Source organism: Clostridium sp. K13 (assembly GCF_019734195.1).
Classification (GTDB): Bacteria; Bacillota; Clostridia; order Clostridiales; family Clostridiaceae; genus Clostridium.
In genome coordinates this window covers 1-115,343 of sequence record NZ_JAASHM010000004.1, presented here as the reverse complement: position 1 = coordinate 115,343, position 115,343 = coordinate 1, and the positions used below count along the sequence as shown (strand labels likewise).

100 protein-coding genes and 4 pseudogenes (1 of these 104 running past the window's edge) are annotated in these 115,343 nt (G+C 26.2%); 87 read left to right on the top strand and 17 right to left on the bottom strand.

Going from position 1 to position 115,343, the window contains the following annotated elements; genetic code table 11:
* The 20 genes and pseudogenes from HCG76_RS04440 to HCG76_RS04335 form a co-directional block, all read left to right on the top strand.
* Positions 1-152, top strand: the 3' portion of a protein-coding gene (locus HCG76_RS04440; RefSeq protein WP_221698788.1) for a glycosyltransferase family 4 protein. Its footprint begins 1,012 nt before the window's first position; the window shows 152 of its 1,164 coding nt (coding positions 1,013-1,164); its start codon lies beyond the left edge, outside the window; the stop codon is at positions 150-152.
* 21 nt (positions 153-173) lie between these two features.
* Positions 174-1,286: a glycosyltransferase gene (locus HCG76_RS04435; RefSeq protein WP_221698789.1), complete on the top strand. Its 1,113-nt coding sequence runs from the start codon at positions 174-176 to the stop codon at positions 1,284-1,286.
* Between the two features lie 10 nt (positions 1,287-1,296).
* The gene (locus HCG76_RS04430) at positions 1,297-2,385 is read left to right on the top strand and encodes a hypothetical protein (protein ID WP_221698790.1); all 1,089 of its coding nucleotides are present in this window, start codon (positions 1,297-1,299) and stop codon (positions 2,383-2,385) included.
* Between the two features lie 20 nt (positions 2,386-2,405).
* Positions 2,406-3,284 (top strand): glycosyltransferase family 2 protein, encoded by an 879-nt coding sequence (locus HCG76_RS04425; protein WP_221698791.1) that lies wholly within the window; start codon positions 2,406-2,408, stop codon positions 3,282-3,284.
* Positions 3,285-3,311: 27 nt separating this feature from the next.
* Positions 3,312-4,385 (top strand): EpsG family protein, encoded by a 1,074-nt coding sequence (locus tag HCG76_RS04420; protein ID WP_221698792.1) that lies wholly within the window; start codon positions 3,312-3,314, stop codon positions 4,383-4,385.
* 14 nt (positions 4,386-4,399) lie between these two features.
* Complete coding sequence (locus HCG76_RS04415) at positions 4,400-5,137, top strand: glycosyltransferase family 32 protein (RefSeq protein WP_221698793.1); 738 nt, start codon at positions 4,400-4,402, stop codon at positions 5,135-5,137.
* Positions 5,138-5,147: 10 nt separating this feature from the next.
* Positions 5,148-5,741: an acyltransferase gene (locus HCG76_RS04410; protein WP_221698794.1), complete on the top strand. Its 594-nt coding sequence runs from the start codon at positions 5,148-5,150 to the stop codon at positions 5,739-5,741.
* A gap of 18 nt (positions 5,742-5,759) precedes the next feature.
* Complete coding sequence (locus tag HCG76_RS04405; protein ID WP_221698795.1) at positions 5,760-6,953, top strand: glycosyltransferase; 1,194 nt, start codon at positions 5,760-5,762, stop codon at positions 6,951-6,953.
* Between the two features lie 13 nt (positions 6,954-6,966).
* Positions 6,967-7,998 (top strand): glycosyltransferase family 2 protein, encoded by a 1,032-nt coding sequence (locus HCG76_RS04400; RefSeq protein WP_221698796.1) that lies wholly within the window; start codon positions 6,967-6,969, stop codon positions 7,996-7,998.
* A gap of 14 nt (positions 7,999-8,012) precedes the next feature.
* Positions 8,013-9,176: a polysaccharide pyruvyl transferase family protein gene (locus tag HCG76_RS04395; RefSeq protein ID WP_221698797.1), complete on the top strand. Its 1,164-nt coding sequence runs from the start codon at positions 8,013-8,015 to the stop codon at positions 9,174-9,176.
* 8 nt (positions 9,177-9,184) lie between these two features.
* Positions 9,185-10,387 carry a glycosyltransferase gene (locus tag HCG76_RS04390; protein WP_221698798.1) on the top strand — a complete coding sequence of 401 codons (1,203 nt, stop codon included), beginning with the start codon at positions 9,185-9,187 and terminating at the stop codon, positions 10,385-10,387.
* Positions 10,388-10,618: 231 nt separating this feature from the next.
* Positions 10,619-11,806, top strand: coding sequence for a glycosyltransferase (locus HCG76_RS04385; protein ID WP_221698799.1), 1,188 nt, complete (start codon positions 10,619-10,621; stop codon positions 11,804-11,806).
* A 17-nt stretch (positions 11,807-11,823) separates the two neighbouring features.
* Positions 11,824-12,828: pseudogene (locus tag HCG76_RS04375) on the top strand (glycosyltransferase).
* 89 nt (positions 12,829-12,917) lie between these two features.
* Positions 12,918-13,823, top strand: coding sequence for a glycosyltransferase family 2 protein (locus tag HCG76_RS04370; protein ID WP_221698801.1), 906 nt, complete (start codon positions 12,918-12,920; stop codon positions 13,821-13,823).
* A complete protein-coding gene (locus tag HCG76_RS04365; protein WP_221698802.1) occupies positions 13,820-14,377 on the top strand; it encodes an acyltransferase in 558 nt (185 codons plus the stop codon). The genes HCG76_RS04370 and HCG76_RS04365 overlap by 4 nt, the downstream gene beginning before the upstream one ends.
* Positions 14,378-14,394: 17 nt before the next feature.
* Complete coding sequence (locus HCG76_RS04360) at positions 14,395-15,573, top strand: glycoside hydrolase family 88 protein (RefSeq protein WP_221698803.1); 1,179 nt, start codon at positions 14,395-14,397, stop codon at positions 15,571-15,573.
* On the top strand, positions 15,557-17,125 hold the full coding sequence (locus HCG76_RS04355; RefSeq protein WP_221698804.1) for a lipopolysaccharide biosynthesis protein: 1,569 nt from the start codon (positions 15,557-15,559) through the stop codon (positions 17,123-17,125). The genes HCG76_RS04360 and HCG76_RS04355 overlap by 17 nt, the downstream gene beginning before the upstream one ends.
* 56 nt (positions 17,126-17,181) lie before the next feature.
* Positions 17,182-18,540: pseudogene (locus tag HCG76_RS18960) on the top strand (DUF3329 domain-containing protein).
* Between the two features lie 10 nt (positions 18,541-18,550).
* Positions 18,551-19,489: a glycosyltransferase family 2 protein gene (locus HCG76_RS04340; RefSeq protein WP_221698807.1), complete on the top strand. Its 939-nt coding sequence runs from the start codon at positions 18,551-18,553 to the stop codon at positions 19,487-19,489.
* Positions 19,483-19,893, top strand: coding sequence for a GtrA family protein (locus tag HCG76_RS04335; protein WP_221698808.1), 411 nt, complete (start codon positions 19,483-19,485; stop codon positions 19,891-19,893). The genes HCG76_RS04340 and HCG76_RS04335 overlap by 7 nt, the downstream gene beginning before the upstream one ends.
* 62 nt (positions 19,894-19,955) lie before the next feature.
* On the opposite strand, the gene HCG76_RS04330 is transcribed toward HCG76_RS04335, so the two are convergent.
* Together HCG76_RS04330 and HCG76_RS04325 are read right to left on the bottom strand one after the other, a co-directional pair.
* Positions 19,956-23,315, bottom strand: a complete 3,360-nt coding sequence (locus tag HCG76_RS04330; RefSeq protein WP_221698809.1) for a MucBP domain-containing protein — start codon at positions 23,313-23,315, stop codon at positions 19,956-19,958.
* Between the two features lie 44 nt (positions 23,316-23,359).
* Positions 23,360-23,539, bottom strand: coding sequence for a hypothetical protein (locus tag HCG76_RS04325; RefSeq protein WP_221698810.1), 180 nt, complete (start codon positions 23,537-23,539; stop codon positions 23,360-23,362).
* A 158-nt stretch (positions 23,540-23,697) separates the two neighbouring features.
* On the opposite strand from HCG76_RS04325, the pseudogene HCG76_RS04315 reads away from it, so the two are divergent.
* Positions 23,698-24,710: pseudogene (locus tag HCG76_RS04315) on the top strand (acyltransferase family protein).
* A 56-nt stretch (positions 24,711-24,766) separates the two neighbouring features.
* On the opposite strand, the gene HCG76_RS04310 reads toward HCG76_RS04315, so the two are convergent.
* Positions 24,767-27,475, bottom strand: a complete 2,709-nt coding sequence (locus HCG76_RS04310) for a hypothetical protein (RefSeq protein WP_221698813.1) — start codon at positions 27,473-27,475, stop codon at positions 24,767-24,769.
* A 351-nt stretch (positions 27,476-27,826) separates the two neighbouring features.
* Here HCG76_RS04310 and HCG76_RS04305 point away from each other — a divergent pair, with 351 nt between their 5' ends.
* From HCG76_RS04305 to HCG76_RS04290, 4 genes are all read left to right on the top strand, one after another.
* Positions 27,827-28,693, top strand: a complete 867-nt coding sequence (locus tag HCG76_RS04305) for a metallophosphoesterase (protein WP_221698814.1) — start codon at positions 27,827-27,829, stop codon at positions 28,691-28,693.
* Positions 28,694-28,916: 223 nt separating this feature from the next.
* Positions 28,917-30,146, top strand: coding sequence for a nucleotidyltransferase domain-containing protein (locus HCG76_RS04300; RefSeq protein WP_221698815.1), 1,230 nt, complete (start codon positions 28,917-28,919; stop codon positions 30,144-30,146).
* Between the two features lie 307 nt (positions 30,147-30,453).
* Entirely contained in the window at positions 30,454-30,672 is a 219-nt protein-coding gene (locus tag HCG76_RS04295) for a hypothetical protein (protein ID WP_221698816.1), read from the top strand.
* Between the two features lie 93 nt (positions 30,673-30,765).
* Complete coding sequence (locus tag HCG76_RS04290; RefSeq protein ID WP_221698817.1) at positions 30,766-31,680, top strand: hypothetical protein; 915 nt, start codon at positions 30,766-30,768, stop codon at positions 31,678-31,680.
* Positions 31,681-31,905: 225 nt separating this feature from the next.
* Here HCG76_RS04290 and HCG76_RS04285 read toward each other — a convergent pair whose 3' ends face one another.
* From HCG76_RS04285 to HCG76_RS04275, 3 genes are all read right to left on the bottom strand, one after another.
* The gene (locus HCG76_RS04285) at positions 31,906-32,154 is read right to left on the bottom strand and encodes a hypothetical protein (RefSeq protein WP_221698818.1); all 249 of its coding nucleotides are present in this window, start codon (positions 32,152-32,154) and stop codon (positions 31,906-31,908) included.
* A 168-nt stretch (positions 32,155-32,322) separates the two neighbouring features.
* Complete coding sequence (locus tag HCG76_RS04280; protein WP_221698819.1) at positions 32,323-33,258, bottom strand: hypothetical protein; 936 nt, start codon at positions 33,256-33,258, stop codon at positions 32,323-32,325.
* 15 nt (positions 33,259-33,273) lie between these two features.
* Positions 33,274-34,179: a hypothetical protein gene (locus HCG76_RS04275; protein ID WP_221698820.1), complete on the bottom strand. Its 906-nt coding sequence runs from the start codon at positions 34,177-34,179 to the stop codon at positions 33,274-33,276.
* Between the two features lie 349 nt (positions 34,180-34,528).
* On the opposite strand from HCG76_RS04275, the gene HCG76_RS04270 reads away from it, so the two are divergent.
* The 9 genes from HCG76_RS04270 to HCG76_RS04230 all read left to right on the top strand — a co-directional run bounded on the left by HCG76_RS04270 (position 34,529) and on the right by HCG76_RS04230 (position 40,227).
* Entirely contained in the window at positions 34,529-35,452 is a 924-nt protein-coding gene (locus HCG76_RS04270; protein WP_311776379.1) for a hypothetical protein, read from the top strand.
* 124 nt (positions 35,453-35,576) lie between these two features.
* Positions 35,577-35,897: a hypothetical protein gene (locus tag HCG76_RS04265; RefSeq protein ID WP_221698821.1), complete on the top strand. Its 321-nt coding sequence runs from the start codon at positions 35,577-35,579 to the stop codon at positions 35,895-35,897.
* Between the two features lie 21 nt (positions 35,898-35,918).
* Positions 35,919-36,200 (top strand): hypothetical protein, encoded by a 282-nt coding sequence (locus HCG76_RS04260; RefSeq protein ID WP_221698822.1) that lies wholly within the window; start codon positions 35,919-35,921, stop codon positions 36,198-36,200.
* A gap of 369 nt (positions 36,201-36,569) precedes the next feature.
* Positions 36,570-36,899 (top strand): lasso peptide biosynthesis PqqD family chaperone, encoded by a 330-nt coding sequence (locus HCG76_RS04255; RefSeq protein ID WP_221698823.1) that lies wholly within the window; start codon positions 36,570-36,572, stop codon positions 36,897-36,899.
* Positions 36,874-37,329, top strand: coding sequence for a lasso peptide biosynthesis B2 protein (locus HCG76_RS04250; protein WP_221698824.1), 456 nt, complete (start codon positions 36,874-36,876; stop codon positions 37,327-37,329). The genes HCG76_RS04255 and HCG76_RS04250 overlap by 26 nt, the downstream gene beginning before the upstream one ends.
* Positions 37,330-37,805: 476 nt before the next feature.
* Entirely contained in the window at positions 37,806-38,084 is a 279-nt protein-coding gene (locus tag HCG76_RS04245; protein WP_221698825.1) for a PqqD family peptide modification chaperone, read from the top strand.
* Positions 38,085-38,101: 17 nt separating this feature from the next.
* Positions 38,102-39,025 (top strand): hypothetical protein, encoded by a 924-nt coding sequence (locus tag HCG76_RS04240; RefSeq protein ID WP_221698826.1) that lies wholly within the window; start codon positions 38,102-38,104, stop codon positions 39,023-39,025.
* Positions 39,026-39,047: 22 nt separating this feature from the next.
* Positions 39,048-39,977 carry an HPr kinase/phosphorylase gene (locus HCG76_RS04235; RefSeq protein ID WP_221698827.1) on the top strand — a complete coding sequence of 310 codons (930 nt, stop codon included), beginning with the start codon at positions 39,048-39,050 and terminating at the stop codon, positions 39,975-39,977.
* Positions 39,978-40,050: 73 nt separating this feature from the next.
* Positions 40,051-40,227 carry a hypothetical protein gene (locus HCG76_RS04230; protein WP_221698828.1) on the top strand — a complete coding sequence of 59 codons (177 nt, stop codon included), beginning with the start codon at positions 40,051-40,053 and terminating at the stop codon, positions 40,225-40,227.
* A 76-nt stretch (positions 40,228-40,303) separates the two neighbouring features.
* On the opposite strand, the gene HCG76_RS04225 is transcribed toward HCG76_RS04230, so the two are convergent.
* Positions 40,304-42,031, bottom strand: coding sequence for an ABC transporter ATP-binding protein (locus HCG76_RS04225; RefSeq protein WP_221698829.1), 1,728 nt, complete (start codon positions 42,029-42,031; stop codon positions 40,304-40,306).
* Positions 42,032-42,332: 301 nt separating this feature from the next.
* Here HCG76_RS04225 and HCG76_RS04220 point away from each other — a divergent pair, with 301 nt between their 5' ends.
* Entirely contained in the window at positions 42,333-42,581 is a 249-nt protein-coding gene (locus HCG76_RS04220; RefSeq protein WP_221698830.1) for a hypothetical protein, read from the top strand.
* Positions 42,582-42,827: 246 nt separating this feature from the next.
* Here HCG76_RS04220 and HCG76_RS04215 read toward each other — a convergent pair whose 3' ends face one another.
* Positions 42,828-44,606, bottom strand: coding sequence for an ABC transporter ATP-binding protein (locus HCG76_RS04215; RefSeq protein WP_221698831.1), 1,779 nt, complete (start codon positions 44,604-44,606; stop codon positions 42,828-42,830).
* 186 nt (positions 44,607-44,792) lie between these two features.
* On the opposite strand from HCG76_RS04215, the gene HCG76_RS19350 reads away from it, so the two are divergent.
* Positions 44,793-47,114 carry a putative bifunctional diguanylate cyclase/phosphodiesterase gene (locus tag HCG76_RS19350; RefSeq protein WP_221698832.1) on the top strand — a complete coding sequence of 774 codons (2,322 nt, stop codon included), beginning with the start codon at positions 44,793-44,795 and terminating at the stop codon, positions 47,112-47,114.
* 77 nt (positions 47,115-47,191) lie between these two features.
* On the opposite strand, the gene HCG76_RS04205 is transcribed toward HCG76_RS19350, so the two are convergent.
* On the bottom strand, positions 47,192-47,356 hold the full coding sequence (locus HCG76_RS04205) for a hypothetical protein (RefSeq protein ID WP_221698833.1): 165 nt from the start codon (positions 47,354-47,356) through the stop codon (positions 47,192-47,194).
* 65 nt (positions 47,357-47,421) lie between these two features.
* The gene (locus tag HCG76_RS04200) at positions 47,422-47,622 is read right to left on the bottom strand and encodes a hypothetical protein (RefSeq protein ID WP_221698834.1); all 201 of its coding nucleotides are present in this window, start codon (positions 47,620-47,622) and stop codon (positions 47,422-47,424) included.
* 381 nt (positions 47,623-48,003) lie between these two features.
* Between HCG76_RS04200 and HCG76_RS04195 the strand changes: the two genes are divergently transcribed.
* Positions 48,004-48,942, top strand: coding sequence for a type I phosphomannose isomerase catalytic subunit (locus HCG76_RS04195; protein ID WP_221698835.1), 939 nt, complete (start codon positions 48,004-48,006; stop codon positions 48,940-48,942).
* A 109-nt stretch (positions 48,943-49,051) separates the two neighbouring features.
* On the opposite strand, the gene HCG76_RS04190 is transcribed toward HCG76_RS04195, so the two are convergent.
* Positions 49,052-49,972 (bottom strand): transposase, encoded by a 921-nt coding sequence (locus HCG76_RS04190; protein WP_221698836.1) that lies wholly within the window; start codon positions 49,970-49,972, stop codon positions 49,052-49,054.
* A 231-nt stretch (positions 49,973-50,203) separates the two neighbouring features.
* Here HCG76_RS04190 and HCG76_RS04185 point away from each other — a divergent pair, with 231 nt between their 5' ends.
* Positions 50,204-50,812: an AAA family ATPase gene (locus HCG76_RS04185; RefSeq protein ID WP_221698837.1), complete on the top strand. Its 609-nt coding sequence runs from the start codon at positions 50,204-50,206 to the stop codon at positions 50,810-50,812.
* 91 nt (positions 50,813-50,903) lie between these two features.
* On the opposite strand, the gene HCG76_RS04180 is transcribed toward HCG76_RS04185, so the two are convergent.
* Entirely contained in the window at positions 50,904-52,580 is a 1,677-nt protein-coding gene (locus HCG76_RS04180; RefSeq protein WP_221698838.1) for an EAL domain-containing protein, read from the bottom strand.
* A 423-nt stretch (positions 52,581-53,003) separates the two neighbouring features.
* On the opposite strand from HCG76_RS04180, the pseudogene tnpA reads away from it, so the two are divergent.
* The 6 genes and pseudogenes from tnpA to HCG76_RS04150 all read left to right on the top strand — a co-directional run bounded on the left by tnpA (position 53,004) and on the right by HCG76_RS04150 (position 60,979).
* Positions 53,004-53,459 (top strand): annotated as a pseudogene (tnpA, locus tag HCG76_RS04175) (IS200/IS605 family transposase).
* Between the two features lie 138 nt (positions 53,460-53,597).
* Entirely contained in the window at positions 53,598-54,041 is a 444-nt protein-coding gene (locus HCG76_RS04170) for a MarR family winged helix-turn-helix transcriptional regulator (protein ID WP_221698839.1), read from the top strand.
* Between the two features lie 304 nt (positions 54,042-54,345).
* Positions 54,346-56,079, top strand: a complete 1,734-nt coding sequence (locus tag HCG76_RS04165) for an ABC transporter ATP-binding protein (RefSeq protein WP_221698840.1) — start codon at positions 54,346-54,348, stop codon at positions 56,077-56,079.
* A 16-nt stretch (positions 56,080-56,095) separates the two neighbouring features.
* Positions 56,096-58,114 carry an ABC transporter ATP-binding protein gene (locus tag HCG76_RS04160; protein WP_221698889.1) on the top strand — a complete coding sequence of 673 codons (2,019 nt, stop codon included), beginning with the start codon at positions 56,096-56,098 and terminating at the stop codon, positions 58,112-58,114.
* A 754-nt stretch (positions 58,115-58,868) separates the two neighbouring features.
* The gene (locus HCG76_RS04155; RefSeq protein WP_221698841.1) at positions 58,869-59,828 is read left to right on the top strand and encodes an IS1/IS1595 family N-terminal zinc-binding domain-containing protein; all 960 of its coding nucleotides are present in this window, start codon (positions 58,869-58,871) and stop codon (positions 59,826-59,828) included.
* Positions 59,829-60,016: 188 nt separating this feature from the next.
* Positions 60,017-60,979 carry a hypothetical protein gene (locus HCG76_RS04150; RefSeq protein WP_221698842.1) on the top strand — a complete coding sequence of 321 codons (963 nt, stop codon included), beginning with the start codon at positions 60,017-60,019 and terminating at the stop codon, positions 60,977-60,979.
* Between the two features lie 184 nt (positions 60,980-61,163).
* On the opposite strand, the gene HCG76_RS04145 is transcribed toward HCG76_RS04150, so the two are convergent.
* Positions 61,164-61,316: a hypothetical protein gene (locus HCG76_RS04145; protein WP_221698843.1), complete on the bottom strand. Its 153-nt coding sequence runs from the start codon at positions 61,314-61,316 to the stop codon at positions 61,164-61,166.
* A 587-nt stretch (positions 61,317-61,903) separates the two neighbouring features.
* Here HCG76_RS04145 and HCG76_RS04140 point away from each other — a divergent pair.
* The 7 genes from HCG76_RS04140 (at position 61,904) to HCG76_RS04110 (ending at position 70,328) form a co-directional block, all read left to right on the top strand.
* Positions 61,904-63,499 (top strand): peptide chain release factor 3, encoded by a 1,596-nt coding sequence (locus HCG76_RS04140; protein ID WP_221698844.1) that lies wholly within the window; start codon positions 61,904-61,906, stop codon positions 63,497-63,499.
* Between the two features lie 223 nt (positions 63,500-63,722).
* Positions 63,723-65,687 (top strand): sensor histidine kinase, encoded by a 1,965-nt coding sequence (locus HCG76_RS04135; protein ID WP_221718999.1) that lies wholly within the window; start codon positions 63,723-63,725, stop codon positions 65,685-65,687.
* Between the two features lie 142 nt (positions 65,688-65,829).
* A complete protein-coding gene (locus HCG76_RS04130; protein WP_221698846.1) occupies positions 65,830-67,773 on the top strand; it encodes a thioester domain-containing protein in 1,944 nt (647 codons plus the stop codon).
* 92 nt (positions 67,774-67,865) lie between these two features.
* The gene (gene srtB / locus HCG76_RS04125; protein WP_221698847.1) at positions 67,866-68,660 is read left to right on the top strand and encodes a class B sortase; all 795 of its coding nucleotides are present in this window, start codon (positions 67,866-67,868) and stop codon (positions 68,658-68,660) included.
* Positions 68,661-68,745: 85 nt separating this feature from the next.
* On the top strand, positions 68,746-69,030 hold the full coding sequence (locus HCG76_RS04120) for a hypothetical protein (protein ID WP_221698848.1): 285 nt from the start codon (positions 68,746-68,748) through the stop codon (positions 69,028-69,030).
* Positions 69,031-69,039: 9 nt separating this feature from the next.
* Positions 69,040-69,435, top strand: coding sequence for a Cys-Gln thioester bond-forming surface protein (locus HCG76_RS04115; RefSeq protein ID WP_221698849.1), 396 nt, complete (start codon positions 69,040-69,042; stop codon positions 69,433-69,435).
* Positions 69,436-69,575: 140 nt separating this feature from the next.
* Positions 69,576-70,328, top strand: coding sequence for a tyrosine-protein phosphatase (locus tag HCG76_RS04110; protein WP_221698850.1), 753 nt, complete (start codon positions 69,576-69,578; stop codon positions 70,326-70,328).
* A gap of 172 nt (positions 70,329-70,500) precedes the next feature.
* Here HCG76_RS04110 and HCG76_RS04105 read toward each other — a convergent pair whose 3' ends face one another.
* On the bottom strand, positions 70,501-71,142 hold the full coding sequence (locus HCG76_RS04105; protein WP_221698851.1) for a sigma-70 family RNA polymerase sigma factor: 642 nt from the start codon (positions 71,140-71,142) through the stop codon (positions 70,501-70,503).
* 692 nt (positions 71,143-71,834) lie between these two features.
* Here HCG76_RS04105 and HCG76_RS04100 point away from each other — a divergent pair.
* The 22 genes from HCG76_RS04100 to HCG76_RS03995 all read left to right on the top strand — a co-directional run bounded on the left by HCG76_RS04100 (position 71,835) and on the right by HCG76_RS03995 (position 94,786).
* Positions 71,835-72,515: a YveK family protein gene (locus HCG76_RS04100; RefSeq protein ID WP_221698891.1), complete on the top strand. Its 681-nt coding sequence runs from the start codon at positions 71,835-71,837 to the stop codon at positions 72,513-72,515.
* Between the two features lie 12 nt (positions 72,516-72,527).
* On the top strand, positions 72,528-73,217 hold the full coding sequence (locus tag HCG76_RS04095) for a CpsD/CapB family tyrosine-protein kinase (RefSeq protein ID WP_221698852.1): 690 nt from the start codon (positions 72,528-72,530) through the stop codon (positions 73,215-73,217).
* A gap of 115 nt (positions 73,218-73,332) precedes the next feature.
* Positions 73,333-75,234 (top strand): polysaccharide biosynthesis protein, encoded by a 1,902-nt coding sequence (locus HCG76_RS04090; RefSeq protein WP_311776378.1) that lies wholly within the window; start codon positions 73,333-73,335, stop codon positions 75,232-75,234.
* Positions 75,235-75,308: 74 nt separating this feature from the next.
* Complete coding sequence (locus tag HCG76_RS04085; protein ID WP_221698853.1) at positions 75,309-76,250, top strand: NAD(P)-dependent oxidoreductase; 942 nt, start codon at positions 75,309-75,311, stop codon at positions 76,248-76,250.
* 19 nt (positions 76,251-76,269) lie between these two features.
* A complete protein-coding gene (locus tag HCG76_RS04080) occupies positions 76,270-76,887 on the top strand; it encodes a sugar transferase (RefSeq protein ID WP_221698854.1) in 618 nt (205 codons plus the stop codon).
* Between the two features lie 11 nt (positions 76,888-76,898).
* Entirely contained in the window at positions 76,899-77,708 is an 810-nt protein-coding gene (locus tag HCG76_RS04075) for an aldolase/citrate lyase family protein (RefSeq protein WP_221698855.1), read from the top strand.
* Between the two features lie 18 nt (positions 77,709-77,726).
* Positions 77,727-78,848 carry a glycosyltransferase family 4 protein gene (locus HCG76_RS04070; protein ID WP_221698856.1) on the top strand — a complete coding sequence of 374 codons (1,122 nt, stop codon included), beginning with the start codon at positions 77,727-77,729 and terminating at the stop codon, positions 78,846-78,848.
* 20 nt (positions 78,849-78,868) lie between these two features.
* Positions 78,869-79,681 carry a glycosyltransferase family 2 protein gene (locus HCG76_RS04065; protein ID WP_221698857.1) on the top strand — a complete coding sequence of 271 codons (813 nt, stop codon included), beginning with the start codon at positions 78,869-78,871 and terminating at the stop codon, positions 79,679-79,681.
* Positions 79,678-80,754 (top strand): EpsG family protein, encoded by a 1,077-nt coding sequence (locus tag HCG76_RS04060; RefSeq protein ID WP_221698858.1) that lies wholly within the window; start codon positions 79,678-79,680, stop codon positions 80,752-80,754. The genes HCG76_RS04065 and HCG76_RS04060 overlap by 4 nt, the downstream gene beginning before the upstream one ends.
* A gap of 20 nt (positions 80,755-80,774) precedes the next feature.
* Positions 80,775-81,770 carry a glycosyltransferase family 2 protein gene (locus HCG76_RS04055; protein ID WP_221698859.1) on the top strand — a complete coding sequence of 332 codons (996 nt, stop codon included), beginning with the start codon at positions 80,775-80,777 and terminating at the stop codon, positions 81,768-81,770.
* A gap of 2 nt (positions 81,771-81,772) precedes the next feature.
* Complete coding sequence (locus tag HCG76_RS04050) at positions 81,773-82,915, top strand: polysaccharide pyruvyl transferase family protein (protein ID WP_221698860.1); 1,143 nt, start codon at positions 81,773-81,775, stop codon at positions 82,913-82,915.
* Positions 82,908-83,867, top strand: a complete 960-nt coding sequence (locus HCG76_RS04045) for a glycosyltransferase family 2 protein (protein ID WP_221698861.1) — start codon at positions 82,908-82,910, stop codon at positions 83,865-83,867. Before HCG76_RS04050 ends, HCG76_RS04045 begins: the two co-directional genes overlap by 8 nt.
* 30 nt (positions 83,868-83,897) lie before the next feature.
* On the top strand, positions 83,898-84,902 hold the full coding sequence (locus tag HCG76_RS04040) for a glycosyltransferase family 2 protein (RefSeq protein WP_221698862.1): 1,005 nt from the start codon (positions 83,898-83,900) through the stop codon (positions 84,900-84,902).
* Between the two features lie 4 nt (positions 84,903-84,906).
* Positions 84,907-86,418 carry a lipopolysaccharide biosynthesis protein gene (locus tag HCG76_RS04035; RefSeq protein WP_221698863.1) on the top strand — a complete coding sequence of 504 codons (1,512 nt, stop codon included), beginning with the start codon at positions 84,907-84,909 and terminating at the stop codon, positions 86,416-86,418.
* Between the two features lie 303 nt (positions 86,419-86,721).
* The gene (locus tag HCG76_RS04030) at positions 86,722-87,078 is read left to right on the top strand and encodes a CpsD/CapB family tyrosine-protein kinase (protein ID WP_221698893.1); all 357 of its coding nucleotides are present in this window, start codon (positions 86,722-86,724) and stop codon (positions 87,076-87,078) included.
* A 118-nt stretch (positions 87,079-87,196) separates the two neighbouring features.
* Positions 87,197-87,847: a sugar transferase gene (locus HCG76_RS04025; RefSeq protein WP_221698864.1), complete on the top strand. Its 651-nt coding sequence runs from the start codon at positions 87,197-87,199 to the stop codon at positions 87,845-87,847.
* 30 nt (positions 87,848-87,877) lie between these two features.
* On the top strand, positions 87,878-89,080 hold the full coding sequence (locus HCG76_RS04020; protein ID WP_221698865.1) for a hypothetical protein: 1,203 nt from the start codon (positions 87,878-87,880) through the stop codon (positions 89,078-89,080).
* Between the two features lie 151 nt (positions 89,081-89,231).
* Positions 89,232-90,356, top strand: coding sequence for a glycosyltransferase family 4 protein (locus tag HCG76_RS04015; protein ID WP_260458011.1), 1,125 nt, complete (start codon positions 89,232-89,234; stop codon positions 90,354-90,356).
* Positions 90,357-90,410: 54 nt separating this feature from the next.
* Positions 90,411-91,841 carry an oligosaccharide flippase family protein gene (locus HCG76_RS04010; protein ID WP_221698867.1) on the top strand — a complete coding sequence of 477 codons (1,431 nt, stop codon included), beginning with the start codon at positions 90,411-90,413 and terminating at the stop codon, positions 91,839-91,841.
* A complete protein-coding gene (locus tag HCG76_RS04005; RefSeq protein WP_221698868.1) occupies positions 91,838-93,070 on the top strand; it encodes a glycosyltransferase family 4 protein in 1,233 nt (410 codons plus the stop codon). The genes HCG76_RS04010 and HCG76_RS04005 overlap by 4 nt, the downstream gene beginning before the upstream one ends.
* A 13-nt stretch (positions 93,071-93,083) precedes the next feature.
* Entirely contained in the window at positions 93,084-94,100 is a 1,017-nt protein-coding gene (locus tag HCG76_RS04000) for an acyltransferase (protein WP_221698869.1), read from the top strand.
* Between the two features lie 17 nt (positions 94,101-94,117).
* Positions 94,118-94,786, top strand: coding sequence for a hypothetical protein (locus HCG76_RS03995; RefSeq protein ID WP_221698870.1), 669 nt, complete (start codon positions 94,118-94,120; stop codon positions 94,784-94,786).
* Between the two features lie 81 nt (positions 94,787-94,867).
* On the opposite strand, the gene HCG76_RS03990 is transcribed toward HCG76_RS03995, so the two are convergent.
* Positions 94,868-95,905, bottom strand: coding sequence for a hypothetical protein (locus HCG76_RS03990; RefSeq protein ID WP_221698871.1), 1,038 nt, complete (start codon positions 95,903-95,905; stop codon positions 94,868-94,870).
* A 628-nt stretch (positions 95,906-96,533) separates the two neighbouring features.
* On the opposite strand from HCG76_RS03990, the gene HCG76_RS03985 reads away from it, so the two are divergent.
* From HCG76_RS03985 to HCG76_RS03960, 6 genes are all read left to right on the top strand, one after another.
* Positions 96,534-97,499 (top strand): hypothetical protein, encoded by a 966-nt coding sequence (locus HCG76_RS03985; RefSeq protein ID WP_221698872.1) that lies wholly within the window; start codon positions 96,534-96,536, stop codon positions 97,497-97,499.
* 173 nt (positions 97,500-97,672) lie between these two features.
* Positions 97,673-98,278: a transposase gene (locus tag HCG76_RS03980; protein ID WP_195516930.1), complete on the top strand. Its 606-nt coding sequence runs from the start codon at positions 97,673-97,675 to the stop codon at positions 98,276-98,278.
* Between the two features lie 103 nt (positions 98,279-98,381).
* Entirely contained in the window at positions 98,382-99,920 is a 1,539-nt protein-coding gene (locus HCG76_RS03975; protein ID WP_221698873.1) for a YifB family Mg chelatase-like AAA ATPase, read from the top strand.
* A 4-nt stretch (positions 99,921-99,924) separates the two neighbouring features.
* Positions 99,925-101,004 carry a DNA-processing protein DprA gene (gene dprA / locus HCG76_RS03970; RefSeq protein WP_221698874.1) on the top strand — a complete coding sequence of 360 codons (1,080 nt, stop codon included), beginning with the start codon at positions 99,925-99,927 and terminating at the stop codon, positions 101,002-101,004.
* A gap of 129 nt (positions 101,005-101,133) precedes the next feature.
* Complete coding sequence (locus HCG76_RS03965) at positions 101,134-101,943, top strand: Rpn family recombination-promoting nuclease/putative transposase (protein WP_221698875.1); 810 nt, start codon at positions 101,134-101,136, stop codon at positions 101,941-101,943.
* Between the two features lie 235 nt (positions 101,944-102,178).
* Positions 102,179-104,071, top strand: coding sequence for an ATP-binding protein (locus tag HCG76_RS03960; RefSeq protein WP_221698876.1), 1,893 nt, complete (start codon positions 102,179-102,181; stop codon positions 104,069-104,071).
* Positions 104,072-104,118: 47 nt separating this feature from the next.
* Here the strand turns inward: HCG76_RS03960 and HCG76_RS03955 are convergent, their stop codons facing one another.
* Positions 104,119-104,313, bottom strand: coding sequence for a Uma2 family endonuclease (locus tag HCG76_RS03955; protein ID WP_221698877.1), 195 nt, complete (start codon positions 104,311-104,313; stop codon positions 104,119-104,121).
* Positions 104,314-104,612: 299 nt separating this feature from the next.
* Here HCG76_RS03955 and HCG76_RS03950 point away from each other — a divergent pair, with 299 nt between their 5' ends.
* From HCG76_RS03950 to HCG76_RS03925, 6 genes are all read left to right on the top strand, one after another.
* Positions 104,613-105,200 carry a VanZ family protein gene (locus tag HCG76_RS03950; protein ID WP_148325174.1) on the top strand — a complete coding sequence of 196 codons (588 nt, stop codon included), beginning with the start codon at positions 104,613-104,615 and terminating at the stop codon, positions 105,198-105,200.
* A 316-nt stretch (positions 105,201-105,516) separates the two neighbouring features.
* A complete protein-coding gene (gene glmS, locus HCG76_RS03945) occupies positions 105,517-107,349 on the top strand; it encodes a glutamine--fructose-6-phosphate transaminase (isomerizing) (protein ID WP_221698878.1) in 1,833 nt (610 codons plus the stop codon).
* Between the two features lie 136 nt (positions 107,350-107,485).
* Entirely contained in the window at positions 107,486-108,415 is a 930-nt protein-coding gene (locus HCG76_RS03940; protein WP_221698879.1) for an LCP family protein, read from the top strand.
* A gap of 33 nt (positions 108,416-108,448) precedes the next feature.
* Positions 108,449-109,792: a phosphoglucosamine mutase gene (gene glmM / locus HCG76_RS03935; RefSeq protein WP_221698880.1), complete on the top strand. Its 1,344-nt coding sequence runs from the start codon at positions 108,449-108,451 to the stop codon at positions 109,790-109,792.
* Between the two features lie 75 nt (positions 109,793-109,867).
* Entirely contained in the window at positions 109,868-111,226 is a 1,359-nt protein-coding gene (glmU, locus tag HCG76_RS03930) for a bifunctional UDP-N-acetylglucosamine diphosphorylase/glucosamine-1-phosphate N-acetyltransferase GlmU (RefSeq protein ID WP_221698881.1), read from the top strand.
* A gap of 387 nt (positions 111,227-111,613) precedes the next feature.
* Positions 111,614-113,599: a sensor histidine kinase gene (locus HCG76_RS03925; RefSeq protein WP_221698882.1), complete on the top strand. Its 1,986-nt coding sequence runs from the start codon at positions 111,614-111,616 to the stop codon at positions 113,597-113,599.
* Positions 113,600-113,823: 224 nt separating this feature from the next.
* Here the strand turns inward: HCG76_RS03925 and HCG76_RS03920 are convergent, their stop codons facing one another.
* Positions 113,824-114,303 (bottom strand): Uma2 family endonuclease, encoded by a 480-nt coding sequence (locus HCG76_RS03920; protein WP_221698883.1) that lies wholly within the window; start codon positions 114,301-114,303, stop codon positions 113,824-113,826.
* Positions 114,304-114,537: 234 nt separating this feature from the next.
* Here HCG76_RS03920 and HCG76_RS03915 point away from each other — a divergent pair, with 234 nt between their 5' ends.
* Both HCG76_RS03915 and HCG76_RS03910 read left to right on the top strand, forming a co-directional pair.
* Positions 114,538-114,756, top strand: a complete 219-nt coding sequence (locus HCG76_RS03915; RefSeq protein ID WP_221698884.1) for a DUF1659 domain-containing protein — start codon at positions 114,538-114,540, stop codon at positions 114,754-114,756.
* 82 nt (positions 114,757-114,838) lie between these two features.
* Positions 114,839-115,054, top strand: coding sequence for a DUF2922 domain-containing protein (locus HCG76_RS03910; RefSeq protein WP_221698885.1), 216 nt, complete (start codon positions 114,839-114,841; stop codon positions 115,052-115,054).
* The last annotated feature ends 289 nt before the right edge of the window (positions 115,055-115,343 follow it).

Here is a 115,343-nt window from a genome sequence, read left to right as displayed (position 1 = left end):
CAAGGGATAGAGAATTCAATGTATCTAATGAGATTAAAAAATATGATATTGAAAGTGTAAATAGTGAATTGCTTAAGATTTATGAAAGTATTGAACTTGAAATTAATTATGAGAAGGGAATGTCCTCTTATGTTAGTAATAGAGTTAATTGATAAGGAGTGCGAAAAACTATTATGAATAAGGTATTGCATGTATTACCAATGAATAAAATGAGTGGTGCAGAAAGAATGGCATTATTATTATGTAAAAATCTTAAGAATTACGAACCTATAGTTGTTTGTGGTGGAGAAGAGCTTTCTAATGTATTTAAAGAAAATCAAATAAATAGTTACAATATAAAATTTTCAAATAAAAAAATATTAGCTAATGCATTTGAGTTAAGTAAAATTATAAAAAGTGAAAAAGTTAAAATTGTACATGCACATGATAATACTGCATCTTTAATTTCATATCTTGCAAAGAGACTTTTCAAAGCGGATGTGAAGATAGTGTCTCATATTCATAATTGTTATCCATTTTTAAAAGGTAATGGAGTTAATAAGAGAATAGATAAGTATTTAAGAAATAAATATGATTTTAATATTACATGTGGAAAGATTGTAACAGATTTTTATAAGAAAAATACAGACTATTTTAAAGAAAATAAGAACTTAACATTATCTAATGCAATGGATATAAAATATATAACTAATGTTGATGAAAATGATGTAGAGAAAGTAGTAACAAAATATAAAATACCTTCTAATAAAAAGGTATTAGGTTTTGTAGGAAGATTAGATGAGCAAAAGGGAATTATTCCTTTTATAAATGAGTTGTCAAAACATAAGGAAAAGTTTGATGATGCAATAATTCTTTTAGTTGGTAACGGTTCTCAAGAGGATGAAATAAAAGCTTTAATTAAAAAATTAAACTTAGAAGATTTATTTATTTTAACTGGATTTCAAGAAAATATAAAAAGTTTTTATCCAATTATAGATATTTTCTTTTTACCATCATTATATGAAGGTTTGCCTATGGTATTGCTAGAAGCAATGGCGTTTAAAAAGCCTATCGTTAGTATGAATGTAGGTAGTATAAGCGAGGTTATTAATAATGATACTGGGATTTTAGTTAATTCAGAAGATTACGATAAATTTATTAATGAACTTATAAGACTAAAAAATAATGAAAACTTATCAACAGAATTAGGTGAAAGTGCTTTTAACTTTATAGAGAGTAATTTTAATATTCAGTCTTATGTTAATAAAATTGAAAGTAGATATTTAAAAATAGAACAAGCAATATAAGGAGAATAGCATGATTGATAGTAAGCCAACTTGTATTTTAAGAGTATCACAAGTTCCATTACATTTATATCAAATAATAGCTGGATTTATGATTTTAGGTAAAAAAGGGATTATAGATTTAAAGTTAGAGGAATCAAGGGTTTCATTACCTTATAATATGGTGGAATTAGAGATAGATAATAAGTTTAAGGTATTATATGACGTTAATGATGGATACGATAATTTGGTAGAATGTGGGGAAAGTTATATTGAATTTATGGACTCAATACTAAATAAATACGATATTTGTTTTAAAAGGAGCTATAGTGAAAAATATAATGTGAATTTGCTCAATGGATATAAGATTAATCCTTTGGGATTAAATTATATGACTACTATAAAAGGAAATATGGCTCATAAAGCATACAAAAGTGACCCTAAAAATGAAAAAATAAAGAAATTTATAAGAAGAGTACCTTTTTCTCAATATTATAATAATAAATATTTAATAGAAAATTTTGAGAACAAACCTAAATTAAATAATGAGCCTAAAATACTATTCTTTGCAAGATTATGGGATCCAAATGGAGTGGAATTAAGCAAATTGCCAAGGGAAAAAATTGAGGAAAGAATTGAAATAAATAAAGTAAGAGTAGAATGTATAAAGGCTTGCCAGAAAGAGTTTGGAAGGTATTTCAATGGAGGTATAACTCCAAGTAATTATTCAAATGAAAATTATAAAGAGATAGTAGTTAATAATAAAAAAATTACTAATAGAGATGGATATTTAAATCTGATGAAAGAAAGCGATATATGTATAGCAACAACAGGCTTACATGATTCTATTGGGTGGAAATTTGGTGAATATGTTGCTGCATCAAAGGCTATAGTATCAGAGAAATTACAATATGAATTACCTGGAAATTTCAAAAAAAATAAAAATTATTTAGAATTCAATAATGTTGATCAATGTATTAATAATATATATTCATTATTAAATAATAAAAATAAGAGATATGAAATGATGAAAAATAATCATATTTACTATATGAATTATGTTAAGCCAGATAAACTTGTATTTAATTCTTTAAAAATTTGTTTTGAGAAATTAAACGATTAAAATAGTGAGAGGATTTATTTATGAAGAAATTAACTGTATTTACACCTACATATAATAGAGCATATGTATTAAATAAATGTTATGAAAGTTTAAAAAATCAGACAGTTAAAGATTTTGTATGGTTAATAATTGATGATGGTTCTACTGATAATACTAAAGAGTTAGTAAGTAGTTGGATTAAAGAAAATAAAATTGAGATTAGATATAAATATCAAAAGAATCAAGGAATGCATGGAGCACATAATACAGCTTATAAATTAATTGATACAGAACTTAATACATGTATAGATTCTGATGATTATATGCCTAACGATGCAGTGGAAAAGATATTAATTTTTTGGGATAAGTATGGCTCGGATAATATAGCTGGAATTGCAGCATTAGATGCCTATGAAAATGGACAAGTTATAGGTGATAAATTTCCAGAAACACTTAAGACTTCTACTTTATTTGATATTCATTATAAGCATAAGTTAAAAGGAGATAAAAAGCTTATTTATAGAAGTGAATTAACAAGGGAATATCCTTATCCAATATTTGAAGGTGAAAAATATGTTAGCTTAAGTTATAAGTATACGATGATTGATAGAAAGTATGAACTTGCCTTAATGAATGAAGTAGTTTGTATAGTTGAGTATATGGAAGATGGATCTTCTATGAATATGCTTAAGCAATATAGAAGAAATCCAAAGGGATTTGCTTTTTTGAGAATTCATAATTTGAATAATCCAAAGGCAAAACCATTATTTAAGTTTAAGGAATGTATCCATTATGTTTCTAGTAATTTAATAAGTAAAAATAAGAATTTTATAAAGGAGAGCCCAAGCAAAATAAATACTATTTTAGCTGTTCCTTTAGGTTTTGTTTTATATAAATATATTATGAAAAAAACATCATAAGATAAGAGCAGAAAAAGAGGTGAAATAATGGGAGCATTTTATTTTGCATTAGTATCTACATATATGTCAGGTTATATCAGTAGAATATCAAAGGATAAAAAAATATTATCAATTTTTTATGCATTTTTAATATTTCTTATACTGTTTTTAATTTCAGCTTTTAGAAATGATATAGGAGATACTTTTCAATATAAACATAGTTACTCATTACTAAATAATTATAAATTTAGTACAGAAGGGGATTGGGGATTCTCATTATTTCAATATTGGTTATATACAATAAATACTGATCCACAATTTTTATTAGTTATGACCTCATTAATAACAGTAGGTTTTAATGTTTTTAATTTATATCATTATTGTAGCTGTTTAGAGTTAGAAATATATATGTATATAACATCAGGATATTTTACTACAACAATGAATGGTATAAGACAAAGTATGTTAGCTTCAGTAGTATTTACATTTACAAGAGTAATAGAAAAAGGAAATACAAAGTTATTTATTTTGTTAGTTATTTTAGCTTCTCCATTTCATCAGTCAGTTTTGATATTAATACCGGTTTATTTCATAGTAAAATCAGAGGCATGGTCTAAAACTACACTTACTGTAATTATAGTAAGTTCAATTGGATTTATGGGATTTTCAACATTATTTCCAGCATTAATGGGTGCTTTAGAAGATACTAATTATGGATATTATGCTGATCATTCTGATATGGGGGGATCAAGCTTTATGAGAGTAATAGTTAATGCTGTACCTGTAGTATTAGCCTTCTTAAAGAGAGAAGAATTAAAGGAAAAATGGCCAAAGAGTAATATATTTGTGAATATGGCTCTAATAAATTTAATATTTGTAACTTTTGGTATGTATAATTGGATATTTAATAGATTTACAATATATTTTCAATTATATAACTTTGTTTTAATTCCATATATTATAAAAAATTGTTTTCATGGAAAAGAAAAGAGATTATTATATTTTGGATTTATGTTGTGTTATTTTATTTTCTTTTATTATGAACAAGTAATAGGATATGATATGCAATATAAAAGTAAATATTTAGATATTAATAAAATTTTATATGATGGTACTCAGTGAGGTGAATAATAAAGGTGAACAACAATAAAATACCTAAAATAATACATTATTGTTGGTTTGGAGGAAAAGAAAAACCAATAATAGTTAAAAAATGTATAGATTCATGGAAAAAAAATCTTAGTGATTATGAATTAATAGAATGGAATGAAAATACTTTTGATATAAATAGCAATAGATTTGTAAAAGAAGCTTATGATAAGGGAAAATTTGCATTTGTAAGTGATTACGTTAGAGTATATGCACTTTATAATTATGGAGGAATATATTTAGACACAGATGTTGAAGTAAAAAAAAGTTTTAATAATTTATTAAATAATGATTCAATATGGGGATTTGAAGAAAAAAATTTTATAGCAACTAGTACAATTGGTGCATGTAAGGGAAATAAATTAATAAAACAATTTTTAGATTCATATAACGGTAAAAGGTTTGTAAAAGAAGATGGAACCATAGATACATTAACAAATGTTGCGGTAGTAAGTAAACTAGTTAAGTCATTAGGTATTAAATTAGATGGAAGATATCAAAAAATAGAAGGTATAGCAACATTTTATCCACAAGATTATTTTTCACCATATGATTATATAAACTGTTATATGAAAGATAGTAGCAATACTTATGCAATACATCATTATTATAAGAGCTGGTTGCCAATGAGTACTAGAATAAAAACTTCAATGAAAAAAGTAATATCAACTGTTATTGGAGGACAAAGTTTAGCTAAGATTAGAGAAATAGCAAATAAAAGTTAGGGATAGAGATATGAATAAAATATTTAGTGTATTAAAAAATGAGTGTAAAACAAGAGGATTTTATCATGCTTTGGTAATGTATTTTTCAAATTTTATTTCAGTATTAAGAGGATTAAGATATAAAATTTTTTATTTTAAGAATATAAAAAGTTCTATATTCTTTATTCAGAGCAGAAGTAAAATGGATATATTTAGTAAAAACTGCAAAATAATAATAAAGTCATTTGTTTTTATTAGAAGAAATACAACCATAAGAATTGATTATAGTGGAAAGTTAATTATAGGAGATAAGGTTTTTATTAATGATAATTGCAGTATAAATTGTATAGATAGAATTGAAATTGGAGAATACACAAAGATTGGACCAGGAGTTTCTATAAATGATAATGATCATAATTTTAGAAAAACTGGCAATGGAAGAATGTTAACTGGACAAGTTATTATAGGAAAAAATGTTTGGATTGGTGCTAATTCAGTTATTTTAAGAAACACGGTAATTGGTGATAATGCTGTTATTGCAGCAGGAAGTATTGTAAAGGGAGATATTCCAGCTAATACGGTATTTGTAGATAAGAGAGAAAAGAGTTTGATTCAATATAAGTAGTAAAAGAGGTAAAAATTTATGAAAGACGTGTTAATTGCATCCTTTGATATGGAGATAGGCGGAGTAGAAAGAAGTCTAATAAGTATGTTAGACAGTTTTGATTATGATAATAATAATGTTGACTTAATGTTATATAGTCATACTGGGGATTTTATGAATTTAATTAATAAAAAGGCTAATTTATTAAGTGAAAATAAAAAATATTCTACCTTTAGAAAGTCAATAGGACAGACATTTAAAGAAGGACAATTAACTTTAGGAATTACTAGATTACTTGCAAGACAAAATTGCAATAAGGTTTCTAAAAGATTAGGATTAAATGAAAGTTCATATGTTCAAATGCAATTAATGTGGAAATATGCAATTAAATTTTTACCTAAATTAAGTAAGAATTACGATATTGCCATAAGTTATCTCTGGCCACATTACTTTGTAGCAGAAAAGGTTAATGCTAAAGTAAAGGTTGCATGGATACATACAGATTATTCTAAACTTGAAACTGATATAGATATAGATTTAGAAATGTGGGATAAATATGATTATATATTTGCCGTATCTGAAGAATGTAAAAACTCTTTTTTAAGTAAATATCCCAGTTTGTTGAATAAATTGAAAGTTCTTGAAAATATAACGGCAGTAGATTTTATTAATAAGATGGCTAATGAGAAAATAAGTGATTTTAATAGTGAAAATAATAACTTTAATTTATTGTCTGTAGCCAGATTCTCACCAGCTAAAGGAATAGATAATGCTGTAAAAGCATTGAAGTTATTACATGATAAGGGTTTAACTAATATTAAATGGAATGTAGTTGGATATGGTGGGGATGAGGATAATATAAAAAAACTAATAAAAGATAATAATTTAGAAAATAGTTTTATTTTATTAGGAAAGAAAACAAATCCATACCCCTATATGAAGAAATGTGATTTATATGTACAACCTTCTAGATATGAAGGAAAAGCAGTTACAGTTACTGAAGCCCAAATATTAAATAAACCTGTATTAATAACAAATTATCCAACAGCTAAAAGTCAAGTTAAGAATGGATATGATGGATTAATTTGTGAATTAAGTGTTGAGGGAATAGCAAAGGGAATAGAAGATTTATTTAATAATAAAAATAAATTAAAAATACTAGAAGACAATTGTAAAAGTAGTGATTATTCTAACAGTTTTGAATTAGAAAAATTATATAGTTTATATAGATAATGAGGAAGCATTTATGAGTGTAAAGGTATCAGTTATTATTCCAGTTTATAATTGTGAAAAATATATTGGGGAATGTATAGAAAGTTTAATTAATCAAACTTTAAGAGAATGTGAATTTATTTTTGTTAATGATGGATCAAGTGATAAAAGTAAAGAGATAATTGAAGAATATGCTAAAAATGATAATAGGATTAAGCTTATAAATCAAAAAAATAGTGGAGTAAGCGTTGCAAGAAATACTGGATTAAAAAATGCAGTGGGAGAATATATAGGGTTTGTTGATGGTGATGATTATGTAGAGCTTGATTATTATGAAAAATTATATAATACAGCAAAATCAAATTTATGTGAAATAGTAATATGTAATTGGAAATCTGAAGTAAACGGTAATGAAAATAAGTTAAATCTACCATTTGAAAGAAATAAGATTTTAGATAAAAGATATATAGAAGAGAAAATATATCCATTTTTTATAAAAGAAGATAGTTTAAATTCAGTATGCAATAAGATATTTAATAATAATTTAATAAAAAAGAATAACATTATGTTTCCAGTAGGGGTAGATCTAGGAGAAGATGGAGCTTTTAATGTGGCGGCAACTACATATGCAGATAAGGCTTATTATTTAGATTCATGTGGATATTATTATAGGGAAGTTGAAGGAAGCGCAACTAGAAATGTAATAAAAAAGGATTATTTTAAAAGAGCTTTAAGTGTATATAAGAACAAGCCAAAAGAGTATGAGAAATGGCCAATTAAGGAAGAAGAAATAGAAAAACTAAAAGCAATAAAGTTTTTAAATACAGTAATTGCTTTAACATATATTTATTTTGTTCCTAATGATAGCAATAAGTTAAAGGATAGATATAGATATATAAAAAATATGATAAATAATCAAGAGGTTTGTAAGGCTATAAATAAGTATTATAACGAAATAAGTTATAACAAGGGAAGATATGAAAAGAAAATAATTGATAATATAAAAAAAAGAAATACTTTTGGTATTTATGCATTAACTTTATACAGTAGATTAAGAAATGGGTAATGGAGGATTTTATAATGAAAATAATGATGTTTGCACATAATGGAAGTTTAAATAGAGGATGTGAAGCAATAGTTAGGTCAAGTAGTAAAATAATTAAGGATTCTATAAATAATTCATATATTGAATTAGCATCAGGAAGACCAGAAACAGATAAGATTATTAATAATGTAGATTATTTTTTTGATGCATCGCCGATAGAGCTTAATCCTTCTTTTTCAGATAAGGTAAGAATGTTTATGGAATTAAAATTCAAGAAAAAAGAAGATTTTGCACTTACAGAAATGTATAAGAAAATTGTGAATAAAATTGATGATGTAGATGTATGTCTTTCAATAGGTGGAGATAATTATTGTTATGGAGAACAGGATTGGTTATATGTAATAGATAAAAATATTAAAAAGAAGGGTAAAAAATTAGTTCTCTGGGGATGTTCTATTGGTGAGGAAGACATGTCAGAAAGAAAACTAGAAGATTTAAAAACATTTGATTTAATTTTAGCAAGAGAAACTTTAACATATGAAGCTTTAACTTCAAATGGATTAAATAATGTGAGACTAGTTGCAGATCCAGCATTTACAATGGTTAAAGAGGAATTACCATTACCAAAGGGGTGGAAGCAAGGTGATACAGTAGGGTTAAATTTCAGTCCTTTAGTGTTAGAAAGAAATCCTAAAGCTATGGAAGCTACTATAAATTTAATTAAATATATATTAAAAACTACAGAATCAGTAATAGCATTAACACCACATGTTATAGATAAAGGAAATGACGATTCAGAGCTTTTAAAGAAGTTATATGATCAGTTTAAAAATACTAATAGAGTTATTTTATTACCTAATAATTTAACTGCAATTCAATATAAGGGATATATTGCAAGAATGAGATTTTTTATAGGAGCTAGAACTCATGCTACTATAGCAGCTTACTCAACTTGTGTTCCAACAATGGTACTAGGATATAGTATTAAATCAAGAGGAATTGCTAAGGACCTATTTGGAGAAGAAAAGCTTGTTTTAGGAATTAATGATATATCTAATACTGAAAAGTTAACTAAAGGTTTTGATGAATTATTAAGAGATGAGGAGTCAATAAAAGCAACACTAAAGAATAGAATTCCAGAAATTAAGAACATGTCTTATAAGAGTGCAGAATATTTAAAAGCGTTAGTAGGTTGGTAGGAGTTACTATGAAAAAAGATATTTTATTTATTATTCCAAGTCTAGCTGCTGGTGGTGGAGAAAAGAGTTTAATCAACTTATTAACACAATTTGATTTTAATCAGTATAATGTAGACTTGTTTTTATTAAATCATGGTGGATTATTTATGGACTTTATTCCTAAAGAGGTTAATGTACTTGATATAACAGAAAATGTTCAGATATTTAACAAAGGCTTAAAAGATTCTATAGTGAGGTATTTAGTTAAAGGAAAGTTTAGATTGGCCTGTAGTAGATTAATGTTTTGTATAAAAAATAGAATTAATAAAAATATTGGAATTGCAGAGCAATATTCTTGGAGGTATTTAAAGAAAGCTATAGGAATAATAGATAAAAAATATGATGTCGCAATTGGATATTTAGAAAAAACATCTAATTATATATGTGTTGATTGTGTACAGGCTGATAAAAAAATAGGTTGGATCCATAATGATTATAGAAAATTAAACCTTGATAAAAGTTTTGATGTTAAGTATTTTAAAAAGTTGAATTACTTAGTTACTGTTTCAGAAGAGTGTGAAAAAGTTCTTAAGGAAGAATTCCCTGAGGAAAGTGATAAGATTAAATTAATTTTTAATATTGTTTCTAAAAAAGCAATTGAAAATCTAGCTAATGAAGCAATTGAAGAAGATTTAATGAATAAGGATAAGATAAATATTCTTTCAATAGGTAGGTTACATCAACAAAAGGGATTTGATATTGCTATAGATGCATGCAAGATATTAGTGAACAAAGGATATAATATCTGTTGGTATGTCATAGGAGAAGGCCAAGAAAGAAAAAAATTAGAAGAGTTAATCCATAAAAATGATTTAAAAGATAATTTTAGATTATTAGGCTTAAAAAGCAACCCATATAAATATCTAAATGCTTGTGATATATATGTTCAGCCATCAAGGTATGAAGGAAAATCAGTTGCAATTGATGAAGCTAAGATATTATGTAAACCAATAGTGGTTACAAACTTTTCAACTGTTTATGATCAAATAGAAAATAATAAAACTGGAATAATAACTGAAATGAATTCTATAGCAGTAAGCATAGGGATTGAGAGTATTATAAATAACACGAAGATGAAAGAAAAGATATTATATAATTTAAAGAAATTAGAATTAGGAAATGAAAAAGAAGTGATAAAATTATATGAACTACTTAAAGATAGCTTAAATTAAGGTAGATATTTTATTAATAAAAATATTATAAATAATTCAACAAAGTGCTATTGAGATAAATCAATTAATTAATTGTTGAGAATTTATATAGTATATCAAAAGAATTAGAGAGATTAATAACTAGTAATAAATAATAGATAAATTTGTACAAATATTAAGAAAATAGGACAAGAATGTAATAAATCAAATGGGTGAGATTTATGAAATACTTTAGAAAGGACGTAAATATAAATGAAGAAAAAAATTCTATTTGTAATGAATGATTTGAATTGTGGTGGTTCTCAAAAATCGCTTATATCATTACTAGAAAGCATTGATTATACATTATATGAGGTTGACTTATTTTTATTTAGTCACATTGGAGTATTTATGAAAGCTATACCTAAAGAAGTCAACTTATTATCAGAGGCACAAGATTATAAATATTTTGATATGTCAATAAAATATGCGTTTAAAGAGTTAATTAGAAAAAAAAAATTTAAAGTATTAACTAATAGGCTTTTATCTTTATTTATTTATAAAACAGAGCATGATAGAACAAAATTAGAACAACGAGTTTGGAAATTTTTAAAGAGTTCACTACCATATAATCACAAAAAATATGATGTTGCAATAGGTTATCAAGAGAAAGATCCTATATATTATGTAGTAGAGAAAACTAACTCTAATATAAAAATAGGATGGATTCATACTGATTATAGTCAAATTAATATTAACCATAAAATAGAAGAGTATTATTTTAATAAATTAGACAATATAGTAACGGTTTCAGAAAATTTAGTTGAAATATTAAGTGAACAATATAAATCAAATAAGAATAAGATTCAATGTATTGAAAATATAATTTCACCAGAAAGTATTAAGATTTTATCCGAAGCTAAGCCTGATATTAAATTTGATAAAAACTATATATCGATAGTATCTATGGGAAGAATAGTAGATGCAAAAGGATATGATATATCTATAAGAACTTGTAAGGAGCTGATAGATAGAGGGAAAAAGATAAAATGGTATATCATAGGCGAAGGTGGAATGAAAGAGTCTTTGATGAAATTAGTTAAAGAATTAAAAATAGAGCAACATTTTATATTTATAGGAGCTAAAGAAAATCCATATCCATATATAAAAATGGCTGATATTTATGTTCAGACATCAAAATTTGAGGGGAAATCAATTGCTGTAGAGGAAGCTAAGATACTTTGTAAACCTATTGTAATTACGAATTTTTCATCAGCAACTAACCATATTAAAAATAATTATAATGGCATTATAACAACAAAAGATTATAAGAATATAGCAAATAGTATAGAAAAAATTATTAAAAATAAAGAATTAAAACAAAAGTTTATTGATAATTTAAGTAAAGAAATATGTGGAAATATGCAGGAAGTAAATAAGTTATATAAAATAATAATCTAATTTTTTAGGAGATAAATATGAGTGTTAAGGTTAGTGTTATTATACCAGTTTATAATGTTGAGAAATATTTGGATGAATGTCTAAATAGTGTGGTAAATCAGACTTTGGATAATTATGAAGTAATAATAATAGATGATGGATCAACAGATAATTCTTTGAAAATTATAAATCAATATAAAGAAAAATATGATTTCATAAAGGTATTTTTATAAACTAATAAAGGTGTTAGCGTAGCAAGGAATAAAGGAGTTAAAGAGGCAAAAGGAGAGTATATATATTTTTTAGATAGTGATGACTATATAGATATAAATACATTAAAAGAATGTTATAAAGTAGCAAGGGAAGATTTGTTGGATATAGTAACCTTTGATGCAAGTTCATTTTATGATAAAGATTATAGTGGGTCATATTTTGATGAATACGATAGAAAGAAAAAGATTGATATTAAAAAGATATATACTGGTGAAGAATTCTTTAATTTAAGCGTAAGTAAAGGAGCATATAGGGTAGTTGTAATGATCTACTTTTATAGTAGAGATTTCTTAAATAAAAATAATATATTTTTTGTGGAAGGAATTACTCTAGAAGATAACTTATATGTATTTGAAACATTGCTAAAAGCAAAATCTATAAAGTATATAAGTAAAGATTTTTATTATAGAAGAATAAGAAAAAACTCTATAATGACAAGTAAAAGAGATTTCTATAATGATATAGAATTACTGAAATATATAGTTAAAGAGGAATATAGAATCTATAAAGAGTGTAAATTTAATAATAAATTAACAAGAGAAAGTATTAACTATGTTATAAGAGATAATTATTATATAATGTTTAGGAAATTAGAAGAAAATATTATGGATAAAGAAAAAAAAGTTGAGATTATAAATCAAATAAAAATTATACTAAAGGATATGAAAAGTATACTAAATAAGGATTTAAAGTTATTAGTTTATAATCCAACGTTATATAAAATTAAATTTAAGATTAAGGAATTAATAAAAAGAAGTATAAGTTGTTAAAATGTAAATATGTGGCAATGATTAGTTAGTGAGAAAAAAAGAAGTCAAAAGTAGATTATTATATATTTTTATGAGGTAGGTATAAATTTATGAGTATGTATGTAACAATATGCACACCAACGTTTAATAGAGCAGAATTATTAGATAAACTTTATATAAGCTTAAAAAAACAAAAATTTATAAATTTTGAATGGTTAATTATTGATGATGGTAGTTTAGATAATACAGAGTATGTAGTTAGTAGTTTTATAGAAGAAAAGCTTATTAATATAAGATATATAAAAAAAAAAAATGGAGGCAAACATACTGCTTTAAATGTTGGGATAGATAATGCAAAAGGAGAATTATTTTGGATTGTTGATTCTGATGATTATATAGTGGAAGGTGCATTAAAATATATATGGGGTAAGTGGAACGAAATAGAGAATAAAGAAGAATTTGCTGGGATTTCTGGTTTAAGAAGATACACTGATGGAAGTATTATTGGAACGAAAGGCGATAATGAGTATATAGATACCGATGTGCTAAGCTATAGATATAAATATAGGATATTAGGTGATAAAGCAGAAGTATATAGAACTGATGTATTAAGAAAGTTTAAGTTTCCAGAATTTAAAGAAGAAAGATATGTAACAGAAGCAGTTGTATGGAATAGAATTGCAAATGAAAATCTTAAATTAAGATTTTTAAATGAAGTTACATATATATGTGAGTACTTAGAGGGAGGATTAACTAATACCTCTGATAAAAATATTATGGAAAGTTGGAAGGGGACAACTTTATACTATAAGGAATTACTTTCATATAGACAGGTACCACTTAAAGATAAGATTTTAAATGGAGCAAGAGCATATTTGCATTATTGTTATGAAAAGGGGATTGGTTTTAAGGGAATATTAAATATTACTAAAAATCCTATTTATATAATATTATCTTGGTTTGTTTATAGTGCCAAGTTAAGCAAGAGAATTATTAGAAGAGGTTATGAGATATGAAAATAATAAATTTTCTACGATATAGAATTAGAAAATTTTTAATGGAAGAAATAACATTAGAGGATCATATAAAAAGGGGAATGATAATTGGTGAAAATTGTTCAATTATGGATGGTTCAACATTTGACTACGGTCATTGTAATCTAATAACAATTGGAAATAATGTAACTATTGCGCCACAAGCATATTTACTAGCACATGATGCTTCAACTAAGAAGGATTTAGGTTATACAAAGATAGGACGTATTGATATAAAAGACAATGTATTTATTGGGGCTAGAGCTTTAATAATGCCAGGTGTAACTGTTGGAGAAAATTCTATAGTAGCAGCAGGTTCAGTTGTAACTAAAGATGTAAAACCTAATACTGTAGTTGCTGGAAATCCTGCAAGAGAAATTATATTAAAAGAAGAATATATTAATAAGAATAAAGAATTATTGGAGAAGAGTCCTAAGTTTTCGTACGACTATTCTAATGCTTCAGATAAATTTAGTGAAGAAATGAAGAATGAGATGAAAGAAAAATTAAAGGATACTAAAGGATATATGGTTTAAAAAAGAGAGGTTAAAAAATGAAAATATTAGTAGGTATAATTATATCTATTATTTTAATTATATTATTAATAGATATAATTCCAATGATGTGTAATTGGATATCAAGAGTACATATTGGAAGATATGATAATGAAGAAGTATGGAAACAAGCTTTAATAAATAGAAGTATAAAGTGGTTAAATAATACTCCTAAAATTAAAGTTACAGATAATACAAGATTAACTATAATTGATAGGTTAAAAGGAAATTATACTAAATCTGCAATTCAACATTGGCAACAAGCTGCTTTAATTTTAGGATTAAATAAATGTGAAGAGAATAATAAAGAAATAGATAAGGCAATTAATAAATATTTAAACAGTCATTTTGATTCTAATGGACAATGGAAAGAAAAACCTAAATTTGTTGATGGAGGAATTTTATCATATGCAATTATGAATTTAGATGGATCAGATAAGTATAAATTATCATTTGATTATATGTATGAATTAATAAAAGAGCTTATAGGTGATGATGGTACAGTTAAGTATAGAAAATCTATGCCTAATTATAGATATGTAGATACCATAGGTTTCATAAGTCCATTTTTAATTAAATATGGGGTAAATTACAATAATAATGAAGCTATAGAATTAGGAGTTAATCAAATTGTTGAATATTTTAAATATGGATTTGATAATGAAAATGTAATTCCATTTCATGCTTATGATATTAAAGAAAAATATAAATTAGGTTTATGTGGATGGGGAAGAGGTCTAGGATGGTTTGCAATAGGAATAATTGATGCCTGGATAGAATTGCCTAATAACAGTAAATATAAAAAAGATTTAGAAGAAGTAATAATTAAATTTGCAAAATCCATAATAAAATTACAACAAGATAATGGTGGATGGGGATGGACAGTTACTAGAAAAGAAACAAGAATCGATTCATCTACAACTGCAACATTAGCTTGGTATTTATTAAATGCATCACAAATAGAAGAGATAAACAATGAGTGTAAGTTAGCATATACAAAAGCAATAAAATACTTAAAGTCAGTTACAAAAAAAAATGGAGCTATAGATTTTTCACAAGGAGATACAAAGGATATTGGAGTTTATTCAATGTTATTTGATATATTACCATTTGCTCAAGGATTTTCATTAAGAAGTATTAATAAAAAAAGGGAGTTATATAATGAGTGGACAATCTAGAACTATAAATTCAATAAAAAATATAATAACTGGTTTTGCTGGTCAATTTGTTCAAACTTTATTTGGATTTATTAATAGAACTATATTTATTAAATTTTTAGCTACTGAATACTTAGGTATAAGTGGATTATTTAGTAATATAATTTCAATGTTATCGTTGGCTGAATTAGGTGTAGGAACGGCTATTATATACGCATTATATAAACCATTAGCTGAAAATAATAAAAAAGAATTAGCGGTATTAATGAAGTTTTATGAAAAAGCATATAGAACTATAGGATGTGTTATAGGAATTATAGGATTAGCTCTAATGCCATTTTTAAATATAATAATAAAGAATGCACCAAAAATTAATGAAAGCTTATATGTATTATATTGCTTATATTTATTTAATACAGTTATATCATATTTTTATTCATATAAAAATTCTATAATAGTAGCAGATCAAAAAAATTATATATCAGCTATAACTAGTTATATAATAAGTATTATTCAAACAGTATTACAAATTTTGGTGTTAGTTATAACGAAAAATTTCTTAGCATATTTAACAGTTCAAACAATTTGTACTATAGCATTTAATATAACTATTTCAAAAATTGCAGATAGATTGTATCCATTTTTAAAAGAAGAAACAAATGATAAGCTTGATATATCAGAAAAAAGAAGCCTAGTAAAAAACATTAAAGCATTAATGATAACAAAGCTAAGTGGCGTATTAGTTAACAATACTGATAATATGATTATTACATATTTTTCAGGATTAGTAACTGTGGGGTTAAGTTCAAATTATACTATGTTAATAGGGATAGTCAATACAATATTAAATCAAATATTTACAGCAATAACTGCAAGTGTTGGAAATTTAAATGCTAAAGAGTCGAAACAGAAGCAAAAATATTTTTTTGAAGTTATGAATTTTGCGAATTTTTGGGTATTTGGTTTTGCAACTATTGCTATAATAGTTTTGATTAATGATGTAATAAATATATGGATAGGAAGTAAGTTTATATTACCTATGAATATAATAATTATATTAGCTATAAATTTTTATATGTTAGGTATGCAAAATGCAGTATGGACATTTAAAAATACAATGGGGCTATTTAGATATGGAAGATATATTTTATTGATTACTGCAGCTTTAAATTTAATATTATCTATGATATTAGGAAAGTATTTTGGACTTTTTGGAATACTTTTAGCAACTGCAATTTCAAGGGGGTTAACTAACACTTGGTATGATCCATATGCTGTATATAGATATGGATTAGAAAGTAAAAGCATACAATACTTTAAAAGATATTTGGAATTTTTTATAATTCTTTTCTTGAATTTATCAGTAACAAGTTTTATATGTAGCTTTATTAATGTAGCTGGAATTATAACATTAATATTAAAGATGATAACTTGTGTAGTTATATCTAATATAGTCTTTATAATTACTTTACGTAAAAAAGAAGAGCTAGCATATTTTAAAAATTTTATTTTTAGAATTATAAATTTGTTGTTTGATAAGATAGTAAAAAATAATAAAGAATTGTCGCATTAGTTGAGAGAAATTAATTAGGTACGACGATTGATTATTATATCACATAGGGGGATATTATGATAAATAAAAATGAGAAAGTTTTTGTATTAATAATATTTATAATAATAGGAGTTTTATTTTATATATTAAATTATTATACACCTTTATATGTAGACGATTATTCGTATTCATTTTCATTTATGGATGGAGGTAAGATTAATAATATAAAAGAGCTATTATTATCTCAAAAAGCTCACTATTTAAGTATGAATGGTAGAAGTATTACACATACGATAGCTCAAATTTTTTTATGCCACCAAAAGACATTTTTTAACTTTTTTAACACTATTATCTACATAAGTCTTATACTTGTGATATATTTTCATTCATATGGAACATTAAAAAATTTCAATTCAAAATGGATATTATTTATATTTTTAATGTTATGGATTATTACACCTAATTTTGGACAGAGTTATTTATGGGTTACTGGTGCATCTAATTATTTATATGGGATTCTTATTATTTTACTTTATTTAATTCCGTTTAGGAAAATTAATAAACAAAATGATAATGAAATAAAGTCACCAATATTAAAATTTTTGATTTTAATATTATATGGATTAATAGGTATAATTGCAGGATGAACCAATGAAAATACAGGAGTTGCATTAATATGTATATCTGTTATGTATTTAATAATGTTTAAAATCAGGGGAATTAAAATAAACTCATTTATGATAAGTGGATTAATAGGGAATTTTATAGGATTTTCACTAATGATTTTTGCACCAGGCCAAAGGAATAGATTAAATAATTCAGGGGGAATAGGAGAGATTTTAGAGCTAATAAAAAGAGGGATGTTTATTTCTATTGAATTAATGAAGTATCTAACACCTATGTTTATATTTTTAGCTATATTACTAATATATTATTATTTTTCTAATAAAAATACTATGAAATTTACAGATATGATAGATGAATTAGCAATAGGAATAATTTTTTTTATAGGTAGTTTAGCTTCAATTTATTCAATGATTGTTTCACCAAGTTTTCCAGAAAGAACATGGTCTGGACCCATTATTCTATTAGTTATTTCACTTGGAAATATATTTTCAAAAATAAAATTTGATAAAAAATATGAAATAGGGACTGTGGTAATACTAAGTATTTTATGTTTATTTTTTAGTACTAGTTATATAGAAGCAATTTTAAAATTAAGACAAACTAGAGTAAGCTTTGATAATAGAGTAGATCAAATTATGTATAAAAAGGATAATAATATAAATGATGTAATTATACCGACAATTATTGGATATTCAAAATATGATTGTTATACGTCTTTTGGAGATTTGTCAAATAATAGTAATGAATGGCCTAATACAGCTATAGCAAAATACTATGGAGTAAAATCAATTAGTAAGGAGAAAGAGTAGGAAAGAAGTAATGAATAAGGTTTTATCAGTTATAATACCAGCATACAACGAAGAGAAAATGATAGCAATAACATCAAAAAAGATATCACAGATTTTAAATGATGCATCTATAGAATATGAGATAATTTTTGTTGATGATGGATCAAAAGATAATACATGGAGTGAAATAATTCAAATATCAAATGAAATTGATAAAATAAATGGAATAAAATTTTCAAAAAATTTTGGAAAAGAGGCTGCTATTTTTGCAGGTTTAGAAAGTGCATCAGGAGAATGTTGCGTGATTATAGATTGTGACTTACAACATCCACCTGAAAAAATAGTTGAGATGTATAGATTGTGGGAAGAGGGATATGAAGTTATTGAAGGAATTAAGGAAGAGAGAGGAAATGAGAGTGTATTTTATAGATATAGTGCAAAATGTTTTTATAATTTAATAAGTAAGGCAACTAATATTGACATGAGGAGATCTTCAGATTTTAAATTATTGGATCGAAAAGCTGTAGATGTAATAATTAATATGAAAGAGAAGGACACATTTTTTAGAGCTTTATCTTCATGGATAGGATTTAATACTATTGGAATTACATTTGATGTAGAGAAAAGAGAAGAAGGAGAATCTAAGTGGTCTAAGTGGGCATTAATTAAATATGCAATTAATAATATTACTACTTTTTCAGCATTTCCAATGCAGGTTGTAACAATATTAGGTGGAATAGTATTTGCAATTTCAATTATTCTAGGTATCCAATCATTATATCATAAAATATTAGGACAAGCATTAGAAGGGTTCACTACAGTAATAATAATTCAGTTGTTTATCGGAAGCGTAATAATGATTAGTTTAGGTATAATTGGTTATTACATTTCTAAGATATATAATCAAATAAAAGAAAGACCACGATATATTATTGCTAATAAGTGTGGAAAGGTAAAGGTAAAATGTTAGTTAAAATATTTGATAAGATATTTTTAAAGTTTATAATAGTAGGTATTATTAACACTATGTTTGGAACAGTTATAATGTTTCTATTTTATAATTTTTTTGATGCTAATTATTGGATTTCATCTGTAGCTAATTATTTTTTTGGAAGTATATTAAGTTATTATTTAAATAACAAATATACTTTTAAAAGCAATAAAAAAGATATAAAAACTTTTGAAAAATTTATAGTTAATATTTGTATTTGCTATTTAATAGCTTATGGAGTTGCAAAGCCATTAATAAGATTAATTTTAATTAATTACAATAAAAGATTTCAAGAAAATATAGCAATGTTAATAGGAATGATTTTATTTGTACTCTTTAACTATATTGGACAACGATTTTTTACATTTAAAGAAAGTAAATAATAGGAATATGTTTATAAGGATAGTGTAAATACACAAAATAATTATACTATCTTTATTCATTGCTAACTAATAATAATTCTTATATTAGTATTACTTTTATAAGAGTCACTAATTAATATATTAGTATCGTTAAGTGAAGAGTTTATAAACTTAACAATATAGTTTTCTATATATTCTTTATAAAATGAAACACCATCAAAAATAATTAGGCTAGAAGGTATATTAAATATACAGTTTTCAAAAGAGCAAGTGCCATTGGGTTTTGCATAAGCATATATAAGGGATTTAGTATTGCTATCAATATTATTAATATTACAATTTTTAAATTGTATATTGGTATTAGTACCTTTAGTATAAGCAAAAGGAGAATAATAAATAAGATTATTTTTTGAATAGTTTAAGGTACAATCTTCAAAGTAAATAATATCATCAGAATTAGCTTGAACATTAGGAATTATAGAAGTATCTTCAAAATTGCAATTTATAAATTTACCACAATAAAAGCCGTTATGATTATTTAATTTTGATTTACCACTAAAAATACAATTTTTAAAATAGTAACTATCTAAGTGACCATTGTTAAATGAGAGTGAGTATCTATTTAAAAAAGATGGATTTGGAATAAGTTTACAGTCAATCATTGTAATATTAGATAAATAACCTAGGAGTTCTGTAGAAATTTTTATTATACAATTAGTATATTTACCATTACTTAATCCACCTAAAGTTGATGCAGTCACTATTCCGGCTAAGGAGCCTATACAAGTATTATTTTTTGATAAGTTATTAGCAACAGTACCATCAGTAAATTTATTATTGTATATCCTATATACACCATGTTTTATTAGTGTATTAACTCCACCGGATTGCAAAGTAATATTAACATTTGAACAGTTTTTAATAATTAAGGATCTCGTGCGTTCCCAAATATAAATTTTTCCACTATTTTGACCATCTACTATGAAATTATGTCCTGCACAAGTTAGAAAATCATTATTTGGATTATCATGAAAATAATTATTTAATATGGTTACATCTTGCATCATATCCCAGCCATCTTCAGCATCGTAGGCACAAGTTGCAGCAGTTTGTCCACATCTTGAAAATTCACAAGATTCAACCAACATATCGTTCATAGCAGATTGAGCTATGCCAACACATCTGCAATTTTCAAATTTTATATTTTTGAATGAGCAATGAGTTGGAATCCTAAAATAATAAAGACATAAACTTGTTGGATAAACTACATTTAATATGGTTATTTTTGCATACTTAGTATTTGAAGGAACACCTATACGACGATATATAAATCCATCAGTAGACTTTATAAATAGTTTATTAGAATCATAGAAGTGGAGAATTATATTCCATGTTCCACAATTATTTCCTTGATATCCTAGATATGCTCCAATAGTTATATAGCCAATAGAAGAATAAATTGATATATCAATAAAATCAGTAGATACTCTTGTTGTTGAGTTAATTGATTCACCAGTTTTTTTATCTATATCCCCAAGTTTAAAAGCATTACCTAATTCCTTAAATGAAGAATAGGTATATCCTAATTTACCATCTCTAGATTTAGCAATTCCATTTCCGGAACCATATCCTGTAATATCTTTAATATTTATATTTTCATATGAGCAATATTTAGTTTCACCACCTAGACTAATGGACATAGGCCATTCTGAGTTATTTGGAGAGTTTTCATAGTCATGACTATAATAATCTCCTTCAAAAGAGCCATTAATTACATGTGAATTAGTAGTATTATTAATTTCAACCATTAATGAACTAGAACCAGCAAATTGATTTTGTTTTAAAGTAGCACCATTCATATCTAAAGTAAATTCAGGTGGGATATAAATTTGTTGTTGATGGTCAATTCTATAAGTTCCAGGTAGTAGTATTGATTTATTATATCCAGCCTCTTTTTTATCATCTAAAAGTTGTTGAATTCCTTTTCTGGTATTAGTACTTTCTCGCAATACTGTATCTTTATCATAATCGCTAGCATATACAACTTGATTTTCTTTCCACCAATTATTTGGATTTCCATCTCCAGTAGTATCAGCAATTATGCAAACATAAGTCTTAGATTTAGGAATAATACTTGATGCAACTTCAATTAAGGCAGTTTTAACAGTAGTACTATTTTTAGTTGTTAATGAAGATAAATCAATAATTTTTTTAACCTCATAATTATCAGTATTCTTAATATTATAAGCCTTTAAGTCATCTTCAGTCATAACATATTCCCTAATTTCAATGTCATCTTGAACTAAGAAAAAATTAAACAATTCATGTGAATTTCTACCGTACTTATCAGTACAAAGAATGGAAAATTTTTGTTCACCCTCATTATTAAAACTACCTAAGCTTACTTGATGATCCCCAGCTTTCAAGTAATGATACAATTTATCATCTTGACCTTCAACTCTAACAGTAACAGTAAAAGTTTCACTATAATCTTCTTCAAGATATTCTTTATAATAGTAATCAGTAATATAGTAATCAATAAACACTTCTTCACCAGGTTTAACTACAGGTTTAATATAATAAGTTGAAATATAAGGCACTTCATTCCAATTTAAATCTTCAGGAATTTCAATTTCATTATATTTAAAAGATATAGTCTGATTAGGATCAGTAGTTGTCAAAGTAGTAGAAATACTAGAATCACCATCAACTTCATAGTTATCAATATATATAGCATCATAAGTATAGCTACCTAATGCTATATTACTTATTGTAGTTGAAGGATGAATCTCAGCTAAGGTAGAGGAATCTAAATATTGAATAGTAATATTACCTGATTTTATAGAATAATTAAAAGAAATTATAGGATTAAGGTTAGTATCATTTAAAGTAACACTTTGGCTAGAATATCCAATAACATCATATCCTTCTAATGATTTAGCAGTATATGAATAGGTTCCTAAAGATAAATTGGAAATTACAGTTGGAGTATCAATTTCATTTAGAGATGAGGAATCAAGATATTTAATAGTGATACTGCCCAATAATTCATTATATTTAAATTCAATTTCTACATCATGGTTAGTATCAGTTAATTCTACTGTTTGAGTAGAATCATTTACTAGGGAGTAGCCAAAGATATCCTTAGAATTGTAGCTATAGGTACCTAACTTTAAATCGGTAAAGGTATCAGTGGCCAATAATTCAGCTAAAGAAGAGTTATCAATATATTTAACAGTTACAGTCCCTAATATTTCTGTATATTTAAAAGTAATTGTTGCATTTGGAGATGATTCTGTTATAGTAACTATTTTTATTTCATTATCATTTAATGAATAGCCAGAAATGTTAATTGCTCCATAGGTATAAGTGACTAAAGTCAAGTTTTCAATAGTTTTGGATTCATAAATATTAGTGCTTGTACTTATATCAACATATTTCAATGTTATTGAACCTTTTACTTCAGTAGATTCACTATTTACTATTTTTAAATTACTTTTTTTACATAAGCATTGTTATTATTATATTTGAAATTTGCCCAAAATCCAGAAATGCTTAAAATATCAATTTGATTACCTTGATTAAGAACTCCTAAGACTTGAGAAAATATATTAGGTTCACTCATTACAAGAGACATTAAGCTTGAAACTTCATATAGGGTGCTCATTTATATACTCCTTTCTTTTGTTTTATATTACATAATATGAAAAAATTTTAATTTTGAAACTAATCTGAATTTCTTTATTGTAAATATATGAAATACATTTAAAAAAGGTAAAATATGTATGATATAATGTAAAGAGATATTATATATTGGGGAGGGGGATGAAAGTGAAAGATAGAGAATTCATATCTTATTTAAGAGTTTTTGCTATGATATTAATACTCGCTTGTCATATAGTACAAGAACATAATAATGTATATATAAATATGACTGCTCAATTTTTAAATGTAGGGGTTTCTATATTTATTATAATATCAGGCTATTTATATGGAAAAAAAGAAATTAAAGAAGAATATTTTAAGTGGATTATAAAAAGGGCAAAGCGTATATTAATTCCTATGTATTTTTTATGGTATTTTTATTAATTATAAACTTAGTAATAGGTAATAATATAAAAATATCGAATTGGATAGCATATATATTTAATTTACAAGGGTTTCAAATATATATTCATGGAGCTGAACATTTATGGTATCTTACAATAATTATGATTTGTTACTTAATTACACCAATATTAAATAAATATAAAACTAAAATAAGCAATAAAAACTTAATTATTTATATTTCCATAGGAGTTTTATTGCAGTTAATGACATCATATTTTATAAATACGCAATTAGGAATATATCTAATATATATATTATTGTATATTATAGCTTATATTGTAGGGGATAAAGGAAAAATAATAATATCAACGAAATTAATGTTTATTTCATTAGTCTTAGCTGGAATAAGTGGTATTTTAAGAATAGGTACTAGGGTATTATTTGATAATTCTATATTATATAATGTTATTATTGTTGGATATACACAAGGTTTAATAGCATTTTGTATATTCTATATCTTTATTTATATGTGCAGAAATGTTAAAGAAAATAAAGTTATAAATTTTTTTGATTCAATAAGTTTTGAAATTTATTTAGTTCATTATATGTACGTAGTAGGACCATTAAGAGTTATGGGATTAACTAATATTTTTATGGTTAATACAATAATGACATTAGTAATTTCTATATTAACAGCTATAGGACTAAAAAAGATATGCGAAAAATTTTATCTTTTAATAGATGTAGTAAGGCTAAGTAAGAATATAAATAAGTCTAGAACTTTATAAATAATTAACCCACATATTGTTTTGTACTTAGACAAGTGTGGGTTAATTAGTATTAATTATTTTTCAATGATTTTTATATTTTCACATTCCTTACATTCTTCATCATAAAGCTTTAATTTCTTAGATAATAATTCATTATTCCTAAAAGTAATATTAATATTATTAACAGTATCCTTACCAATACCACTAATAACATACTGAGAATTATCAAGGCTTACTTTATTATTTTCAATAGTAAGCATATCCTGTTCTACTAATTTACCAGCAGAGCCACCAGTTCTATCATCATAAAATTCAACCATACCATTTTCACCACTAGAAGTAAAAGAGGAATTAATTATATTTATAGGTTGTTTCATACTATAATTAGGTAATTTCAATAAAAAATCATCATTATTAATAGTACAATTATCAAATAAAGTAGTGGCCCCTTGATGCCAATAACCAAAGGTAATTTCAAATTTATTAAGTTTACAATTGGTAAAAGTATAATTAGGGTCATAACTACCAGCATAAGTACTCCAACTGTTTATAGCACTATTACTAATGTTAAAAGCTCCATGAATATTTCCGCTAATATTTTGAAAGCTACAATTCTCATAGACTCCGCCCATATTTTCACCACTTTTATTTCTAATGATGCAATCTTTAAAATTTCCATTTCCTAAAGCTGTATTCCAAGTATTATCGTCATTACTTAACTTATCAATATTACATCTTAGATATAACCCGGTATCAATAGTGTTTTCAGCTCTACCATTAATATTACAATCCTTAACAGTAAGGTTCCAATCATCATTTTCTTCAGCAGCACCAATACTTATATTTCCATTAATAGTATTATCATAAAATCTAACATAGCCACTACGTTGCCTAGTTGCATGTCCTAAATTAGAACCAGCAATATTATCAGAGTTTCTAACAACATAAGAATTAGTACGTTCCCAGAAGTAGACTTTACCACCTTTCATATTTTCAATAACAAAATTATGTCCAGCACAAGTTAAAAAATCATTATTAGGATTATTATAAAAATTAAGATCTCTAAAAGTAACATCCTGCATCATATCCCAACCATCTTCAGCATCATATGCACATCTTGCAGAGGACTGTCCACATTTTGTAAATTCACAATTTTCAACAAGCATATCCTTCATAGCAGCTTGAGCTAATCCTACGGCTCTACAATTTTCAAACTTAACATTTTTGAAAGCACAATGAGTAGGTATTCTAAAATACTGAATAGATAAATCATTAGGATAGCTTTCTTCTAAAATAGTAACCTTCATGTATTTAGCACCATCAGGAACTCCAATTCGCCTATAAAAATAACTATCAACAGAAGATATATACTTCTGTTCTCCATCATAAAAATGAGCAATCATGTTCCAAGTATTGCAAGGATTACCCTGATATCCTAAGTATCTACTAACAGAGAGATATCCAATTCCATCATAGCCATCAATAGAAATAAAATCAGAAGTTGTTCTATTAGTGGAGTCAATAGCTTCACCAGTATCTTTATTAATATCGCCTAACTTAAAACTATCACCAATTGGGGTTGGATAAAGATAAGTATATCCTAAGCTTTCATCTCTAGAATTAGCAATGCCATTACCACCACCGTAGCCAGTAATGTCTTTTACAGTTAGATTTTCAAAAGAGCTGTATTTAGCTTCACTACCAATACTGATTCCCATTACCCATTCAGAATTATTAGGAGAGTTAGCATAATCATGGCTGTAATAATCACCTTCAATAGTTCCATTAATAACATGAGAATAATAAGTATTATTAAGTGTTATCATCAAGGCTTTATCACCAGCAAACTGATTTAATTTTATAGTTGAACCATTCATATCAACAGTAAAGTCAGAAGGAACCCATATAGAGTCGGAGTGATCAATTCTATAAGTTCCAGGTAACAGTTTAATAGAGGTATAACCTTGAAATTTAACATCATCAAGAAGTTTTTGAAGACCTTCTCTTGTATTATAAGCTTCTTGCATTACATTTTCTTTATTATAGTCATCTGAATACTTAACAATAGTTTCACCCCACCAGTTACCAGGTTCCCCATTACCAATAGTATCTGCAATTATGCAAGTATATGAATTAGATTTAGGAGTAATAGTAGCTGCTACTTTTTCAAGTTCAGCTTTAACTGTTTCAGGTGTAGGTTCATCTAAATTAAGAGTTGCAATATATTTGTTTTCATAAGTATCTGTATTTTTAATATTATATTTAAGTAAATCATCTTTACTCATAACATACTCTTTAGATGATTTTTCTTTTTCCTTAGAATCTTCAACTAAGAAAAAGTTGAAAAGCTCATGGGAATTACGACCATATTTATCAGTAGCTATAATAGAAAATTTCTGTTCTCCAGTGGTTTTAAAACTACCTATATTAATAGAATTATCTCCAGCTTTAATATTCTTTTTAACTATATTTTTTTTACCATCTATTTTAACTGTTATAGTAAAGGTTTCTGAAGTATCTTCATCTGTGTATTCTTTGTGATAGTAGTCTGTTACATAAAAGTCTATTATTACATCTTCATTAGGAGCAACCTTTGGTTCTATATAATAAGTAGATATATAGGGTACTTCATTTATATTTATTTCTCTAGAAAGGTTATCTTTAGTAGAAATTGAAATTGGAAGATTATTTAATATAGATATAGTTAAAAGTGATAAAACTATAAGAAGCGGAATTAATATTAATATAAATAGCCTATGTTTTTTAAAATTAAATTTTTTCATATAACACTCCTTTTTTATTTCCTAAATATATAATTAGATATTTAATTTGTATTTCCTTTAAATGGATATTTTAATGTGGATATTAATTTTATTTGGATATAACATAATAGGAAGTTGAGGGTTAATAAATCAGTATATTAAAGTAATAGTATACTAGATGAAAATATGTATATAATTACCAAATGGGAGTAATTTAAATTAAGTAATGGTATTAGAATATAGTATAAAAACAAGTAGTTTTAAATGGTGTATTAATTTAGAATAGTACTATTATAAAGTAGCTATAAGGTATCATATATATAAGCTTCCATACATGATAAAATTATAGATGAGTTATTTATGGGGGGTAATATGGGGAAGAAGAATTTAAGAATATTATTATGTGTGATTTTAATAGCTATAGTTATTATTTTTTATTTATTAGGAAAGGTAGATATTACAAAATATACAATATCTAATGAAAAAATACCAGAAAAGTTTAATAATTTTAAAATAGTTCAATTATCAGATTTTCATAGTAGTGGTTATAAAGATACAACAGAAATAATAATAAGTAAAATAAAAGGTCTTAAGCCAGATATAATTGTAATGACTGGAGATATGATAAGTTGGGAAGTTGAAAATATAGGAGAGCTTGAAAAATTAATTACTTCATTAGCTGATGTGGCTCCTATGTATTATGTTAATGGAAACCATGAAGAATTAGCAGAAATATTAAAGGCAGAAGAATATGGAGCAGTTCTAAGTAGTATAGAACAATTAGGTGTAACCTTTATAAAGAATAATTATGTTGAAATAAGTAAAGATTCACAATGTATTAATTTATACGAAATAGATATTCCATTAGATCCTCCAACAGGATTATATGTTACTAGAGAGCAACTTGATAATAATTATGTTAATGATACATTGCTAGAAGTGGATTCTGAAAAATTCAATATATTATTAGCTCATAACCCATTATTTATAGAAGAATATGGTGAATGGGGAGCAGATTTAGTATTATCAGGTCATATGCATGGTGGAATAGTTAGAATACCTATAATAGGTGTTGGGATTGCATCTCCAGAGGATGGGTATTTTCCTAAATATGATGCAGGAAAGTTTAAGGTTAATGAGACTACTATGATAGTTAATAGAGGAATAGGTATATCTTCTAGTGAATTAAGGATATTTAATAAGCCAGAAATTTCACTAATAACTTTAAAGAGTAAGTAGATTAATTACAAATATGAAGGATTTTTAAGATTACTAATATAGGTTATCTTAAAAGTTCTTTTTTATTTTATAGAATAAATTTATAAGTATTTTAATTTATTGATATATATTATCAATATTCAAGTGTACAAAAAAGTAATAAATTGGTATAATGGGAAATGGATTATTGTGAAAATAAGTAAAATGATGGGATTTAATAAAGTGGGTTTTAGGAGGTAATGATATGAATAATACACAAAGACAATTTGTAGATATTCTATCTGCTGGAATTAGGGGAAAGACAGTTGAGAATAAGTATGAAAATACTGATTGGGATAAAGTTTTAGAATTAGCTAATAAACATAAGGTTGAAGGAATTATATATATAGCTTTACGTAAAAGTGAATTGATTGTAGATTTGGGTGAAGAAAGATTAAATATATTAAAGAAAAAAGCTATAAATACTGGAATAGAACAATCTAAACATATATCAGGTTTGTCTATAGTTCTTAGTAAAATTAATGAAGCTGATATACCTGTTATTGTGCTTAAGGGTTTAGTAGTAAGAGACTTTTATCCTCAACCAGATCAAAGAAGTATGAGTGATGCAGATATTTTAGTTCATACAGATGATGTTGAGAAAGTTAAAGAAATATTAATAGATATGGGATATATTTTTTTAGAGGATCATAAGGCTTCACATCATATAGCATTAGTACATCGTAGATATCCTGTAGTAGAGGTTCATTGGAATTTATTTAAAAGAGATGGATTTAGCAGTGAAATAGAGCATTATGAAAGATTAGTTTGGAAGCATTCAATAAAGGTTAATGTAGGAAAAGCTAATTCTTTATCACTTTCTTATGAAGATTTAGCTATGCATTTATGCATGCATATGGCAGCACATCTTGCTGCAACAGGATTCGGAGTAAGACAGATTTGTGATCTTGTTTTACTTGTTGAGAAAAAGGGTGAAGAAATTGATTGGAATAGCTTTATAATGAAGGCTAGAATGTATGGTTTTGAAAAGTTTAGCTTGATTATGTTTTTATTATGTAAAGAACTATTTCATATGAAAATCCCAGATGAATTAAATGTTAAGAGTGTAAATAATAAAAAATATGTAGAGGCTCTAATTGATGAAATTTTTGAAGCAGGTGTACATGGTAAGAAGGAAATGGCTAACCAATTTGCTACACAAGTTGCTTTTAATTTTGAAGATAAAGATGGCAATGCAACCTTAGGAGCTATTAAAAGATATTTTAGATTTATTTTTCCAAGAATTAATGATATGTCTGATAAGTATAGTTATGCTAAGAAGTTTAAGGTATTAGCACCTATAGCATGGATTCATCATTTATTTGCAGGTATTTTTTCAAGTGGATATAGTTTTAAAGATAAGTTTAAATTTTTAACTAAGGGAGCAGCGGTAGCTATAAATAGAAATAAGCTATTAGATTGGATGGAGTTATAAAGGTTATAACGGTTAACTCATAGATAAAATTAGTAAATAAGTACTGTATTATTAATTTCAGTACTTATTTTTTATTTTAATTAAAGTATAGTTGTTAATTAGAAAATTAGTAGTAATTATAAAGAAGTAAAAATTTTATGGGCAAATAAGTAAAAGTAATTATTTACTTATTATGGTAATAAATGTAAAATGAATTATAATAAATTTATTAGATTTCCTTTTTATCTTAAGATAGGGGCACAGATTTAAAGATAATATTGATTTTAAAAAGTTAATTAAAAAAATTTAATATAAGAGGTGAATATTAATGAAAAAGGTATGGGAAAAACCACAATTTTTAGCATTGGGTGTAGATAATACTCAAGAAGAGGGAATGGTTCCTTATCAATTTGTACCAGAAGAAGACTATGTTGGAATGAGAGCAACTTGTAGAAAATGTGGAATCACATTTAGTACTGTAGCAGAATATAATGTACATGCTAAAAATGAACATGGATCAGAAGAGGACGGATATGTTCATAGCTAAAAGTTATAAAAAATAACTTATTAATCTAATATAAGAGTTATATAAAATTATTATATAACTCTTATATAATAATTTTATATACTGGAGTATTTTATGGATAGATGTAATACATATAATTATAGAGTTTATGGGTTAAATATAAAATCTCAAATAAGAATAGATGAATTTATTGAAATAGATAATTTAAAAGTAGATGATATAGATGTTGATTATGAATATGGAAGTATGCCAGAAAGATGCTATGAGTTGTTAAAGAAAGGAGTAACAAATTTTTATGAAAAAAATGAGATATGGTTCCATGTTAGAAATGTAGCATCTTATTATATTTGTAATGGAAATAAGGTTATAGTTGAACCATGCAAAGAAGCAAATAATATTATTGTTAATGTGTTTTTAATGTGTAGCTGTTTGGGGTTTATTATGTTACAGCGAGATAAAGTAGCAATTCATGGTGGAACAATTGTAGTAAATGATAAGGCAGTAATATTAACTGGTGATAGAGGAGCAGGTAAATCAACATTAACTACAGCATTAAGGTTAAAGGGGCATAAATTTATTTCAGATGATGTTGCGGCAGTAGAGATAGATGATGAAATTAAAATTAATCATGGTTTTCCATATCAAAAGTTATGTAAAGATGCAATGATTAATTTTAATTATGATTATAAAGAAGTTATTTCATTTATGAGTGATTCCCAAATGAAATACATAGTTCCAGCACATAATCAATTTACTTATGATGATACTAAATTATTAGCTGTTGTAGAAATAGTTGAAGGTGATGTAGAAAATATCTTAATGACTGAAATTAGAGGTAGTAAAAAATTAAATATTATAATTAAAAATATTTATAGAAGTGAATTTATGCCTTATTGGGGTGGAATAACTAATAAATATTTTACAAAGTGTTTAAAGATTGCAAATAATATAAAATGTTATAAGATTATAAGACCTAGAGGAAAATTTACTGTGGAAGAGCAAGTTAAGTTTATAGAAGAGTTAGTATAGCGTTTTATGAATTTTAAATATGTAAAATGTACTTTGAAGAGTAAATATAAAGAGTTGAATATGAAAAATATATTGAAAATAATATAAGCTTAGATAATTTAATTCATGAATATAAATCTAATAATAGCGAAAAAAAAAGAGTAATTTATTTTTTAATTACTCTTTGTTTTTTTGTAGTAGTTTTAATTATAATACTTAAGTTAAATAAAAATAAGTATTATTATTTTAAGCTGAAGGTGAATCTGTTTCACATCCATGATCTAATTCAGGATTATTATAAATTAAGCACCATTCTTTAAAAGCATCAAATCCAAAATTTAGACAATGTATGCATCCAAGATTTGCAACCCAATCTGGCATTTTTCTAGAGCTATATGTCACGGGATTCGGATTTTGTTCAAAGCTAGCGCATGAATTAGAATTTGTACAGACAATACTTAAATTTTTAATTTGTGGTTTTGACCATTTTTTCATTGTTTTTACCCCTCTCATAGAACAAATTATATTTTATAATTAAATTAGTATTATAGTAAAAATACTATAATACTAATAGAATTTTAGCATTTTAAGAAAAAAATGTAAATTACAAAAGATGATAAGAATAGGTATTAATATTAAGTAATACTTAAGTATAATAAAAAATTATATTCTTTTTATTAGGCTAATTTGTTCTTCTAGAGTAAATAAATTATTAGGTCGCTTTAATTTAAATATTCTAATATTTTTACTTAAGTTTAAGCAGCTTTTTAAATAATTAGGTTTTAAACCAACATCATTAAGTAGTTGATTTCTAAAAATATTTCTAAATAATGTTTGCAATTTTTCTTGTCCAAATACTTCCGTTAAAGATACTTCAGTATTTTTAACAGAAGTATTATAATCTATTGACAATTCAATTAATATATTAACTTTAGCAGTGCAATCAAAAAAGTTCTTAGAACTTGGTAATGCATATTTATTTACAAAATTATCAACTTTAATTAGATTCTCAGTAGAAATATTAAAATATTCCATAGCATCTTTACAAAGTTTATTATTAGATAAACCACAATGAATTAAGGGGTTATTACTATTATCAAAAGTTATTACAGATAAATCATCAGAAAATAAGTCATAGCCTTGTAAAGTTAGTGCTGCGGATAGAGTTGATTTACCAGTTCCAGAGCGACCACAGAATACATAGGCCTTGTTGTCAAATAAAATAGAACTGCCATGTAATGCTATAGTATTTCTTTGAAACATTAATAAAGCAAAAGATCTTGATAATAGATAAGCTTTTAAATGTTGATAATTAGCATTAGCTATTGGTTCTATTATAATGGTATCTCCATTTTTTATGTAAAAATGTCCACATTCTTCAGCAGAGAACATAGCTTCATTATCTGAGACTGTATAATAGCTATTAGAGACTTTATAATTATCTATTTTTTCAGGACATTTGCCATTAATAATATTAATATCAATATGAGATAATGTTTCAAATTCAGCATGGGATAATTCTGATAAATAAAAGTCAGAATTAATATTTAAACCATATAGTTTATAAAAAAAATTTTTCTTTTCTTTTATTAGTTCCATAATATAATCCTTTCATTAATTACAAGCATATTTTTCAATAATATTAACTATTTTTTCTACGCTATTTCCATTTTTAGGGCGAGTGATTTTATAGACAGAAATATTTTTAGATAAATTTAAAACTTCTTTTATATAATTACCTTTAATTAATTCATTTGGAATAAGTTCTTTTCTAAAAATATTAGAAAGAATAAGTTTAAATTTTTCAACTCCAAATACTTCAGAACATGAAACTGTAGTTAAATTATTTGAAGTTGTTAAGTAAAATAATGATTTTAGTTTTTTAGGTTCTTTTGTGAAATTAATTATTTCTGGACTATAGTATTTATTTTTTATCTTATCAATTTGTATTAATTTATTTTTATCATAACCTAATGATTCAATAGTATTTAAACATAATTTTTGATAAGGAATACAATGATGAACATTATAAGTTCCATTAATATCCTTTATTACAGAAGCTACATCATCAGTTAAAAAGCTGTAACCTTTATTAACTAGTGATAAAGTAGTACTTGTTTTTCCAGCACCTATGTTTCCAGAGATTATTATAGCATTATTATTAATTACAATAGATGAACCATGAAGTGCTATTATATTTCGTTGGAATAATAGAAGTCCTAAAGCACTACCTAATATATATTTTCTTATTTCTTCTAAATCAGTATTAGGTAAATATTCTATAGTTATTTTATTTCCATTAGTAATTTGGTAACGGCCTACATTTTCTATAATAAAAATTATATTATTTTGTGAGAAGTAAAAATTACTACGAGAAATAAAACTAGAATCTATATTGGTGTTAATAGATTTAGATACTATTTCTATGTCTGGAGTTGTGGAAGATAAAGATATTAAATTAGAATTATATAATTTAATATCTGATTTTATTATTAATCCATATATTTTGTAATACTTCATAAAAAGCTCTCCTTTTTTATATAAAATAAGTGTATCACAAAATATATAAGTGGTAAATTATAACAAGAGAGGGGTTGAGTATTACTACTTATTAAAGTATGGAAGTAGAACTTCTGTGAATGTTTTGATAAATAAGTAGCTATAGAGTATAAATGAGTTAAGGCTGGTTTTATAATCATGCTTTTTATAATTAATTGAAAATTAATTATTATAACTAGCAATAATACGTATAAGTAATCCTAATATTTTAAAATGTACTACTAAAGGATAATTTATTATAAATAAATAGAATAGTATAATTAAAATGTTAATTACATTAATTGTAAAATTGGCTATAAGGAGTATATTAGTGATAAATAATTATAAAGTTTATGGATTAAATATTAGATCAGAAATAGAAATTGATGAGTTTGATAAGTTAGATGAAATATTAGAAAAAAATATAGTTAATATAAGATATGATAAAATATCAACAGAAATAAAGGATAAAATTTCTGAAGGAATTAATATACAATTGTTTCAAAATAAGATATGGTTTCATATAGATAATATAGCAACATATTGTATATCTAATGGAAATGATATAAAAGTAGAAGTATGTGAAAATGCTGATATGCAACTTATGAAAATTTATATAATGTGTAGTTGTTTAGGATTTATAATGCTTCAAAGAAATATGGTAGCTATTCATGGTGGAGTTATTGAGATGAATAATAAGGCTGTTATATTTACTGGAGATAGGGGAGCAGGAAAATCTACATTAACTACAGCATTAAGAGAAAAAGGATATAAGTTCATATCAGATGATGTTGCTTCAACAAAGATAGAAAAAGTTCCATATGTAATGCCGGGATTTCCATATCAAAAATTATGTGAATCTGCTATGGATAACTTTGAATATGATAAAGAAAAATACACTTCTTTTATGAGTGATAAAGAAGTTAAATATATAATACCGGCTAAGGATGAATTTATTTATGAACCAAAGCAATTATCTGCAATAGTAAAGCTTACTGTTGGAGATGTTGAAGAAGTAATTATTGAGGAGTTACGAGGTAGTGAAAAGCTAAATAATATTATTGAAAATATTTATAGAGGAGAATACATTAAATATTTAGGTGGAATGAATCCAAAGTATTTTAAACAGTGTATTGATATAGCTAAAAATATAAGGTTCTTTAAGATAACAAGACCATTAGAAAAATTTACAGTAGATGATCAAATTGATTTAATTGAAAGAGAAGTAATTGAAATTAAAGAAGTTGTGTTATAGAGTTAGTACATTAAAATAGGTTACACAAAAAATGATTGGAAATCATTTTGTGTAACCTATTTTATTTTACAAAAAGAATAGATATATCAAAGATGATATTGATGTCTATTTTTATTATGGAGATATGCCAAATAATATTTGTAAATTAAGGTCAGAAGGAAAAACATCATTTTATAGTAAAAACTATGTATGGTTTGAAATAGATAATGTAGCATCTTATTATATTAAAAATGGTAATGAGGTTATAGTTGAACCTTGGAAAGGGGCTAATGGGCAGGAGATTAATCTTTATTTAATGTGTAGTTGTCTAGGATTTATAATGCTTCAAAGAGAAAAGGTTGCTATTCATGGTGGTGTTATGAAGATAAATGATAAAGCAATAATTATTACAGGAAATAGAGGAGCAGGAAAATATAGAATATTACAAGGACTGATATATAAATAGTTCTTTAAAGGAGGAATTTGAATGAGGGAATGGAAAAAACCAAGTATTACAGCAGTTAAATTAGAAAGAACTGAATCAGGGGAATGTGGATGTATTAGTAATGATGGTATAACTACTTTTTCAGGAAATCCTGATACAGGAAATCTTCATTTCTGTCATAGGGATAATATGTGGCACCAAAATAATTGTGCTAGCTTACAAGCAGGACATGCTCAAAATGCTAAATGTCCAACTGGTGGAGTACATGAATGGAAGGGTGCAGCTCATAAATCAAAATGCTGTTGTGGATCACAAGATTCATAAATAGTAATTAGAGGAATATATGCATCTTAGATTAATAATATTATTAATCTAAGATGCATAATTTTATATGAAAAAATTCACTAGAAATTAGTATACTAAAAAGTATTATTTTAAGTAGTACAAATTAATTAGTAATAAAGTTCTATAAGAATAAAAATTAATTGGTATTTAAGAATTATTTACATAATATGTATATAAAAGTTACAATTAGAGTGTCGTATTTATATAAATAGTGTAATAGATTATATAAAATAAGATGAATCTAGTAAGTTGATATGAAAAATACTATGGTTTTCATAGAATTGATCTAATAAGTAAGTTTAAGTAAAAATATTATGTTTAATTTATTATATAAGGTGGGATAAAGAGATGATTAATTTTAAAAAGAGTACTGGTAAGGTTGGAAAACTAAAAAAGGATTTTGGAATAAATTTAGATACAGTAATCAATAAAAACTTAGAAATAGATGATACTGATTTAGATGGAGAAAAAGTAATGATGAACCTTGATAAAGGTGAATACTTTATGATGAATGAAGTTGGAAGTAGAATATGGGATATAATTATAGAACCTATAAATGTTAAAGGAATAATAGAAGCTTTACTTTCTGAGTATGAAGTTGATGAAGAAACTTGTACAGATACAGTAATTGAATTTTTAGGAAGATTAAATAATGCAGAGCTTATTAGCATTAGCTAGGAAAACTAAAACATTTATATGTATGAATAATAGAGAAAAGTTTGATATAATGCAAACTTTTTTTTATACAGGATTCTATAGAGCATTTATACTTTTTGTTCCATTTAATAAATTAAGAAAAAGAATGGGATCACATAAACAGGAATCTCCGGATAAGGTTGATAATGACACATATAAAATGGCTAGAAGAATATCACATAGGGTTTTATTTGTTGCTACTAAGACACCTTGGGAAAGTAAATGTTTAGTACAAGCATTAACAGCTCAAAAATTATTAAAAAACCAGGGAATTTCAACTACTATTTATTTAGGGGTAAGAAAAGATGGAAATGAAATGAAAGCTCATGCATGGTTAAGATGCGGTGAGTATTATGTAACAGGTGGAGGTATAAGAGATCAATATACTGTTGTTGCTAAGTTTGCTAATTAAATAAATTTTACTATATAAATAATAAATTAAAAGGAGATACTAATAATAGAAAAAAAAATTTGGAGTAAACCAGAATTAGAGAGATTAAGATCTATACAAACACATACGGTAGGAGAATGTACATGTGGAGCTGATCATGGAATGAATTTGCTAGATAATAATGATAAACATTATTGCCATAGCCTTAATGAATAGCATGCGAATGGATGTAAAAAAACTGAATGACATTATAGAAATGAAAAGTGTTCTGGTGTGCATTGGGATGGAGCTCCAGGTTCAGAGTGTTGTTGTGGTATAAGTGCAAATATTTCTTAGTAATATATTTTTTATTAAGTATTAATAACTACTACCTTTATAAATTGATTTATAAAGGTAGTAGTTATTTTAATAATATATTTTATATAACAATTTAATTATATATAAAGTTAATGAGTAAATAGTTAGAATAGGATTTTATATGGGAGATTATTTAAGATATGAATATTAAATTAAATACTAAAGTATTAAAAAATGATAATGTTGATGTAAGTGAAATTAATGGAGATAAAGCAATTATGAATTTAGAAAAGGGAGAGTATTTTGCTCTTAATAGCATAGGTAGTAGAATTTGGGATGCTTTAGATGAAACAAATATTCCTTCAGAAATAGTAAGTATATTACTTAAAGAATATGATATAGATGAGGAAAAATGTACTGCTTCAGTATTAAGATTTTTAAATAAGTTATATGAAATAGATTTATTAAATATAGCTTAATGTATTAGGAGAAGAACATGGAAGAAAAAGTTTATTATTATAAATCTTATGGAAAAATAATAAAATCTGAAATTGAGATAAGTGAATTTATAGTTAATGATTATGTTAATGATGATAATGTTGATATAGTAGTTAAACAAGGAAGTATGCCTGAAAAAATAAAAAAACAGAGAGATGAAGAAAATATAGCTAGATTTTATGATGGAAATGAAATATGGTTTTATATAAAAAACGTAGGAACTTATTATATTAAGGATGCTAAAACAATATTAGTTGAGCCAGAAGAGGGGTATATCTTTAATGATTTAAAGGCATTCCTTATATGGAGATCAATGGCTGCATGTTTATTACAAAAAGATATAGTAACTATTCATGGAAGTGCAGTAATTATTAATGAAAAAGCAGTTATATTTACAGGAAGAAGTGGTTCTGGAAAATCTACATTAACAGCAGCCTTTAGAAAAGATACATATAAGTTTTTATCTGATGAATTATGTGTACTATCAATAGATGAAGATCAATATCCAATAGTAAATCCAGGTTATCCACAACAAAGGTTAGCGAAAAACACTTTAGAAGGTTTAGGATTTAATTGTAATGATTTTATTATAAGTAAAGAATCTAATCAGATGTATTCAGTACCCGCAAATAATGATTTTGTAAATACACCTATAAAACTAGCTGCTATTATTGAAATTGAACCTTGTGATGATATAGAGAATGTTGAAATAGAGGAATTAGAAGGTACTAGTAAATTAATGGGAATGCTAAAAAATGTATATATGTATTGGTGTACTAAATATACAGGGTTTAGGAAATCTTATTATAAACAGTGTATTAATTTAGCTCAAAATGTTAGGTTTTTAAAGCTTAAAAGACCTAAGAATGGATTTACTGTAAATGAACAAATGAAATTAGTCTTAGAAGAGCTAGTTAATTAATTGCTTATGAGAGGTCATTAATATGAGTAACATATTAAATATAGATAATTTTATTTATAAAGTATATGGGTTAAATGTAATATCGGATATAGAAATTCCTCAGTTAGTACAAGCTACTATAAAAGATATAGATGAAATAGATGTATCAATAAAGCTTGGAAAAATGCCAGGTAAAATAAGTGAATATAAAGCTAAGAAAAGAAAAAATAAATATAGAAATAATACAATGTGGATCAATATAGATAATGTAGCTCAATATTATGTATATAAAGGAAGAGAAATTTTAATAGAACCTTATGATGAGTCTGATATTAATGATATTAGAGTTTTTTTATTAGGTACTATCTTTGGAGGCTTACTTATTCAAAGACAAATATTAGCTATTCATGGTGGAGCTATTGATATAGATGGTAATGGAGTTATTATAACAGGGGATAGTGGTGCCGGTAAGTCCACATTGACATCAGCTTTAGTTGATCTTGGATATAACATGATTACTGATGATGTAGCAGCTATTAGAAGTTTAGATAAGGATGGAATATTTATAGAGCCTGCATATCCACAAAGAAAGTTATGTAAGGATGCCATAAATAACTTTGGTTATGACTTAAATGAATTTAATAAAGCTTATGGACAAAGAGATAAGTTTTTTATTAGAATTCCCAATAAATTTAGTTATAAGCCAGTTAAGTTAAAAGCTATATTTGAAATATGTATATCAGATAATAGTAAGGTTGAAATTGAAGAAATTAGTGGTTTTGATAAGATAGATATCATTAGAAAAAATATTTATAGAATAGAAATTCTTAATAAGGTTGGTATGAAGGAAAAATATTTTAATATGTTGTTGAACTTATCTAAGGATATATCAATATATAGAATAAAAAGGCCTTTAAAAATATTTACTTTAAAAGAGCAAATAGATGAAATTAATAAAGTACTATGTAGATAATTATAATTTAATATAAAGTAATTATTATATTAAATTATTTATTATAAATATATAAATAAAGGGAGGTATAACTATGACAATGAAGAAATGGCAAGAGCCAGAAATATTTGATTTAGGTGTGGAAGAAACAAAATCTTGTACAAAGGAGGGGCATTCAAATACAAAATGCATACATTCTGCTAGTAGTGATTCAAGTAATGATGGTTCTTCATCTTGTTCAAGTGATTGTCCATTTAATGGGGAAAGTTAATTATATTTTAGCCTAATCAGAAATTGAAAATAAGGTATTATCTATAGTTTTAATAACTTAGATAATACCTTATTATTTATATTTTTATATCACTTGCAATTTCATTAAATAACCTATTATTTTCAATAAGATTTAAATTTCCGTTTTCAAGTCTATAAACTTTATTACAAATTTCTAAAGCTGAAGGTCTATGAGTTATTATTATACAAGTTGGTTTATGTTCTAGTGAACTTATTGATTTTATTACTTTATATTCAGTTTCCATATCTAATGAAGACGTAGCTTCATCTAATATAAGAATAGGTCTTTTTCTTAAAAATGCTCTTGCTATAGATAAACGTTGAGCTTGTCCGCCTGAAATTCCCATACCATTTTCACCTAATACAGTATCTAATTTATCATCAAGTTCTTGAATAAAATCATAAGCACAAGCTTGTCGTATGGCATTATCTAGTTCAGAATCAGTAGCATTTTTATTTGCAAGAAGTAAATTGTTTTTAATAGTACCAGAAAATAGAGTATTACCTTGAGGCACATAAGAAATTAAGTCTCTATGTTCCTTTGTAATTTTTATTGGAGTTTCATCATTGTATTGTAAAGTTATATCACCATGCTGGCTATGAATAAGGTTTAAAAGTAATCTTATTAAAGTGGTTTTTCCACCACCAGATTCCCCAACTAAGCCTATTATTTCACCAGGATTAATAGTTAAATTAATATCTTTTAATATTGTCCTATTTTCTTTATAGCTAAAGTTTATGTTTTTAAATTCAATTTTAGGTGGATTTAAAGAGTAAATATTATTATCTACTATATTTTTATTTGAAATTTTTAAATTAGTAGGTTCTAAGGTCATTTCTTCAATTTCCATAAGTCTTTCTGCAGCTGCTATAGTTGATATAAATTCAGGAACAGTTCCAGCAAAGCTTGCAAATGGAGCTTTTACATTATTATATAATTGCAACATAGCAGTTAATGTACCATAGCTACTTAATCCTTTAGCAATATTTAATGTACCCCATGAGAATATTGCTAAGTATGTTGCAGAAGAGGATATTTTCATAAGTACTCTAGAAGCAGATTTTATAAATGTCCTTTTTAAAGAAAGCTTCATTCTATTTTTTTGAATTTTTTTCACAGTTTCAATATTTTCATTTTCTAGGCAAAATGTTTTAACTATTAATAGATTATTTATACTTTCTTGAATAAAGGTTTTATATTTAACCTTTTCCTCTTCCATTTCTTTATATATAACTTTAAGCTTCTTATTAAAAAATCTACTTATTATAAATAAAAATGGTCCTATTAAAAATGCTACTAAAGTTATATAAGGTGATAATTTAAATAATGTAAAAAATGAAGCTGTTAAAGTAACACCTAAGGAAATAATTCCTGGAATTGTACTTACTATTGTAGAAGTAATTGTAGATGTATCAGAAGTAATTCGTGTCAATAAGCTTATACTATGATGCTTAGATACAGTAGACCATTCACTTTTATTTATATGAATATACATTCTTTCTTGTATAGTTTGTCTAAGTTTTGATGAAGAATATGTTGATAAAAAAGATGTTATGGGTTTAATTAATATTTGACTAAATGTTATTGCAATCATAATTGTAAGCCAATGTATAACTATATTAATTTCTTGAGATATAGCAGCATCTATAAGTGATTTAGAAACTAAAGCACTATAAACACCAACTAAAGAAAGTGTTGATTTTATAATTGTTATTAATATTAAAAATGGAAGTATCGACTTAGCGTTTGATAAAATCCATTTTAGTTTTTTTATAGTATCCATTAAATATTTCTCCTTTTGTAAAAATGATTTAATTATTACAATATTATACCATTATTTAAAAAAACAATTAAATAATGCAAATAGGGAATGAAGGAATAGTTTATATGAGTATTAATACATAACTCTTAAGTATTATTGAAAAATGATTAATTAGTATAATTTAATCATTTAGAATTAATTGTTAAAATTAATATACATATAATAATTACCATTAAAGTGTAAATTAGGTGATTATATATTAGTTAGTTTAATTTATTATTAATGATAAATTACTATTATAAAGAAAGAGAGGTATTTGTGTATGAAAAAGTGGAATAATCCAACTATATTTAAGTTAGGCGTTGATAAGACTAGCACTGAGTCAGATTATATTGAAATATGTAATTGGGCTGGTGCAGAAATATTCGGACTTGGAAATGAGGAATATGCTGATCCTAATAATAAGCCTGCTAATCATCCAGACTGGGTATGGTGTAAGGTACATGGAAGGTGGCATCCTAAGGATCACTCTGGAGAAAATGCAGGTAATACTGTGGTACCAGAATCTTAAAAAATAATAAAAAGTTATGAAAACTATATAGCTACATAAATTTAATTTATATAGTGATATAGTTTTATTTAATAGTAGCAGTATTTAGACTAAAGTAGTAATAATTATAAAAAAATATAATACTAAAGAACGATTTACGTAAATTGTAATAAAAATATATAATAAATATATGCTGATATTATATGTAAAAATTTAAAAATCCACGGATACTAATATAATTTTGTATCTGTGGATTTTATTTGTTTATTAAACTAATTCACTAGCAACTTCCAATATACTTTCTTTACTAACTTCTCTAAGATGACCCTTCTCTAACTTCATAATTCTATTACAAATATTAAGAGCAGAAGGTCTATGAGTTATTATTATACAAGTTGGCTTAGTAGGTAAGCTTCTAACTGCTTTAAGTACAGCAACTTCAGTTTCAGGATCTAAAGCAGATGTTGCTTCATCAAGAATTAATATTGGTCTCTCTCTTAAGAAAGATCTAGCAATGGCAATTCTTTGAGCTTGTCCCTCTGAAATACCAAGACCTTTTTCACCAATCATAGTATCAAGACCATCTTCAAGGTCATTAATAAAATCAAATGCACAAGCACTTTTTAAAGCTGTAAAAATTTCATCATCACTAGCATTAGGTTTTCCATATTTAAGGTTATCTCTAATAGTTCCAGAGAATAAAGTATTACCTTGAGGAACATAAGAGATAAGTTCTCTATAGTTTCTATTGATATTTTTTACTAGATTATCTTCACTAAGAAGTACATTACCTTGTGTTGGATTAATCAATGATAAAATAAGTCTAATCATAGTTGTTTTACCTTCACCAGAAGGACCAACAAAGGCTAATGTTTCACCAGACTCTATAGTTAAGTTTATATTCTTTAAAATATTATTATCAGTTTTATAAGCAAAACATACATTATCAAAAACTATATTAGGCTTATTGAATTCAGAAGATACTTTACTACTAATAGTATCTAAAGCAACCTCTAGGTTTGTAATATTATCAAGTTCCTTTTCATCAGCCATTTTTTCAACTGGAATAGCTTCTATTTCCATAAGTCTTTCAGCAGCAGCTATAGTTGATATAAGTCCAGGAATCATACTTGCTAATGAAGAAAATGGAGCTTGTACCTTATTATATAATTGAAGCATTCCTGTAAAGGTACCATAAGTGGATAACCCCTTAGCTATATTTAAAACTCCCCAAGTAAATATTGTGAAATATGCAAGAGAAGAGCAGAAGCTCATCGACATTGAAGTCATTACAGAAAGCTTAGTATTTCTCATAGCAATTCTATATTTATTATCTTGAATTTCAACAAGTCTATGCATATTTATTTTTTCCATACAGAAGGTTTTAACTATCATTATATTTTGAATAGATTCTTGCATGAAAGATCTATATTTAACATCTTCTTCTTGGGCTTCCTTATATAAAGTTTTAAGCTTACTACTAAAATATCTTCCAACTATAATTAGGAAAGGACCAATAAATACTGCAACAAATGCAATTGAAGGTGCCCAGTTTATAAGTGTATAAAAAGAACCAATAAGAGTAACTGATAATGAAACAAGACTTGGGATTGTACCAAGAATAGCAGAACTTATATTGCTAACATCTGATGTTACTCTTGTTAATAGGCTTACAGAGTGGAATTTACTTTGCTCTAGCCAGTCACTACATTGTATATGTTGATAGATTTTTCTTTGAATATTTTGAGTCAATTTTGTTGATGAATGTGTACTCATAAAGGATGTTACTGGAGTTGATAACATGCTAATCAAAGTAATTGCAAGCATTGTTATTAACCAGCGGATAGTTGAATCAGAGTCACCGCTAATTGCAGAATCTATTAAAGATTTTGAAACTGTAACATTATAAATACCTATAAGTGCAAATATAACATTTACAACTATTGAAAATATTAAGAATGGAATTGCAGGTTTTGCATATGATGCCATCCATTTTATCTTTATCCATAAGTCTTTTGATGGTTTAAGTTTTTTTAAGCTTTCCATAGTAACCCCTTTCTAATTCCTGTTTTGGCAGATGTTTCTATTTTAACATTGTAGTAAAAATTTTACAAGAATACCCTGATGTGCTGTTTAAGTGCATATTTTTATAATAGGTATTTTGTAGCAAAAGTAAGGCTAATATGGTAATATATTGTTTGAGTAACAAAATAAAGATTCTGAGGTGACAAAGTGATTTTTACTAAAAAAATAAATTTAAAGCTTGCCATTATAGGAATTACATTTATGGGTCTTTTAATAATAACAAATAGTGTACTTATGGAATTTGGATTACAAAAGAGTGTAGAATTTACTTATAGTACTCATTATGAAGAAACTGAAAAAATACTAAATAATAAATTTGAACTATTAAAAGACTTAGCCGATACTTTAGCAGAAGATAAAAAGATTATAAACATATTAGATGACAATAGAAGTATAGAAGAACTAGATGAAACAAGGATAAAAGATAGTTTTAAAGAAATGACAGAATTTGAAAAGTATTTTAAAGAGTTTATATTTATAAATTCAGCTAGTATTGCTAGTATTCAAGGAAAATATTTAATTTATGAAGGCGAAATTATTCCGAATTACGATTTGCTTTCCAATGAGTCATTAAAGGGATTTGAGTTCGAAAAAGAGAAGGATATATTAATTAGTAATATTAATAAACATATTGATACAGGAAGATATGCTGTTTTAATACTTAAGCCTATTTATTCAGATAAAAATAATGAGCTTTTAGGAGCAGCTATTTTAGAAGTTTTTATTGAAGATTTAATTAAAGAAATAAATTTAGGATTTTATATGGGGCAGTTAGATACATATATAAAGATCAAAGAGAATGAATATCTTTGTAAAGATGGAATTGTTAATAGTATTAGAAATGACAGTGATGATTATATAATAAAATTAGAAAGTGAATTTGGTGATAAACTGCCAATATTTTTAAGGTATGATAAAAAATCAATAATTTATAATAAGGAAACGAGAACTATTAATAGATTTAGTATTGTAATTTTTTCAGTTTTAGGGATTATATATGTAATAATTTTGATTTTATTAATAAAAGCAACATTTAATCCTATATTAGAATCACTGAATAAATTAAAAATATTATTTAGAAACTTAGAAAGTAAAGAGTTATACTTTGATAAAATGGATGAGTTTGAACAGCTAGAACTTGTTTCAAATTCATTAGGAAATTCTTTTGATAAAAAGTTAAGGTCACTTATTTATTATGATGAATTAACAAAGTTACCTAATAGAAAATTACTATCTAAGCTATGCAATGATTTAATACAATGCAATAATGAGTTTGCATTAATATTTATTGATTTAAATAAATTTAAATATATTAATGATGTTTTTGGTCATAGTGCTGGTGATGAAGTATTAGTTAATTTTAGTAAAAGAATTCAAGAATGTTTAAATTACAAAGGACTAATAACAAGGTATTCTGGAGATGAATTTATAGTTATATATAGTGATTATAAAGATAATAATGAGTTAGAAGTATTTTATAAAGAAGTAATATTAGAAGCATTTAAGGAACCAATAGTATTTAATAACGGAAAGAAGTTATTTATTGATTTTGCTGCAGGAGTTTCTGTATATCCTAAGGATGCAAATAATTTTAATGATCTGATAAATAAAAGTGATTTTATGATGTATTCAAATAAGAAAAGTAATAGTAAAGAGCTACTATTCTTCAATGATGTTATTTATAACGATATACTTCAAAGTGAAAAGATTAAAGAAGCATTAAAAATGGCAATTGATAATAATGAGTTTACTTTATTTTATCAGCCTATAGTAGATAAAAATAAATCTATAAAGAAGCTAGAAGCATTGATTAGATGGAATAACAAAGAATTAGGGTTTGTAGCACCAAGTGATTTTATTGAATACACAGAGGAAACTGGAGAGATAGTTAAAATTGGATATTGGATTATCGAAGAAGTTTGTAGAAGCTTTAATGATTTATTTAATAGCCGAGATAAGTTTCAAATTAGTATAAATGTTTCTCCAATTCAACTTATGGAAGTTGAATTTGTAGATAAAGTTGAAAAAATACTTAATACATATAATGTAAGTTGGGAAAGTTTATGTTTTGAAATAACTGAATCAGTAGTTTTAGATGAGAATATAATTATTCATGATAACTTGCTTTTATTAAATAAAAAGGGTATTAAAATTGCCTTAGATGATTTTGGTACAGGTTATGCATCTTTTAGCTATTTAAAGAAATTTAAACTTGATATTCTTAAGATTGATAGAATATTTATACATAATGGATCATATGTTGATTTCAAGATTGTTAATAATATAAAGAATATTGCCCATTTACTTGAAATGGAAACAGTTATTGAGGGAGTTGAGACTCAAGGTCAGTTTAATGTATTAAGCGATGTTGGATGTGATTACTTCCAAGGATATTATTTCTCATGTCCATTATCATTATCAGAAATAAGAAAAATTCTTTCTAACATGCCTTATGGGTATATCGAATAATAAAAATGCTATGATAAAATTTGATATTTATCATAGCATTTTTGATTTTTGAGATACTAATTATTTTGAGGTATTAATTAAAACAAATTATTTTGTTTATTTTCCTTTTGTATAGTTTCTCTATTTTTATTATTTAAACTACCAAGAGGACTATTATAACTGTTAAGAGGATTTGGAAGCTCGGTATTACTAGAAGGTATAACGCCTCTAGTTCTATTTTGTTTATCATTAGATTTAGCCATAATACTAATTCTCCTTTAAAACATATCTATTTACTTGTTGAATTGAACTAATAAATTTTGTTGTATTAATCTATGTTACTATCAGTATCATCATCGTCTATGTAACTAAATTCTTGACATGCTATATTATTTACTACTATTGAATCTTCAACAGTATTTGCTAAGGGTGTATCAACTCCTTCTGGAGATTTGCTTACTAAAGATTCTTCACTTGGTTCATAATAGCTTCTTACGTGTGGTAAATAAACATTAGATTTATCTTTCAAGATGCTCCCTCCTTGCAATAAAAATATTGATATAAATTTAATTTGGATAAGCTTAAGTATTATTTTTACTATAGAAATAAATAGAGTTAGATTTATTTTCTAAAAGGTTTTATTCCTAAGCATATATATATTGTTTGAAGGTTGTACAAAAAATATACATTAAGATATAGAAGTGTTTAAAGAAAACTTGAATTTGTACATACAAATATGAAAAAAAGCAAATAAATAGGAAATTAAACACATTGTTTTTATATAAACAATAATATAAAATTAAAATGAAAATATATGTAAAATTTAAAAATTAGATAAGTATGTAACTAATAGTATAATAAGTATTTTATTAATATTAAGTATAAAAGAAGATGAGAAGGAGAAGAGAGTATGTATCCAATTAAATTTGAAAATCTTTATTATGATAAAATTTGGGGTGGAAGAGATTTAGAAGCCTTTAGAAATAACTTACCAGAAGGAGAAATTGGTGAGTCGTGGGATGTTGCATGTCATCCAAATGGAACAGGAATAGTTGCAAATGGAGAATTAAAGGGTAAAGGTTTTGATGAAGTTATTGCTGAATTTGGACATGCATTAGTTGGTTCAAAGGTAAGTACAGAAAAGTTCCCATTACTAGTTAAGTTAATAAATTCAAGAGAAAAATTATCAGTTCAAGTTCATCCAGGAGATGAGTATGCTCAAAGAGTTGAAAATCAATTTGGTAAGACTGAAGCTTGGTATGTTGTAGATGCAAAACCAGGTGCAAAGCTAATTGTTGGAACAAAAAATTGCGATAAAGAAGTATTTGCAAAAGCAATAGAAGAAGGAAAGTGTGAAGAGTTTTTAAATGTTGTAGATGTTAAAAAGGGAGATTGCTTCTTAATTAATAGTGGATTAGTTCATGCTATTTGTGAAGGGTTAATAATAGCTGAAATTCAACAAAATTCAGATGTTACTTATAGAGTTTATGATTATGGAAGACCAAGAGAAATTCATGTTGAAAAGTCTTTAGATGTAATTAACTTTGATTTAGAGGCAGCAAACCTTTCTAATAAAGAGGTTGTTAAGTTTGATGGATTCTCTAAAGTTGATTTCTGCGAAAATGAGTATTTTGGTATGCAAAAGCTTAATGTAGAAACAGAATGGTCTGATTGTAGTAATGAAGAAAAGTTCTTCATTTTAACTTGCGTTGAAGGTAATGGAATTATTGCCTCAGGGGAAAAATACACAGAAGAAATTAAAATGGGAGATAGCTACTTAATTCCTGCTACTCTTGGAAAGTATCAACTTAGAGGAAATGTATCTGTAATTAAGAGTTACCCAATGTAGGGATTTTATCAGTAATCTATTTATCAGTTCTTATTTATCAGCCCTCGTGAAATCACGAGGGTATTTAATTTGCCTCAGGGGAAAAATACACAAAAAAATATAGCGTATTTTATTGTTGTTTGAATTCCTTTTTTAGTGAAAGTTTCATATCTGAAAAGTTATTATAGCCAAGTTTTTTTGAAAGTCTTACTATACTGTTAGGAGCTAGAAGTAATTCTTCAGAAGTTTTTTGGATAGATTGATTAATTATTTTTTCAACATTTAACTTTATATATTCAATAATTTTATGATCAGTATTAGTTAATTTAAGAAGGCTTAAGTTAACTCTATGATGAAAAGGGAGTTTGTTATGAATATTATGCTTAGCTATATCTATATGATTTAAAGGATTTACACTATCCACAAATTTTTTGTATTTAGCTCTTATGCTAAAAAAATTCATAGTATTACTTGATGTTTTAGAGGTTGTATCCTTAAGAATAATTTCATCAGGGGTATTTTTTTCAATAGTCATATAAACATTTATAATCTCTAGTATTTCATTATAGTGTAAATAGGGGTGATTAGTTGGGATTGGTTTATTGTAAATAATATGATTATAGCTAGACCACTTATAATCAGTAGCGTTTTTAACTATATTAGCTTTTACAGGATTTAAATGTATATATCTGCTTACTTCAATTAATTCAAATTCTGAAGTTATAATATTACTAAAATAACGTTCTTGAAAAAGATGTCCTACATAATTATATTTACTATTAAAATATTTAACATATAGGCTATTTAATCTTCTCATAAAAAAACTTGGATTTTTAGAATCAGTTTTTAATAATAAATGGACATGATTACTCATGAGGCAATAACATAGAAGTTTATAATTAAAGTTCTTATAGAATTCTAAAGTGTTTCTTACAAATGATAGATAAATGTTATAGTCTTCATCATCTAGAAATATAATTTCTTTACGATTTCCTCTGTTTGTAATATGGTAACTTGCACCTGGAAACCAAGGTCTTGTTGGAGTTGCCAATGATAAATACACTTCCTTTCATATTGGTATATATATATTATTTACATAAATTGCAAGATTAAAACACCTCAGGGGAAAAATATGTGTATTTTTCCCCTGAGGCAGTTTGGAGGTAGTTTACAAAATAGCAAAAATTGTCGTTGAAAAATAATATAATTACTGTTATAATATATTCCTCATTAGTACGAATAAAAAAATGAAATTTTATATAAATATTTGGAGGAGTTGCCAATGCCAGTAAGAATTGCTATACTAGGTGGACCAAGATGTGGTAAAACAACATTAATTCAACAATTATACGTAGATTTAAAAATTAGAGATATAAATGTAGGAGTTGCTACAGAATATAGTACTGATTATTTAAGAGATAAAGGTATGATCGAATCCATTTCAGAACAGTATGGAATATACTTAGGTCAATTACATTTAGAAAAAAGCTTAGATGCTCATGATTATGCTATAACTGATTATGCTACTTTTGTACCTTACATATATGGAAGATTAATGCTTGGAGACAAGAAGAGAACTAAGAAAGAAATCGAAATATTAAATGATTTATACAGCTTAGCAATAAGAGATCTACCACAATATGATCATATTTTCTTCGTACCAAGAGAATTTGGTTACAAGAAAGATGGAGTTAGATGGCAAGACGAAGAAGTTGCTCAAATGGTGGACAAGGCTATCTTAGGATTCTTAGATGCTGAAAATGTTAAATATTCAGTAATTACAGGATCAACTAAAGAAAGATCTGAGCAAATAATGAAATTAGTTGGAATAAATAAAGCGGTTGTACAACCTGTTAAAGTTAAAGAAGATAAGGTTGTTACAGGAAAGTAATTATAAGTTGATAAATAGGTAAAAGATTAGGAAGTATATATTCATAATCTTTTACCTTAAAGCAGTATTATATGTTTTTTTAATTACTATTTTAATTAGAAGTTTCAGAGTCAAGTGAATTATGGTTTAAAGAATTTTCTAAATTACTATTTAAAGAATTACTTATATTATCGTTTATACTATTATGCAAATAAAAAATATCAGCAAGAGTCCTAGGTTTACTATAAAAATATCCTTGTACATATAAATTTTCATTATTTATGCTTTTAATAAGATTATGTTGTTCAGCTTCTTCAATTCCTTCAAGAACAACTGATTTACCAATGGAGCTTGCTAGAGTATTAATAAATAATATAATATTTTTATGAAGTATATCCTTACAAATAGTATCAATAAAATATTTATCGATTTTTATAATGTCAAAATCAAGCTTTCTAATAATATCTAAATTAGAATATTCAACACCAAAATCATCAATAGCTATTTTAAATCCAGCATTTTTAAGTATTTTTATATATTTTGTAATTTTAGATAAATCATTAATTTTAACTTTTTCGATTATTTCTAAGCAAATCTTATTATTACCTATATTAGAGTTAGCAAGTATTTTAATAGCTTTATATACAAATTCCTTACTTTCAATTTCAGATAAAGAAACATTAATAGAAATATAAAAATCTTTATTAGAAAAATAGGTAGATCTTTTTAATATTTTATAATCCTTGATAGACTGTTGAAGTATCCATAATGATACTTGAAATAACATGTCACTATTTTCTATTTCAGAAATAAATTTTGACGGTGGGATAATATTATTATCTCTATCCCTTAATCTTAATAGACCTTCAAAAGCTACAACACTATTATTTCTAGGGTTATAAATTGGTTGATAATATAAAAAATAAGAATTATTATTTAAGTTTAATTTAACTTTATTTCTAATTGATCTTAATTTTAATTTAGGAATAACTAATAATAAAGTTAGTAATAATAGACAAACATTAGAAGAAATTAAAATAATATCTTCTAAATTAGTATTATTAAAAGTAAAAAAATATTTTTTATATAATCTATAAATTTTACCATTTTTTTTATTTTCTAAGAGTTCAATTGCATTATCAAACTTATCTAAAATATGTTTTGAGTTTTTATTTCCTGCTATATAGACTTGATGAGCAGTAAATCTATAAATTATATTATAATATTTATTATTAAAATCAGAACTCAGAATTATATCAATATCATCATTATCTAAAAGTTTTTTTAATTCATCAAAATTAGTAGCATATACAGGAATTAAATTAATTTCATTAGATTCGAAAAAATCTAAAAGGAATTCTGAATTCGAATTATGTTCTAATAATCCTAGTCTAATATTATCATGCTTTTTCAAATCTTTAAATTCAATATCAAGTTTTGTAATAAGAGCATTATTTTCTACACAAATTCTATATTTATTAAAGATAAATTTTTCTTTTCTATCATCTGTCATAGCTAAACCGAATATAACATCTATATCACCATCTTCTAACATCTTTAAAGCATCAGAAAGGTTGCAAATTACATATTCTGGTTGAAAATCATATTCTTTCTTAAGTAAATTTATAAGATCGTAATAGTATCCAGAAATATTTCCCTTGTCATCTATAGAAATATAAGGTTCATCTTCATAAACTCCTATTTTTATTATTTCCTTAGCTTCAGTTGAAGCATTTATTTTATATGAAAAGGTATTTATAAAAAAAATATTTAAAAGAAGTATAATCAATAAATTATTTTTTAATTTTATAAAAAATCACCTCTCAATTTATTTAATTATATAAAATTTTAATTAACTTTAAGAGTAAATTATATCCTATATATGTATAATTTTCAACTGTATTGTAAAAAAAACAAAAAATGTTCTGTAATATAGACAATATTGTCATTTTTAATCGAAAAAAATTAATATTAGCTCTAAAAATAAAAAAAGTATATGATAAAATTTTAATTAATTAGAGGTTAAAATATGACATTAAAAAATATAATTACAAAATTGAGATATCTTAATTATTTTTGTATAAAAGAATACTACCTGCTATGCAGGTATGTTCAGATTAGCTTAAGCGATGAGCATATAAAAAAATTCCTTTTGTCAATAATTTAAAAAGGTTCACAGCCAAATTAAATAAACAAAAGGATAATCCATATAATGGATAATAATAGTTTATCAGATACTAAATATAACTGTAGATACCATATAGTGTTTGCACCTAAGTTTAGGCGAAAAGAGATATATGGAGAATTAAAAAAGGAGATAGGAAAGATATTAAAGCAACTTTGTGAATGAAAAGTTTTTACGCTTATTGAAGCATATGCCTACGTAGATCATATATATCTATTTGTAGAAATACCACCTAAGATGAGTGTTTCAAGTTTCGTTGGATATTTAAAAGGAAAGAGTAGTCTTATGATATTTGAAAGATTTTCACATTTGAAATATAAATATAGAAATAGGCATTTCTGGTGTAGGGAATTTTATGTTGATACTGTAGGAAGAAATCAAAAGGTAATCGAAGAGTATATCAGAAATCAGGAACATGAAGATATTATAGCTGATCAAATTAGTTTTAAAGAATATAACGGCCATTTTAAGGGTAGCAAGTAAAATAATTTGCGGCTGCCGAAGCAATTTATTTAATATAAAATGATTTAAGATGAAATAATAATGAATAATATAAAAATTGACTTACAAAAAATTCAATGTTAAAATAGATAGCGTGCTATGTATTAAGGAGGATAAAAAATGCGTAACTTTGATCCAAAAGAACATGTAGGCTTACTGATTAAATTTGTTAATGGAAAAATTAATACTAGAGTTAATAAAAACCTTGCAGAATTTAATTTAACAGGTGTGCAACATGAAATTATGTGTTTTATAGACAGAAATGAACATGAGAGAGATGTATTTCAAAAGGACATAGAGAAGTGTTTAAAGTTAACTAATCCTACTGTAACAGGCATAGTAAAAAGATTAGAAGAAAAAGAGTTGATTGCTAGATGTCCAAGTAGTAATGATGCTAGATATAAGTGTCTTCATTTAACTGAAAAGGGAAGAGAAGTTATATGCAAGAGTTTTCAGTTTGGCGCAAATCATATAGAAAAGCAATTAGTTAAGGGCATGACTGATGATGAAGTAAAAATGTTAAAAGATTTATTATATAGATCACTAAAGAATATGGAGGAGTAATCCTCTTATTTTTAATTTAAATACATAGCTACCTATGTTTAAATACATAGCCACCTATGTATTGTTTTGAAATAAATAAATTGTAAAAGGCATAAAGGATGATGTAGTAAAAACATAGTATTTACATTATCAATAGTGTTTATATAAAAATAAAAATTAGAAAATCAATGTACTAGTAATTTATATGGGAAATGATATTTAAGGTAAATAAAATCAGAAAATAATAGGTTTTTATGAATTTATTTGTATTAAAATCATGGATATGTATAAGCAAGTACATTAGATGTAAAGGAGAGGTGAAATTATGATAAAAAAATTAGCTCCATATATGAAAAAATATAAAACTCCACTTATTTTAGGAGTATTATGTGCAGCATTAGAAGCTACTTTTGAATTATTAATACCATTAGTAATGGCACAGATAGTTGACGTTGGTATTTCTACAGGAGATACAGGTTACACAATTAAAATGGGATTATTAATGGTTGTCATGGCAGCTATATCATTAAGCTTTGGTTTAGGATTATCAAAGTTTTCAGCAATAGCAGGTCAAGGGTTTGGTGCAGAACTTAGACAAGCTGAATATGAAAAAATTCAAAGTTATTCATTTAAGAATATTGAAAAGTTCAGTACTGCATCATTAATAACAAGATTAACTACAGATATTACAATGATACAAAACTCATTAACAATGGGAATCAAGCTTTTAGTAAGAGCACCTATGATGCTTATAGTTGCTTGTATTCTTTCAGTTACAATTAGTCCTAAGTTAGCAATGATATTCTTAGTATCAATGCCAGTTCTTATTATTTCAATTGGCCTTATAATTAAAAATGTTAAGCCAAGATTTGAGGTAATGCAAGGAAAGATAGATAACTTAAATACTACAGTTCAAGAAAACTTAATTGGTATTAGAGTTGTTAAATCTTTTGTAAGATGTAATAAGGAAAAGGAAAAATTCAAAGCTAGTAATGATAATTTATTACAAGCTTCAGAAGGTGCATTTAGCATAGTTGTTTTAAATATGCCAATTATGCAAGTTGTTGTTTTTGCTAGTGTTATAGGTATTCTTTGGTTTGGTGGAAATATGGTTTATGCAGGCACATTAACAGTTGGTAAGCTTACAAGCTTCATGACTTACTCATTCCAAATACTAATGTCTCTTATGATGCTTTCAATGGTTCTTATGATGATGTCAAGAGCAGTTGCATCAGCACAACGTATAATTGAGGTTTTAGAAGAAAAGCCAGATATTAAGGATCCAGTTAATCCAATAACAGAAGTTAAGGATGGAGAAATTGAGTTTAGAAATGTTAATTTCAGATACGAAGATGATAGTGATGAAAATAACTTAGAAGCAATCAATATCAAAATAAAAGCTGGTGAAACTGTTGGTATTATTGGTAGCACAGGTTCAGGTAAGTCAAGCTTAGTTCAACTTATACCAAGACTTTATGATGCAACTGAAGGTGAGGTTTATGTTGGTGGAGTTAATGTTAAGGACTACCATATTGAAACATTAAGAAATGAAGTTGCTATGGTACTTCAAAAGAATACATTATTCTCAGGAACTATTAAGGAAAACCTTATGTGGGGTAATGAAAATGCTACTGATGCAGAAATTGAAGCAGCAGCAACATCAGCATGTGTTGATGAATTTATTGATAGACTTCCAGGAAGATACGATATGCATATTGAACAAGGTGGAGTTAACGTATCTGGAGGACAAAAGCAAAGACTTTGTATAGCAAGAGCTATATTAAAACAACCTAAAGTTTTAATCTTAGATGATAGTACAAGTGCAGTTGATACAGCAACTGATGCTAAGATTAGAAAGGCATTTGTAGAAGATTTAAAAGATACTACTAAGATAATAATTGCACAAAGAGTAAATTCTGTAGCTACTGCAGATAAGATTATCGTTATGGATGATGGTAAAATTAGTGCAATTGGAACTCATGATGAGTTAATGGAAAGTAGTGAAATCTATAAAGATGTATACAAATCTCAACAGGAAGGGGTGGGTTTACGTGAATAAGAATGATAATAGAAAAATGCCTCAGGGGAAAAATACACAGGATCAACAAGGTAAGAAAAAACCGGGACCTCCAAAGCCTAAGAATATGAAAAAAACATTAAAGACTTTAATGCAATATGTAGGTAGATACAAGTTATTATTAGTATTAGTAATGGTTCTAATAGTTGTAAATTCATTTGCAATGGTAGCTGGTTCATATTTTTTAAAGCCATTAGTAAATAATTATATCTTACCAGGTGGCTTTGGTGGACTTGCTAAGATGTTAGTATTATTAGGAACAATCTTTGGATTAGGTGCAATTGCAGCTTATGGATATGCAAGAACTATGGTTCATATATCACAACACACTATTAGTAATATAAGAACTGATTTATTTAATAAGATGCAAGAGCTTCCTATTAAGTACTTTGATAGAAATACTCATGGTGATTTAATGAGTTTATATACTAATGATATAGATAACATTGGTGAAGCATTAAACAACAGTTTTACAAATATCTTAGCTTCAGGATTAACATTCATAGGAACAATAGTAATGATGTTTGTTTTAAGTCCAGTTTTAAGTGTTATAACAATATCATTTTTAGCAATAATGATATTTGTTATAAGTAAGGTTGGTGCTAAGAGTAAATATTACTTTGGAATGCAACAAAAGAATATTGGTAAATTAAATGGTTATGTTGAAGAAATGATAGAAGGACAAAAGGTTATTAAAGTATTCTGTCATGAAGAAGAAGCAATTGAAGACTTTAGAAAGCATAATGAAGAGTTAAGAAAGGCTTCAACAGGAGCTCAAACATTTGGTGGATACATGATGCCAATGCTTGGTAACCTTTCTCACATGAATTATGCAGTAACATGTTGTGTTGGTGGATTAATGACAATTGTAGGTGCATTTGACCTTGGTTCATTAGTTTCATATTTACAATACACTAAACAAGTATCTAACCCAATTGCTCAAGTTTCTCAACAAGTAAATATGATTTTAGCAGCCCTTGCTGGTGCTGAAAGAATATTCACAGCTTTAGATGAGGAAGTTGAAGTTGATGATGGTAAGGTAACATTAACAAGAGTTGAAATTAAAGAAGATGGCAAGCTTGTAGAAACTGAAAAGTATACAGGACACTGGGCTTGGAAAGTACCTGCATCAGTAGTAGCTAAAATGAGAAAAGATATGGATAACTCATCAATTTTAGAAATGGCAGCAACTACTGCAAACTTAGGAGATTCTCATTTAGAATCAGCAGCTTCATTAACTGACGAGCCAATGTTAAAAGAGCTTACTGGTGATGTTAGATTTAAGAATGTTGTCTTTGGATACAATGAAGAAAAGACAGTATTAAAAGATATTAGTTTATTTGCTAAGCCAGGACAAAAGATTGCTTTCGTAGGTTCAACAGGAGCAGGAAAAACTACAATTACTAACTTAATTAATAGGTTCTATGAAATAAATTCAGGAACAATCACTTATGATGGAATTGATATTAAGGATATTAAGAAGGATGATTTAAGAAGATCACTTGGAATAGTTCTTCAAGATACTCACTTATTTACTGGTACAATTGCTGATAATATCAGATATGGTAACTTACATGCAACAGATGAAGAAGTTAAAGCTGCAGCTAAGTTAGCTAATGCTCATACTTTCATCAAGCATTTACCTCATGGATATGACACAGTTATTACTGGTGATGGTGAAGGATTATCACAAGGGCAAAGACAATTACTTGCTATAGCAAGAGCTGCAATTGCAAATCCACCTGTTTTAATCATGGATGAAGCAACAAGCTCAATAGATACAAGAACTGAAAAACTTATTGCAGAAGGTATGGATAAGCTTATGGAAGGAAGAACTGTTTTCGTAATTGCACACAGACTTTCTACTATTAAGAATTCTCATGCAATAATGGTACTTGAGCAAGGAGAAATAATTGAAAGAGGAGACCATGATTCTTTATTAGAAGAAAAGGGAAGATACTATCAATTATATACAGGTAAAGCTGAATTGGATGCTGAAGAAGAAGTAACAGCATAAATAAATTAGTAAATAAAATAGGGGTCACCTCTTAGGTCAATATAATATTTGTATTGATTTTTGAGGTGATCCATTATTTTTCAAATATATCAAAATTATAAAGTTATTAACAGTGATTGAAAAAAAGGTTGTTGATAAATATTATTCATCTGTGGATAATATTTAGAATTTCGTTTTGTGGATAACTTTTAGAAATGAATCTTGTGGTATTTGTGGTTTTTAGAATTTTTTATTTTAGTTAAGAATTAGTATAATTAAGACGCTAAGATTTGTATTATTGTGAATTATTATTTATACAATTATATAAGGTTTTATATAGTGTAATTTATCTTTTAGGGGAGTCCCCTAAGTACTTTGATTTTTTAGCGCGGAATAACATTATACGATTAAAGTAGTAAGTTAGTCAATAGATTTGTGAGTATACTTTATATAATTATTTAATAGGTTGTAAATACTTGAGTTTCATTAAGTAATTAATAAGAAATGAAGGTGATTTTAGCTGATTATTTAAGAAAAAAGAGGGAGAATTTTAGTTTATAGTTTTTATATAGTAGTTTTTTGAACCTTAGATGTGTAATATAGTATTTTAACACTATAGGCACTCTGTTATATCAAAATGTTGGTAACAACATTTTGATATAACAGAGTGCATATATGCGTAGAATATATGTAAGAAGGAAGAATGTTAAAAATTAATATAAATTAATGATTAAAATTATAAAAGTATGTTAAGAATCACAACTGGTGATGATTTATGAGCAATATTAATAATAGAGAATATAGATTAAAGATATTTAGGGAAAAAATATATAATTCAACAATAAAAGTATCAAGTAATTCTCAATCAAATAATATAGAAATAAATAAAAGTTTGAATAAAACTATAAAGTGTCCGCATTGTAATAATGAAGAAATAATCAAATATGGATCTTATAATGGAAAACAAAGATATAAATGCAAAAACGACACATGTGAAAGAACATTTACTGAACAGTCTGAAAGTCCATTTAGACATTCAAAAAAATTTAGAGAGAAGTGCGAAGAATATAAAGGGTTATTTGAAAAAGGCTTAACTATTAGGCAATGTGCAGAAAGACTTAATATAACAATAGTAACATCATTTTTCTGGAGACATAGGTTTTTATATGATTTAAAGCATGTAAATTATGTAGAAAAGCTATGTAATTATGCTGAGTTAACTAGAATAGTAATTATTGAAAATTTTAAGGGTGATAGAAATAGTACAAATAAGAAAAAAGATAAAATTTCAATAGTAAATGGAATGAATAAATCTGTTCAAATTATATCCATAGTTGCAGCCAGAAATCATTTAGGACTTTATGAGTTAAGGGATAATATAGCACCAAGAATTGATAAAAAAGCAGCTGCAGTAGCATTTTTAGATGGTAGGCTTCAGGCCTTTTCTGATAAGCATAATAGAATAAATAACATTACCATTAGAAAAGTAGATATTACTCCAATTGATAAGATGTATTCTTTGAAGCTAAAAAGATGGTTAGTTAAATTTAGAGGAGTTGCAACTAAATATATAGATCATTATTTAAGTTGGAGAGCTTATGAATATAGAAGTAATATTGAAAATGATTCTATGATAAATAAAGAAGAAATAACTAGTTTGAAAATAAATGCATTAAAAAAAGTAACTACTTATATATCGTGGAACAACATAAAGTCAAAGATAGTTGCAGTATAAAGCTTATATGGATAATTTTAAAATTAAAATAATAATTAGATATATTTAAGGTTGGATAATTAAATAATATATGATTTTTTAGAATCTGAGATTGGAATATCTATCGTAAATTATAATATAAAAATCAGGTCTTATATGGTAAAATAATAGTATATAAATGATAAAAATACAATTTTATGGGGGATGCTATGAGGAAAAGAAGATCAATTATTGGGTTTACTATGGTTATAGTATTAACTGTAATTATTATACTTGTTATAGGTGGAATTAATGTAGTTAATGCAAACAAAATAAATGACTCAATAGAATTAGGAATTAAATACTTAACAGAAGAAGAATATAATAAAGCAAAATCGGAGTTTTCAAAGGCATTGGCTATAGATGATGAGCATGAAGAAGCCGAGAATTTATTAGAATTAACAGAAGAATACATGGAGTTAGAAGATTTATATAAAAATAAAGATTATTCTGCAGCAGCAGAGTTGATTTATGAGCTTAAAGAAAATAAATATTCATCATATATTGAAGGTAAATTAAGTGAGATTTTATCTGAAGTAGAACAGAAGATAGCTTTAATGAATGAAGTAAATAATATAGAAGACAAGATAAATCAATTAATAAATGAAAATAAGTATCAAGAGGGAATTGATTTAATTAATAAGTATTTAAATGAAGATTTAGATGCGGAATATTTAGATAAGTTGAATGAGTTAATGAATAATATTAATGAGTGTAAGTTTGCTTATGAGGAAGAGCAAAAAAGAATTGAAGAAGAGAGACTGTTAGCAGAAGAGAAAAAAGCTGAAGAGGAGAGAAAGAAACAAGAACAAGCTAATAAACAAGAATCTTCAAATAAGAATGAGAGTACAAGTACAAGTACAAGTGGAGAAGAGGTAAATAAACAAATTTGGCAGATGGATGCTTTGCAAATGGCATTGGAAGTAGTTAAGAGAGAACATCCAGGTTATGGACCTCATTATTGGGAAAGAGGAATTGTTTCCGAGGGAGAGCCACGTTGGGCATTTATATTTTTAAAGCTTAAGGATCCTAATGTTCAAGATATAGGTGATACTGAAATAATAGGACAAGTTGGATATACTGTTAATGAAAGAACTGGTGAAGTAAAACAAGAGGATTGGTTAGTTCAATAATTATAAATAGGACTTTTTATTGATCAGAATTTTATAAATAGAGGAGTAAGTACTTAAGTATATATTTAATACTATAGGCACTCTGTTATATCAAAATGTTGGTAACAACATTTTGATATAACAGAGTGCCTATATGCGTAAAAGGTATATAGTGGAAGGTATACGAAGTAATAAATGATTTAAATTATTTCCAAATACACTCTGAAAGCCAAACACTTCTTTTACTTAATTTCTCCGCAACGTTAATGGCATCGTCCTTATTATCTGCTGGTGCAACAACATATAAGCTATTTTCACCATACCAACCTTTTGAATCAGGAGTTGTTTCTTCTCCCACAAGAATTAATATTTCACTGAAATTTAAAGTTCAAATTTGATTATATTATACATAATGTTGAATTATTTCCCAATATTAAAATAGTTTCATTAATTTGAAGTAGAGTTCCTTATTTTAAGTTAACTTAATGAATCTATTTCTAATAGTGGCTCTAGTTATATTTAAAATTACCATAATAAAAATATGTTATTAGTTTGTATTATCAAGCAAAAAAGTATATAATAATTAAGTTAAGTGAGACTCCAAATTTCAATTTGGTTAGTTGAAGTTATACTTTAGTGTACTCAGCGATTGAAAGGAGCAGAGTTTCCTTTAAAATAAATAATATTCTAAAGTTCGATTTGTTAAATCAAATTTGTTCTTTAAATAAATAAAAATAGAGTTTAATTATAAAGCTATAGATATTGAATTCATAAACTAGTCAATAATATAAATGAGGCTCTAAAATATAAGTGATAATCCAAGAAATAAGTAACAATATAAAATATAAGTTACGCTCTAGATTTATGAGGAATATTGGATAAGAGTTTCATTAATAAAAGAAATAAATTTAATTTATATATAAATAATTTTAGGAGGACATAACATTGGCTGATTACATAAACGAGATAAAAAAGAGAAGAACCTTTGCAATCATTTCTCACCCTGATGCTGGTAAAACAACATTAACAGAAAAGTTCCTATTATACGGAGGAGCAATTAGACTTGCGGGTTCAGTAAAAGCTAGAAAAGCATCAACACATGCTGTTTCTGACTGGATGGAAATAGAAAAGCAAAGAGGTATTTCTGTTACATCTTCAGTAATGCAATTTAACTATTCAGGACACTGCATAAACATATTAGATACTCCTGGACACCAAGACTTCTCAGAAGATACATATAGAACACTTATGGCTGCTGACTCTGCTGTAATGGTAGTTGACGCTGCTAAAGGGGTGGAAGATCAAACAAGAAAGCTATTCCACGTTTGTTCATTAAGAGAAATGCCAATATTCACATTCATCAATAAGATGGATAGAGAAGCTCAAGATCCATTCCAACTGCTAGAAGATATTGAAGCAGAACTTGGAATTAAAACTTATCCAATGAATTGGCCAATAGGTTCAGGTAAAGACTTTAAAGGTGTTTACGATAGACAAAACCAAAGAATCATAGCGTTCAATGGTGGTAACCACGGTTCTACAGAAGTTGAAGCTATTGAAGGTTCAGTTGAAGATGAAAAGTTCAGAGAAATATTAGGTGAAGCACTTCATGATAAATTAATGGAAGATATTGAACTTCTTGATATTGCTGGTGATGACCTTGATATGGAAAAGGTTAGAGTTGGAGAATTAACTCCTGTATTCTTCGGATCAGCTTTAACTAACTTCGGTGTTGAGCCATTCCTAGAGCACTTCTTAGAAATGACTACTTCACCACTTGCTAGAAACTCAAATATCGGAGAAATTGATCCATTTGATGATAAATTCTCTGCATTCGTATTTAAGATTCAAGCAAATATGAACAAGGCTCACAGAGATAGAATTGCTTTCATGAGAATTTGTTCTGGTAAATTCACTAAAGGTGAAGAAGTATTCCACATGCAAGGTGGAAAGAAGCTTAAGCTTGCTCAACCTCAACAATTCATGGCAGAAAATAGAGAAATTGTTGAAGAAGCATATGCTGGAGATATAATTGGAGTATTTGATCCAGGTATATTCTCAATTGGAGATACTTTATGTGCACCAAGCAAAAAGTTCAGATTCGAAGGAATTCCAACATTTGCTCCAGAGCACTTTGCTAGAGTTAGACCAGTTGACACTATGAAGAGAAAACAATTCGTTAAAGGTGTTACTCAAATAGCTCAAGAAGGGGCAATCCAAGTATTTAAAGAAAACCATGTTGGTATGGAAGAAATAATAGTTGGTGTTGTAGGGGTACTTCAATTTGAAGTTCTTGAATACAGACTTAAGAATGAATACAATGTTGATATCAAGATGGATAGACTTGCATTTAGATATGTAAGATGGATTGAAAGCTATGATGGAGATATTGATAAATTAAACTTAACTTCAGATGCTAAGAGAGTTAAGGACTTTAAAGATAGAGACCTTATAATATTCCAAAATGACTGGGGTATTAACTGGGCACTTGACCATAATAAAGGCTTAGTACTTTCTGGCGTTGGTAAGAGTGATGAATAAATAAAGATATAATATATAGAGTCTATAGATTTATAAGATAATAAATCTATAGACTCTATTTTTTAAATAAACTAAAATAATATTATTACAAATATTTAAATAAAAAAATATTATTCTACAAAATATCCAATAAAAAGAAAAAATAAGTAAATTGTGGTATAATATCAAAAGACATATTTTATAATAAGTGAATAAATTTCATATATATAATGGAGGATTGATAATGGAGAGTAAAGCCTTTGATGAAAATATTGTAAAAAAACAATCAAAAAAAGTAATTAAGTATATTTATATTATAGGATCTATATTAATAATTCTTTTTATATTTAAAATATTTAGGGGTAGTAAAAACGTTAGATATATAACATATGTTGCCTTTTTTACAAGAACGGTAAATGGATTAATGGGTATAATCTCCATAGTAAGTTGTTTAATATTATATAAGAAAACCAAAGATTCAATATTATATATATTGTTATTGGTATATGTTGGACTAGCTATAGCTATACTAACTGGGCAATTGGATTATGATACATTTTTTAATTATAAATTTAATGTTAGTAATTATATAAGTATGACAACAGCATTATTAAGAATAGTTTTGCTTTTTAGTGCTGTTATGCCAACTTCTAAGCTATATAAATTTATAAGTAAATATAAATCACAATCATTTATCTTTGTAAGTATGTATTCTTTAATTGCTTGGAAGATAGAAAAGATTTTCTTTGTAGGTGAAATTTTTAGTAGTAGAAGCTTACTTTCTATATTTAATATATTTATTTTCATTGCATATTCATTAGTAGTAATAAAATTATTATTAATTTGTATAAAGAAAAATAAAGTTGTTATTGGAGCTTTTAGTGTAAGCTTATTTTTAATTGCAATTAAGTCCCTTTATATATTATATGCAGTTAATTATAACTCATTTAATATGAAGTTAATATCAGCATTATTAACATATATATCATTCTTTACAGTTATTATTGGGGCTGTAGTAGAATTATATTTATTATATAAAGAAGCTCAGTATTTAAATAGAGAGTTGAAGAAGTTTTATAATTTAGTTAATTTTAACAATCATACCTATATGTTTATTTGTGATAAGGATCTTAATATCTCTTTTATGAATAATAAAATAAAAGAAGATTATAACTATAAAATAGATAATAATAAATTTAAAAATGAATTACTAAGGGTTATAGCATCTGAAGAAAATGCAGATGAAATTATGAGAGAATTAACTAATAAAAATAATTGGAGAGGTATAGTAAGAAACTTAAAAAAAGATTCAATAGTAGATTGCTCTATTCAGTTAATAAATTTAGAAAAAGATGAACAACAGATATTAGTTACTTATATGGATATGTCTGAAAATATTAAATTACATTCAGAAATAGAAGCTCATAAAATTAATGATATTAAAAAGTCAGAGTTTATATCAACACTTTCCCATGAATTAAAAACTCCATTAAATATTTTCTATTCAATAATACAATTGTTAGATAAAACTGAATCCATTGGCATAAAAGAATTTAAGGAAACCTATGATAAATATAGTAGTTCACTAAAATTAAATAGCAAAAGAATGCTAAGACTTGTAAATAATATAGTAGATTCAACAAGAATAGGTACAGGAGTACTTAAAGCTGAATTTGGAAATTACGAGATAGTTTCAATTATTGAAGATATAGTAATTTCAACAGTTCCATTTGCTCAATCTAAGAATATAAATATAGAGTTTGACACAAATGTGGAGGAACACTTCATAAAATGTGACCCTGCAATGATTGAAAAAATAGTATTAAATTTAGTATCAAATTCAATTAAATATACTAAAAATGAAGGTTATATTAAAATTGATATAACACTACAAGAGGATATATTAGAAATATTCTTTGAAGATACAGGAATAGGAATTCCACATGAGTTAAAAGATAAAATATTTGATAGATTTTCAAGGGTAGACAGCTCCTTAAAACGAGAAAATGAGGGGAGTGGTATAGGGCTAAGTATAGTTAAGTCTATGATAGAAGTTCACAATGGAACTATATCTGTAGAAAGCTCATTAAATAAAGGTAGTGTTTTTGAAGTTAAATTACCAAATGTATTAATAGAAGATTCACCAATGGTAATTTATGAATTTAATAAAGCTAATACAGAGTTAGAGTTATCAGATATATATAATTAATATTATAAAAAACTTACTTTTAATCAAAATTACACCATCTTATATTTGTTTAATAAAAAATAACAATAAAGTTATATAATAGCAAATAAATGGTAATAATTTAAATTATGAAGATTATAATTTAAATGAAGGAGATGGTATTTTGAAGAAAAGTAATGAAAAGATAGTTAAGAATTTAGGCAAAACAATTAGAAGAAATACTATGAAAAAGCTAATATCAATTTTCACAGCTATATTTACTATATTAGGGCTAAATACATCAGTAGTAAAAGCAGAGGAAAATGAAAGCTATGATTATACTTATGTAGGAATAGATACAAGAGGAAATAATGTAAATGTAAATGGAGAAAAAGCAGCAACAGCCTTATTTAAGGTTCAAAATCCAGATGGTAGCATATCATATGCATATTGCGTGGATTTAGATACATTAGTAAAAGAAGGACATAATTATTCAAGGGTTAATGTAGAAAGTTCAGGTTACTATGATAGTAATAGTGCCAAACATATAAGAGCAATAGTAAGAAATGCTTACCCATTTATAAGTCTTGAAAGCATAGCAAGTACTTTGAATTTAGAAAACCTAACTAAGGAAGAGGCGATAGCAGCAACACAATTAGCAATTTGGAAATATGCTAACAATGCTCAAATACCAGCTGATTTAACTGGAAATGTTGAAGCCTTATATAATTATTTAATAAATTTAGATGGTGTTGAAGGACAAACTTCAATAGCAAATATTGTAGCTAAAGATCCTATAATTTATGCAAATAATGAAAAGTATGATGTAGAATATATCTTTAAAGCTGATGGTAAAAATGCTGATGGAAGTAGTATAGAATTACAATATAATATAGAAGGTAAACCAGCAGATTCAGAAGTCATAGAATCAGGTATTGATAATGAAGGATACACTCATATTAAAATTACTAACATAGAAAAAGATACTAATATAAAACTTGTAGTATCAGGAATTCAAGATGTTGGAACAGATATATTCTTCTATTCTCCAGAAGGTGGAAGAGAAAATTCTCAAAGCTTAATTGGAATACAATCAGGTAATACAAATATATCAAAGACCTTTGAATATAAGGTTCAATTTGGAAGTGTAAATATAAAAAAGGTTGATGAAGCTAATAATGAAATTGCACTTAAGGATGCAGAATTCACTATAAAAGATTTAAATGGAAATGTAATAAAAGTTATTACTACAAATGAAAATGGTGTAGCTAGTACAAAACTAGTAACAGGAAGTTATACAATAGAAGAAACAAAAGCACCAGCAGGATATCTAATAGTTAATGGACAACAACAATTTACTATAGAGCCAGGACAAACAGAAAGCTTAAACTTGGTATTTACAAATAAAAAAGATGTTGGTTCAGTAGTTTTAACTAAGGTAGATTCAGAGGATAACACTAAAGTCCTTGCAGGGGTTGAGTATGAACTTTATGATGATGCATTAAATAAAATATCTGATTGTGTAACAGGAGAAGATGGAAAAATAGCTGTAGGCAATTTGGCTCCAGGAAGATATTTCTTTATAGAAACAAAGTCATTAGAAGGATATGTTCAAGATTATAATAGATTATATTTTAATATAGAGTCAAATCAACAAGCAGTAGTAGAAATTATTGCACAAAATAAAAAAATAAAGGGAAGTATAGAAATAACTAAAGTTAATGAAGATGAAAAACCATTAAAAGATGCAGAGTTCGTTGTAAAAAATGAGGCAGGTGAAGTAGTTTCAAAAGCTAAGACTGATGAAGAGGGAATAGTTAGATTTATAGAGCTTCCTTATGGAAAATATACTTATCAAGAAATTACTGCTCCAGCAGGATATGTATTAGATAATACTGAGCATACCTTTGAGATAAAAGAAGATGGAAAAATAATAAAGGTTTCTCATACAAATAAAAAAGAAGAAAATAAAACAACAACTACAAATAAAAAACCAAGTAATACAACAACTACTACAAATAAGAAGCCATCAAATCCAAAGACTGGTGAAGTTGGATTAGCAGGAGTTTTTGGAATATTAATATTAGCAAGTGGTGGATTACTAATAAATAATAGAAAGAAAAAATAAAATAATTTGAGATAAAGCATAAAACACAGAACTAAGTAAAGATAACCAAGTTCTGTGTTTTATATATTTATATAAAAAAAAGGAGGAAATTAATGAAGAGGGTAACTAATACAACGTTATTTATTATTATTGTATGTTGCTTATCTATAATTGGTTATAAGTTTTATAATTATTTTGTTGATAAAAAATTAAATAATGAAATTCAAAGTTTTGCACCTAATATAAGTGAAGTATATTTATCAGATAATAGTGAAGAAGTAGATGCTAATTCAAAAAATGTTAATGAAGCATTAGACAACGTAGTAAATTATAAAAATAAAGTAATAAATGCAAATGAAGAAGAGCTAAAATCTATAAATAATAATTATGAAATGTGGATTCAAATTCCAAATACAGAAATTAATTATCCTGTAGTTCAAACTGATGATAATGAATACTATTTAAAACATAGCTTTAAAAAGGAAAGCAATATATCAGGAACAGTATTTGTGGATTATAGAAATAATATAGATGAAGATAGAAATCTTATTTTATATGGGCATAATATGAGAAATGGTACTATGTTTAATAATTTGACTAATTTTAAAGAAGAGAGTTTCTTTAATAATAACAACATAATTAATATAGTAAGAAATAATATATTATATCAATATGAAGTATTTTCAGTATATGTTGAAGATGAAAGTAAAGTTAATATAGAAACAGAATTTATAGATAATGAAGCCTTTGCAAGCTATGTATTAAATGAAGGTTCAAAATCAATGTTTAATAAGGATATTGAGATAAGTAATGAAGATAAAATAATAACATTAGTAACCTGTAGTTATGAATATACAGGTGCAAGAACTATATTAGTAGCAAAGCTAAAAAATATTACAGAAAGGTAATAATTAATATTTATAGGATTTATCTTGAATATATTTCTAAATAAAGATAACACTAAAATTAGAAATATTATTGGAGGTGAATCTGATGAAAAAACATAGAAATAATATATTTATTATACTATTTACAGTACTATTATTAATAACAAATCTAAGTGCTAATGTAATAGCATTACCAACAGAAAAGTTATCAATTCCTAATCATGTATCTGTTACCGTAGGTGATGAAATAATCAATGAAATAGCTTATGAAAATTTTATTTTAGAGGCAAAAAGAATAGAAACAAGTGTTGGACCAGGATATTGTTTAGAAGTAGAGAAAGATTATCCATCAGGACAACGCTTTGAGTTTGTGGGTAAACCAGCAAGATAAGTTGTTGGAATGATGTCAGCAGGTTACCCTAACAAAAGTGTAGCTGAAATAGGAGTTTCAACAGATGATAATGCATATTTTGCAACACAAATTGCAATTTGGTGTGTTACAGAAGGATATTCACCTAATAAATTTAGATCAAGAGATAAAGAGTTATTACAGGCAATTAAGAATATATATGAAGAAGGAATGCAATACACAGGTAATGAATTAGATCATATTGCTATGGAATATTATTATAGTGATTCTATTCAAAGAATAGTTGTTTATATTAATAAGACTGATGAAGGTACTGGAGGAGGAGTGGATATAAAACCAGATGAAACTATTCCAACATGGCCAGAAGTACCTGATGATGAAACACCAGATAGTAGTGAGAATGTAGTTGTTCCAGGCCTTGGATAATGGCAAATAATTAATTGTAAATATAGAATAGACAATTATTAACTAATAAGAAAAGCATATATGTTATAATCCTCTTTCCTACTAGGTAGCATGTACTATATAATAAAATATAAGTATAAAAGCGGAGAGGGGATAAGGGAATGATAGATATACACTCACATATATTAAATAACATAGATGATGGTTCAAAAGACATAGAAATGTCAATAAGTATGTTAAAAAAGGCAGAGTTATCAGGAACAACTGATATAATTGCAACACCACACTTTATGAGAGGAAGATTTGAAGTTGAGTATAATGAAGTACTTAATAGAGTGGAAAATTTAAAGAAAATATCAAGAGATAATAATATAGATATTAACATATATGCTGGGCAAGAAGTTTATTATAGTAGAAATATATTAGAATACTACAGTGATAAAATGATAGGAACAATTAATAATACAAGATATATGTTAATAGAGCTTCCTATGTTAGAATTTGATATTAATGAAGTAATAAATAATATATATGAACTTCAAATAAGAGGAATTACACCAATAATAGCTCATCCTGAAAGATATAAGATATTTATAAAGAAGCCATCAATGATTAATATGCTTATAAAGGAAGGAATGTTATTTCAATTAAATGCAGGAAGTATAACTGGAGCCTTTGGAAAAGATGTTAAAAAGACTGCAGCAAAATATTTAGAAAATAACATATATAGCTTTATTGGATCTGATGCTCATAGAGATAGAGGAAGAGATACTAATATGACAGAAGCTTTAAAAGCTTTAGAAGCAATACAAAGACGTACTTTTGATGATAATGGAAAAGCAATGCTTAAAAATGAAGATATAGATTTTAAAGGAACTTTAGTTAAAGAAAAAAAGTTCTTAGGAATTTTCTAAAAGTATATTTTAAACATAGGGATTAAAAACCTATAAATTATAGAATAAATATATAACTTATATAATATATTTATAATAAGATATTATATATTTAAAATTTTAAATCTCATTTAAGAGAGAATTACTTAATAAAGGTTCACCTACCTTATATTAAGTAATTCTCTTTTTTGATTTAAACCTCAATAAGTTTACGAAGTTTATCTATTAAAGAAATAAGTTCTCTTCTTTTCTTTGGATAGTTTAAGTTATTATCAAGACAATATCTATATAAATTAGTATTAGGAGTAAAGTAAGCAATACGAATTAATTCATGTTCATCATTAGAAAGGGTAGCTAGAATAGTTTTTAATAAGTCATGCATCATAGAGTTAATAATATATTCTTCTAAATCAAGAGAATCCCTAAGCAAAGCTTCAATTTCATTATCTTCATCAACAGTAATATTAAGACTAGATTCAGAAGTATATTTAATTTCACTTCGGGCTAAGTTTCTAAAAGCATTTTTAATAGTATTAATAATATAAGAATCAATATGTTCATTACCTTTAGAAAGGTCATATTTATTGATTGCTGTAATAATAGATATATTTCCAATTTGAATTAGGTCATTACTATCGTAATTTTTTAATTTATATTTAAAAGCATATTTTTTTATTAGTGGTTTGTATTTTTCAATGAAAAAAAGAATAGCATCTTTATCCTGATTTTTAGCATTACATAAAGTATGGAATAAAATATTAGAATTACTTTTTGAATAAAGTGATTTTTCTCTTAAATTAATATTATCCTTATTTTCTAAACATAAAGATTTCAAAATAAAGTCCCCCTTTTTATTAAATAATTTTATTTTACTTAAAGATAAATTAAGTTGATAACAATTCGAACATATATTCTAGAACATATGTTTATTATACTATATATTCAAAAAAATGGAAGAGGGGGAATGAATATTTGTAACATATTACATATTGTTAAAAATTATTAATAAAAAAATAATACAACAACTTTCGACAAGCGAAAGTTACATATTAGAGTATAAGAAAGGAGAATTAAAAAAAAGTTAAAAAAATTATAAAATAAAGGAAACAAAAGAAAAATATAAGCATATAATTTACAAAATAAAACATGAAAGTAAGGCCAAACGTTTACAAGTGGAGATTGTCTGTAGTTTAATTAACTTTTAAGTGATTTTTTTTTATGATATAATAGCTACTGTTAAAAAGATGTTGAAAAATATATAAAAATAAAGAAAAAAAGAAAAATAATTAAAGTTTTATTAAATAATTATATAAAAACTAAAGTGGTATTAAATTTAAAATTAAAGACTTTGTCTTATATATAAAATATTGAAATTAATTAAATAATTAGGTGAAAATGAATTAAGAAATTAACGAGTAAAATAGTTAAAATTTTTTATAATTTAAATAAAAGGTATTAAAGGTAAAATTTGTTATAGTACTAATTTTTACTTATTAAAAATAAAAGGAGAGTATATTAATGAACGAAATGGAAGAACAAGTGATAAGTATATCAGAAATTTTTGAAGCATTAAAAAAGCGTTGGATTCTTATAGTTTCTATAACTTTAGTTGCTACATTAATTTCAGGAGTATTAAGCTTCTTCGTAATTAAGCCAACTTATGAGACGAGCACTAAGGTTTTTATAGGTAAGGAAGAAAGCAATCAAGAAGGATATAACACAAATGATATTCAAATGTATCAAAAGCTATTACAAACTTATGCAGAAACAATAAAAACTAATGAGGTAGTACAAGCTGCTATTAATAGTACTAATAATACTGATTTAACAGTACCAGCAGTAAAGGGAGCATTAACAGTAACACCAGTTAGTGATACACAAATACTTCAAATTAAATATCAAAACAAGAGTCCTGAAGTAGCAAAGGAAATATTAGAAGGTATAACTAATGAATTTGTTATTTTAGCAAAGGAACTTGTTCCAAATGGTAATGTTAGAGTAATTGAAGCAGTTCAATTACCAGAAAATCCAGTAGCGCCTAATAAGAAAATGAATGTTGCAATTGCATTTTTATTAGGACTTATGGTTAGTGTAGGATTAGTATTCCTTATTGAATATCTTGATAATACTTTCAAGAGTAAAGAAGAGCTTGAAAGAGAATTAGATATACCTGTAGTTGGAATAATTCCTGAAGTTGAAGAAGTATAGGAGGATTGCTAAATGTTTATAGTTGAAAAAAAGCCAAAGTCTATAGCAGCTGAAGCTTATAGAAGTTTAAGAACTAACATACAATATTCTTCTTTTGATAAGAAGTATCAAACTTTAGTTGTTACTAGTGCTAATCCAGGTGAAGGTAAGACTACTGTTGCAGGAAACTTAGCTTTAGTATTAGCTCAAGGTGAAAGTAAGGTATTATTGGTTGATTGTGATATGAGAAGATCTTCTATACATAAAAGATTTAAGATTACTAATACATGTGGTATTTCAGATTTATTAATAGGTAAACAAAGAATAGAAACAGTTATTAATAAGATAAATCCTAATTTATCTATTATAACAGCAGGAAATATTCCTCCAAATCCAGCTGAAATGTTAGCATCTAAAGCTATGACGGCATTTTTAGAAGAAATGAAGGAGAAGTATGATTATATTGTTTTAGATACTCCACCACTTCAAGCTGTAACTGATGCACAAATTTTATCAACTAAGGCTGATGGAACATTAATAGTTGTAAGATCTGGAGTAACTAAGAAAGAGGCAGTTCATAATGCAGTTTCTATGCTTAAGAAGGTTAATGGACATATCATTGGTACAGTTCTTAATGCAGCAGAAAATAAAAAGAATAAATATTACTATTATTATGGGGATGATGCTAGTAGAACAGGAAGAAGACTTAATAGTAAAAGGTAATTATTAGGGTATAAATATAATTTAAGATGGCAAATTATTGGGGGACGAGTAATTTGCCTTTTTTAAGGAATAAAGTAATAAAATAAGTTTTTTAAAGAGATTCGGGGGGATAAAAGTGGAAGAAGAGAGCTTAATAGAAAGGGTATTCAGTAATAGAAAGTTAAAAATACTAACATTATTAATAGTAGATTTTTTATTAATATTAGTAGCTTATTTTTTAGCTTTTATATTTAGACTTTATTTAGACAATAATAGTTTAAATGAAATTATTATTTATTTTAAAGAACATATATTTAAAGTTATATTTTTTGAAATAATTTATATTTTATCTTTTTATATTAATAAACAATACAAAAGTGTATGGACTTTAGCTGGAATGGATGAGGTTATAAATGGAGTAATAGCTGTAATTATAGGTATTACATTAACTCTAGGAATATCATTACTTAGTAATGATAGAATTCCATTAATGGTAAATATACTTGCTGGAATTATGATTTTAGTTCTTTGCAATGGAGTAAGAATTGGTTGGAGAGTATTAAGAAGAGCCATTAAGTATACTGAAATTGAAAAGAATAAAGATTTTAAAAATGTTCTTATAGTAGGGGCAGGTTCAGGTGGTGCCCTTGTTGCTAATGAATATAAGAAGCATCCTAATTTAGGTAAGAAGGTAGTTGCTTTCATTGATGATGATAAGCAAAAGCTTGGAACTTATGTAAATGGTGTTAAAGTTTTAGGAAATAGAAATAACATTATAGAAGTTGCAAAAGCTAAAAAGGTTGATGAAATAATAATTGCAATTTCATCTATTAAGGAAGGTGTTTTAAAGGAAATAATAGAGTGTTGTAAAGATGCTCATATAGCCGTAAAGATTATGCCTGGTGTTTCTGAAATGATAGATGGTAAGTTTTCTATTAATAAAATAAGAGATGTAGATGTAGAAGATTTATTAGGAAGAGAATCAATTAAGTTAGATTATGATGGTATAGCTGATTATTTAGAAGGAAAAATAGTTCTTGTAACTGGTGGAGGAGGATCTATTGGTTCGGAGCTTTGTAGACAGATTTCTAAATTTAATCCTAAGCAGCTTATAATTTTTGATATTTATGAGAATAATGCTTATGAAATACAAAATGAGTTAAAAAGAACATTCCCAGAGTTAGATTTAGTAACTCTTATAGGGTCAGTTAGAGATAGAAATAGACTAAGACAGGTTTATACAAAGTATAGTCCTAATGTAGTATTTCATGCAGCAGCTCATAAGCATGTGCCACTTATGGAGGTTAGTCCAGAAGAAGCAATAAAAAATAATGTTGTTGGTACATTTAATACAGCAGAGTTTGCAAATAGTTATGGAGTAGAAAAGTTTGTTCTTATTTCTACTGATAAGGCAGTTAATCCTACTAATATAATGGGTGCAACTAAGAGAATGTGTGAAATGATAGTTCAAGCCTTTAATAAAGTAAGTGATACAGAATATGTTGCAGTTAGATTTGGTAATGTTCTTGGAAGTAATGGTTCTGTAATTCCTTTATTTAAAAAGCAAATTGCAGCAGGTGGACCTGTTACTTTAACCCATAAGGATATTACAAGATACTTTATGACTATACCTGAAGCATCTCAATTAGTACTTCAAGCAGGAGCTTATGCTGAAGGTGGAGAAATTTTTGTTCTTGATATGGGTAAACCAGTAAGAATATATGATTTAGCTGAAAATCTTATTAAGCTTAGTGGATTTGAACCTAATAAGGATATTAAAATTGAAGTTACTGGACTTAGACCAGGAGAAAAGCTTTATGAAGAGCTTCTTATGAATGAGGAAGGTTTAACTGAAACTAAACATGAGAAGATATTTATAGGAAAACCTGGAGAGTTTGAAATTGACGATATCGCTAGAAAGACAGAAGAACTTTTAAAGTATGCAACTAAGGGAAGTAAGGTTAGACTTAAGAAACAATTAAAGATGGTTGTTGATACTTTTAGGGATCCGGATGAGGTTAACATTCAGGTAAGATAAAATTTTTTTTCTTATGGGGGATTTTTACAGATTTTCATGGGTAAAAAAACGAAGAATGATGAAAGGATTAGTAGATGAGTATGAAGCTTTTATTGACTGGTTGTTTTAAGTATTCTAAAGAGCAATTAAAAGAAATTGAAGAATTAGGATATGAAATAACATTTATGAAAGATGAAACAAAAAGGTTAGAAATAGATTTTAATGAATTTGATGCAGTTGTATGTAATGGACTGTTTTTAAATAATGATATTAGTTTATTTGAAAATATTAAGATGGTTCAACTAACTAGTGCGGGACTAGAAAGATTTCCGTTAGAAAAGGTAGATTTAGATAAAATAAATCTATGTAATGCAAGAGGAGTATATAGTATTCCTATAGCAGAGTGGGTGATTCTTAAAATTTTAGAGCTATATAAGTCATCTGCTATATTTATGGATAATCAGAAAAATAACATTTGGGAAAAGAGAAGGGATTTACTGGAGTTAAATTCAAAAAGTGTTTGTATCGTAGGAGCAGGAAGTATTGGAACAGAAATTGCAAAAAGATTGCAGGCTTTTGGAGTATATGTAACTGGATTGGATATTTCAACAGAGAAAAGAGAGTTTTTTGATGAAATGTACTTGATTGATGAATTACATAGATATATTAATAAATTTGATATTTTAATTTTAACGCTTCCTTTAACTGAGTGCACGTATGGGATTATCAATAAAGAAATTTTAGAAAAAATGAAAAATACATCTATTATAGTAAATGTGTCAAGAGGAGAAATTATAAATGAAAATGATTTAATTAGTAGTTTAAAAAATAAAAAAATTGCAGGAGCAATATTGGATGTATTTAATAAAGAACCTTTAGAAAAAGAAAGTGAATTATGGAATATGGAAGGAGTAATTATAACTCCACATAACTCCTTTGTATCTAATAGAAATAGTGAAAGATTATATAAGATAATTTTTAATAATTTAAAAGCTGCAATAACAGAAGGTGAATTTATTAATAAAGTATATAAATAAAAAGGTAGGAAAAGTTTAAATGTATAGATATATAAAAAGAGGTTTAGATTTTTTATTATCATTAATAATGATTATAGGACTATCACCTATATTATTAATAGTAGGAATTATAATAAAAATAGATTCAAAAGGACCAATATTATTTAAGCAAGATAGAATTGGATTAAATGGACAAGTATTTAAGATATTAAAGTTTAGATCAATGACTGTAGGGGCAGAGAAACAGGGGACTGGAGTTTATTCATTTAAAGATGATCCACGTGTAACCAAAGTAGGAGCATTTATAAGAAAAACTAGTATTGATGAGCTACCTCAACTAGTTAATATTTTAAAAGGTGAAATGAGTTTTATAGGACCGCGTCCTGTGTTAACCTATCACCCTTGGAAGTTTGAAGAGTATACAGAAGAACAAAAGAAGAGATTTAATGTGTTACCTGGTGTTACTGGATTAGCTCAACTTAATGGTAGAAAAGAACTAGAGTGGACAGAAAGAATAAAGTTCGATGTGAAGTATATAGAGAATTTAAGTTTTATATTAGATGCTAAATTATTCCTGTTAACTATAAAAAAGGTATTATTAATGGAAGATAACTACAATGTATCTAATACATCTAATAAAAAATCACTTGATATATAGGAGGAGTTATTATGTCTTTAAAATTAATGTATATAACTAATAAACCTGAAGTAGCTAAAATAGCACAAAATGCTGGAGTAGATAGGATTTTTGTTGATTTAGAGATTATAGGAAAGGAAGAAAGACAAGGAGGTCTTGATACAGTAATATCTAGACATAAAATTGAAGATGTAACTACAATTAAAGAATCATTAAATAAATCACAATTATTGGTTAGAGTTAATCCTATATATGAAAATTCAAAGATGGAAATAGATGAAGTTATTAATAGAGGAGCAGATATTGTTATGCTTCCTATGTTTAGATCTAAAAGGGAAGTTGAGAAATTTATTAAATATGTAGATGGAAGAGCAAAAGTATGTTTACTATTAGAAACTAAAGAAGCAGTAGAGAGATTAAAAGATATTTTAAAAGTAAAAGGAATAGATGAGATACATATTGGATTAAATGACCTTCATTTAGCATATAAAAAGAAATTTATGTTTGAGCTATTGGCCAATGGAATGGTAGAGAAGATTTGTAATGAAATAAAAAAAACTAATATTAAGTATGGATTTGGAGGAATAGCATCTCTGGGCAAGGGAGATATAAAAGCAGAGATGATTTTAAAGGAACATTATAGGTTAGGTTCAAGTCAAGTTATACTTTCAAGAAGTTTTTGTAATTTAGAAAAGGTTAATACTCTTGAAGAAATAGAAGAAATATTTAATTTAGAAGTCAAGAAGATTAGGCAGTTAGAGGCAGAAATTAAGGGATATATTGAATATTTTAATAAAAATAAGAATTCAATAAATAGTATTGTTAAAAAATTTATTAGTTAATAAAAAGGAAAATTATTTATGAAAAAGGTATTATTAACAGCAACGGTGCAAAGTCATATAGCTCAATTTCATTTACCATTAATAGAGATGTTGAAGAAAAATGGATATACTGTACATATTGCAGCAAAAGATAATTTAAGTGAAAAGAATGGGTTGAAAATAATTGGAGCAGATAAAATTTTTGATATTCCTTTTGAAAGAAGCCCTATACGTATAAATAATATAAAAGCTTATAACAAAATAAAAAAATTAATAAAAGAAAACCACTATGATGTTATACACTGTAATACTCCAATGGGAGGAATTATTACAAGGTTAGCAGCTAAAAATACAAGGAAAAATGGAACAAAAGTTATTTATACTGCTCATGGATTTCATTTTTACAAAGGATCACCAGTGAAAAATTGGATTATATATTATCCTATAGAAAAATTTATGTGTAGATATACTGATGTGTTAATTACTATAACAGAGGAAGATTATAAATTAGCTACTAATAATTTCAAGGTAGAAGTTAAACGTATTAATGGTGTAGGGGTAAATACAAAAAAGTATTTCCAATTACCACGTACTTATATTGATAAAAAGAAGGAGGATTTAAATCTTAAATCTAATAAAATATTACTTTGTATAGGAGAACTTAATAAGAATAAGAATCAAATTATTATCTTAAAATCATTAGTAAAAGTAAAAAAAGAATTTCCTAATGTTAAATTACTTATAGCTGGCAATGGACCTTTATTAACGGATTTAAAAGACCATGTTAAACAATATAGAATAGAAAAGGAAGTAGAGTTCTTAGGATATAGAACAGATTTAAATGAGTTTATAAATGTTAGTGATATTATTATTTCGGCAAGCTTAAGAGAAGGATTACCGTTGAATATAATGGAATCTATGGTTTGTGGTAAACCTGTGATAGCTTCAAATAATAGAGGTCATAGAGAATTAATTAAAGATTCAGTCAATGGATACATTGTAGAAGTTAATAATGACAGTGAAATAGCTGAAAAAGTCAAGATATTATTTAATAATCGAGAATTATATAGAAATTTAAGTGAAAATTGTATCAATATTTCAGAAAGGTATATTGAAAAAAGCATAATGATTGAAATGAAAAGAATATACGAAGAAATTTAGATATAATATAGGAGGTAAATATGAACTATCCAAAAGTTTCAATAATTATGGGAATATATAATTGTGAAAAATATCTAGAAGATAGCATAAGATCTGTACTTAATCAAACGTTTAGTGATTGGGAGTTAATAATGTGTGATGACGGTTCTTCGGATAATACGTTTAAGATAGCAGAGAAGTTTGCAAAGATATATCCAAATAAAATTATATTATTAAAAAATGAAAAGAATATGGGATTAAATTATACGTTAAATAAATGTCTAAAAGAAGCTAAGGGAGAGTATATAGCTAGACAGGATGGCGATGATATTTCGTTTCCAGAAAGGTTAGAAAAGCAAGTTTGTTTTTTGAATGAAAATGAAGAATATGCTTTAGTAGGAACTCAGATGGTTCTTTTTGATAACAGTGGTGAATGGGGAAGAACTAAGAAAATAGAGAGACCAGTAAACAATGATTTTATTAAGACATCTCCTTTTTCACATGCTACATGTATCATTAGGAAAGATATTTTTAATGAAGTTGAAGGATATACTGAAAATGCTAATTTACTAAGAGTAGAAGACTATCATTTATGGTTTAAGATATATAGTAAAGGGTATAAGGGTTATAATATACAAGAATGTTTATATAAGATGAGAGATAATAAAGAGGCCATAAATAGGCGAACTTTTAAAAATAGAAAAAATGAAGCTTATGTAAAATATATAGGATTTAAAATGTTAAATATGCCCATTTCAAAGTATGTATATATATTACGTCCAATAATGCTAATGTTTATACCAACATTTGTTTATAAATTTTTACATAAGAATAAATTTAAGAGGTATGTATGATTTTTTATATTATTAACTTAATAATTATATTAATAATTACAATTATGAGCGAAAAAATAATTAATAAAAGAGTAATAAGTAAAAGTAGTGCAGCCTGGATTGTTTCAATAATTCTTATTTTAATTAGTGGTTTAAGAGATAATGTAGGAACTGATAGTATGACTTATTTTCAATTTTACAAAACTATTCCTAATTATGAGATGAGCATTTTTTTTAATGGTGAATATAATTATATAACTTCCTTTGAAAAAGGATTTGGTATGATTGTTTGGGCTATTGGTAAAATAGTTATTAATCCTATTTTTATAACTATCATTATAGCTGCGATAACTATAATACCTATAATATTTACTATAAAGAGTTACAGCAAATATTTTTCATTTAGTATTTTTTTATATATTACTACGATGTGTTACTATTCATCATTCAATGGGGTAAGGCAATGGGTGGCATGCTCCATTTTATTTTGGGGAATTAGATATGTATTTAATAAAGAGTTTATAAAGTATAGCTGTATAGTCTTATTAGCAACATGTATTCATGTATCAGCCTTTATTTTTTTTATAGTTTATTTTATAGTTAACTGTAAACCGTGGAGTAAAAAAATAATCATATTATGTCTGTTGACAATAGGGTTAGTAATATTTTTACCAGAGATTTTTGAAATTATGTCTAAAATAGCTAGTGGAGACAATCAAAAATATTTTATTATTAAAGAAAATGATGCAGGAATAAATATAATAAGAATTCTAGTTGCAGCTATACCAGTTGTTATTGGTCTTATTTTTAATAATAAATTAATTACTAAGGATGATAACTATAGAGTTTTTATTAACTTTAGTTTACTGAATTTAATATTCAAAATATTAGCTACTCAAAAAAATGTAATTAATAGATTTAGTTTATATTTTGAAATTTATAATGTTTTTTTAATTCCATTGTTTTTATTGATATTCTGTAAAAAAGAAAGAAAACTTGTTTCAGCTATTATTATGGCATGCTATTTAGCATATATGATATTTTTATTACCATCACAAGGAAACTTATTACCATATAAGACAATATTATTTTAGAGTTAAGGAGATATAAATTGATGGAAAATCCGTTAATAACTATTATTGTACCTGTTTACAATGTAGAAAATTATATAGAAAAATGTATTTTATCTATTCTTAATCAAACATATTCAAATATTGAAATATTATTAGTTAATGATGGCTCAACTGACTCATCAGCAGAAATTTGTGAAAAATATAAAACAATTGATAAGAGGATAAAAGTATATCATTTGAAAAATGGTGGGGTAAGTAAAGCAAGAAACTTTGCTATTTCTAAAGTGACTGGAAAGTATGTTATGTTTGTAGATAGTGATGATTGGATAAATGAAAATATGTGTGAATTATTATATACAATGCTGGAAGAGAATGAGTGTGATTTGAGTGTATGCGAATTTAATTCAGCTATGCTAGGTAATGCAAATGAAATAAAAAGTATTATTCTTTCTAAAGATGAAATGTTCAATGAAATTTTAAACTCAAATGGTTTTGGTGGATATGTATGTAATAAATTATTTAAAACAAAAATTATAAGAGAAATAATTAAAGAAAAAAAAGGATTTAGAGAAGATATTTTTTATTGTGAAGATATGTTATTTGTTAGCGAATATATCTTAAAATCTACAAAAGGGTATTATACAACTGAAAAATTATATAATTATGTTGTTAGACAGGGGAGTAGTACTACTACCCTTAAATTTGATGATAAAATTTTGACACTTATTTCAGCTTACGAAGAGCTAATTAAGATTTATTGTAAAATTAATTCTTCAAAAATAGATCAAGTCATATTTAATTATATAAAAATAAATCTTAATATTAAATACAGAATATTATCAAGTAATTTAGATAAGAATGATGATTTAGAGATGATTAATAAAAATATAAAAAAATATTTAACTAGAGTATTTTTATCATCTAATATTACATTTGCTAAAAAATGTAATGTTTTATTGTCATATGTATTTCCTAGTGGTATAGGGAGAATTAAGGAGCAAATTAAAATAAGAAAAATAATAAAGAAGGAAGAATAATAATGAAAAAAATAGCTACTATAACATTTCATGCAGCGCATAATTATGGCTCAAATTTACAAGCGTTTGCATTACAAGAATTTATTTTAAAATTAGCAAAATTACACAATTGTGAGATAGAATATGAAATTTTAAATTTGAGGACTGATATTCAGAGAGAATTATATTCATTAGAGAAGAAAAACAATTCTCTAAAAGGAGTTTGTAAAAATATTTTATCACTTCCTTATAAAAAACAATTAAGAGAAAAATATTTTAAATTTGAGGATTTTATAAATACTAAGCTAAGAGTTTCAAATATAATTTACAATAGTGAAAATGAATTAGAAAAGATATCAAAAGAATTTGATTATTATATAAGTGGAAGTGACCAAGTATGGAATATTAGAAGTAAGGATTTTAGCTGGGCGAATCTTCTGGATTTTTGTAAAAGTGGTAGAAAAATATCTTATGCGGCAAGTTTTGGTCCTTTGAAAATTGATTGGGAAAAATATGATAAAGAAAAATTTAAAAATCTTTTAAATCAATATACTCATATTTCAGTTAGGGAAGAGGGAAGCAATGAAAATATTAAAAAGCTAATTGGAAAAGATGCTTTAATACATGTTGATCCTACAATGCTATTAAGCAAAGAGGAATGGGTAAATCTTTTAGATTTAAAAAAAATAAAAAACAAAAAATATATACTATTTTATAGTTTAGAGCCTAATGAAGAAATGATTAAACTAGTAAAAAAAGTTTCTAAAATTCTAAATTTACCTATTGTTGTAACTAAGTATAATAATAAATTTGATTATCTTAATAGTTTTAAAAAAGAATATTCTACAGGACCAATAGACTTTTTAGAGCTTATATATAATGCTGAACTTGTTTTATCCTCTTCATTTCATGGAACAGTTTTTTCAATTCTATTTAATAAAAACTTTTATGCAATAAATGGAATGGATGATAATAGGATAAATACCTTATTAAAAAGTTTAAAGTTAGAGATGAGAAGCATATCATTAAATAATATTGAAGAAAAGTGTTTAAAAGCGTTTGATGTTGACTTTAGTGATGCTAATAAAAGAATTGATGAAGAAAGAAGTAATAGTAAATTATATTTAACTAAAGTTTTAGATTTTTCAGGAGAAAATAATGGATAAGATTAGTGTTATAATACCAGTTTATAATGTAGAAAAATATTTATCGCGTTGCTTAGAATCGGTTATTAATCAGACTTACGAAAATCTAGAGATTATACTTATTAATGATGGATCTAAAGATAGAAGTGGATTAATATGTGATTATTATGTAAAAAAAGATAATAGAATAAAAGTTTTTCATCAAGAAAATCAAGGGCTATCTGCTGCGAGGAATAAGGGGATTGAAGTTGCATCAGGAGAATATATTGGATTTCTTGATAGTGATGATTATATTGAAAAAGATATGTATCAAATTTTATTTAGCAATGCTATTAAGTATGATGCTGATATTACAGCCTGCTCTTCAAAAATAATGCTTTTAAATGGAAAAGTTAAATTAGGAGAATCAGATGGAAATATTTTAGTGCTAAATAAATTTGAAGCTGTAGCTGAAATCATTAATAAAATTGACGGTGCAGTATGGAATAAATTATATAAGTCAAATTTAATAAAATCATTAAAATTTGAGAGAGGAAAAGTTCATGGAGAAGATTTATATTTCCAATTTCAATGTTTAACAAGATGTAATAAAGTAGTTTATGTTAATAGTTGTAAACATAATTATATAAAAAGATGTAATTCGATAACTACTTCAACATTTTCAGAAAGAATATTCGACCAAGTATATTTTAAAGATTTAATATATGATTTAATTGATAAGGAATTCAAAGAATATAGGATAACTGCTAAAAAATGGTGCTTTAATGCAAGGATGAATGTTTGTAGAAAAATTATTTTAGCAAATAAATCAAAGATATATAAGAAAATTATTGAAGAGTATAAAGAGTTTTGTGTTATTAATTATAAAGAAATAAAGAGTAATCTAAGTATAAAAGAGAAAGTAGACTACTTATGTTTTAGATATATAAATCTATTTTATCCATGGGTAATAAGATTTTATAGTAAAAAATAGATTTCAGAATGATTAAAGGTAGGAGAAAATATGAATTTAATAAGTATTATAGTACCTGTATATAATGTCGAAAAGTATCTTGAAAAGTGTATTGAGTCTATACTAAATCAAACTTATGAGAATATTGAAATTATATTAGTTGATGATGGTTCTACGGATAATAGTCTTAATATTTGTAATTTCTATGCCTCTAAAGATAAAAGAATAAAAGTGATTCATCAAGAAAATAGAGGGGTATCGTATGCAAGGAATGTAGGATTGAATCTTGCAAAAGGGGATTACATTGGTTTTGTAGATAGTGACGATTATATTGAGGATAATATGTATGAAATTTTAATAAATGATATTTTGGAAAATGATTCGGATATTTCGATTTGTGGGTTTAAGCAACTTACATTAGATAATAATATAATTTTTAATTATGGAACGAATAAAAAGATTGTTTTAAGCAAAGAAAAAGCATTAGAAGGATTTATAAGTGATAAATTTATAAAAGAGTTCATGTATGCTCCATGGAATAAGCTCTATAAAAGATCAATTGTTACTAATGTCAAGTTTAGAACAGATTTAAGGATAGGTGAAGATTTATTGTTTGTTTTTGAATGTTTAGAGAAATCAAATAAAATTTCTTTATATGATACTTGTAAATATAACTATATCAATAGAGAGAACTCTTTAATGACATCAAAATTTTCTGAAAAAAGATTAGACTATATAAGGGCGATTGAAGAAATATCTAACATTTGCTTTGTAAGTAATAAAAATATCTACTATGATTCAATGTTTTTATTGTTTAACCATAAATTAACTTATTGTAGACACTTATTTATTAGACAAGATGAAAATGAGAGATATTATCCTACCTATAAAGAATTTAGAGCATATTTGATAAAATATAGAAGTAATTTTTTCAATAAGCTAACGTTAAAACGAAAAATTGATTATTTTTTTGCTGTATATGCACCATTTATTTATAAGATAAATAGTGGATATATTAAATTATTAAAATCAATATATATTAAGATATACAGGTGATAAAATGAGAACTAAAAAAGCGATAATTAATTCTAGTGTAAATATAATAGCCTTCATAGTAGCTTTTATTCCTAACTTAATAATTAGGAAGATATTCTTAAATTCATTAGGAAGTGAAATGTTAGGACTAAACTCTTTATATACTAATTTAATAGGTTGGTTATCTATTATAGAATTAGGAGTTGGATCAGCTATAATATTTTCGTTATACAAACCTTATGCAGATAATAATTTAGATCAAGTAAGAGCTTATTTAAGATTTTATAGAAAATTTTATAGAATTATTGGGACAATTATTTTAACATTAGGAATATTAATAATACCTTTTTTAAGCTTTTTTATTGAAAATGGTGTTAATATGAAAATTGCTAGCTTGGGATTTATTTTATTTTTAATAAATACTTTTATTTCGTATATGCTATCAGATAGGCTTTGTATATTAAATGTAGCTCAAGAAGCATATAAAATTACGATAGGAACTACTGTATCTAAATTAATAATAATAATAATACAAGCAATTACATTAAAAATATATCCAAGCTTTCTGTTATTCATAGTTGTCCAAGTATGTATTAATTTAATATATTATATTTTTATGAATATATATATTGTAAAAACACACCCATGGATTAATAGTGGAAAAGAGGAATTAGACAATGAGGTAAAAAGAAATCTATTAGGAAATATACGAGCTATGTTTATGCATAAGATTGGGGGATTAATTGTTTATAATACGGATAATATAGTTATTTCAAAATTTATAGGATTAGGAGCACTTGCGAATTTTTCAAATTACCAAGTTATTATTTCAGCATTTCAAACAGTTGTGAGTACTGCATTAAAAGGAATTACAGCTAGTATTGGTAATTTGCTTTCAACTGAAAATAAGGGGAAAGCATATATTGTACATAAAAGAATATTCTTTTTAAATTTTTGGGTTATATCTTTTATAATTATAACTTTATATAATACACTTAATCAATTTATAGCACTATGGGTAGGGCAGAAATACTTAATAGATAAAGGTACATTTATAATAGTTTTAATTAATGCATATTTTTCATCTATGAGGGGCTCAGTAGAGCAATTTCAAAATGGAAGTGGTAATTTTAGGAGAGATAGATATGCCCCTTTATTTGAAGGTGTAATAAATTTAGTTTCTTCGATAATTTTAGTTAAATATATAGGATTAAAGGGAGTATTTATTGGAACATTAATTTCAAATATAACAGTAATTTTTTGGACTAAGCCTTATGTAATATATAAATATGTGTTTGATAGAAGTGTAAGAGATTATTTTATTATGTATTTTAAATATTTATTTATAGGATTAGTACCTTTAATATTAACTAATTATATTACCTATAGTATACAGACAATTTATACTTTTACAAATTTTATTATAAACTGTGTAGTGAATATATTAGTAATTAATATTTTTTATATTTTTATTTTTATGAAAAATGATAATTTTAAATACTATGTAAATTTAATAAAAAAATTAATTCAAAAATAAAGATATTTTTTTAATAAAGAATATATTATAATTAAATTTATAGTAAGAGATTGACTACGCCCATCTCAAAGATAACTAGAGGGCTGTAATTTTCAGGTGTTAAGTTATATACAAATTAATATTAAAAATTTATACGAACAAGGCAATATAAAAACTGGGGGATGGTAAGCAAGTCTTAAGAACACTGCTAACATCCTTAAAAATTAAAAATTTTCTAATGATAATCGGCATATAGCAAGAGAGTGACTTCGTCCCTCTCAAGGACCCCCGGGGGTTTTAAAATTTTCCAATGATAATTTAACAATTGTGCCATCAGGGAAGATTCCACCAAATCCAGCAGAAATGCTTGGCTCTAAAGCAATGACAGCATTTTTAGAAGAAATGAAAAAACATTTTGATTATATAGTTTTAGATACTCCACCACTTCAAGCTGTAGCAGATGCACAAATTTTATCAACTAAAGTTGATGGTAGCTTACTAGTTGTAAGAGCAGGAGTAACTAAGAAGGATGCAGTTCATAATGCGGTTTCTACTATAAATAAAGTTAATGGAAATATTATTGAAACAGTTCTTAATGGTGCAGATAATAGTAAAGATAAGTATTACTATTATTATGGAGATGAAGAAGGTAGAACAGGAAGAAGAACTAAAAGACACTAGGAAATTTAGAGGGTAAATAATTTTTTTAAGGCAAATTAACTAAATAAAATAAATAATTTGCCTTTTTTATGGGGAAAAAAGATAACTAATTTTACAAATTGAAAGAGGGGGGAAATGTGTGGAGGGTACACAATTAGATTTTGAAAATGAATCTATTAGAGGATTCAGTTTTTATGAGATTATTAAGAGATTAATTGATATTATCTGTTCTTTTATGGGATTATTAGCATTTAGTCCATTATTTATTATTATAGCAATTATTATTAAGTTTACTTCTAAGGGACCTGTGTTTTTCTCACAAAAGAGAGTTGGAAAATATGGAAGAGAATTTGATATGTATAAGTTCAGATCTATGGTAGTTAATGCTGAAGAGCTTAAGGAAAAGTTAGCAGCGCAAAATGAAATGTCTGGACCTATGTTTAAAATGAAGGATGATCCTAGAGTTACTAAGGTTGGAAAGTTTATTAGAAAAACTTCTATTGATGAGCTTCCACAACTTTGGAATGTTCTTAAGGGTGATATGAGTCTTGTTGGACCTAGACCAAGTTTACCTAAGGAAGTAGCTCAATTTGAGGATTGGATGCATAGAAGATTAGAAGTTAAGCCAGGACTTACTTGTTATTGGCAGGTTAGTGGAAGAAATAATATTGATTTTGAGGATTGGATGAAACTTGATATTAGATACGTTGAGGAAAGAAATCTTTTCGTAGATATTAAATTAATTTTTAAAACTATATTTGTATTATTTGGAGATAAGAATGCAAGTTAAAATTATAACTGAGCAATAAGGAGAGATAATATGAAAAGAGAATTAAGTCTTAAGGGATTTATTTTAACATTTTCACTATTTTTAATATTATTATTTCAAAATGTATTAGAACAATATATTACTATTTTAAAATCTTTTGATGAAGGATTATTTGTATTACTATTTATACTTGCTCTATATAGAGCATTTAAAGATAGAAGAGAGTTAATTGAGAATAATGAGAATTTAGTACAAAATAATTTAATAATTTTATTTTGCATGATTATTATGTTTGTTGTAGGAATATCTGGCAATATAATATATAAATATCAGGTAATACCAGCTGTAGTATCAGATATACTATTAGTCTTTAAAGGTTTTGTAAGTTATGTATCGGTTAAAATAATTTTTAATAATATATCCTTTGAGAAATATAGCAAGACAATAAATAATACTTTAAGGGCAATTAGTGTATTAAGTTTTATAATGATTTTTATGAATTATATTTTAAATATATTTCCAACAAAGGATATAAGGTTTGGGTTACCAAGTCAAATGCTTTTATTTACAGAACCTACATATTTGGCAACATTTGCAATAAGTGTAATGGTATTATTAACATTTTTCATTAAGAGTTATAAGAAAAATATATATTTCATTATAGCAATATCTATTGTTGTTTGTTCTACATTGCGTAGTAAGGCAATAATGTTTATAGCAATTTACTTATTTTTATACATATTAATAATAATTAAAGATTTTAGACTAAATACAAAATCTATTATTGGAGTAGGAACAGCAGCTGCTGTAGTAGGAGGAAACCAAATACTTAGATATTTATCTAATATAGATTGGGCAAGACCTAGATTAATGGTGAAATCTTTTGAAGTTGCAATGGATCATTTTCCAATAGGGGGAGGATTTGCTACATTTGCAACTTGGAATTCTGGTGTTCATTATTCTCCATTATATTATAAATATGATTTAAGTAATACTTGGGGATTACAACCAGACTTTTATATGTTTGTAGGTGATACATATTGGCCAGCTATATTAGGACAGTTTGGATTTATTGGATTAATATCAGTAGTTGTTATATTAATTATGATATATAAAAATATATGTATAAATAAGGATAAATACAAATATTTTCAACAATTGAGCATATTACTCTACTTATTAGTATTAAGTACTGGAGAGACAAGCTTTATGTCACCAATAGCAACATTGCTTTGTGTGATAATGGCAATATAAATAGTATTATGGAATCTGTTAAGCTGTTGAAAATCAAGAATTTTTAGCAAAGCTATATCTAGCGGAGCCGGTAACTTATTGTATTTCATAAGGTTGAGAAGCGTAATATTCATATAACTTAACAGATTCGTATTATGATATGGAGGATAAAATGAAATTAGCTATAATAGGACAAAAGGGAATTCCTTCAAGAGCTGGAGGTGTAGAAATTCATGTTGAGGAGATTGCTAGTAGATTAGCTTGCTATGGAGAAAATGTAACTGTATATTGTAGAGAAAGCTATTGCGAGGAAAAATATGATAAATATAAGGGAATAAATATAAAATATATACCTTCAATAAATACAAAACATTTAGATGCTATAACATATACATTTTTAGCAACTATAGATGCTATTAAATCAAAGAGTGATATTATACATTATCATGCATTAGGACCATCATTATTGTCGTTTATTCCAAGAATTTTCGGTAAAAAGGTTATTGTTACATCTCATGGATTAGATTGGAAAAGAGAAAAGTGGGGTATAGCTGGAAGGTTAGCATTAAAGCTAGGGGAAATAGCTAGTATTAAATTCCCACATAAAACAATAAGTGTTTCGAAAAGTATGGTTAAATATTACAAGGAGAAATATAAGAATACAGATATAATATATATACCTAATGGAATAGACGAAAAGAAAAATTTAGTACCAAATAAAATAAAAGAGAAGTTTAATTTAGAAAAAGATCAATACATATTATTTTTAGCAAGGTTAGTACCAGAAAAGGGGGCTCATTATTTAATTGATGCTTTTAAAAATTTAGAAACATCTAAAAAACTTGTAATTGCTGGTGGCAGTAGTCATAGTGATGATTATGTAAATGAGCTTAAAGAGAAGGCAAAAGATAATCCTAATATAATATTTACAGGATTTGTAACTGGTGATTTAGTAGATGAGTTATTTACTAATGCCTATTTATATGTATTACCATCAGAAATAGAAGGTTTACCAATAAGCTTATTAGAAGCAATGGCTTATGGGCAGGCTTGTTTAGTAAGTGATATAGAGGAAAATTTAGAAGTAGTAGAAAAAAATGCTATGTATTTTAAAAGTAAGGATACTTCAGATTTAGAAAAACAATTAAAAACTTTAATCTCAAATAAGGAATTGGTTAATAACTACAAAGCAGCATCAAAGGACTTTATATTAAAAAAATATAATTGGGATGATGTAGCGATTAAAACGAGAGAAGTATTAAATTCATTAGTTTCAAAGAAAATTGATTCTAATTGATTATTATAGAAATAGAAGTATTGCGTAATATAACAATATAAGAGGTGCACATAATTGAATAATAAATTGTTTAAAAAGTTTATTGAATTTGGGATAGGAAACTTAATTGTACTAATAACCGGATTTATATCTTCTCCAATAATAACAAGATTGATACTTCCAGAGGAATTTGGAAAATTCTCTATGTTTAATACATTAACAAGTTTATTTTTATTTATCCTAATGTTGGGATTAGATCAATCTTATATAAGATTTTTTTATGAAGAGGATGAAGAGGTAAGGGGAAAATTACTAGTAAGGGTAGTAAAGTTATCTATGATAGTAAATATTATATTGTCATTAATATTAGTAATTTTCTATAAGCCATTATCTAAAATGATAATAGGACAATGTTCTATATTATTAATATTTGTAATAATAATACATAACACATTCAATATAATAAATAAATTTTCAGTATTAGTAGTAAGAATGCAGCAAAAAGGTAAGAGTTATTCGTTTTTGCAAGTTTTGGGAAGGGTTTCATATATATTATTTATAGTAGCAACTTTTAAATATTTTAAACAAGATTACAGAACTCTTGTATTTGCAGCTGTTTTATCAAATGTAGTAGTTGCGGTTTTAGCTGTAATAATAGAAAGAAAGCAATGGTTTAGTTTCTCAAATAGGGGAGAAATAAAAACTCCAATGAGAGAAATGATTAAATTTGGAATGCCATTAATTCTCTCAATGTCAATTACATGGATATTACAATCAACAGATAAGTTTTTTGTAAGTGCATATAATGGATATTTAGAGTTAGGAATTTATTCATCAGCATTTACCATTGTTGCGATAATAAATTCTGTTCAGGAATCCTTTATAACATTTTGGGTGCCTGTAGCTAATGAAAAGTATAAAGAAAGCCCAGAAAATACAGAATTCTTTAGCAAAGTAAATTCCATAGTATCAATGCTTATGTTACTAATAGGAGTAGGAATAATAACATTTAAAGATATTATAGTAATTTTATTAGGGAGTAAATATAGGGATGCTATTTTCATATTTCCGGTTTTAGCATTGATGCCAATAATGTACACAATATCAGAAACTACGGTGATTGGCATAAATTTCAAGAAAAAGACTAGGTATCATATAATAACATCACTAATAGCAGCGGTAGCAAATATTATAGGAAACATGATTTTAGTTCCTGTATTAGGTGCAAAAGGAGCAGCTATTTCAACAGGAATATCATATATGATTTTCTTTATCGTTAGAACAGTAATATCACAAAGATTTTATTATGTAGATTATAATCTAAAGAGATTATATATAAGTGTAAGCACACTAGTTGTTTTAGCAGTATATTCAAGTTTTAATTCTACAAATATAAAATCAATATTATTAAGTTTTATATCTTTAACAGTTATATTGTTATTATATAAATTTGTTATTTTAGATTTAATAAATTTATTAAAGAAGAGAAAGCAGGAGGCTATATGAAGATATTAATGATAGATAAGTATAATTATATACGGGGTGGAAGTGAAACATATTTATTTGCATTAAAGGATATGTTAGAGAAAAATGGACATGAAATAGTAATGTTCAGTATGAAGAGTGAAAAAAACTTTCCATCTAAATATAGTGAATACTTTGTGAAAAATATAGATTATACACAGGGTGGAATAAAAAAAATAACAAATGGATTAAAATTAATAAATTCAAGAGAGGCATATGTTAATATTTGTAGATTGATAGAAGACACTAAACCAGATGTAGCACATATTAATTTAATATATCATCAATTAACACCATCAGTTATACATGCATTAAAGAAATATAATATTCCAATGGTTTATGTATCACATGATTATAAGATTGTATGTCCAAACTATAAATTATATAACAATGGTGTTTGTAGAAAGTGTTATGGTGGAAAGTATATTAATTGTTTAAAAACTAAGTGTCATAAGGATTCCTTAGTTAACAGTTTATTAATGACTATAGAGGCTTATTATCATAGATTTAAGGGATCATATGATTTAGTGGACAAGATAATTACACCAAGTAACTTTGTTGCAAATGAATTAATAAAGTCTGGTATTGATGGTAATAAGATAAAAAGTTTACCTAACTTTTTAACAGTTAATCATAATATTGATTTATCGAAGATAAAGAAAGAAAATACTCTTTTATATTATGGTAGACTATCAAATGAAAAAGGTTTGTTTGTATTGATGGAAGCTTTAAAGTATATCAAATCTGATATAAATGTAAATATAGTTGGCATAGGTCCAGAAGAGGAAAGGTTAAAAGTATTTATAAAGGAAAATAAAATAAAGAATGTAAGTTTCTTAGGGTTTAAATCAGGGCAAGATTTACATAGTGAGATAGCAAAAGCTAAATGTACAGTATTACCATCAATATGGCATGAGGCTTTTGGATTAACAGTAACTGAATCATTTGCATTAGGGACTCCAGTAATAGGAAGTAAAATGGGAGCTATACAAGAAAATATAGAAGATAAAGTTAATGGAGCTATATTTGAAAGTGGAAATAGTAAAGAATTGGCGGAAAAAATAGATTGGATCTTTAGTTTGGATGAGCAAGAGTATGATAGTTTAGTTAAGAATTCTATAGAAAAATCTAAAGAATTTGATATTGATAAATATTATACGAAAATTATGGATATATATAATGAAGTAATCTCAAAAACAAAAAATAAATAGGAGAATTTTTAGAATGAGAATATTATATTTAGAGTATTTAAGATTAATAGCATCTATTGCAGTAGTAGCTATTCATGTTATTAGTAGAGCATCTTATGTATTAGGAAGTAATATAAATTCTAATTTATCAGTATTTTCAACAGCTATTAGTATAGATGCTTTCTTTAGATTTTGTGTACCAATATTTTTTATGATAAGTGGTATTTTAATTTTAAAAAAAGATGATTTAGATATAAAAAAGTTTTTAATAAGTAGATTTAAAAGAGTAGTAATACCAGTTATAGTTTGGGGATATGCATATAGTTTTTGGTTTAACAGAACATTTACTTTTGCTGAACATACAAAAAATGTGTTACTAGGCAATGGTTTTTATCATTTATGGTTCTTATATTCAATAATAGGGTTATATTTAGCAGTTCCTATAATATTTAAGTTTGTAAAGAATAGTAAAAAAATCGAAATTGAAACAATGTTAATAATAGGAGTAATCTGTAATACATTAATACCTGTTATTAGTAAGTATTTTTATGTAGATTTAGGTTCAGTATTAAATCTAAATTATGTAGCTGGATATATGATTTACTTTATACTAGGATATTATTTATATGAATATGATCTTAAGCTATTTAATAATAAATTAAAGTCTACAATAATGTATTTATTATCAACTGCTATGATTATATTTTTTACATTAGAAACATCAATAGCACAAGGTGGACAAGAGATGCTATTTATTCATTATTCATGGATATTGGTATTTATTCAGACTGTATCTGTATTTACATTATTTAAGCAAATAAAATTTAAGAATTCAGATGTTACAAAAGTAAGTTCTTTATTTATGGGAATATATATTTTACATATATTTATATTAGAAGGATATCAAAAGATGTGGAATATTGATTATGCTACATTAGAGGTATCAAAATATTTATTATATGTAGTTTTAGGAATTATATATACATATATTGTTAGTGTAGCAATTTCTTATTTATTAAAGAAAACTCCAGTTATTAAAAACTTATTATAGAAGGGATTGTTTCGTAGGTGTATAAATCAAGAAAAGATAAAAATAAGAGAAAATATAAAGAAAGTATTAAGATAGTACTAGCTATAGTTATAGTTGTTGGAGCAGGGATAATGTATGCTGGCTTTAATAACTTAAATAAAAATATATCTAAAGAAGATAATATAACAGTTGAAAATGAAGAAAGTTTTCAAGAAAGTAATGAAGTGAAAAATAGTTCAGTTAGCCAAGAGTTAAGTATAGTTAGAGTTGCTGCTATACCAGAAGGGATACAAGCCTTAACTAATACATTTGAAAGTGTTAAAGCTTTAAATGAAAATGTTGAAGTAGATATTGTAAGTAATGAGTACAATAATGAATTAATACTTTCTTTAATTAATGGAGAGCATGATATTATAGTAACATCAAGGCAGATGAATGAGGAAGAAAAGTTATTAGTTGAGCAGAATAATATAAAGTATGAAGAGTTACTTTTTTCATATTTAAATAGCTATGAAAATACTTTATTATATACATATGTAAATATTGATGATTATAACAATAATTTAGCTTGTAGATTATTTTTAAAGAATTATTATAATCTAAGTGGGGATAATTTAGATTTAGAAGTATTAAGTCCATTATATGAAAATATTTATGAAGAAGTAAGTAACTATTTATTATTGCTTGAGAGTTATCCAAGGGAATAATAAATAGGAAATAAATTATACTCATATTTAAGTTATATTTAATATGAGTATAATTTATTTTAGCCAACTTGTATTTTAAGGTTAATAAGATATAAAACTAGAAGGTATTAATTCATCGCATAATTCCTCAGGGACATTAGTGAACCAAGCAGTTTTCCAGTTACGTGTAACTTTTCTGAATTGTCCTCCACCAATTTCACCATTAGAAGACCAATTATATGACCATGTCTCATTATAAGTATCCCAATAATCTCCACCAACGTTAAATATAAACTGAGCTGAATCTAAGTTATCTTCTCCATTTTCATCCCATTTAACTAATCTTGCATCTAGTTTACTAATTATATATGGCATATTGTTATTAATGGCATATCCACTATATAAAAAATCTTTCTTTTCATTAGAATATGGATGAAAATTGAAATTTTTGTTTTCTTCAGTCCAACGTATAACTACAGACTTGCCATCATTAATAATTTTTTTATTATTGTAAAATTGTTGGCTATAATCATTCTCGAAGTTATCGTCATAAAACAGAGTATTTTCGTCATTAAAGTAAATATTATGAATTAAGTCCCATTGTTTTGTAGAGGGATTATATATATATTGCTGAAAATTGCTTAATTCTATACCAACGTTTTCAGGAATAGTTGTATATCCAGCTTGTAAATACACTTGTCCCCATAGTCCAACTCTAGTCCAGTTAGGTTTAATACTTTTTCTTATAATTGTGCCATAATACCAAGGAGTAGTTGGATCAAGACCATTTGGAGCAACTCCATCTTCATGGGAATTTATAAATGAAGTCATATTTGGATTAAGTGTTATATATGGAGGTACAGTAGGAGTAATAGTTGGATTTCCATACATTGCTAATTTAGGTGTGTAATATGGTTGGAAAGTATTTGAATTATTGTCTATTGAAAAGCTATTAGTATAATTACTAGAATCATTGTCATTAGTGATATTTATAGTGTTAGAACTAATAATAGTTCTATAAGTATTTATAGTAATATTAAATATTAAATATAATATAAGAACTAATATAATAGTAAGAATTAATATAAGTCTTTTCTTTATAGCTTTATTTTTAGCTTTATATACAGAATGATTTTTCATAAATCTTATAAATCTCCTTTTGAAATATATATTTAAATAAGTTGAGAGTTATTATACTATACATAGTATAATAACTCTCAAGTAATTTTACAACTGAATAAAATAAAATTTATTAAGTTCAATCAGATGTTGAAGTATCAATTTATTTCCAGAGCCAAGCTTTACGTATTAGTATAGAGCTTGGCTTTATTTTTGTTAAATTAAAATTTATTATAGAAGATTTAATGGTTGATAAATATACAGACTTTTCTTTTAAATCGAATATACATTCTTGAAGATGTATTCATTATACTGCATATTCAAAAAATCAAAACTAAAATTGGTGATTTTTTCTAATTTCATAAAGAATTAAAAAAAAGTAAAAAAATATTATAACAACTTTCGACAAAGAAGAATATTAGAATAGATTAATAAAAAAAATATTAAAAAAAAAATAAAAAAATTCTTAAATAAAGGAAGTATAGCAAGAGAGTGACTTCGTCCCTCTCAAGTACCCCCGGGGGTTTTAAAATTTTCCAGTGGCAAGCTTAAGTTAAAGGCTAAATGTTCAAATTATGAATATTTAGCCTTTTAGTTTAAGAAAAAATAAATATGGGCTATAATATAAATATAGAAAGTTGGTGTTTAGTTGGAAAAAGAGAAAGTAAAATTAGATGAAGTTCTAAAGTTTTTATTTTCAACATCTAATAAGGTATTAGTGAAGTTATTAAATGGAATATTTAATGAAAATTTTAGTGTAGATGAAGTAGAATTAACTGTTAGTAATAATGAGTTTGTTGAAGATGATTTAGGAATATTAAGAGGAGATATGTTTTTTGATATTCTTAATAAAGATTATAATAAGGCAAGTTATCATATAGAATTTCAGACAAAAAATGATAATACAATGATTGTTAGGATGTTTGAGTATGGTTTTAAAAAGGGAAAAGAGCAACTGAAAAGTTTTAAGAACTATACAGAAGACATAAGAACTATATATTTCCCAAAGCAAAAAGTAATATTTTTTGAAGAAAATAAAAATATTAAAAATCAATTAAAATTAAAAATAATATTTCCAGATGAGAAGGAGATTATTTATACAGTAGATGTAATGAAATATTGGGAATACAGTGATGAACAACTTAGAGAAAAGAAGATGTATCCCCTAATACCATTACAGCTTTTTAAGTTAAGAAAAGAGTTAGAAAAGGCACATAATAAGAAGGATTTAAATAGAATAAAAGAATTATCTAATAATGCTAAAGAACTTGCCGGTAAATTAGCTAAACAATCAGCAATATTATTTGAAGATGATGAAATATTAGGTGAAGATTTTCATAAGATGCTATTAGCTATACAAAATCTAATAGAATATTTAAATAGAAATTATATGAATGATGAAAATATAGAAAATGAGGTGACTACAATGACTAAAACATTATATGACCCCGAAGTAGAAAAAAGAGGAATAGAAAAGGGAAGAGGAGAGGGAATAGAAGAAGGAATTAATCTTACTAAAAAGGTATTTAAATTAGCTAGCCAAGGAGAAACAATAGGTAATATATCAAAAATATGTAAGATATCAGAAGAGAAAGTTAAAGAAATTTTAGATTAAAGAGCAAGAGTAGTTTCAAGGCCCCAGGGACTTTAAAATTTTCCAGTGGCAAGCTTATGTTAAAGCATGAGTTTGTCACTATTTTTTTCGTCAAATAAGTATGAGTTTTATGTTTAGAAAAAATATAAAGGTCAAGAATACTCCTTATAGGTATAAGCAATAAGAAGGCAGAAATGACAAGCGAAAAAAGATCATGGTATGAGGGAGCTACATATCACATTACAGCAAGAGGACATCATAGAAATGATATATTTAGGGATGAAGAAGATTTTAAGATATATTTAATTATTCTAGAAGAAGCATTGCTTTATTTTAATAATTATAATTATGAAATAATAGCATACTGTTTAATGGATAATCATGTACATTTACTTTTAAAAACTGGAGTAGAGCCGCCATGGAGATTTATAGCGCGAGTTCATTCTATATATGCAAGGTATTTTAATAAAAAATATAACTATTTAGGTACACTGTTTCAAGGAAGATATAGTGCAGAGATTATAGAAAACGATACTTATATGCTTGAAACCTCAAGGTATATTCATTTAAATCCGGTAAAAGCAAGAATGGTTGAAACACCTGATGAATATAAATGGTGCAGTTACTTAATATATGTTGGAGAGCAAGAAGAAAATTTTATTAATTCAAAAATAATATTAAATTACTTTCAATATGAGAAAAGATTTAAGTTATATAGAGAGTTTGTATATACGAAACTAAAAGAATTAAGAGAAAAGTTACTAGAAGAAGAAATTAAAGCAAATCAAGAGATAAGATAAATTTAAAAATTGTGAGATGTTACAAATTCTAAAATATAAGTTTAGGGGTACTATCAAAGTGTCAATAATTGAAATGTGAATTCTTGATAGGAGTGAAAAATGTATGGCAACAGTATTAAAAAGTTTTGCGATAAGTGGAATTGATGGATATGTAGTTAATATAGAAATAGACACTATATATGGTAAGCCTTCGGTATCAATTGTAGGTATGGGCGATACTGCAATTAAAGAAGCTAGAGAAAGATTAGAAGCTGCTATTATAAATAGTAAATTTGAATTTCCTAAAATGAAAATAGTAATTAATTTATCACCAAGTGATGTAAAGAAAAGCGGATCGCATTTTGATTTAGGAATGGCGATAGCACTTTTAATTCAATCTGCTCAAATATTCGTAGAAGAGGTTGAGAGATATGCATTTATAGGAGAGTTATCATTAAATGGGGACTTGAGGCCGTGTATAGGAGTTTTACCAATGGTTATGGAGGCTAAAAATAAAGGAATTAAGAATGTAATAGTACCAAGAGATAATATGACAGAAGCAAGGTTGATTAGTGATATGAATATTTTTGCGTTTAATAAATTAAATGAGGTAACAGATTTTTTAACAGGAGTAAAGCCATACGAACCAATTAAAGATAAAAAGGATAATTATAAATTAGATAGTCCATATATAATAGATTTTCAAGATGTTCAAGGGCAAGATAGTGCACTTGAATTTGTGGCTGTTGCAGCAGCCGGAGGGCATAATTTATTAATGTCAGGAACGCCTGGATGTGGTAAATCAATGGTTGCAAAAAGAATACCAACAATACTACCAGCTATGAGTGAAGAAGAGGCTTTAGAAGTGACAAAGATTTATAGTGTAGCAGGGCTTTTGAAAAATAGAGGTACATTAATAACAGAAAGGCCTTTTAGGTCACCACACCATAGTGCATCTACAAACTCATTAGTTGGTGGTGGCATGTTTGCTATGCCAGGAGAAATATCGTTAGCACATAATGGAGTACTATTCTTAGATGAGATTGCAGAATTTAATAAGAAGACCTTAGATGCACTAAGACAGCCAATTGAAGATGGAAAAGTATCAATTTCTAGAGTTAGACATACTCATGTATTTCCATCTAAGTTTATGCTAGTAGCAGCAATGAACCCTTGCCCTTGTGGTTATCATGGCGAAAGTAGATGTCATTGTACAGATTATGAAATTATTAAGTATTCTCAAAAATTATCTGGACCAATAATGGATAGAATTGATATACAAAAATATTTTAGAAGTGTTCATATTAAGGAGTTAGCTAATGATGTTAAGGGGCCAACATCAAAGAGTTTATTGGAGAAGGTAGAGCTTGCGAGAAAAATACAAAGGGAAAGATATAAAAATATTATAGGGGTTTCATGTAATGCACAAATGACACCAGAATTAATAAGTGAATATTGTAAGTTAGATGAAGAAAGTATGAAGGTATTAATGATTGCTTACGATAAATTTAAATATAGTGCAAGGACATATCATAAATTTTTAAGGGTAGCAAGAACATTTGCTGACATGGCAGGTGAAAAAAATATATTAAAATCACATATAATAAAGGCTCTTATGTGCAGGGAAATTGAAAAGGAGCAAGCAACTATGGTTGTAGTATAAGATTATGGATAGAAGGATATTATATATTTGGTTAAGCAAGATTAAAGGAATTGGTCCGGTTATTACAAGAAATCTTATAGAATTTTTTAAAAGAATAGATTTTGTATATGAAGCAACTTATGATGAATTAATTAAAGTTGAGGGAATAGGTGATAAATTAGCTAAAATAATAGTTGAAAATAAAGATTTAAGTAAAAGTAAGGAGATATATTACAAGTGTAAAAGAAGTAAAATCAAGATTATAACTATGGAATGTAGCAATTATCCTAAGCAACTAAAAAATTTTAAAAATGCACCTATAATATTATATGTTAAGGGAGAATTAAAGGAATTTGACAGTGCTGTATGTATAGTTGGATCTAGAAGATGTACTGAGTATAGTAAGAATATAACAGTTGAGTTAACTGAAAATTTATCAAAAAGAAATATACCTATAATAAGTGGTATGGCTAAGGGGATAGATGGATATTCACATACAGTAGCATTACATAATGATAATTATACTATTGCAGTAGTAGGAACTGGAGTTGATATATGCTATCCAATTGAACATCTAACATTAATGAATGAAATAATAAAAAAAGGAGCAGTTATTTCGCAATTTGAGCCAGGTACAAGTAATATTAAAAGTAATTTTATTAAAAGAAATGAGCTTATGGCAATGTTAGCAGAAAAAATAATAGTGGTTGAAGCAACTAAGGATAGTGGAGCTGTATATACAGCACATTGTGGAATGAAATATAAGAAAGAAGTATATTCTGTACCAGGAAATATTAATAATAAAAGTAGTGAGGGTACTAATATGTTAATAAGTGAAGGGGCTAAGCCTTATTTATCTGTTAAAAGTATTATTAAAGAAGAGGTTGAGATTTGTAGTAATAATTTAGAAAAGGATAAAAATTTAAGTTCAATAAAAATGGAAATACTTAAATTAATAGATAAAAATAAGATGTCAGTAGATGAATTAAAGATAAAATTGAATTTTGTAAAGGATAATTTAGAAGAAATTTTGCTTGATATGGAGCTTAAAGGCTATATTAGACAAGTTTCTGGATATATCGAAAATGACCCTCGGGGGTTTTAAAATTCAGTGACAAGCTTATGCAAAAGCATGAGCTTGTCACTGTTGTTGTTAATAGAGATTTTTATTTATAACATATTTAATGTAGGATATAATTAAAATATACAGTAATTATATTGATAGGAGAAAGTTATGAGTAAAGGTTTATTAGATCCTAAAGTAGATTTTGTATTTAAAAATATATTTGGCTCGCCCAATCATCCAGAAATATTAATATCATTTTTGAATGCAACATTAAAGCCGAAAAAGAAAATAGTAAGTGTTGATATAAAAAAAACAGACATAGAAAAACAATATATTGAGGATAAATATTCAAGATTAGATGTAAAAGCTACAACAAGTAATGATGAGATAATTAATATTGAAATACAACTAAAAAATGAAAATAATATGGTAAAAAGAAGCCTTTATTATTTAAGTAAGATGTATGAGGAACAGTTAAACGAAAAAGAAGATTATTCAAAATTAGCAAGAACTGTGTGTATTAATATTCTTAATTTTAAATATCTTAAAACAGATAAATTTCATACAGGATATAGATTTAAAGAAATTGAAAGCAATGAAGAATTAACAGATATTATGGAAGTTCACTTTATAGAAATTCCAAAGTTACAGGATTCTAGTGATGAAAAAGATATGCTTGTTGCATGGACAGAATTTTTAAAAGATCCAGAAAGTGAAAGAGTTAGGGGATTAGAGTTGAGTATAGAAGAAATACGACAAGCAAAAGATGAACTTATACGAATGAGTAATGATAAAAAACAAAGAGAATTATATGATATGAGAGCAAACTCCTTAAGAGATAAGATTAGTGAATTGAATGCAGCTAAAAGAGAAGGAATAGAAGAAGTGGCTAGGAATATGAAGAAAAATGAATTATCTATTGAAATGATTTCAAAATTAACTGGCTTAAGAGTTGATGAAATAGATAAATTACAGTGATGGCAAGCATGTAGCAAGAGGGTGACTTCATCCCCCTCAAAGACACCTGGGTGTCCGGAATTTTCCAGAGCCAAGTTTTGTACATAAGTATAAAGTTTGGCTTTTTTTCGTTAAATATATGATTTATGATAATTTTTAAAAGTTAATATTATAAGGGTGAATATGTTTAAAGGTGTAAATTTAGTATATAATTAAAGTATATTAAAGCTTAAAATAAAGGAGTATTATAAATTATATGCAGTTAGAAGAGGTTAGAGAGTATATTAATTTTATTAGAGAAATAAAGTCTGAAACTGAATTTATAGAAATAAAATCAGCAGAAAAAGGTTGTCCTAAATTATATGACACATTATCAAGCTTTTCTAATAAATCTGGTGGTGGAATTATAATATTAGGAATAGATGAAAATAGAGATTATGATGTTGTTGGAATATATGATTCAGATGATATACAAAAGAAGATAAAAAATCAATGTAATGATATGGAGCCACCGGTAAGGGCAAGTTTCAATTTATTAAAATGGGAAGAAAATAAATATGTACTATTAGTAGAAATTCCTGAAGTAATGCAAGAGGAAAAACCTTGCTATTATAAAGGTGCAGGTATTGAAAAAGGATCGTATGTTAGAGTTGGTGACTCTGATGAACGTATGAATACTTATGAAATATATAATTTAACCTCATATAATAAAAAGAGAGAAGAGGATTTAAGAGTTATTGATAGAAGTGAATTAGATGATCTAGATATGGAGTTAGTTAATAATTATCTAAATAAAATTAGAAAACTTAAACCTAATTTTTCTAAGATTAAAGATGATAATATTGCATTGAGTAAGTTGGGAATAATAGTTAAGATAGATAGTGTGTATAAACCAACTATTGCAGGATTACTTTGTTTTGGTATATGTCCGGAATTATTATTACCACAATTAGTTGTAAAGGCTATGGTTATACCAGGATTTAAAATTGGAGAAGTTGGCGATTTAGGAGAACGATTTACTGACAATAAAAATATTACTGGAACTGTTAGTGAAATGATTAAGCAAACTATGGATTTTATAACTAAGAATATGAAGAAGAGAGTAATTATAAGTCCTGATACTGGAGAACGTGATGATAAGTTTGAATATCCAGTAGAAGCTATAAGAGAAGCTGTAATCAATGCTTTAGTTCATAGGGATTATAGCAAACATACGGAGAGTAGTTATATATCGATAAAAATGTATAATGATAGGTTAGAAATTGTTAATCCAGGAGGGTTATATGGAAATTTAACCATTGAAGAATTAACAGAAGTAATTAATCCACCAGTTAGAAATAAGACTCTTATAAGAATTCTAGAAGAGATGGATATAATTGAAAATAGGAGTTCTGGAATAGCTACGATGATAATGGCGATGAGAGAGTTACGTTTAGAGCCACCTATTTTTGAAAATAAAAGAGGAAACTTTAGTGTAGTATTTAAAAATCATACTTTAATGACTAAAGAAGATAGAAAATGGTTAAATAAAATAAATAAGAATTTATCAGAAAATGAAGCGCTTGCTTTAATATATTTAAGAAGTAATGAGAGAATGACTAATGGAGATTATCAAAAGATAAATAACGTAAATAGGGATAAGGCATTGCAAGAATTAAAGGGATTAATTAAAAAAGATTTAATCGAATCTCATGGTATTGGAAGTGGAAGTTATTATAAGCTTAAGATGCATATTAGGGATATATCTGAATATATAAATGATAATGACGAAAGTAATAATATAAAATACATTACTACAAGTAATAAAAAATCAGCCCAAGATGAGAAAAAATCAGCCCAAGATGAGAAAAAATCAGCCCAAGATGAGAAAAAATCAGCCCAAGATAGAAATGACCATCTAAATAAAACAGAGAGGGCGGTTGTAGATTTATTAGCTAACAATATATTATCTAAAACTCAAATAGCTCATGAATTAGGATATAAGACAGTTTCAGGTAATTTGAAGGAGGCTATAAAAAATTTATTAGAATTAGATTTGATAGAATTAACTATACCAGATAAACCGAAAAGTAAGAATCAAAAGTATAAATTAAGTGATGGTAGCAACAAAGGGAGTAACCCCCTCAGTAGCACATTGAACGACCAATAAATTACTAGTGGCAAGCAGAATGCGTAGATGAGATATCTACGCATTTTTTAATTGAATTTATCTCTAACTAAAGAAAAAATTTTATCAAAATCTAAGGTTATATTTAAGTATTCACTTTTAAATAAATCATCAATTTTTATATAGTCCTTAAAGTTATCATTTTGCAATTTATATAATTCTACACTTTCATCTTGAGATACTAATATATATTCCTTAACACCTATAGATTTATATAAATCCATTTTTCCTGTTTTATCATATTTAGCAGTAGCAAAACTTATAGCAAGAGGGTGACTTCATCCCCCTCAAAGACACCTGGGTGTCCGGAATTTGATAGTTAGATATACAAGCTTAGCATTATGATATAATCTATATGTAATAAAGATAACAATAGGGAGAAGTTTTAATATTTTTACAAAAGTTTAGATATATTTGAAGATGTTAAAACAATTTCTGAAGAAGAGGTAATATCTAAAAGAGTTATAATTTTATAAAGAGCTATACCGTTGTATAGCTTTTTTACTTATTTTTGATTGAAGGAGTGATTAATATTTTTGTTATAACTAGAAAAGAATTTTTTCTAATAGCTACTGTAATAATTTTATATATTAATTTAGATGTATTGCTACAAATTATAGTTGGTGAAAAGAAAATGAGTAGAGAGTTACTGAAAAAGAAGTTTATGAAGATGATATTTAGTATATATTTTTTTCTAGTAATTTCTATAGTATATTTTCCTTTTCCTATAGTATGGGGAAAATATATAAAATACAAGAATCCAACTATTCATATTATTCCATGGGAAAGTACTATTGGAATGTATAAAAAATATGGTCTAGATTTAGTTATTGAGAATATTGGTGGTAATTTATTATTATTAGCTCCAATGATTTTCTTTTTATGTTATTATTTAAAGAAATTAAATTTTAATATGAAGAAGATTTTGATTATATCATTATGCATATCTTTATTTATTGAATGTAGTCAGGTTACTTTATCAATAATCATTCCTAATTATGCAAGAACATTCGATACTATGGATTTACTTTGTAATAGTATTAGTGGATTAATAGGATATATGTTATATAAATTTTATAATCGTATAATTGTAAATAGTATAGAAACTTAGTTCTTATATATTTTATTAAAAAATAGTAATAAGAAATATAAAAAGTTGAGCTTTATGTATATTCATAAGGGTTAACTTTATTTTTTATATAAGTTATATTAAAATTTTTATAATAAAAAATGTAACAATAATCTTTATAAATGTATTCAAGATGTTGTATTTTGTTATTAATTTTAGAAAAAAATATAGAATATATGTGTTATAATTTAATGGTGATAATTTTATTATTATTATATCAATTATATTAGAAATAAATTAATAAGTATAAAAAATACTTAAATTACATAAGAAGAAGTAGTAAGAAAGGGAATAAAATATGTGTGGAATAGTAGGATATATAGGTAAAAGACAGGCAGCTGATTTATTAGTTGAAGGTCTTTCAAAATTAGAATACAGAGGATATGATTCAGCAGGTGTTGCAATCATAGAAGATGAAAAAATAAGCGTTAGAAAATTAAAAGGTAGATTAGCAAATTTAGAAAATGATCTAAATACTAATTCAATTAATGGACATATTGGGATAGGACATACAAGATGGGCAACTCATGGTGAACCATCAGATGTTAACTCTCATCCACATTCAAATGGGAATGCAACAATTAGTGTTGTACATAATGGAATTATTGAAAATTATATGAGATTAAGAGAATGGTTAACTGGAAAAGGATATGAATTCCTATCTGAAACCGATACAGAAGTTATACCAAACTTAGTTGATTACTACTATAAAGATGGAAGAAATCTTTTTGATGCAGTAGTTAAAGCTACAGCTAAATTAGAAGGAAGCTTTGCTATTGGAGTTATTGCAAACAATGAGCCAGACAGAATAATTGCAGTAAGAAAAGATAGTCCTCTTATTGTTGGATTAGGAGAAAATGAAAGCTTTATAGCTTCAGATATTCCAGCAGTTTTAAATCATACTAGAGACGTATATCTTTTAGAAGATAAGGAATTTGTTATCTTAACAAAAGATGGTGTTGAGCTTAGAACTGAAGATGGTGAAAAGATTGAAAAAGAAGTTTACCATGTAACTTGGAATGTTGATGCTGCTGAAAAGGGTGGATATGAAGACTTTATGTTAAAAGAAATTCATGAACAACCAAAGGCAGTAAGAGATACCTTAGCAGGAAAGATTGCTTTAGGAAAAGAAATAACTTTAGATAATGTTAAGTTTACTAAAGAAGAATTAGAAAACTTTGATAAAGTTTATATAGTAGCTTGTGGAACAGCTTACCATGCAGGTGTTGTTGGTAAAACTGTTATTGAAAAGTTAGCTAAAATACCAGTAGAGATTGATGTTGCATCTGAATTTAGATATAGAGATCCATTAATAACTAACAAAACATTAATAATAGTTGTATCTCAATCAGGGGAAACAGCTGATACTTTAGCAGTTTTAAGAGATGGACAAAGACAAGGAGCTAGAGTTTTAGCTATAACTAACGTTGTTGGATCTTCAGTATCAAGAGAAGCTGATGATGTGATTTACACATTAGCAGGACCAGAAATTGCAGTTGCATCAACTAAAGCTTATGTAACTCAATTAGCTGCATTCTATATCTTAGGATTATACTTTGGTAGATTAAAAGAAACTATAACTGAAGAATATGCAGAAGAAGTAAAAGCTGAAATGCTAACAATTCCAGAAAAGATTGCAAGAGCTTTAGAAATGAAGGAAGAACTTCAAAGATATGCTGATAAACATTATAATCATAGAGATATTTACTTCTTAGGAAGAGGTCTTGACTATGCTGTGGCTATGGAAGGTTCTTTAAAACTTAAAGAAATATCTTATATCCATTGTGATGCTTATGCTGGTGGAGAATTAAAGCATGGACCAATTGCTTTAATTGATAAGGGAACTGCAGTTATTACATTATTAACTCAAGAAGCTTTAAAGGATAAGATGATATCTAACGTAAGAGAAGTTTCTACAAGAGGTGGAAATATCTTTGCAGTAGTTAATGAAGGTGATGAAACATCAAAGGAAGTTGTTGATTCATTAGTTTATATTCCAAAGACTATTGATTTATTAACTCCAATGATAAGTGTTGTGCCACTTCAATTAATATCTTACTATGTTGCAAAACAAAAGGGCTGTGATGTAGATAAGCCAAGAAACTTAGCTAAGTCAGTTACAGTTGAATAAAGCTGATTAAAAAAGTGGCCTCTGTATAAATTATAGGGGCTATTTTTATAAAAGCTAGTAAGTAAATATGTAGTAACTTTTCTAAAAATTAAAATTTAAATATAAATTTACAAATAGGGTTTGGGAGGAAAGTAATATGAAGAAAAGAAGTAAAGTTGTTTTATGGATTTTAGGGGTTGTTATTAGTATTCTTTTAGTAACTATTGGAGGAATATATTCCTATGGAAATCATCTATTTAATAAGATAGAAAAGATTGAAATAGATAAGTCTGATGTTGGAATAAAAGATGAAGTTGAAGAAAAGTTATCAGCTTATAGTGATAGTGTTATAAATATTGCCTTATTTGGTATAGATGCTGAAGATGGCGGTGTTGGTAGATCAGATTCAATAATAATTGCAACAATTGATACAACTCATAAAAAGTTAAAGCTAACATCAATTATGAGAGATTCTTATGTTACTATTGAAGGGCATGGAGATGATAAGATTAATCATGCTTATGCATTTGGAGGGCCTCAATTAGCTATTAAAACCTTAAATGAAAATTTTGATTTAAATATAGATGATTTTGTAGCAGTTAACTTTACAACACTACCAAAGATAATTGATATGTTAGGTGGAGTTACTATTGATATAACTAGTGAAGAAGTAAGTCATATTCCAGGGATTGATGCTGCTGGTACATATACTTTAACTGGTGAGCAAGCGCTTGCATATTCAAGAATAAGATATGCAAGTGGTGGAGACTATGTAAGAACAGATAGACAAAGAACTGTTTTAAGTAAGGTTTTTGAAAAAGTATTATCTATAAATTTTACACAATATCCAAGTTTATTAAGTGAGATTTTACCTATGGTACAAACTAACTTAGATTATTCAGAAATATTAAACTTAGGAAATGAAGTATTAAAAATGGGAGTAACAACCTTAGAGCAAGAAAGATTTCCTAGAGATGGATACTGTGAAGGCAAAATGATAGATAAAATATATTATTTAACCTTTGATAAGGAAAATACAGTACAGCAGTTACATGATTATATATTTGAAGATATAAAGAATTGGTAGTAAATAATTAAGATAATAGGAGTGATAAGAAATATGGCAAGAATGTTTGGAACAGATGGAGTTAGAGGTATTGCTAATACAGAATTAAGTGCAGAATTAGCTTATAATTTAGGTAGAGCAGGAGCTTATGTATTAACAGAAGGGACACATAAGCCAAAGATATTAGTTGCTAAGGATACTAGAATATCAGGAGATATGTTAGAGTCAGCTTTAGTTGCAGGGATACTTTCAGTTGGTGCTGAAGCTATAATTTTAGGAGTAGTACCAACACCAGCAGTAGCTCACTTAACAAGAGAATATAATGCAGATGCAGGAGTTATGATTTCAGCATCTCATAATCCAGTTGAATATAATGGAATTAAATTCTTTGATGGAAAAGGGTACAAGTTATCAGATGAATTAGAAGATGAAATTCAAAGAATAATTGAAAATGGTTTTGAAGGAGTACCAAGTCCAGTTGGAGAAGGTGTTGGTAGAGTATATAAGGAAGAAACAGCTTTATATGAATATATAGAATATGCAAAAAGTACAATTAAAACAGATTTAAAAGGATTAAAGGTTGCTTTAGATTGTGCAAATGGTGCTGCATATAAGGCTGCAGTTAAGGCATTTAGAGCTTTAGGTGCAAGAGTGTATGTAATTAATGATAATCCAGATGGAAATAACATAAATGAAAATTGTGGTTCAACTCATATGGAAGAATTAATGGATTATGTAGTAAGAAAGAATTGTGATATTGGATTTGCTTTTGATGGTGATGCAGATAGATGTTTAGCTGTTGATGAAAAAGGAAATATGATAAATGGAGATTTCTTATTAACAATATGTGCAAAGGCTTTAAAGGAAGCTGGTCAATTAAAGGATGATACTTTAGTTGTTACAGTAATGAGTAATTTAGGATTAGACATTGCTGCTAAAAGAGAAGGGATTAACCTAGTAAAAACTAAGGTTGGAGATAGATATGTACTTGAAGAAATGCTTAAGAATAATTATATATTAGGTGGAGAACAATCAGGTCACATAATATTCCTTAATCACAATACTACTGGAGATGGTTTAGTTAGTGCACTTCAAGTAGCATCTATATTAAAAGAAAGCGGAAAGACTTTTAGTGAATTAGCTGGAGTAATGAAAGAGTTACCACAAGTATTAGTTAATGCTAAGGTTCCAAATGAAAAGAAGAATATTTATTTAGAGGATGCAGAAATAATTGAGGCTATTAATAATGTTGAGGCTAAATTAAATGGTGTTGGTAGAGTGCTTATAAGACCATCAGGAACTGAACCTTTAGTAAGAGTTATGCTTGAAGGTGAAAATCAAGATGAAATAAATGAAATGGCAAATAGTTTAGTTAATTTAATATTAAGTAAAATTTAATTAATATATATTATATGGGGAAAAGAGAAAGCTTCCCTTTTCCCTGATATGGAAATAGGGGGAATAAGATAAAGTATGTATAATTGTGCACTAATATTAGCAGCAGGACAAGGAACAAGAATTAAATCAGATTTACCAAAGGTATTACATAAGGTTTGTGGTAAGGAAATGGTGAATCATGTTATAGATACATTAAGAAAAGCAGAAATTAATGATATTAACCTAATTATAGGTAAGGGTGCAGATTTAGTTAAAATTAAAACTGAAAATAGAGAAGTATCATATTCATTACAAGATGAGCAATTAGGAACAGGGCATGCAGTAAAATGTGCTATAGATTTCTTAAAGGATAAGGAAGGAACTGTAGCTGTATTATGTGGTGATGCACCATTAATAACTGAAGAAACTATTAAAAGATTATTTGAGGAACATTCTTTAAATAATAATAAGGCAACTCTTTTAAGTTCAATATTAGATGATGCTAGTGGATATGGAAGAATCATTAGAAATGGTGATGAAGTATTAAAAATAGTTGAACATAAGGATTGTAATGAAGAGGAATTAAAGGTTAGAGAAATGAATGCTGGAGTTTATTGCTTTGATATAGTTTCTTTATTAGAAGCATTAGAAAAGTTATCAAACAATAATTCTCAAGGTGAATATTATTTAACTGATGTTATTGGAATATTAAAAGAACAAGGTGAAAAGGTTGGTGCTGTTGTAACTAGCTTTGAAGAAACAATGGGTGTTAACTCAAGAGCTCAACTTGCACAAGTTGAACATGAATTAAGAAAAAGAATTAATTCAATTCACTTAGAAAATGGAGTTACATTAATAGATCCATCAAATACTTACATTGGAGCTGATGTTATTATTGGAAAAGATACAATAATATATCCTGGTAACGTTATTGAAGGTAATACTGTAATTGGATCAGGATGTTTATTATATCCTAATTCAAGAATAAGTAATTCTTCTATTGCAGAAAATGTTGAAATTCAAAGCTCTGTTATTTTAGATAGTGTTATTGGTAATGATACTACAGTTGGGCCTTTTGCATATATACGTCCACAATCAATTATAGGAAATCACGTAAGAGTTGGAGATTTTGTTGAAATTAAGAAGTCAACTATTGGTGATAATACTAAGGTTTCTCATTTAACATATATAGGAGACGCTGAAGTGGGAGAAAGTTGTAATTTTGGATGTGGTACCGTTACTGTAAATTATGATGGTAAGAACAAGAATAAGACTATTATAGGTAATAACAGTTTTATTGGATGTAATACAAACTTAATATCTCCAGTAACTGTAGAAGATAATACTTATATTGCAGCTGGTTCTACTATTACTAATGATGTAAAGAGTGGTGAACTTGCAGTAGCTAGAGCAAAGCAAAGAAATATTCCAGGATGGGTTGAAAGAAGAAGATAGTATATTTTTAATGCCACAGAAGAGGTAGGGTACAAGTGCTTTTTCTGTGGCCAATAAATTTATGGGAGTTTAAAATGGAGAGATTTAATAATAGAAGATTTAAGTTTAAAGTAGTACTATTAGGTGTGGCTATAACACTTATTACTGCATTAATAGTACATGGTTTTATTACTTCAATTAATGGTTAGATATAGGATATTATTTATTTAAAATTAGAAATAGAGTAGAAATTTTAAGTGATAACTTTGTATAAAATATAGGTTATCACTATTTTTTTTTATTAAAGAAAAGTTTATGTTTAAAAATTTAATAATATTCTACAAAATATTACAAAAAAATACATTTTTGTATGATAAAATTTATCTATATAAAGAAATGGGGGGGTGTATGAGTATTATTAGAGAGAAGTGTCCTTTAAAAAGTAAAAAACAAGTACTATCTGTTATTTTAGGCTTGATTATATTATTAGTAATAATTATTGCAAATATAGTTTTAAAAAATATACATAAGATGGAATATTTAAATTCAACATTAGGATTTATAAAATCATTTAATATAATAATATCTATGTTGGGTGTATTTAGTTGCTTAATATCATATAAAAGAACAAAGGATAATAATATTTTTATTATTTCATTAATGTATATTGGATTGTCAGTTGGTATATTATTTAATCATATAGATTACTTGCCCTTTTATTATGATGAGCTAGGTATTTCTATATATATAGTTGTATCTGCATCATTACTTAGAATATTATTTCTAATAATTTCAGTAACAAAAGAAAATAAAATTAAAAGTATAATACTTAAAAATAAAGTTGTTTTTATTTTTATAGTAATAGTTTTTACTATAATTTTTGGAGTTATTGAAAAGTCATTTGCTATAAATAGTTATACTACTAATTATGAAGTTAATTATGCTAGATTAATAGCATATAACGTTTTTTTAATATTAGTTTATTCAACATCTTCAATTATTTTACTTATTAGAGCCTTTAAAGAAAAAAAGTATATATTTTATGTTTTTAGTGCTAGCATATTAATTCTTGCATTGAAAGCAGTTTATACAATATATATGGCTAATAAATTAAGCTTTTGTAAAAATTTAATTTCAGTATCATTAACATATATATGTTTTCTAATAATTATAATAGGTACATTGATTGAAAGCTTTATAAGTGTATATGTAGCTAATAAATTAAATGAAGAACTACAACTGTTTTATGCATTAGCAGAAAAAAATAGTAATAATTTTATAGCTATTTTTGATGAAAATGAAAAGATCGTATATGCAAATGAGAGGATAAAAGAATATTATTGTTGTAATGGTTCTATTGATAATCTTTACTTAATTTTAAATAATAATAAGTTTAATGTTATTAATATCGAAGAGATTCGAAGGGCGATTGAGGGAAATGATTCATGGAGAGGATTATTAAGAAATGAGAAGACTCAAAAGACCTTTGATTGTAATATTCAAAAAATTACATGTAATAATAAAAAAAATTACTTAGCTATTAATTATATGGATATAACAGAAATATTAAATAAAGAGTTAGAGGTTAAAAGGCTTAAGGAATATGATAAAGAAAAAAGTGAGTTTATAGCAAATATTTCTCATGAATTAAAAACACCGTTAAATTTAATTTCTTCTTCAGTTCAGCTACTAGATGTTTTTATGAAAAATGAGGATACTGATTTTAGACAAGTATATGAAAAGTATAATAAAACTTTACATTTAAATTGTGCAAGAATGACAAGGTTAATAGATAATATTATGGATTTATCTAAATTTGATTTGGGAATCATAGGTTTAACCTTAAATAATTATGATATAGTAAATGTTATTGAAGAAGTTGTGTTATCTGTAGTAGAGTATGCAAAACTAAAAAATATAAATATACAATTTGATACAAATGTAGAGGAATGGATTATAAGCTGTGATGCTAATATGATTGAGAGGTTAATGCTTAATTTATTATCTAATGCTATTAAGTTTTCAGGTAAGGACTCTAATATATATGTAGATTTAATTGTTAAGGATGAGGTAATTGAAATAATTGTTAAGGATCAGGGGATTGGTATAGCAAAGGAAAATCAAAAGGCTATTTTTGAAAAGTTTGTTCAAGTAGACAAGTCATTCACTAGAAAAAATGAGGGAAGTGGAATTGGGTTAAGTATTGTACAATATATAGTAGACCTTCATGAAGGAAAAATTGAGATTGAAAGTGAATTAAATGAAGGTACAACCTTTAAAGTATTCTTACCTAATAGGTTGGAAAATAATAATGATGAAGTTAATCACTATTTAGATTCTTATAAAGTTAAGTTAGAGTTATCTGATATATATGAAATTTTAATTTATAACTAAAAACAACATGTAATATTATATATAAACCAATAATAAAAATATATGATAGAAAAATAAATTCTGCAAAAAGTGTTTATAATTAAATAATAAAAAAGCTCAGTGATTTAGTATCATTAGAGCTTTTTTTATAGCAACCAAGGTCGCAGGTTTCCTTGCTAGCACATTGAATGCCCAATGAATTGCCAGTGACAAGCAAAATGCGTAGATAACGAATCTACGCATTTTTAATTGAATTTATTTCTAACTAAAGAGAAAATTTTATCAAAATCTAAGGTTATATTTAAGTATTCACTTTTAAATAAATCATCAATTTTTATATAGTCCTTAAAGTTATCATTTTGCAATTTATATAACTCTACACTTCCATCTTGAGATACTAATATATATTCCTTTACACCTATAGATTTATATAAATCCATTTTTCCCGTTTTATCATATTTAGCAGTAGCAAAACTTAAAACTTCAATAATTAACTCTGGAGCAGAAACTAATATTTCACCTTTCCATAATAAATCACTACCTGCAAATACATCAGGTTCTAAATATTTAGTTTTTTCATCAGTGCTTTTTAGAATATAATTAACATCAATCCTAGTAGCTTCAGAACCAACATTATTAGCAGAGCTAGTTTGCTCTAGTAATTCATTGAATATATAATGTACTATAATTCTATGTAAGTTAGACGCAGGACACATCATCATCATAAAAATCACATCCCTTTATTTATTATTATTAACATATTAATATAATTATAATATAAAAATATAAATTTCTCTATTTGAATCTCACAGTATAACTAAAGGGATTCAGTAGTAAGAGGATAACTTAATCAACATTTTTTAAAATTTTAAAGAAATTTTGTAAAAACTCCATATTCAAGTATATGTATTAATTGTAAGGCAAAAAAATAAAAAATAAATGAAATGGAGGAATTTATTATGGCAAACAAGGCTCTTGAAAGTACAGTATTATCAATTGAGGTGCAATCAGCAATTGACAAGGAGGGAAATCCAACCTTTACAAAAAAGAAGATAGGTAACTTAGTACCAAATGCAGATATTGCAAAAGTTCAAGCAGTAGCTGGATTAGTAGCAGATTTACTTGAAGCAAATACTGGATCATTTTATGTAACTGAATTGTCTCAAATTCAAGAATAATGAGGAAAATCTTTCTCTTGTATGGGGAAGCAGTAAATTAATCATATTAAATTTTAGAATATTATTTAAGGGGGAAGTAAATATGGAATATACATTAACAATGACATTTTTAACTGAAACAGGGGAAAAATCTAACATCTCAATTTCAGATGTTAAAGCTGGTATAACAAATGATGAGGTACAAGCTTTGATGGATAGCTTAATTGCAAATAACATTTTTGAAAATAAAAAAGGAGCATTAGTTTCCAAACATTCAGCTCAAGTAACACAAAGATCAGTTACTAAATTTAGTATATAATAACTTAAATTTATGAGAAAGGAGAGTAATAAGAAGTGCAAAAGCAAGGCTTATTACTCTCTTTAATTTTGTATAAACTTACAAAAATATAAAATTGTAAAGTAATTTTAAGAATTAAAAGTATATATTAAGAGTTTTGTAAAATTTATGGTGTAAAATATTACCATGAGAGATGAGGTTAAGAGATTAATATATTAAGAAATATTTAAAAGGAATCTGTTAAGCTGATATGAAAAAATAGCTTGATTTTTCATAGAATTGCTCGCTCTTTGAAAATTATATAAGTTTA

Coding starts and splice junctions, on each gene's coding strand:
- HCG76_RS04435 (WP_221698789.1), top strand. CDS start 174: ATGAATAAGGTATTGCATGTATTACCAATGAATAAAATGAGTGGTGCA.
- HCG76_RS04430 (WP_221698790.1), top strand. CDS start 1,297: ATGATTGATAGTAAGCCAACTTGTATTTTAAGAGTATCACAAGTTCCA.
- HCG76_RS04425 (WP_221698791.1), top strand. CDS start 2,406: ATGAAGAAATTAACTGTATTTACACCTACATATAATAGAGCATATGTA.
- HCG76_RS04420 (WP_221698792.1), top strand. CDS start 3,312: ATGGGAGCATTTTATTTTGCATTAGTATCTACATATATGTCAGGTTAT.
- HCG76_RS04410 (WP_221698794.1), top strand. CDS start 5,148: ATGAATAAAATATTTAGTGTATTAAAAAATGAGTGTAAAACAAGAGGA.
- HCG76_RS04405 (WP_221698795.1), top strand. CDS start 5,760: ATGAAAGACGTGTTAATTGCATCCTTTGATATGGAGATAGGCGGAGTA.
- HCG76_RS04400 (WP_221698796.1), top strand. CDS start 6,967: ATGAGTGTAAAGGTATCAGTTATTATTCCAGTTTATAATTGTGAAAAA.
- HCG76_RS04395 (WP_221698797.1), top strand. CDS start 8,013: ATGAAAATAATGATGTTTGCACATAATGGAAGTTTAAATAGAGGATGT.
- HCG76_RS04390 (WP_221698798.1), top strand. CDS start 9,185: ATGAAAAAAGATATTTTATTTATTATTCCAAGTCTAGCTGCTGGTGGT.
- HCG76_RS04385 (WP_221698799.1), top strand. CDS start 10,619: ATGAAGAAAAAAATTCTATTTGTAATGAATGATTTGAATTGTGGTGGT.
- HCG76_RS04370 (WP_221698801.1), top strand. CDS start 12,918: ATGAGTATGTATGTAACAATATGCACACCAACGTTTAATAGAGCAGAA.
- HCG76_RS04365 (WP_221698802.1), top strand. CDS start 13,820: ATGAAAATAATAAATTTTCTACGATATAGAATTAGAAAATTTTTAATG.
- HCG76_RS04360 (WP_221698803.1), top strand. CDS start 14,395: ATGAAAATATTAGTAGGTATAATTATATCTATTATTTTAATTATATTA.
- HCG76_RS04355 (WP_221698804.1), top strand. CDS start 15,557: ATGAGTGGACAATCTAGAACTATAAATTCAATAAAAAATATAATAACT.
- HCG76_RS04340 (WP_221698807.1), top strand. CDS start 18,551: ATGAATAAGGTTTTATCAGTTATAATACCAGCATACAACGAAGAGAAA.
- HCG76_RS04335 (WP_221698808.1), top strand. CDS start 19,483: ATGTTAGTTAAAATATTTGATAAGATATTTTTAAAGTTTATAATAGTA.
- HCG76_RS04325 (WP_221698810.1), bottom strand. CDS start 23,539: ATGAGCACCCTATATGAAGTTTCAAGCTTAATGTCTCTTGTAATGAGT.
- HCG76_RS04310 (WP_221698813.1), bottom strand. CDS start 27,475: ATGAAAAAATTTAATTTTAAAAAACATAGGCTATTTATATTAATATTA.
- HCG76_RS04305 (WP_221698814.1), top strand. CDS start 27,827: ATGGGGAAGAAGAATTTAAGAATATTATTATGTGTGATTTTAATAGCT.
- HCG76_RS04300 (WP_221698815.1), top strand. CDS start 28,917: ATGAATAATACACAAAGACAATTTGTAGATATTCTATCTGCTGGAATT.
- HCG76_RS04295 (WP_221698816.1), top strand. CDS start 30,454: ATGAAAAAGGTATGGGAAAAACCACAATTTTTAGCATTGGGTGTAGAT.
- HCG76_RS04290 (WP_221698817.1), top strand. CDS start 30,766: ATGGATAGATGTAATACATATAATTATAGAGTTTATGGGTTAAATATA.
- HCG76_RS04285 (WP_221698818.1), bottom strand. CDS start 32,154: ATGAAAAAATGGTCAAAACCACAAATTAAAAATTTAAGTATTGTCTGT.
- HCG76_RS04280 (WP_221698819.1), bottom strand. CDS start 33,258: ATGGAACTAATAAAAGAAAAGAAAAATTTTTTTTATAAACTATATGGT.
- HCG76_RS04275 (WP_221698820.1), bottom strand. CDS start 34,179: ATGAAGTATTACAAAATATATGGATTAATAATAAAATCAGATATTAAA.
- HCG76_RS04265 (WP_221698821.1), top strand. CDS start 35,577: ATGCCAAATAATATTTGTAAATTAAGGTCAGAAGGAAAAACATCATTT.
- HCG76_RS04260 (WP_221698822.1), top strand. CDS start 35,919: ATGAGGGAATGGAAAAAACCAAGTATTACAGCAGTTAAATTAGAAAGA.
- HCG76_RS04255 (WP_221698823.1), top strand. CDS start 36,570: ATGATTAATTTTAAAAAGAGTACTGGTAAGGTTGGAAAACTAAAAAAG.
- HCG76_RS04250 (WP_221698824.1), top strand. CDS start 36,874: ATGCAGAGCTTATTAGCATTAGCTAGGAAAACTAAAACATTTATATGT.
- HCG76_RS04245 (WP_221698825.1), top strand. CDS start 37,806: ATGAATATTAAATTAAATACTAAAGTATTAAAAAATGATAATGTTGAT.
- HCG76_RS04240 (WP_221698826.1), top strand. CDS start 38,102: ATGGAAGAAAAAGTTTATTATTATAAATCTTATGGAAAAATAATAAAA.
- HCG76_RS04235 (WP_221698827.1), top strand. CDS start 39,048: ATGAGTAACATATTAAATATAGATAATTTTATTTATAAAGTATATGGG.
- HCG76_RS04230 (WP_221698828.1), top strand. CDS start 40,051: ATGACAATGAAGAAATGGCAAGAGCCAGAAATATTTGATTTAGGTGTG.
- HCG76_RS04225 (WP_221698829.1), bottom strand. CDS start 42,031: ATGGATACTATAAAAAAACTAAAATGGATTTTATCAAACGCTAAGTCG.
- HCG76_RS04220 (WP_221698830.1), top strand. CDS start 42,333: ATGAAAAAGTGGAATAATCCAACTATATTTAAGTTAGGCGTTGATAAG.
- HCG76_RS04215 (WP_221698831.1), bottom strand. CDS start 44,606: ATGGAAAGCTTAAAAAAACTTAAACCATCAAAAGACTTATGGATAAAG.
- HCG76_RS04205 (WP_221698833.1), bottom strand. CDS start 47,356: ATGGCTAAATCTAATGATAAACAAAATAGAACTAGAGGCGTTATACCT.
- HCG76_RS04195 (WP_221698835.1), top strand. CDS start 48,004: ATGTATCCAATTAAATTTGAAAATCTTTATTATGATAAAATTTGGGGT.
- HCG76_RS04185 (WP_221698837.1), top strand. CDS start 50,204: ATGCCAGTAAGAATTGCTATACTAGGTGGACCAAGATGTGGTAAAACA.
- HCG76_RS04170 (WP_221698839.1), top strand. CDS start 53,598: ATGCGTAACTTTGATCCAAAAGAACATGTAGGCTTACTGATTAAATTT.
- HCG76_RS04165 (WP_221698840.1), top strand. CDS start 54,346: ATGATAAAAAAATTAGCTCCATATATGAAAAAATATAAAACTCCACTT.
- HCG76_RS04160 (WP_221698889.1), top strand. CDS start 56,096: ATGCCTCAGGGGAAAAATACACAGGATCAACAAGGTAAGAAAAAACCG.
- HCG76_RS04155 (WP_221698841.1), top strand. CDS start 58,869: ATGAGCAATATTAATAATAGAGAATATAGATTAAAGATATTTAGGGAA.
- HCG76_RS04150 (WP_221698842.1), top strand. CDS start 60,017: ATGAGGAAAAGAAGATCAATTATTGGGTTTACTATGGTTATAGTATTA.
- HCG76_RS04135 (WP_221718999.1), top strand. CDS start 63,723: ATGGAGAGTAAAGCCTTTGATGAAAATATTGTAAAAAAACAATCAAAA.
- srtB (WP_221698847.1), top strand. CDS start 67,866: ATGAAGAGGGTAACTAATACAACGTTATTTATTATTATTGTATGTTGC.
- HCG76_RS04120 (WP_221698848.1), top strand. CDS start 68,746: ATGAAAAAACATAGAAATAATATATTTATTATACTATTTACAGTACTA.
- HCG76_RS04115 (WP_221698849.1), top strand. CDS start 69,040: ATGATGTCAGCAGGTTACCCTAACAAAAGTGTAGCTGAAATAGGAGTT.
- HCG76_RS04110 (WP_221698850.1), top strand. CDS start 69,576: ATGATAGATATACACTCACATATATTAAATAACATAGATGATGGTTCA.
- HCG76_RS04100 (WP_221698891.1), top strand. CDS start 71,835: ATGGAAGAACAAGTGATAAGTATATCAGAAATTTTTGAAGCATTAAAA.
- HCG76_RS04095 (WP_221698852.1), top strand. CDS start 72,528: ATGTTTATAGTTGAAAAAAAGCCAAAGTCTATAGCAGCTGAAGCTTAT.
- HCG76_RS04085 (WP_221698853.1), top strand. CDS start 75,309: ATGAGTATGAAGCTTTTATTGACTGGTTGTTTTAAGTATTCTAAAGAG.
- HCG76_RS04080 (WP_221698854.1), top strand. CDS start 76,270: ATGTATAGATATATAAAAAGAGGTTTAGATTTTTTATTATCATTAATA.
- HCG76_RS04075 (WP_221698855.1), top strand. CDS start 76,899: ATGTCTTTAAAATTAATGTATATAACTAATAAACCTGAAGTAGCTAAA.
- HCG76_RS04070 (WP_221698856.1), top strand. CDS start 77,727: ATGAAAAAGGTATTATTAACAGCAACGGTGCAAAGTCATATAGCTCAA.
- HCG76_RS04065 (WP_221698857.1), top strand. CDS start 78,869: ATGAACTATCCAAAAGTTTCAATAATTATGGGAATATATAATTGTGAA.
- HCG76_RS04060 (WP_221698858.1), top strand. CDS start 79,678: ATGATTTTTTATATTATTAACTTAATAATTATATTAATAATTACAATT.
- HCG76_RS04055 (WP_221698859.1), top strand. CDS start 80,775: ATGGAAAATCCGTTAATAACTATTATTGTACCTGTTTACAATGTAGAA.
- HCG76_RS04050 (WP_221698860.1), top strand. CDS start 81,773: ATGAAAAAAATAGCTACTATAACATTTCATGCAGCGCATAATTATGGC.
- HCG76_RS04045 (WP_221698861.1), top strand. CDS start 82,908: ATGGATAAGATTAGTGTTATAATACCAGTTTATAATGTAGAAAAATAT.
- HCG76_RS04040 (WP_221698862.1), top strand. CDS start 83,898: ATGAATTTAATAAGTATTATAGTACCTGTATATAATGTCGAAAAGTAT.
- HCG76_RS04035 (WP_221698863.1), top strand. CDS start 84,907: ATGAGAACTAAAAAAGCGATAATTAATTCTAGTGTAAATATAATAGCC.
- HCG76_RS04020 (WP_221698865.1), top strand. CDS start 87,878: ATGAAAAGAGAATTAAGTCTTAAGGGATTTATTTTAACATTTTCACTA.
- HCG76_RS04015 (WP_260458011.1), top strand. CDS start 89,232: ATGAAATTAGCTATAATAGGACAAAAGGGAATTCCTTCAAGAGCTGGA.
- HCG76_RS04005 (WP_221698868.1), top strand. CDS start 91,838: ATGAAGATATTAATGATAGATAAGTATAATTATATACGGGGTGGAAGT.
- HCG76_RS04000 (WP_221698869.1), top strand. CDS start 93,084: ATGAGAATATTATATTTAGAGTATTTAAGATTAATAGCATCTATTGCA.
- HCG76_RS03990 (WP_221698871.1), bottom strand. CDS start 95,905: ATGAAAAATCATTCTGTATATAAAGCTAAAAATAAAGCTATAAAGAAA.
- HCG76_RS03980 (WP_195516930.1), top strand. CDS start 97,673: ATGACAAGCGAAAAAAGATCATGGTATGAGGGAGCTACATATCACATT.
- HCG76_RS03975 (WP_221698873.1), top strand. CDS start 98,382: ATGGCAACAGTATTAAAAAGTTTTGCGATAAGTGGAATTGATGGATAT.
- dprA (WP_221698874.1), top strand. CDS start 99,925: ATGGATAGAAGGATATTATATATTTGGTTAAGCAAGATTAAAGGAATT.
- HCG76_RS03965 (WP_221698875.1), top strand. CDS start 101,134: ATGAGTAAAGGTTTATTAGATCCTAAAGTAGATTTTGTATTTAAAAAT.
- HCG76_RS03960 (WP_221698876.1), top strand. CDS start 102,179: ATGCAGTTAGAAGAGGTTAGAGAGTATATTAATTTTATTAGAGAAATA.
- HCG76_RS03955 (WP_221698877.1), bottom strand. CDS start 104,313: ATGGATTTATATAAATCTATAGGTGTTAAGGAATATATATTAGTATCT.
- glmS (WP_221698878.1), top strand. CDS start 105,517: ATGTGTGGAATAGTAGGATATATAGGTAAAAGACAGGCAGCTGATTTA.
- HCG76_RS03940 (WP_221698879.1), top strand. CDS start 107,486: ATGAAGAAAAGAAGTAAAGTTGTTTTATGGATTTTAGGGGTTGTTATT.
- glmM (WP_221698880.1), top strand. CDS start 108,449: ATGGCAAGAATGTTTGGAACAGATGGAGTTAGAGGTATTGCTAATACA.
- glmU (WP_221698881.1), top strand. CDS start 109,868: ATGTATAATTGTGCACTAATATTAGCAGCAGGACAAGGAACAAGAATT.
- HCG76_RS03925 (WP_221698882.1), top strand. CDS start 111,614: ATGAGTATTATTAGAGAGAAGTGTCCTTTAAAAAGTAAAAAACAAGTA.
- HCG76_RS03920 (WP_221698883.1), bottom strand. CDS start 114,303: ATGATGATGATGTGTCCTGCGTCTAACTTACATAGAATTATAGTACAT.
- HCG76_RS03915 (WP_221698884.1), top strand. CDS start 114,538: ATGGCAAACAAGGCTCTTGAAAGTACAGTATTATCAATTGAGGTGCAA.
- HCG76_RS03910 (WP_221698885.1), top strand. CDS start 114,839: ATGGAATATACATTAACAATGACATTTTTAACTGAAACAGGGGAAAAA.